Annotated in this window: 100 protein-coding genes, 1 tRNA gene, 1 other RNA gene and 2 pseudogenes (1 of these 104 running past the window's edge); 69 read left to right on the top strand and 35 right to left on the bottom strand. The window is 37.3% G+C overall.

The features are described 5' to 3' along the window. Positions 1 to 1,757 carry the 3' portion of an excinuclease ABC subunit UvrA gene (gene uvrA, locus FC27_RS03595; RefSeq protein WP_010624236.1) on the top strand. It extends 1,093 nt beyond the left edge of the window, so only the last 1,757 of its 2,850 coding nucleotides appear in the window; the start codon falls outside the window, past its left edge; the stop codon is at positions 1,755 to 1,757. 45 nt (positions 1,758 to 1,802) lie between these two features. Here the strand turns inward: uvrA and FC27_RS03590 are convergent, their stop codons facing one another. Next, complete coding sequence (locus FC27_RS03590; RefSeq protein ID WP_010624235.1) at positions 1,803 to 3,923, bottom strand: cation:proton antiporter; 2,121 nt, start codon at positions 3,921 to 3,923, stop codon at positions 1,803 to 1,805. Between the two features lie 138 nt (positions 3,924 to 4,061). Here FC27_RS03590 and rapZ point away from each other — a divergent pair, with 138 nt between their 5' ends. The 3 genes from rapZ to whiA are packed head-to-tail and all read left to right on the top strand — an operon-like array spanning position 4,062 to position 6,931. Further along, positions 4,062 to 4,976, top strand: a complete 915-nt coding sequence (gene rapZ / locus FC27_RS03585) for an RNase adapter RapZ (protein WP_010624234.1) — start codon at positions 4,062 to 4,064, stop codon at positions 4,974 to 4,976. Further along, the gene (locus FC27_RS03580; protein ID WP_010624233.1) at positions 4,963 to 5,994 is read left to right on the top strand and encodes a gluconeogenesis factor YvcK family protein; all 1,032 of its coding nucleotides are present in this window, start codon (positions 4,963 to 4,965) and stop codon (positions 5,992 to 5,994) included. Before rapZ ends, FC27_RS03580 begins: the two co-directional genes overlap by 14 nt. 1 nt (position 5,995) lies before the next feature. Next, the gene (gene whiA, locus FC27_RS03575) at positions 5,996 to 6,931 is read left to right on the top strand and encodes a DNA-binding protein WhiA (protein ID WP_010624232.1); all 936 of its coding nucleotides are present in this window, start codon (positions 5,996 to 5,998) and stop codon (positions 6,929 to 6,931) included. A gap of 54 nt (positions 6,932 to 6,985) precedes the next feature. Here the strand turns inward: whiA and FC27_RS03570 are convergent, their stop codons facing one another. The 4 genes from FC27_RS03570 to FC27_RS03555 form a co-directional block, all read right to left on the bottom strand. Beyond that, positions 6,986 to 8,386, bottom strand: coding sequence for a DHA2 family efflux MFS transporter permease subunit (locus FC27_RS03570; RefSeq protein ID WP_010624231.1), 1,401 nt, complete (start codon positions 8,384 to 8,386; stop codon positions 6,986 to 6,988). 98 nt (positions 8,387 to 8,484) lie between these two features. Continuing rightward, complete coding sequence (locus FC27_RS03565; protein WP_010624230.1) at positions 8,485 to 9,615, bottom strand: acyltransferase family protein; 1,131 nt, start codon at positions 9,613 to 9,615, stop codon at positions 8,485 to 8,487. Between the two features lie 83 nt (positions 9,616 to 9,698). Next, the gene (locus FC27_RS03560; RefSeq protein ID WP_050901052.1) at positions 9,699 to 10,136 is read right to left on the bottom strand and encodes a LysR family transcriptional regulator substrate-binding protein; all 438 of its coding nucleotides are present in this window, start codon (positions 10,134 to 10,136) and stop codon (positions 9,699 to 9,701) included. Positions 10,137 to 10,145: 9 nt separating this feature from the next. Then, positions 10,146 to 10,574 carry a LysR family transcriptional regulator gene (locus tag FC27_RS03555; protein ID WP_050901051.1) on the bottom strand — a complete coding sequence of 143 codons (429 nt, stop codon included), beginning with the start codon at positions 10,572 to 10,574 and terminating at the stop codon, positions 10,146 to 10,148. Between the two features lie 135 nt (positions 10,575 to 10,709). Here FC27_RS03555 and FC27_RS03550 point away from each other — a divergent pair, with 135 nt between their 5' ends. The 8 genes from FC27_RS03550 to FC27_RS03515 all read left to right on the top strand — a co-directional run bounded on the left by FC27_RS03550 (position 10,710) and on the right by FC27_RS03515 (position 18,369). Continuing rightward, positions 10,710 to 11,609: an ACP S-malonyltransferase gene (locus FC27_RS03550; protein ID WP_010624229.1), complete on the top strand. Its 900-nt coding sequence runs from the start codon at positions 10,710 to 10,712 to the stop codon at positions 11,607 to 11,609. A 3-nt stretch (positions 11,610 to 11,612) separates the two neighbouring features. Further along, entirely contained in the window at positions 11,613 to 13,253 is a 1,641-nt protein-coding gene (gene mdcA / locus FC27_RS03545; RefSeq protein ID WP_010624228.1) for a malonate decarboxylase subunit alpha, read from the top strand. A gap of 3 nt (positions 13,254 to 13,256) precedes the next feature. Beyond that, positions 13,257 to 14,054 (top strand): triphosphoribosyl-dephospho-CoA synthase, encoded by a 798-nt coding sequence (locus tag FC27_RS03540; RefSeq protein ID WP_010624227.1) that lies wholly within the window; start codon positions 13,257 to 13,259, stop codon positions 14,052 to 14,054. Positions 14,055 to 14,068: 14 nt separating this feature from the next. Beyond that, positions 14,069 to 14,365 (top strand): malonate decarboxylase acyl carrier protein, encoded by a 297-nt coding sequence (gene mdcC / locus FC27_RS03535; protein ID WP_010624226.1) that lies wholly within the window; start codon positions 14,069 to 14,071, stop codon positions 14,363 to 14,365. Further along, entirely contained in the window at positions 14,355 to 16,013 is a 1,659-nt protein-coding gene (gene mdcD, locus FC27_RS03530) for a biotin-independent malonate decarboxylase subunit beta (protein ID WP_010624225.1), read from the top strand. The genes mdcC and mdcD overlap by 11 nt, the downstream gene beginning before the upstream one ends. Further along, entirely contained in the window at positions 16,007 to 16,627 is a 621-nt protein-coding gene (locus tag FC27_RS03525) for a malonate decarboxylase holo-ACP synthase (RefSeq protein WP_010624224.1), read from the top strand. Before mdcD ends, FC27_RS03525 begins: the two co-directional genes overlap by 7 nt. Positions 16,628 to 16,695: 68 nt before the next feature. Next, entirely contained in the window at positions 16,696 to 17,484 is a 789-nt protein-coding gene (locus tag FC27_RS03520; protein ID WP_010624223.1) for an alpha/beta fold hydrolase, read from the top strand. A gap of 141 nt (positions 17,485 to 17,625) precedes the next feature. Continuing rightward, complete coding sequence (locus tag FC27_RS03515; protein WP_010624222.1) at positions 17,626 to 18,369, top strand: SDR family oxidoreductase; 744 nt, start codon at positions 17,626 to 17,628, stop codon at positions 18,367 to 18,369. A 99-nt stretch (positions 18,370 to 18,468) separates the two neighbouring features. On the opposite strand, the gene FC27_RS03510 is transcribed toward FC27_RS03515, so the two are convergent. Together FC27_RS03510 and FC27_RS03505 are read right to left on the bottom strand one after the other, a co-directional pair. Further along, positions 18,469 to 21,186 carry an ABC transporter permease gene (locus tag FC27_RS03510; protein WP_010624221.1) on the bottom strand — a complete coding sequence of 906 codons (2,718 nt, stop codon included), beginning with the start codon at positions 21,184 to 21,186 and terminating at the stop codon, positions 18,469 to 18,471. 10 nt (positions 21,187 to 21,196) lie between these two features. Then, positions 21,197 to 21,901 carry an ABC transporter ATP-binding protein gene (locus FC27_RS03505; RefSeq protein WP_010624220.1) on the bottom strand — a complete coding sequence of 235 codons (705 nt, stop codon included), beginning with the start codon at positions 21,899 to 21,901 and terminating at the stop codon, positions 21,197 to 21,199. A gap of 129 nt (positions 21,902 to 22,030) precedes the next feature. On the opposite strand from FC27_RS03505, the gene FC27_RS03500 reads away from it, so the two are divergent. Then, a complete protein-coding gene (locus FC27_RS03500; RefSeq protein ID WP_010624219.1) occupies positions 22,031 to 22,672 on the top strand; it encodes a TetR/AcrR family transcriptional regulator in 642 nt (213 codons plus the stop codon). Between the two features lie 68 nt (positions 22,673 to 22,740). Here the strand turns inward: FC27_RS03500 and clpP are convergent, their stop codons facing one another. From clpP to FC27_RS03485, 3 genes are all read right to left on the bottom strand, one after another. Then, positions 22,741 to 23,328, bottom strand: coding sequence for an ATP-dependent Clp endopeptidase proteolytic subunit ClpP (gene clpP, locus FC27_RS03495; protein ID WP_010624218.1), 588 nt, complete (start codon positions 23,326 to 23,328; stop codon positions 22,741 to 22,743). A gap of 136 nt (positions 23,329 to 23,464) precedes the next feature. Next, entirely contained in the window at positions 23,465 to 23,986 is a 522-nt protein-coding gene (locus tag FC27_RS03490; RefSeq protein ID WP_010624217.1) for a GNAT family N-acetyltransferase, read from the bottom strand. A gap of 10 nt (positions 23,987 to 23,996) precedes the next feature. Beyond that, a complete protein-coding gene (locus FC27_RS03485; RefSeq protein WP_010624216.1) occupies positions 23,997 to 24,422 on the bottom strand; it encodes a MarR family winged helix-turn-helix transcriptional regulator in 426 nt (141 codons plus the stop codon). Positions 24,423 to 24,514: 92 nt separating this feature from the next. On the opposite strand from FC27_RS03485, the gene FC27_RS03480 reads away from it, so the two are divergent. Then, positions 24,515 to 25,912 (top strand): DHA2 family efflux MFS transporter permease subunit, encoded by a 1,398-nt coding sequence (locus FC27_RS03480; protein ID WP_010624215.1) that lies wholly within the window; start codon positions 24,515 to 24,517, stop codon positions 25,910 to 25,912. A gap of 34 nt (positions 25,913 to 25,946) precedes the next feature. Here FC27_RS03480 and FC27_RS03475 read toward each other — a convergent pair whose 3' ends face one another. Continuing rightward, positions 25,947 to 26,351, bottom strand: a complete 405-nt coding sequence (locus tag FC27_RS03475) for a hypothetical protein (RefSeq protein ID WP_050901050.1) — start codon at positions 26,349 to 26,351, stop codon at positions 25,947 to 25,949. 15 nt (positions 26,352 to 26,366) lie between these two features. Beyond that, on the bottom strand, positions 26,367 to 26,936 hold the full coding sequence (locus tag FC27_RS03470; RefSeq protein WP_050901049.1) for a hypothetical protein: 570 nt from the start codon (positions 26,934 to 26,936) through the stop codon (positions 26,367 to 26,369). A 155-nt stretch (positions 26,937 to 27,091) separates the two neighbouring features. Between FC27_RS03470 and FC27_RS03465 the strand changes: the two genes are divergently transcribed. Beyond that, a complete protein-coding gene (locus FC27_RS03465) occupies positions 27,092 to 27,343 on the top strand; it encodes a hypothetical protein (protein ID WP_010624214.1) in 252 nt (83 codons plus the stop codon). Between the two features lie 17 nt (positions 27,344 to 27,360). Next, a complete protein-coding gene (locus FC27_RS03460) occupies positions 27,361 to 27,645 on the top strand; it encodes a hypothetical protein (RefSeq protein ID WP_155802102.1) in 285 nt (94 codons plus the stop codon). A gap of 89 nt (positions 27,646 to 27,734) precedes the next feature. Here the strand turns inward: FC27_RS03460 and FC27_RS03455 are convergent. Beyond that, positions 27,735 to 27,806: transfer RNA gene (locus FC27_RS03455), tRNA-Arg, on the bottom strand. A 223-nt stretch (positions 27,807 to 28,029) separates the two neighbouring features. On the opposite strand from FC27_RS03455, the gene FC27_RS03450 reads away from it, so the two are divergent. The 13 genes from FC27_RS03450 (at position 28,030) to FC27_RS03390 (ending at position 41,818) form a co-directional block, all read left to right on the top strand. Then, a complete protein-coding gene (locus FC27_RS03450; RefSeq protein ID WP_010624212.1) occupies positions 28,030 to 29,076 on the top strand; it encodes a sugar-binding transcriptional regulator in 1,047 nt (348 codons plus the stop codon). Positions 29,077 to 29,110: 34 nt separating this feature from the next. Then, positions 29,111 to 30,139: a type I glyceraldehyde-3-phosphate dehydrogenase gene (gene gap / locus FC27_RS03445; RefSeq protein ID WP_010624211.1), complete on the top strand. Its 1,029-nt coding sequence runs from the start codon at positions 29,111 to 29,113 to the stop codon at positions 30,137 to 30,139. Positions 30,140 to 30,246: 107 nt separating this feature from the next. Next, positions 30,247 to 31,461 carry a phosphoglycerate kinase gene (locus tag FC27_RS03440; RefSeq protein ID WP_010624210.1) on the top strand — a complete coding sequence of 405 codons (1,215 nt, stop codon included), beginning with the start codon at positions 30,247 to 30,249 and terminating at the stop codon, positions 31,459 to 31,461. Between the two features lie 21 nt (positions 31,462 to 31,482). Further along, the gene (tpiA, locus tag FC27_RS03435; RefSeq protein ID WP_010624209.1) at positions 31,483 to 32,235 is read left to right on the top strand and encodes a triose-phosphate isomerase; all 753 of its coding nucleotides are present in this window, start codon (positions 31,483 to 31,485) and stop codon (positions 32,233 to 32,235) included. An 85-nt stretch (positions 32,236 to 32,320) separates the two neighbouring features. Continuing rightward, a complete protein-coding gene (eno, locus tag FC27_RS03430; protein ID WP_010624208.1) occupies positions 32,321 to 33,622 on the top strand; it encodes a phosphopyruvate hydratase in 1,302 nt (433 codons plus the stop codon). 89 nt (positions 33,623 to 33,711) lie between these two features. Next, a complete protein-coding gene (locus tag FC27_RS03425) occupies positions 33,712 to 34,770 on the top strand; it encodes an oxidoreductase (protein WP_010624207.1) in 1,059 nt (352 codons plus the stop codon). 30 nt (positions 34,771 to 34,800) lie between these two features. Beyond that, positions 34,801 to 36,342 carry a ClC family H(+)/Cl(-) exchange transporter gene (locus FC27_RS03420; protein WP_010624206.1) on the top strand — a complete coding sequence of 514 codons (1,542 nt, stop codon included), beginning with the start codon at positions 34,801 to 34,803 and terminating at the stop codon, positions 36,340 to 36,342. A 73-nt stretch (positions 36,343 to 36,415) separates the two neighbouring features. Then, positions 36,416 to 36,652, top strand: coding sequence for a preprotein translocase subunit SecG (gene secG / locus FC27_RS03415; protein ID WP_010624205.1), 237 nt, complete (start codon positions 36,416 to 36,418; stop codon positions 36,650 to 36,652). A 56-nt stretch (positions 36,653 to 36,708) separates the two neighbouring features. Next, positions 36,709 to 37,458, top strand: coding sequence for an alpha/beta hydrolase (locus tag FC27_RS03410; RefSeq protein ID WP_010624204.1), 750 nt, complete (start codon positions 36,709 to 36,711; stop codon positions 37,456 to 37,458). Further along, entirely contained in the window at positions 37,451 to 39,793 is a 2,343-nt protein-coding gene (gene rnr / locus FC27_RS03405; RefSeq protein ID WP_010624203.1) for a ribonuclease R, read from the top strand. Before FC27_RS03410 ends, rnr begins: the two co-directional genes overlap by 8 nt. Before the next feature lie 6 nt (positions 39,794 to 39,799). Next, positions 39,800 to 40,270: an SsrA-binding protein SmpB gene (gene smpB, locus FC27_RS03400; protein ID WP_010624202.1), complete on the top strand. Its 471-nt coding sequence runs from the start codon at positions 39,800 to 39,802 to the stop codon at positions 40,268 to 40,270. 70 nt (positions 40,271 to 40,340) lie between these two features. Beyond that, a complete protein-coding gene (locus FC27_RS03395; RefSeq protein ID WP_010624201.1) occupies positions 40,341 to 40,877 on the top strand; it encodes a TetR-like C-terminal domain-containing protein in 537 nt (178 codons plus the stop codon). A gap of 347 nt (positions 40,878 to 41,224) precedes the next feature. Next, positions 41,225 to 41,818 carry a GNAT family N-acetyltransferase gene (locus tag FC27_RS03390; RefSeq protein ID WP_010624200.1) on the top strand — a complete coding sequence of 198 codons (594 nt, stop codon included), beginning with the start codon at positions 41,225 to 41,227 and terminating at the stop codon, positions 41,816 to 41,818. Positions 41,819 to 41,857: 39 nt separating this feature from the next. Here the strand turns inward: FC27_RS03390 and FC27_RS03385 are convergent, their stop codons facing one another. Both FC27_RS03385 and FC27_RS03380 read right to left on the bottom strand, forming a co-directional pair. Beyond that, complete coding sequence (locus FC27_RS03385; protein WP_010624199.1) at positions 41,858 to 42,424, bottom strand: hypothetical protein; 567 nt, start codon at positions 42,422 to 42,424, stop codon at positions 41,858 to 41,860. Beyond that, positions 42,421 to 43,305 carry a Cof-type HAD-IIB family hydrolase gene (locus FC27_RS03380; RefSeq protein WP_010624198.1) on the bottom strand — a complete coding sequence of 295 codons (885 nt, stop codon included), beginning with the start codon at positions 43,303 to 43,305 and terminating at the stop codon, positions 42,421 to 42,423. Before FC27_RS03380 ends, FC27_RS03385 begins: the two co-directional genes overlap by 4 nt. Positions 43,306 to 43,389: 84 nt before the next feature. Between FC27_RS03380 and FC27_RS03375 the strand changes: the two genes are divergently transcribed. The 4 genes from FC27_RS03375 to FC27_RS03360 are packed head-to-tail and all read left to right on the top strand — an operon-like array spanning position 43,390 to position 45,999. Then, a complete protein-coding gene (locus FC27_RS03375) occupies positions 43,390 to 44,082 on the top strand; it encodes a uracil-DNA glycosylase (RefSeq protein ID WP_010624197.1) in 693 nt (230 codons plus the stop codon). A 2-nt stretch (positions 44,083 to 44,084) separates the two neighbouring features. Continuing rightward, positions 44,085 to 45,053 (top strand): phosphate acetyltransferase, encoded by a 969-nt coding sequence (pta, locus tag FC27_RS03370; protein ID WP_010624196.1) that lies wholly within the window; start codon positions 44,085 to 44,087, stop codon positions 45,051 to 45,053. Positions 45,054 to 45,076: 23 nt separating this feature from the next. Continuing rightward, the gene (gene tsaE / locus FC27_RS03365; protein WP_010624195.1) at positions 45,077 to 45,538 is read left to right on the top strand and encodes a tRNA (adenosine(37)-N6)-threonylcarbamoyltransferase complex ATPase subunit type 1 TsaE; all 462 of its coding nucleotides are present in this window, start codon (positions 45,077 to 45,079) and stop codon (positions 45,536 to 45,538) included. Beyond that, positions 45,535 to 45,999: a GNAT family N-acetyltransferase gene (locus FC27_RS03360; protein WP_010624194.1), complete on the top strand. Its 465-nt coding sequence runs from the start codon at positions 45,535 to 45,537 to the stop codon at positions 45,997 to 45,999. Before tsaE ends, FC27_RS03360 begins: the two co-directional genes overlap by 4 nt. Here FC27_RS03360 and FC27_RS03355 read toward each other — a convergent pair. After that, complete coding sequence (locus tag FC27_RS03355; RefSeq protein WP_010624193.1) at positions 45,996 to 46,532, bottom strand: 3'-5' exonuclease; 537 nt, start codon at positions 46,530 to 46,532, stop codon at positions 45,996 to 45,998. The genes FC27_RS03360 and FC27_RS03355 overlap by 4 nt on opposite strands. Before the next feature lie 3 nt (positions 46,533 to 46,535). Further along, positions 46,536 to 47,297, bottom strand: coding sequence for an exodeoxyribonuclease III (locus FC27_RS03350; protein ID WP_010624192.1), 762 nt, complete (start codon positions 47,295 to 47,297; stop codon positions 46,536 to 46,538). A 112-nt stretch (positions 47,298 to 47,409) separates the two neighbouring features. Between FC27_RS03350 and murB the strand changes: the two genes are divergently transcribed. The 17 genes from murB to FC27_RS03260 all read left to right on the top strand — a co-directional run bounded on the left by murB (position 47,410) and on the right by FC27_RS03260 (position 67,121). Then, the gene (gene murB / locus FC27_RS03345) at positions 47,410 to 48,333 is read left to right on the top strand and encodes a UDP-N-acetylmuramate dehydrogenase (RefSeq protein WP_010624191.1); all 924 of its coding nucleotides are present in this window, start codon (positions 47,410 to 47,412) and stop codon (positions 48,331 to 48,333) included. Beyond that, positions 48,320 to 50,449: a cation:proton antiporter gene (locus tag FC27_RS03340; protein ID WP_010624190.1), complete on the top strand. Its 2,130-nt coding sequence runs from the start codon at positions 48,320 to 48,322 to the stop codon at positions 50,447 to 50,449. Before murB ends, FC27_RS03340 begins: the two co-directional genes overlap by 14 nt. An 81-nt stretch (positions 50,450 to 50,530) precedes the next feature. Continuing rightward, positions 50,531 to 51,397, top strand: a complete 867-nt coding sequence (cdaA, locus tag FC27_RS03335; RefSeq protein ID WP_010624189.1) for a diadenylate cyclase CdaA — start codon at positions 50,531 to 50,533, stop codon at positions 51,395 to 51,397. Next, entirely contained in the window at positions 51,375 to 52,532 is a 1,158-nt protein-coding gene (locus FC27_RS03330; RefSeq protein WP_010624188.1) for a CdaR family protein, read from the top strand. The genes cdaA and FC27_RS03330 overlap by 23 nt, the downstream gene beginning before the upstream one ends. 19 nt (positions 52,533 to 52,551) lie before the next feature. Then, positions 52,552 to 53,907: a phosphoglucosamine mutase gene (gene glmM / locus FC27_RS03325; RefSeq protein WP_056938070.1), complete on the top strand. Its 1,356-nt coding sequence runs from the start codon at positions 52,552 to 52,554 to the stop codon at positions 53,905 to 53,907. A 374-nt stretch (positions 53,908 to 54,281) separates the two neighbouring features. Next, positions 54,282 to 56,093 carry a glutamine--fructose-6-phosphate transaminase (isomerizing) gene (gene glmS, locus FC27_RS03320; protein ID WP_010624186.1) on the top strand — a complete coding sequence of 604 codons (1,812 nt, stop codon included), beginning with the start codon at positions 54,282 to 54,284 and terminating at the stop codon, positions 56,091 to 56,093. Positions 56,094 to 56,298: 205 nt separating this feature from the next. Continuing rightward, entirely contained in the window at positions 56,299 to 57,900 is a 1,602-nt protein-coding gene (locus tag FC27_RS03315; RefSeq protein WP_010624185.1) for an amino acid permease, read from the top strand. Next, entirely contained in the window at positions 57,893 to 58,435 is a 543-nt protein-coding gene (locus FC27_RS03310) for a VanZ family protein (RefSeq protein WP_010624184.1), read from the top strand. Before FC27_RS03315 ends, FC27_RS03310 begins: the two co-directional genes overlap by 8 nt. Before the next feature lie 66 nt (positions 58,436 to 58,501). Then, positions 58,502 to 59,236 carry a YebC/PmpR family DNA-binding transcriptional regulator gene (locus tag FC27_RS03305; RefSeq protein ID WP_010624183.1) on the top strand — a complete coding sequence of 245 codons (735 nt, stop codon included), beginning with the start codon at positions 58,502 to 58,504 and terminating at the stop codon, positions 59,234 to 59,236. 100 nt (positions 59,237 to 59,336) lie between these two features. After that, positions 59,337 to 60,305 (top strand): competence type IV pilus ATPase ComGA, encoded by a 969-nt coding sequence (gene comGA, locus FC27_RS03300; protein ID WP_010624182.1) that lies wholly within the window; start codon positions 59,337 to 59,339, stop codon positions 60,303 to 60,305. Next, positions 60,247 to 61,284, top strand: coding sequence for a type II secretion system F family protein (locus FC27_RS03295; protein WP_155802100.1), 1,038 nt, complete (start codon positions 60,247 to 60,249; stop codon positions 61,282 to 61,284). Before comGA ends, FC27_RS03295 begins: the two co-directional genes overlap by 59 nt. A gap of 2 nt (positions 61,285 to 61,286) precedes the next feature. Continuing rightward, positions 61,287 to 61,571 (top strand): competence type IV pilus major pilin ComGC, encoded by a 285-nt coding sequence (gene comGC, locus FC27_RS03290; RefSeq protein ID WP_010624180.1) that lies wholly within the window; start codon positions 61,287 to 61,289, stop codon positions 61,569 to 61,571. Positions 61,572 to 61,979: 408 nt separating this feature from the next. After that, positions 61,980 to 62,258 carry a type II secretion system protein gene (locus FC27_RS03280; protein WP_010624178.1) on the top strand — a complete coding sequence of 93 codons (279 nt, stop codon included), beginning with the start codon at positions 61,980 to 61,982 and terminating at the stop codon, positions 62,256 to 62,258. After that, on the top strand, positions 62,242 to 62,880 hold the full coding sequence (locus FC27_RS03275) for a hypothetical protein (protein WP_010624177.1): 639 nt from the start codon (positions 62,242 to 62,244) through the stop codon (positions 62,878 to 62,880). Before FC27_RS03280 ends, FC27_RS03275 begins: the two co-directional genes overlap by 17 nt. A gap of 79 nt (positions 62,881 to 62,959) precedes the next feature. Then, complete coding sequence (locus tag FC27_RS03270; RefSeq protein WP_010624176.1) at positions 62,960 to 63,979, top strand: class I SAM-dependent methyltransferase; 1,020 nt, start codon at positions 62,960 to 62,962, stop codon at positions 63,977 to 63,979. Between the two features lie 8 nt (positions 63,980 to 63,987). Further along, the gene (locus tag FC27_RS03265) at positions 63,988 to 65,175 is read left to right on the top strand and encodes an acetate/propionate family kinase (RefSeq protein ID WP_010624175.1); all 1,188 of its coding nucleotides are present in this window, start codon (positions 63,988 to 63,990) and stop codon (positions 65,173 to 65,175) included. Between the two features lie 269 nt (positions 65,176 to 65,444). Next, a complete protein-coding gene (locus tag FC27_RS03260) occupies positions 65,445 to 67,121 on the top strand; it encodes an oleate hydratase (protein WP_010624174.1) in 1,677 nt (558 codons plus the stop codon). 318 nt (positions 67,122 to 67,439) lie between these two features. Here FC27_RS03260 and nagB read toward each other — a convergent pair whose 3' ends face one another. Beyond that, positions 67,440 to 68,171, bottom strand: a complete 732-nt coding sequence (gene nagB, locus FC27_RS03255) for a glucosamine-6-phosphate deaminase (protein ID WP_010624173.1) — start codon at positions 68,169 to 68,171, stop codon at positions 67,440 to 67,442. 483 nt (positions 68,172 to 68,654) lie between these two features. On the opposite strand from nagB, the gene adhE reads away from it, so the two are divergent. Next, positions 68,655 to 71,255: a bifunctional acetaldehyde-CoA/alcohol dehydrogenase gene (gene adhE, locus FC27_RS03250; RefSeq protein WP_010624172.1), complete on the top strand. Its 2,601-nt coding sequence runs from the start codon at positions 68,655 to 68,657 to the stop codon at positions 71,253 to 71,255. Between the two features lie 91 nt (positions 71,256 to 71,346). Here adhE and FC27_RS03245 read toward each other — a convergent pair whose 3' ends face one another. The 6 genes and pseudogenes from FC27_RS03245 to FC27_RS03220 all read right to left on the bottom strand — a co-directional run bounded on the left by FC27_RS03245 (position 71,347) and on the right by FC27_RS03220 (position 77,951). Further along, positions 71,347 to 72,213, bottom strand: coding sequence for a glycerophosphodiester phosphodiesterase (locus tag FC27_RS03245; RefSeq protein ID WP_010624171.1), 867 nt, complete (start codon positions 72,211 to 72,213; stop codon positions 71,347 to 71,349). A 17-nt stretch (positions 72,214 to 72,230) separates the two neighbouring features. After that, positions 72,231 to 74,774 (bottom strand): annotated as a pseudogene (locus tag FC27_RS03240) (ATP-binding cassette domain-containing protein). A 144-nt stretch (positions 74,775 to 74,918) separates the two neighbouring features. Next, a complete protein-coding gene (locus FC27_RS03235; protein WP_010624170.1) occupies positions 74,919 to 75,479 on the bottom strand; it encodes a peroxiredoxin in 561 nt (186 codons plus the stop codon). A gap of 181 nt (positions 75,480 to 75,660) precedes the next feature. Continuing rightward, positions 75,661 to 76,344 (bottom strand): ABC transporter ATP-binding protein, encoded by a 684-nt coding sequence (locus FC27_RS03230; protein ID WP_010624169.1) that lies wholly within the window; start codon positions 76,342 to 76,344, stop codon positions 75,661 to 75,663. Positions 76,345 to 76,347: 3 nt separating this feature from the next. Further along, entirely contained in the window at positions 76,348 to 77,409 is a 1,062-nt protein-coding gene (locus tag FC27_RS03225; RefSeq protein ID WP_010624168.1) for an ABC transporter permease, read from the bottom strand. Positions 77,410 to 77,411: 2 nt separating this feature from the next. Beyond that, on the bottom strand, positions 77,412 to 77,951 hold the full coding sequence (locus FC27_RS03220; RefSeq protein ID WP_010624167.1) for a TetR/AcrR family transcriptional regulator: 540 nt from the start codon (positions 77,949 to 77,951) through the stop codon (positions 77,412 to 77,414). A 204-nt stretch (positions 77,952 to 78,155) separates the two neighbouring features. On the opposite strand from FC27_RS03220, the gene gdhA reads away from it, so the two are divergent. Beyond that, entirely contained in the window at positions 78,156 to 79,502 is a 1,347-nt protein-coding gene (gene gdhA, locus FC27_RS03215) for an NADP-specific glutamate dehydrogenase (protein ID WP_010624166.1), read from the top strand. A gap of 102 nt (positions 79,503 to 79,604) precedes the next feature. Here gdhA and FC27_RS03210 read toward each other — a convergent pair whose 3' ends face one another. Next, positions 79,605 to 79,925 (bottom strand): DMT family transporter, encoded by a 321-nt coding sequence (locus FC27_RS03210; protein ID WP_010624165.1) that lies wholly within the window; start codon positions 79,923 to 79,925, stop codon positions 79,605 to 79,607. Between the two features lie 131 nt (positions 79,926 to 80,056). Next, positions 80,057 to 81,238: an MFS transporter gene (locus FC27_RS03205; protein WP_040521154.1), complete on the bottom strand. Its 1,182-nt coding sequence runs from the start codon at positions 81,236 to 81,238 to the stop codon at positions 80,057 to 80,059. Positions 81,239 to 81,733: 495 nt separating this feature from the next. Here FC27_RS03205 and FC27_RS03200 point away from each other — a divergent pair, with 495 nt between their 5' ends. Beyond that, positions 81,734 to 82,567, top strand: coding sequence for a metallophosphoesterase (locus tag FC27_RS03200; RefSeq protein ID WP_010624163.1), 834 nt, complete (start codon positions 81,734 to 81,736; stop codon positions 82,565 to 82,567). A 50-nt stretch (positions 82,568 to 82,617) separates the two neighbouring features. Here the strand turns inward: FC27_RS03200 and FC27_RS03195 are convergent, their stop codons facing one another. Continuing rightward, complete coding sequence (locus FC27_RS03195) at positions 82,618 to 84,012, bottom strand: APC family permease (protein ID WP_420805445.1); 1,395 nt, start codon at positions 84,010 to 84,012, stop codon at positions 82,618 to 82,620. 294 nt (positions 84,013 to 84,306) lie between these two features. Here FC27_RS03195 and FC27_RS03190 point away from each other — a divergent pair, with 294 nt between their 5' ends. The 8 genes and pseudogenes from FC27_RS03190 (at position 84,307) to FC27_RS03155 (ending at position 97,621) form a co-directional block, all read left to right on the top strand. Beyond that, on the top strand, positions 84,307 to 86,424 hold the full coding sequence (locus FC27_RS03190) for a putative ornithine decarboxylase (protein WP_010624161.1): 2,118 nt from the start codon (positions 84,307 to 84,309) through the stop codon (positions 86,422 to 86,424). Between the two features lie 30 nt (positions 86,425 to 86,454). Next, entirely contained in the window at positions 86,455 to 87,720 is a 1,266-nt protein-coding gene (locus tag FC27_RS03185; RefSeq protein WP_010624160.1) for a methionine gamma-lyase family protein, read from the top strand. A 330-nt stretch (positions 87,721 to 88,050) separates the two neighbouring features. Next, positions 88,051 to 90,702, top strand: a pseudogene (locus tag FC27_RS03180) (HAD-IC family P-type ATPase). A 494-nt stretch (positions 90,703 to 91,196) separates the two neighbouring features. After that, positions 91,197 to 92,684 carry a hypothetical protein gene (locus FC27_RS03175; RefSeq protein WP_010624159.1) on the top strand — a complete coding sequence of 496 codons (1,488 nt, stop codon included), beginning with the start codon at positions 91,197 to 91,199 and terminating at the stop codon, positions 92,682 to 92,684. A 16-nt stretch (positions 92,685 to 92,700) separates the two neighbouring features. Further along, on the top strand, positions 92,701 to 93,717 hold the full coding sequence (locus FC27_RS03170) for a hypothetical protein (RefSeq protein ID WP_029508143.1): 1,017 nt from the start codon (positions 92,701 to 92,703) through the stop codon (positions 93,715 to 93,717). Further along, on the top strand, positions 93,710 to 94,072 hold the full coding sequence (locus tag FC27_RS03165; RefSeq protein ID WP_050901047.1) for an AAA family ATPase: 363 nt from the start codon (positions 93,710 to 93,712) through the stop codon (positions 94,070 to 94,072). The genes FC27_RS03170 and FC27_RS03165 overlap by 8 nt, the downstream gene beginning before the upstream one ends. 110 nt (positions 94,073 to 94,182) lie before the next feature. Continuing rightward, positions 94,183 to 96,825 carry an SbcC/MukB-like Walker B domain-containing protein gene (locus tag FC27_RS11985; RefSeq protein WP_050901046.1) on the top strand — a complete coding sequence of 881 codons (2,643 nt, stop codon included), beginning with the start codon at positions 94,183 to 94,185 and terminating at the stop codon, positions 96,823 to 96,825. A 1-nt stretch (position 96,826) separates the two neighbouring features. Beyond that, entirely contained in the window at positions 96,827 to 97,621 is a 795-nt protein-coding gene (locus FC27_RS03155) for a DUF2399 domain-containing protein (RefSeq protein WP_029508142.1), read from the top strand. Positions 97,622 to 97,772: 151 nt separating this feature from the next. On the opposite strand, the gene FC27_RS12205 is transcribed toward FC27_RS03155, so the two are convergent. From FC27_RS12205 to FC27_RS03130, 5 genes are all read right to left on the bottom strand, one after another. Next, complete coding sequence (locus FC27_RS12205; protein WP_081483526.1) at positions 97,773 to 97,991, bottom strand: IS3 family transposase; 219 nt, start codon at positions 97,989 to 97,991, stop codon at positions 97,773 to 97,775. Next, positions 97,966 to 98,406, bottom strand: coding sequence for an IS3 family transposase (locus tag FC27_RS03145; RefSeq protein WP_081483525.1), 441 nt, complete (start codon positions 98,404 to 98,406; stop codon positions 97,966 to 97,968). The genes FC27_RS12205 and FC27_RS03145 overlap by 26 nt, the downstream gene beginning before the upstream one ends. A 120-nt stretch (positions 98,407 to 98,526) precedes the next feature. Next, positions 98,527 to 98,739 (bottom strand): hypothetical protein, encoded by a 213-nt coding sequence (locus FC27_RS11980; protein WP_010624156.1) that lies wholly within the window; start codon positions 98,737 to 98,739, stop codon positions 98,527 to 98,529. Positions 98,740 to 99,074: 335 nt separating this feature from the next. Continuing rightward, a complete protein-coding gene (locus tag FC27_RS03135; protein ID WP_010624155.1) occupies positions 99,075 to 99,521 on the bottom strand; it encodes a GNAT family N-acetyltransferase in 447 nt (148 codons plus the stop codon). Positions 99,522 to 99,610: 89 nt separating this feature from the next. Further along, the gene (locus tag FC27_RS03130) at positions 99,611 to 100,987 is read right to left on the bottom strand and encodes an amino acid permease (RefSeq protein ID WP_010624154.1); all 1,377 of its coding nucleotides are present in this window, start codon (positions 100,985 to 100,987) and stop codon (positions 99,611 to 99,613) included. Positions 100,988 to 101,163: 176 nt separating this feature from the next. On the opposite strand from FC27_RS03130, the gene FC27_RS03125 reads away from it, so the two are divergent. Beyond that, positions 101,164 to 101,358: a CsbD family protein gene (locus FC27_RS03125; RefSeq protein WP_010624153.1), complete on the top strand. Its 195-nt coding sequence runs from the start codon at positions 101,164 to 101,166 to the stop codon at positions 101,356 to 101,358. Positions 101,359 to 101,441: 83 nt separating this feature from the next. Here FC27_RS03125 and FC27_RS03120 read toward each other — a convergent pair whose 3' ends face one another. Beyond that, positions 101,442 to 102,092, bottom strand: a complete 651-nt coding sequence (locus FC27_RS03120) for a sugar O-acetyltransferase (protein ID WP_010624152.1) — start codon at positions 102,090 to 102,092, stop codon at positions 101,442 to 101,444. A gap of 202 nt (positions 102,093 to 102,294) precedes the next feature. Here FC27_RS03120 and FC27_RS03115 point away from each other — a divergent pair, with 202 nt between their 5' ends. From FC27_RS03115 to FC27_RS03095, 5 genes are all read left to right on the top strand, one after another. Continuing rightward, positions 102,295 to 102,819, top strand: coding sequence for a VanZ family protein (locus tag FC27_RS03115; RefSeq protein WP_010624151.1), 525 nt, complete (start codon positions 102,295 to 102,297; stop codon positions 102,817 to 102,819). Positions 102,820 to 103,099: 280 nt separating this feature from the next. Beyond that, complete coding sequence (locus FC27_RS12135) at positions 103,100 to 104,257, top strand: C40 family peptidase (protein WP_010624150.1); 1,158 nt, start codon at positions 103,100 to 103,102, stop codon at positions 104,255 to 104,257. Between the two features lie 229 nt (positions 104,258 to 104,486). Continuing rightward, positions 104,487 to 105,695 (top strand): hypothetical protein, encoded by a 1,209-nt coding sequence (locus FC27_RS03105; RefSeq protein ID WP_010624149.1) that lies wholly within the window; start codon positions 104,487 to 104,489, stop codon positions 105,693 to 105,695. Positions 105,696 to 106,367: 672 nt separating this feature from the next. Beyond that, a complete protein-coding gene (locus FC27_RS03100) occupies positions 106,368 to 107,660 on the top strand; it encodes a glycosyltransferase family 2 protein (protein ID WP_010624148.1) in 1,293 nt (430 codons plus the stop codon). 1,114 nt (positions 107,661 to 108,774) lie between these two features. Next, positions 108,775 to 111,330, top strand: a complete 2,556-nt coding sequence (locus FC27_RS03095) for a LamG-like jellyroll fold domain-containing protein (protein ID WP_010624147.1) — start codon at positions 108,775 to 108,777, stop codon at positions 111,328 to 111,330. Between the two features lie 200 nt (positions 111,331 to 111,530). Here the strand turns inward: FC27_RS03095 and ssrA are convergent. After that, positions 111,531 to 111,895: a transfer-messenger RNA gene (ssrA, locus tag FC27_RS11575) on the bottom strand. Positions 111,896 to 112,031: 136 nt separating this feature from the next. Next, entirely contained in the window at positions 112,032 to 112,631 is a 600-nt protein-coding gene (locus FC27_RS03090; RefSeq protein WP_056938069.1) for a YitT family protein, read from the bottom strand. A 226-nt stretch (positions 112,632 to 112,857) separates the two neighbouring features. On the opposite strand from FC27_RS03090, the gene FC27_RS03085 reads away from it, so the two are divergent. Then, positions 112,858 to 113,655: a DPBB and LysM peptidoglycan-binding domain-containing protein gene (locus FC27_RS03085; RefSeq protein ID WP_010624145.1), complete on the top strand. Its 798-nt coding sequence runs from the start codon at positions 112,858 to 112,860 to the stop codon at positions 113,653 to 113,655. Positions 113,656 to 114,499: 844 nt separating this feature from the next. Beyond that, entirely contained in the window at positions 114,500 to 115,312 is an 813-nt protein-coding gene (locus FC27_RS03080) for a MetQ/NlpA family ABC transporter substrate-binding protein (RefSeq protein WP_010624144.1), read from the top strand. Positions 115,313 to 115,343: the final 31 nt, after the last annotated feature.

The raw sequence follows: 115,343 nt of genomic DNA, 5'->3' as shown, positions 1-115,343 counted from the left end.
GGAATGTTCGTGATGTGGATGTTGAGTTTGAAGGCGTCATGAAAAATATCGATCGTCGCTATCACGATACTAATAGTGACTTTACCCGCGAAGTTATGCGGAAATATATGACTGAATTGACTTGTCCAGTTTGCCACGGCAAACGTTTGAATCGTCAAGCATTAGCAGTCAAAATCGAAGGTAAAGATATTGCTGAAGCCTCAGATCTTTCTATAAAAAATTCTTTGCCATTCTTTAAATCAGTTAAGTTAGGTGAACAAAATACCGTCATCGCTAAACCTATCTTGAAGGAAGTTCGTGATCGCTTAGCTTTCTTGATCAACGTCGGACTCAAGTACCTGACACTTTCACGTTCGGCTGGGACTCTATCTGGTGGGGAAGCTCAACGGATCCGTTTAGCAACTCAAATTGGTTCCAATCTTTCCGGAGTAATGTACATCCTTGATGAACCCTCAATTGGTTTACATCAACGTGATAATGACCGATTGATCCGTTCACTGAAGAAAATGCGAGACCTCGGTAATACTTTGATTGTTGTGGAACACGATGAAGATACAATGAGAGCTGCCGATTATTTGATCGACGTTGGTCCAGGAGCTGGTGAAAACGGTGGTAAGATCGTTGCTACTGGTACTCCAGAGGAGGTCGAGAAGAATCCTAAGTCTTTGACGGGACAATATTTGGCTGGCAAGAAATTTGTACCGGTACCACTTGAAAGACGTGATGGCAACGGTAGTTTCGTCGAAGTCACCGGCGCTAAGGAAAACAACTTGAAGAATCTGGATGTTAAATTTCCACTAGGTAAGTTTATTTCAGTTACTGGAGTTTCTGGTTCAGGGAAGTCAACTTTGGTCAACATGATTTTGAAACGAGCGTTAGCTCAAAAGATGAACCACAATTCTCAAAAACCTGGTAAGTATAAGTCAATCAAGGGTTATGACAAGTTGGACAAAGTCATTGCTATTGATCAAAGTCCAATCGGGCGGACTCCCCGGAGTAATCCGGCTACTTATACAGGAGTTTTTGATGATATCCGTGATCTCTTTTCACAAACTAATGAAGCAAAACTACGTGGTTATAAGAAGGGCCGTTTCTCCTTTAATATTAAAGGTGGTCGTTGTGAAAACTGTCGTGGTGACGGAATCATTAAAATCGAAATGAACTTCTTGCCTGATGTCTACGTACCTTGCGAAGTTTGTCATGGTACACGTTACAATTCTGAAACGCTTGAAGTAACTTACAAAGGTAAGAATATTGCTCAAATTCTTGATATGAAAGTTGACGAAGCATTAGACTTTTTCAGCAATATTCCCCGTATCCAGAGAAAGTTGCAGACGATTGCAGATGTCGGTTTGGGTTATGTGTCATTAGGCCAATCTGCCACGCAGTTATCTGGTGGTGAAGCCCAAAGAATGAAGTTGGCCTCAGAACTTTATAAGCGTTCAAGTGGTAAAAACTTCTATATTTTGGATGAGCCGACTACAGGTTTGCACACTGACGATATCAAACGTCTTTTAAATGTTCTCCAACGCTTAGTTGATGAAGGCAATACTGTCTTAGTCATCGAGCACAATTTAGATGTCATAAAATCTTCTGACTGGGTCATTGACCTTGGTCCAGAAGGTGGAGAAGGCGGTGGCCATGTGGTCGCTAGCGGTACTCCAGAACACATTGCTCGTGTAAAGAAGAGTTATACTGGTCAATATCTCGGCCCAATTTTAAAACGAGATACAAAACGAACTAAAGATGCTTTGTAAAAAAATAAAGTTCCCAGTAAATTGTCATTTTACTGGGAACTTTTTTTATTCTGTACCGACTGATTGAACGTAAACTAGCTGGTCAGTTGAAATTTGTTCGTATAAGGCATTGCTTAAAGCGCTGTTATATTTATTTGCGCTGGCTTGTGTTTGGATGAAAGTATATTCATATTGGAAGGCTTCAATCAAAAGTTCGTTTTGCTGTTCGCCATCATTTTGTTGATTATTCAAGCGACGATGTCTTTCGTCATAAGCTCGACGAACGATACTGATTTCCTGAGCATTTTTATCATTGTAGCTTTCATTCAGATATTTGATAACTGCATGATAGGGTTTCTGTTCGACTTGTTGAACCTTTTGCCACACAGAATTAGTTTGTTTAAGTAACTCTTCACGGCTTATCTTTAGATCATTTTTGTCGTGACTTCTTTCATTAAGATACTGAATAATTACTTGGTACGGTTTTTGTTCAGCTCTTTGGACCTTTTCCCAAACTGAATGTGATTGTTGATGATTGGGGTCTTTTGAATTGATCTGGCGACGGAACTGGCGAAATTTTCGTGCTCTTCTTGAATGCGAGAAACGAGGAGACAAACGAAATTTCAAGAACCAAATCAATCGTTGACCACCATTTTGCTGATACTGATAGATTGTTTTCTTAGCGATTTGCATGTAAAGATCGGCATTTTTTTGCGATATTTGTTTATCCTCGAGCATTTGATTGATGGTATCTGACTCAATGGTAAAACAATGATCAAAGATATTGGTCAATTGAGTCCGGTCGGCACGTTTCTCAATCGTCCGTTGACCGTCTAAAATATTGATCACTTGGCTTAATGTTGGTGACGTCTCATAACGAGCATTGAGATTATCAATGGCATTGGTGACCATTTCACTTTTGGCGGAACTTAATTCTACTGGAGAATATTTGATCACTTTAGCAGGTAAAATCAATGGTAAGACGATTGTCGGAACAATCAAACTTGTCAAAATAACTACGGCCGCAATAAAGATCAGGTCATTACGGTAAGTGAAAGGATGACCATTTAAGGTCAGTGGTAAGGAGAAAGCTAGTGATAGGGTGATTGTCCCGTGGACACCGCTGAGGGCCGTGACGAGATTATTCATGACCTTATGGGGACTATTTTCAAACCTGATTCGAGCAAAACCCAATTGCACCCAAAAAAATCTCAAGAGAGTCATCAACAAGTATAAAAGTATCCCCACGCTTAAAAGGATCACGACTGAACCTGTGTCACGATTATGTAAGTCAGCGACGACTCGTGGAAGCGATAAACCAAGCAATACAAAGACGATACCATTTAAGATACTTGAAAAGATTTGCCAAGTACTGGTCATGACGATTTGTAGACGAGAAGAGGTCAGTCTTAGGCGATCCTGTTGAACTCCGTGTAGCAATCCGGTAACAACAACCGCCAAAATACCAGAAACGCCGACTGCTTCAGCTATTAAATAGACCACAAATGGTGTCATTAAGGTATAAGGCACCATGACTGATGGAGTATCGACGTGATGTCGAATGAAGCGGAGTCGAACGGTGATGATGATTGAGCCTAAAATTGCCCCGATGATTATTCCGCCGAAGAAAACATATAAGAAATAACCGATACCATGCCAAATAGAAAATTTGCCAGTCACGATGGCAGCAATTGCTAAATTCAATGCAACGATACCAGAAGCATCGTTGAATAATGATTCATTTTCCAGTGTGCCCATGACATTTTTTGGGACTAGAACTTTCGAAGTGATCGATGAGACAGCAACCGGATCGGTGGGGACGATGATGGCTCCTAAGGCAAAAGCCAATGCTAGTGAAAAACTGGGGATCAGTAAATGAGTGACAGCTCCGATAATCAAGATCGAAACGATAGCTAATTCAACTGCCAATGAAAAGGTCGTCCGGAAATGGCGAGCTAATTTGATGATGTTAGTGTTTTGACCATCATTGAACATCAGCATTGAAATGATCACCAACATGAAGATCTCTGGTTCAAGTTCAAAATGACGGTAGATAGGAAATAGTGACAGAATCAGTCCGGCGGCAATTTGCAAAAAGGCTACTGGGAATAATTTAAAGCGAGTATAGATCGCGTTAGCAACGATCGTGGCAGCAATCAGCAATAAGATCAAAAATACTGTATTCATAGTGTTATTCTCCCTTTTAAATCAATTTAATTTTAGCGCAAACCGTAAAAAAATTACTTTTATTTTGTCATTTAAATGTCTATCAATGACACGCCCGGATTGTTATGTTATGATGAAATTCGAATGTGAGGTGCACGAATGGCAAAAAAAGTACTTAATTTAGTGATCGTGACCGGAATGAGTGGTGCCGGTAAGACTGTCGCAATGCAGTCTTTTGAAGATTTGGGATATTTTTGTATAGATAATATGCCCCCAAACCTACTACCAAAATTTTGGGAATTAGTGCACGAATCAGGAAAAATCAATAAAGTGGCTCTAGTGGTCGATATTAGATCGCGAGCATTTTACGATGAGATTTTTTCAATGCTAGCTGAAGCACAAGTTGATGAACAAGAAAAAGACCAAAAGGTTGAGATGAAGATCATGTTCCTTGATGCTTCTGATGAAGAGCTAGTTTCCCGTTATAAGGAAACGCGTCGTAGTCATCCCCTAGCAATGGAAGGACGCTTGCTAGATGGTATCCGGAAGGAACGGGAATTATTAGATGAAATGAAATCACGGGCTCAAGTTGTTATTGATACAACTGAATTATCCCCACGCCAGTTGCGTGAGCAGATTTTCGATAATTTTCAAGAGAGTTCTGAAGTGCCAACTTTTCACGTTGAAGTGATGTCATTTGGTTTTAAATATGGTCTGCCGATCGATGCCGATGTCGTGATGGATGTTCGGTTCTTACGTAATCCTTATTATGTTGATGCATTAAAGTCACAAACAGGTAAGGATAAACCAGTCTATGACTACGTTATGGACAGTCCAGAAACTGAAACATTTTATAAGAAATTATATGATCTATTAGAATATATCCTACCGGGATATGAAAAAGAAGGTAAAACCAGTTTGACGATTGCGATTGGATGTACCGGTGGCCAACACCGATCAGTCGCAATTACTGAACGTTTAGGTAAGGATCTCAAAGACCAATATTACGTTGATATCACTCATCGTGATATGGAAAAATCTCAAAAGAAGGTTATTAAACATGGCAGCCAATAGGATAGTTCGAGTTGTTAAGGGTCGTCGTCCAAAAGTTGTTGTTATAGGTGGGGGAACTGGTTTACCAGTTATTTTAAATAGTTTAAGAAAAGAAGATGCCAATATCACAGCAATTGTTACTGTTGCCGATGATGGTGGTTCTTCAGGAATCATTCGAAATTATATCAACGTCGTGCCACCAGGGGATATCCGAAATGTTTTGGCATCGTTGTCAGATCTTCCTAAAGAAGAACTCGACGTCTTTCAACATCGCTTTAAAAGTGATGATGATTTCTTCTCAGGCCATGCCTTAGGAAACTTGATCATTGCAGCGTTGAGTGAGATGTCACCAAACATCTTTGATGCCGTCCAAGAATTATCTAAAATGATGCGCATCGATGGAAATGTCTTTCCAGCTTCAAATACCAAGTTGACACTAAATGCAGAGTTTACTGATGGATCGACTTTGTCTGGGGAACACGAGATCACCCATTCAGGTAAACATGTTAAACGAGTTTGGGTGACTGACTCGGATAATCCTGATCAACAGCCTAAGACATTATTACCAGTATTAGCCTCGATCATGCAGGCTGACGTGGTAGTTTTAGGACCTGGTAGTTTATTTACTAGTATTTTGCCTAACCTGATGATTAAGTCGATTGGTGAAGCTGTGAAGCAAACGCCTGCAGAAGTGGTTTATGTCTGCAATATCATGACTCAGATCGGTGAAACAGAAAACTTCACTGATGCTGACCATGTCAAAGTTTTAAATGACCATTTAGGTGGTAACTTTGTTGACACTGTTTTAGTTAACACTCGTCCCGTTCCTGATGGTTATATGGATCATAAAAAATATGATGAATATATTAATCAAGTTGAGCCTGATTTTAAGACTCTTCGTGAAATGGGCTGTCGCGTGATACAAGATGATTTTTTGAAATTACGCGATAAAGGAGCCTTTCATGATGGTGATAAAATTGCCCGAGAGATCTTGAATTTAGCCTTTCAATCAGGAAACAGAAAAAATGAGGTGAGATAATTTGGCTTCGTATGCAAGTGAAGTTAAAAAGGAACTCACTGGTTTAGAAGTTCATCCAGAGCATGCTCGTGTGGAGTTGTCTGCTCTAATTCGAATGAATGGTTCATTGAGTTTACAGAATCATCATTTCGTTTTAACTGCTCAAACTGAGAATCCAGCAATTGCTCGAAGGATTTTCTCATTGATCAAGCAAAATTATGGTATGGAATCTGAACTTTTGGTTCGTAAGAAAATGAAATTAAAGAAAAACAACCAATATTTGGTTCGTTTGAAACGTGACACGAATAAAGTGTTACAAGATTTAGGTATCTTAGATGATAGCGGTCTTTCAATCAAGACGGGTGTAACATCTGATATCTTAGGTGAAGATCAACGGATGCGGTCATATCTACGGGGAGCTTTCCTAGCTACTGGTAGTGTTAATAATCCCGAAACTTCACGCTACCATTTGGAAATTTATTCTTTATATGAAACACACAACAATGATATTGCCGAAATGATGAATCATTTTGGCTTAAATGCTAAGACGACACGTCGTCGAAACGGCTACATTGTTTATTTGAAGGAAGCTGAACGGATTGCCGATTTCTTGCAATTGATCGGTGCAACTAATTCAATGTTGAAATTTGAAGATATCCGGATCGTTCGTGATATGCGTAATTCAGTTAACCGATTAGTCAACTGTGAGAATGCTAATATCAATAAGACTGTTGCCGCCGCTGAGCGTCAAGTCGAAAACATCAAGCATTTACGTGATACTGTTGGGCTGGATTCATTGCCACAGAAGTTGCAAGAGATTGCTACTTTGCGACTAGAACATCCAGAGGTTTCTTTAAAGGAATTAGGCGAAATGGTACCTAGTGGTGCTATTTCTAAATCCGGGATCAATCACCGCTTAAGAAAATTAAATCAATTGGCTGAAGCAGCCAAAGTCTAAAAAAGAGTCGATATTCAAAAATTGAATATCGACTCTTTTTGTGTTTAAAGCAGATCAATTAGTTTTTTTAGTCTTTTTATAATCTTTGACCATGATAGCAAAAATCAAACCTATGATTGCTATGACGAAGAAGAAAGTAAAGACACTGTGATATCCAGCTAGACCACCATTGGCAGGTAAGCTGTGATTTTGATTTGATGTTACTAAAATCAAGGTTGCTAAACTGACACCAAGTGATCCTAACAATTGACGGACAGTGGTGATGATTGCTGTTCCGTGTGGGATCAAATCCTGTGGTAAGGAATTGCCCCCCAAAGTTGTAGCAGGCATCATAACGAAAGCATTACCACCTTCAATTAACATGGCAATCAAAATCATTGGCCAGATGCTGATCTTGAAGTTTAAGACGAATAACAAGAACCAACCAACGACGATCATTGACATACCAGCTAATAGGGTCGTTTTAAAACCAATTTTATCGGCTAATTTTCCAGTCAAAGGATTAAGAATACTTAGCAAGATAGCAGGTGGAACTAAAGCTAGTCCAGATACTAAGACGGAAGTATGCAAAATATTTTGATAATAAAGTGGATAAATTATGGTAACAACAATTAAAGAAATATATGAGAAACCAGTCAATAGGACGGCAAGGTCAAAGTTGAAATTTTTCATGACCTTCAAATCTAATAATGGTTCCTTGGTTGTTAATTCCCGATGAATAAATAAAGCCGCTAAAATCAAACTGATTACTAAGATGACCAAAAGATTGGTGCTGAGTGAATGAGCACTACCAGCTTGGTTGACAACGTACAAAAGTCCGATGATACCAATTAAATAAATAATTGAAAGAAAGTCTAAACGAACTTTTTTACGCGGCATAACATCTTTGATAAAGAATAGTCCCAAGATGAAAATAACGATCATGATAATTAGGAAGATGACAAATAGTCCTTGCCAATCTAACCAATTTAAGACGATACCAGAAATGATTGGTCCACTGGCCAGAGCTGATCCCATAACCAGTCCAGCAAAGCCCATCGTGGTCCCACGATTATTTTCCGGAGTTATTTCTAGTAAAACTGACTGAAACGATGGGAACAGTATCCCAACGCCCACAGCCTCTAATGCTCTCCCTAACATCGCTAATGGAAAGTTTGGTGCCAAAATAATAACTAATGTACCAATGCCAAAGATACCAACAACACTTAAGAATAGATTCTTAAAGGACATGTTACTGAGTAGCCAAGGACTGATCGGCATCATAATACACATGATCAACATGAATCCGGTCGTTAACCACTGAATCGTTGGTGCAGTTACCCCAAAAAACTTCATCAACGTTGGATAAGCTGTGGACAGTGACGATTGACTGATCGACATTGTAAAGGTTCCAGCTAGTAAGGTGCTGACGAAGAATTTTCTACTTACTGAATTTTCTATTTGATTATTTTCCATAATAACCCCTTTCATATTTTAGGATAGCCGAATTCAATTTTTAGGTCAATTGACACAAAAAAAATAAATGCAAATTTTCTGCATTTATTTATTAATAATTATTGATTATCAGCCTCTAAAGCAACATTTTCCGGTTTAGTAAAAACCGATTTGATTTTGGCCCAGATAATATGGAATGTATAGGCGGATGCAAATGACAGCATCCAGGTTACTAGATAACAAACAACGATTGCTACGATAGGATTTATTCCTGCTAAATTTTTCCCACCCAAGCGCCAGATGATTTGTAACCAGAAAACGTTCGAAAGATATGCTCGGTAAGCATAGGTTGCTAAGAAGTGGAAGATTGGTAGAGCTTTAGAATTTTTATTGATGTGGTGGATTGCTAAGACAGCCACTAATCCAATCACTAGCAAAGCATACAGCCTCATTGAAGGCTTGTAATAAGGCGCGTTGGCAAGATTGACTGGGTAACCGAAGGCGAAGAGCTCACGGTTGGTCCAGTAAAATACTGCAATGAATAAAATCACTAAAATTGGGAAAGATTTTTTGATAAAAGCTTCAAATTTATCACGGAACATCCATGCTAATACTCCGAAGATACTGTAAATGATGAAGCTGATAAAAATTCGATCCAATAGATACCAATTTTGTGCTTGAGGCCCTTGGAAGACTTCAGCATCATAAAAGTAGATCCATGCAAAGAAGACGACCACTGTAAGGACCAAAGCAACTAGACCACGTTTAGTATTGTTTTTTACCCAGTGAGCTAAAAGCCAAAAGAAGGGCATCAAAATAATAAATTGCAACATCATCGTGTTATACCACAAATGTGGTGCGGCATTACCGTTGATGAAATGCCACAAGAAGCTGCCAATACTATTGTATTGATCAACTTGTTGAACGTTGGGGAAAATCAACAGATATGCCAAAGTCCACCAAATAGTTGGAACAAATAGAGCAGACCATTGTTTTCTCATATAACCAGGATAATTCTTCCAAGAATTCTGATTAGTATTACGTGTAGTAGTGTATAAAATACCAAATATAAAGGCTGGTGCAGTGAATTTTACTAAATTATAAATAATCCCGATAAATGATTGTGAACCAATACTAGGATTGGTTGTCAGGACCAAGCTAAGGACGGTCTGCATCATAACTGCAGTACAAGCAAAAACTTTCATGTAGTCGCCGACGTCGGCCTTAGTCAGAACTTTTTTGACGTTCATATAACAATCTCCCTCTGAATGATTGTGAGATCAACAAAGGAAATAATACTGATTAATATATCCTCATGGAATTAAAAATGCAACTAAATTTTAAGTTCAGATCTTTGAAACTTTAAAAAAATCAAAATCAATTCGTTACTGATCTCTCGTTCAATATTAGTGAGATTTTTATGAGGTGAGCTCAAATAAATCGTTCGCTGCAAGGGCTCGGGAGTCAAACGTGCTAATTGAACGTTTGAACTGATTGTTTGCCAAGTGACTGAAGGGATGAAACTCATACCAACTCCTGATTCAATGATTCCTCTGACGGTAGCTGGATCATCGGCTTCGTATTTGTAATTCAAAGTGATATCGCGTTTTAAAAAGTACTTATCGATCGTTTCTCGTAATGGATTATCCGGAGATAAACCAATCATTTTTTCAGAAACCAAGTCCTCTGGTTTAACGAAACTTTGACTGTAGCCATATGCCAAATCCCAGCCAACGAAAATCTCCTCTTTTAAAACGGGTACATTAGTCATCCCTTTGAGTCATGAACTAGTAATTATGAAATCAAATTGTTTATAGTCAGCTTCCCGGACGTTATGTTGAGCAATATTCAACCGAACGTTCGGGACTTTTTCTTTAATATTAGTGACGATACTCGGAATGAATGGCGAAGCCACTTCCATCAATAGTGAAATTGGATATTGAGTTTGGTCCAAGCCACCTTTAACAGCTGAGACACCTCGGTTAAGTTCCTCTAGACTGTCATTGACATAACTGTAAAAAAGTTTACCAGCTCGATTCAATTTCAACGTCCGACCAGTACGGTCGAAGAGTTTTGTTTCTAATTCCGCTTCTAATTGCTTGATAGTTTTACTGACAGCCGGTTGAGAAACATACAAGATCGAAGCAGCTTTAGTAATACTTTCTTGGTTAGCCACGACAACAAAGTATTTCAATTGATTCAAATTCATTTCTTCATCTCCAAGTATAACCAAATGGTTAAGTATCTTGCTTTTTTTATATTATACATGTTATGTAAGTGCCTTTATACTATTTTCGTGAGATCAATTATGAAGGATTTATGGAGGTGAGAGGTTATAAAAAATTTGTGGATATTTCCGGGCCAAGGTGGCCAGAAACGTGGGATGTTGAAAGATGTCCCAACTGAAATGATTACTAGGGTAAAAGAATTGACTGGTATCGAACTAACAGATAGTAGTCAATCCTATCAAGATTCTGTTCAAATTCAATTAGGTATTTTACTTTTGCAATTATTTAATATTCGTCAACTGCAACAAATCGGTCAAAAACCGGATGCAGTTGCCGGTCATTCACTGGGAATTTTTGCAGCAGCAGTCACCGCTGATGTAATCAGTGAAGATGATGCTATAAAAATTGTTTATCTTCGATCGACGAAGATGAAGGAATCATATCCGAGCGGTTATGGCATGGGTGCTATCGTTGGTTTAACGCGAAAAGAAGTTGAAGCTATCGTCACTCAAGTCAACTCAAAAACTGAGCCCGTCTTTACGTCGAACCAAAATGCTGAATTGCAAACGGCAGTTTCTGGTTCGATCACCGGTATTCAAAAGGTCTTGGAACTAGCTAAGAAGCAGAGTGCGTCTAAAGCACTATTACTGAAAGTGCCAGTTCCATCACATTCACCTTTGATGCATTCAGTCGCTGATGATTTAGAAAAAGGATTGGCTAAAGTGGATTTAAAAGATCCTAAATGTACCTATTTGGCAAATTTCAATGGTCATGCCACTCATAAGGCCAAAGATATTGAATACGATATGATCAATAATCTAATTTATCCCGTTTATTGGGACACGATGATCGATGTAGCTCAAGAATTGGGTGTTGATACCACGCTCGAAGTGATGCCTGGAGCGACTTTTACCAAATTAGTAAAAGCAAAATTTCCAGATTTTAGAACCATCACCATGAATAGTATGAATCTTGATGATATTGAATTTTTATTGAATAAATGGAAAAGAGGATAATCAATGGTTACAAGAAGTTGGACTCAAAACCGTGACAGAAAAGCTGAAAAAATGTCCGCCATTTCTTCACTTTTGAACGGTAAAATAGCCAAAACCGAAGATGCTAAAAAATTATTGGAAACTGTCATCGAATCAGGTGACAAAGTTGTCTTAGAAGGAGATAACCAAAAACAAGCTAGCTTTTTATCACAAAGTTTAGCAGCAGTAGATCCTGAAAAGATTCATGATCTACATATGATCATGTCAAGTGTGTCACGTCCAGAACACTTGGATATTTTTGAAACAGGGATTGCTAAGAAATTGGACTTCTCATTTGCTGGTCCACAAAGTACTAGAATTTCACAAATGATTGCTGATGGAACAGTTCAAGTTGGCGATATCCATACATATCTCGAATTATATGCACGTTTGTACGTTGACTTGATCCCAAATGTTGTTTTGGTAGCCGCTGACAAAGTTGATCGTGATGGTAATTTGTATACTGGTGCTAATACTGAAGAAACACCAGCCATCGTTGAGGCAGCCGCTTTCAAAGATGGTATCGTGATCGTCCAAGCTAACGAGATCGTTGACAAAGTTCCTCGTGTCGATATCCCTGGTGACTGGATCGATATCGTTATCCCAGCTGACCAACCTTATCAATTGGAACCATTATTCACACGTGATCCTCAAAACGTTACTGAGTTACAAATTTTGATGGGCATGATGGCCATTCGTGGAATTTATGAAAAACATAATGTTCAAACAGTCAACCATGGTGTTGGTTTCAATACTGCTGCAATTGAATTATTGCTACCAACATATGGTGATCAATTAGGTTTAAAAGGTAAAATCGTGCCTAATTGGGAAGTTAATCCAACACCTACATTGATCCCTGCTATTGAAAGTGGTTGGGTCAAAACTATTCATAGTTTCGGTGGCGAAGTTGGAATGGAAAACTACATTTCACATAGTCCTGATGTTTTCTTTGTTGGTAAAGACGGTACAATGCGTTCTAATCGTGCCTTTGGACAAGTTGCTGGTCAATATGCTCTAGACATGTTCGTTGGTTCGACATTACAAATTGACCAATTTGTTAATTCATCGACTGTTACTAATGGTCGTCTATCTGGATTTGGTGGTGCACCTAACATGGGTAGTAATCCACATGGTCGTCGTCACTCAACACCAGCATGGCAAAGCTTACGTCCTGACAATGATCCACTTGGTAAGGGACAAAAATTAGTTGTTCAAATGGTTGAAACATACGGTTCCAACAAGAAGCCCGTTTTTGTTGATCATCTAGATGCTGAAGAAGTTAGAAAAGAAGCTAAAATGGCAAATGTTCCAATTATGATCTATAGCGAAGACACAACTCATATTGTCACCGAAGAAGGTATTGCTTACCTTTACAAGACTGACAGTATGGCAGAAAAGAAAGCAGCCATCGAAGCCATTGCCGGTGTCACACCAGTTGGTTTAAGAAGTAATCCTAAACAATTAGCTGATTTACGTCAAAAAGGTATCGTTGCCTTGCCAGAAGATTTAGGCGTTCACCGTAATGAAGCCAAGAGATCATTGCTTGCAGCTCAAAACATGGATGATTTAGTTAAGTGGTCTGATGGACTATATAATCCACCTGCAAAATTCAGAAGCTGGTCATAATACATGCTTGAGCTTAGATCTTTACAATTAGCGCAAAAAGTTGTGGGAGCGTTGAAATGGGAAGTTTCCTTTTCACCCAAACCTGGCTTGGTCGATGCTTATTCAAATGGCTCACACAAGGATATGGATATTGATTTGTTTTATAAATCTGCGGATAACTTATTAGCCGGATTTCAGCAAATGGCTGAAATTGCCTATCAACATCCACTTGATCTGAGATTGCGTGAAGAGATTGGACGAATCGGTAGATTGTCTGAAAAAAGCATGTTTGAAGCCACCGGTGGTATTAATACTCATAAGGGTGCTATTTGGAGTTTAGGACTATTGATCAGTGTCATCAGTAGCCAACAAACTAATGACTTAGAGAAAATATTTTCGGATGTTAAAAGTCTTTCACGGATGCCCGACAAATTTGTACCACAGACGAAGTCTAAAACTCATGGCATGGTGACCAAACAAAAATATGCCTTGAGTGGAGCTAGGGGTGAGGCGCAGTTGGGTTTCCCAAATGTGTCTAAGACACTCAGTTTCTTACCAGAACAAGATGATTTTGATACTTGGATGCGTCGTTTATTAGTCCTATACAGTAATGTTGATGATACCAATATCGTTTATCGAAGTAATTTAAAAGTCTTGAAAGAATTTCAAAATTTATCGGCAGATATCGTTGTTGCAAAGCAAGATGTTCTCTATAATCTAGAATTTAAACAACTGGAAGAATTTACTCAACAAAATAATATATCGCCCGGCGGATGTGCAGACCTTTTTGCCGCTAGTTATTTTTTAAAACACTTGAATTAGGAATGGAGATAAATATGGAAAAGCTACATTTTAATTTCGACACAACTGATGCAATAAAAAAACCAGTTCACGTTGGTGTGGTTGCATCAGGTGACCTCGAAGTTATTTTTAGACCAACAGACAAACAAACAGAAATCAATATCGTAACTGGTAGTGATGGTTTCCACGATGTTTGGGAAAATGTCCTGACACGTTTCTTTGATAGATACCCAGTTAAAGCAAATATCGAGATCAATGATTTTGGTTCAACTCCCGGAGTTGTTAACTTACGATTGACTCAAGCATTGGAGGCACTCAAAGATGAAAAATAGTTTCGTTGAATTACATGCACGTCAACATGCCTTAGCAATTTTAGATGATGATTCAGCTCGCGAGATCGTTGGACCATTAGATGACATGATCTCACCTCATTTGGAGCCACAAAACATCGTTCCTGAAAGTGACGACGGTGTTGTCTTGATGAAAGGACAAATTGATGGTAACCAAGCAGTAGTTATTTCTATCGAAGGTAATTTCCAAGGTGGAGGTATCGGTGAAGTCAGTGGTGCTAAGATCGTAGCCACTTTAGAAAAAGTTTTAGAGGACAACCAAAATGGCAAGACCGTTTATCCTGTAATTGTTCTTGATACTGGTGGTGTTCGTCTTCAAGAAGCTAACTATGGTTTATTATCAATTTCAGAGATTCAAAATGCTGTTATTGCTTTGAAGAAATACGTTCCAGTTATCGGAGTAGTTCCAGGACGTGTTGGTTCATTCGGTGGTATGTCTATCACAGCTTCGATCTTGTCATACTTGATTGCTACAAATAAGGCCAGAATTGCCTTGAACGGTCCCGAAGTTATTGAACAAGAGGCTGGCGTTCGTGAATTTGATTCTAGTGATAAAGATTTGATTTGGAACACACTTGGAACAAAGCAACGTGAAGCTACTAATTTGGTAGACGAAGTAGTTGAAGATACTGTCGATAACATCAAGAACTCGATCATTAATGAAATCAAAACTAAAAAAGACGCTCACAGAACTGAGAATACTGATTTTTATCTGAGTTTGCTTGATAATTTAGATTTGACTAAGAAACTTGATATCAAGTCATATAATGAATTATTCAAGAATGTAACTGCTACAAAACACGAAATTGCTCCAGCAGTCAGTGGTGAAAAAGAAGGTACTAAGAGTCGTGGACGTGCTTGGTTTGAGGCCATTACTGGTATCAAGAATGCTACCAGTTCAGTTTCAACTGTTCTTCATGCTCAAAAAGATGGTAAGGAATATATTGCTATTGTTCCCGATGCTGACAATGAATTCCCACGTGTTCGTGATGGTGAAGTAGGTCTACAAGAAGGATTTGCAGTAGCCAATATCGTTAATACTATCGTTGCAGAGGATAAAGATAAGGATGTTAAACGTCCAATCGTCTTGATCGTTGATGTACCTAGCCAAGCCTACGGTTATCAAGAAGAATTGATTGGTATCCATGTGGCACTTGGTTCAAGTGCCGCTGCCTATGCCAAATCTAGACAAGCAGGCCATCCAGTGATCGACTTTATCCCTGGTGACGCTGTCTCCGGTGGTTTCTTAGCCCATGGTCTACAATCTAATCGTATGATTGCCTTGGATGATGATTCAATCACTATCCAAGCAATGTCAAAGGCCAGTGCCGCTAGAATCACTCAACGTACCATTGCTGAACTTGAAGAAGCTACTAAGCATGTTCCAGCTATGGCTTATGATATCGACAACTATGAAAAATTAGGTGCACTCTATAAATTAGTCAAGGGTATCGGTTCATGGGAAGCCACAGACGAAAATGTTGCTAAGATCAATTCCATTATTGATGAAGCTATCGATAGTCTAGATGGTGACAGAACACTTCACTTCCGTTATCAAACAGAGATCGCTAAAGCCAGTGGACGCAAGGCTACTCTACAAGTTCGTAAACTAGTCGACGAACAATGGTAGAAATCGCGCCACATGACTTGTTAAAAATTAGGACTGTTCAAGATTTATCCAGTCTCCAACTGCCCGATTGGGCTGAAAAAGTTTTCTCAAAATCTTTGACAGTAGTGGTCAGACGGGCTCAAATTGCGGATGATTTGATTCCAGTTGGTATTCGCGGTCATGAACGATCTCAGCGACTGGCAAGTTGGGTGAGTTTGGATAAAGTTGTTAAGTCGATTACTCCTTATGAATTGGTCCAAAACAATGCCTGGTTGGACCTCTCAAATGCGCGTAAGGAGTTACCTGCAGTGATGACTTTAGAAAAAATTGCACCTATCTTAAGTGATTTCACTTGGGGTATCAGCGGTAGTGTCGGTTTTGAATTGGCCACTAAGACACCTTCAGCAAAGATGACCAGTGACCTTGACTTGGTATGGAAACCAAAGCAAAGAATCAACCAAAAATCTGCACAACAATTATTGAAAACTCTTAATCAGTTTGAAGTTCATGCAGATCTTCAAGTAATTCAGGGCACAGACGGTTTTTCTTTAGAAGAATATGCTAATGCCAACTCGACGACCATGGTCAAGACTATTAAGGGACCTAAATTAGTAACTGATCCTTGGGAAATTTAAAATAACCATCAATTCAATCTGCTTGAGTTGATGGTTATTTTGTGTGAACTAGTTTTTAGGAGGAAAAAATGGATTTTTATACTAATGATTCAATTAGATTGGATTATCAAGACCGTGGAAAGGGACAGCCAGTAGTTTTAGTAGAAGGATTTGGCGGCTATCAAGAGATCTGGTCACAACAGGTTGATTATTTATTAGACATGAATTGTAGGGTTATCACCTATGACCATCGTAATCATGGGCACTCACAACGGACGAAGCAAGGATTAAAAATTGATCAGCTAGCAACAGACTTAGTAAATTTAGTGAAATATCTACAGCTCAAACGTCCGATTTTGATTGGTCATTCAATGGGAGCAAGTGTCTGCTATGCTTATCTGGAAAAATCCCACAATATCAAAGCTATGATGAGTATCGATCAATCTCCGAAAATGCTAAATGACAGCATTTGGCCATATGGTTTCAAAGACTATACATTAGGGAACTATCAAACTAAAGCCAGTAAGACCAACACCGGTCATGAAACTTTGCATGGTTTGGATCGACGAGTCATTAGTCAGCTTGATTTGGCTAAGCGCCAAACACCATTTGACCGAGTTAGTAGTTTGCCGTTGTTATTTGACCACTTTCAACAGGATTGGATCAAGACATTGGTAACTACTCAAATACCGATCAGCTTAGTCGTGGCCGAACAAAGTCCTTATTTTGATCCTCAGTTTGCTAAAGTATTAGCTGACAAAAGTTCCCTAATCAAGCAGATTGAATTATCAAATTGTGGTCACGATATTATGGCAGAGATCCCCGATGAATTTAATCAGTCATTGAGACATTTTATTTTTAGCAATCTCCGAAACTAATATATTTGGAAGAATAGCAATTGCTTATGTTTTTTAAGTAACATAATTTAAAGCTATATCAAGCCATAACGTATAAGTATTTAAATATTCTCAGAAACACTACTATACTTGATTTGAAAACAAGAATGGGAGTGTTTTTTAATGATTAAAGATAAAGTTGTAATTATTACAGGTGCTTCTTCTGGTATTGGGGAAGCAACTGCTAAAAAATTAGCTACTGAGTGTGCTAAAGTTGTTTTAGGTGCTAGGAATACTGACAAATTGAGTAAGATTGTTGATCAGATAAAAGCCGCTGGTGGACAAGCTATTTATCAAAAAACTGATGTGACAAAACGCGACGATAGTAAAAAGTTAGTCGATTTGGCTAAAGAAAAGTTTGGTCACGTTGATGTTATCTATCTCAATGCTGGAGTAATGCCTAATTCACCGTTATCAGAACTTAGAGTTGAAGATTGGGATTTAATGATCGATGTCAATTTGAAGGGTGTCTTGTATGGAATTGCTGCTATCTTACCAGAATTTAGAAAACAAAATTCAGGACAAATAATTGCCACTTCATCTGTTGCAGGAATCAAAGCTTATCCAGGTGGCGCCGTATACGGTGCTACTAAGTGGGGAGTTAAAGATTTGATGGAAGTTTTGAGAATGGAATGTGCTCAAAATAATGAACATATCCGGACCTCAGTCATTTACCCCGCTGCTGTTAATTCTAATTTAACTAGTCATATTCCGGATAAAGCTGTGGCTGAGGGTGAAGCAGCTGTCAGATCTGAAACAGAGCTTTCAGCTGATAAAATTGCTAACGTAGTGTCATATGCAATCGATACACCCGAAGATACTACTATCAATGAATTTACAGTCGGACCAACCGATCAAGTCTGGTAATCATTTAGGTAATTTCTAGTTATTAAATAAAAAGTTGCTTGATCAAAAAAAACATTTCTAAGATCAATTCTTAGAAATGTTTTTTTGTTGCTTGAAATTTTAATCGACAGATTTTAATGCTTCTAACATGTCTATTTTTTTAATTTTGGAATTCATCATTATCATGACAATGAGAGAGAAAATAATCATGAGAATAACTGAAATAATTGGATTGGACCACGATAATCCTGGTGCGACCATTGCCGTTGCTGGAGGTAATAATTTCATAATATAATCATGGAACGCATAGCCAACTCCAAGTCCTAAGACAATCCCAATTCCAGTCAGGATATTTGTCTCGCGATAGATATACATTAAGACTTCATTGGGATAAAATCCTAAAACTTTCAAAGTCGATAATTCACGGACACGTTCACTAATATTAATGTTGGTCAGTGTATAAAGAACGACCAAAGACAGCAATGAAGCACTCAAAACTAAGACGATAATAAGATTGTTGAGATTGCTTAAAATATTAGTGATGGTAGATTTAGTTTCTTGTGACTGAACGGTTTGTACTGCAGCCTGTTGGTGATTGAATTTGGCAGCAAAATTATTAACTTGTTTTTTCGTAGAATGTTTTAAAGTTACTAGATATGCATTGGAACTGAATTTTTTGTTGAAAACCTTTTGGTAATAATTTTGATTCATATAAATATAATGACCGGCATACATTGTCGTAATTCCGGCGACCTTGATTTTGTATGTCGTCCCATCAGTTTCATGAATCTTCATATTATCACCAACGGAAACATTTTGAAGATGTGCTAGTTTTTGGGAGATAATAGCACCTGAATTTGATAAATTTAACTTTTTTCCAGATTTGTAATTCTGCAACTTGATGTACTGACTGATTCGTTTTGAATTTGTCGGTACCGTCAAAGAAATATTTTCTCGGGCGTAGTCACCATTGCGTGTAGCATAAACGTTGGCAAAATAAGCACCATCATATTTTTTAACATTATTATCGTTTTTAACGACATCCTTTGCACGTTCAATATTTTGATTTGAGGATTCAGGATTATAAGCTGTAATAATGTCGTAGCGACTGATATTACCAAATTGCTGATCAACGATGGTGTTCAAGGAATCTTTGATACCAAACCCTGTGATCATCAAAGCAGTGGCTCCCGCAACGCCGACAATAGTCATCAGCATTCTACCTTTATATCTAAAAAGATTTCTGGCGGTTACTTTATAGGAAAAGTTTAAATGATCCCAAATTAGACTGATATGTTCCAATAAAATTCGAGAACCGCTTGCAGGTGCTTTGGGCAGCATCAATTCAGCTGGATTTGTCCTGAGTTGCTTCCGAGAAGCTAACCATGAGGCAAGGACGGTTGAAAGAAAGGCAATGATGAAAGAGATGACAATATACCAAGGATGAATAGCAAGCTGTAAATTGGCAAAAGTGAAATTAGCTGTATAAGCTTTGAAAATAATCTTTGGAAGAGTTATCAAACCTAAAAAGCTACCAACAGTTGTACCTAATAAAGCAGTAAGAAAACTGTATATCAGGAACTCACGCATAACTTCGCCTTTTGAATATCCAAGGGCACGTAGAGTTCCCATCTCGATCCGTTTTTCTTCAACCATGCGTCTCATGGTTGTAAAACTGACAAGAATGGCAATTAGAAAGAAAAATGCAGGGAAGGATTTTCCAAGTGAATCAATCCTTTGAGCATCTTCACCGTAATTGTTATACCCCTCGTTGTAATCGTTTCTTCCTTGGATGGTTAAAGTCATATTGCTTAGTTGTTTCTTTTGATCTTGCAACTGATTCAATTTCTTTTTAGATTTATTTAGTGCTTGTTGTTGAGAATCTAACGTATTGATTTTATCAGTTAATTGCTGCTGTTGAGAAGACAGCTGTGAGATCGAAGCGGAATTTCCAGTGGCCCGGGCTTGATCTAGCTGAGTGGAGAGAGCATTTTGCTGATTTTGTAAAGTCGATTTTGCCGAGGTGATTTTGGTTGAATTTACTTTTATTGCTTGGTCACCAGTGCTCAATTTATTGTTGATTTTTTTCCTCAATGAACTGACCGTTGAATTATTCCGATGATTTAATTTAGGTTGTAATGATTTAACTATATTGGAAACTTTTGTTTCATATTTCTGAGAATAGGCATTTCCACTAACATTCTTAAAACTGACCCGAGCAAAATTAGGATTATTAGCTGAAAAGGCTTGTTTTTTAAGATATGCGAAGCCGTAAAGTGAGTCGGTACCAGCAGTGGTTTTGCCAATATTATCCTTTTTAAGATATTCAGTTGAATTTACAAAACCAACAATTTTAAATTTATTATTTTTCAGACCTGAAGCAGTATTCTTTTTTGTACCGGCTAATTTAATATATTCATTTAAATGGTATTTTCCTTTTAAGTTGTCACTTAATACAATTTGGTTTGAACTTTGTGGTGTATGAACCTTAGTCAAATGCATTTTGGAAAGGGATGTCGGAACACTCTCGATTCGTAAAGCATGTTGGGTATTTTTGATCAAGGTGTCTTTGCTATGGCCAAAATTGATTTGTTTGACTTGTTTTAAATCCTTCAAATAGTCCTGATCTGATCGATTCAAACTAGAAGTAGTAGTTATCTTGGCATCTGCCAAATTTGATTCATCATAAGCTTTTTGGGCTGTTTGGCGCATGTTTGGACCAGTGACGTTGAGGCCAATTAAAATGAATACTCCTAGCATTAGTAAAGCAGAAACGGACAAAAAGCGTCCTAGAGACATTTTAAATTCACGTCTAATATTTTTGTTTAATGTTTTCATTTTTCTACACCTACCATTCAAGCTTTTCAACAGGTGTTGGGTCAGAGTTACGAGTATCTGACTTGATTTGACCATCAGTAATTTCAATTACGTGATCAGCCATTGGTTTGATCAGGCTATTATGTGTGACGATAATTACGTTTTTATGGGACTGATGGGTGAAGTCTTGGAACAACTGTAAGATCTTTTTCCCGGTTTTGTAATCAAGCGCCCCAGTAGGCTCATCCGCAAGTAGTAAATCAGGATTTTTAGCGATTGCCCGGGCAATGGACACTCGTTGCTGTTCTCCTCCCGATAGTTGGGCTGGAAAGTTGTTCATTCGAGATTCGAGTCCAACTGCCGTTAAAGCATCCTTAGCAGCCATCGGTTGATCAGCAATTTCTGATGCTAATTCAACATTTTCAAGTGTTGTTAAATTTTGAACTAGATTATAAAATTGAAAAACAAAACCAATTTTTTTGCGACGATAGGTAGTTAATTCCTTCGTATCCTGATCGGCGAGCTCCAGACCGTTTACATTGACCGAGCCACTTGTTAGATGGTCCATACCGCCTAATACATTTAAAAGTGTGGATTTACCAGCTCCAGAAGCACCGAGAATAATAGTCAGTTCACCGGTTTCAATTTCAAAACTAATGTCTTTATTCGCATTGACTATATGGGACCCTTTTCCAAAACTTTTGGTTTCATTTTTAACTGAAATAAAACTTTCCATGGTATTTTCCTCCAACTACTCATATAATGAACACCGTGTTGATTAATTGTTCAAATTCATTAAACCATTTGATTAATCAATTTCAATGCTCAGAATTTAAAAAAGTGTTGATTAAGTTAGGAGATTACCATGACTTCACAAAAAGAGCGTCAAAAGAAAACTGAAGAAAATATTATTCATGCTTTGTTAGAAGCTGGGAAAAATAAAACATTAGCGCAAATTTCAGTCAGCGATATTACTCGAATCAGTCATATTAATCGAGGAACATTTTACTTACATTACTTAGATAAAAATGATCTAGTTAATCAAGTCACAAAAAATTTCAATGATAAGGTCGAACTTATCTTGCAGACTGAGATGGGTGATTCAATGGATTATCGATATTTTTCGAAAGACGAACCATATCCAGTGATCATGAATCTGGTCGATTTGGTAGCTGAGAATAAAGAATTAGTCAGATTTATGCTTGGGACAAATGGTGATCCAGAGTTTTATCCGACTATCTCAAAAGAACTGAAGACTGCTATCTTGAATGATCTGAAACGTGTCAAAGGTAATAATGACTTTTCTGCAGGCATTCCGAATGAATATGCTATTAGATTGATCACCAGTATGATTATGACAATCATTAAGACCTGGGTCGATGGCGAGGGTGATTTGACCAACGAAATGGTCGCCAAAGTAATTATGAAAGGCCTGTATTTATCTCCTTACGAAATGTTAGGAATATCCGGAAATATGGGAAACAAAAAGGGTAATGAAAAATCTTAGATTTTTCATTACCCTTTATTTTTGATCTGGAATTTATCCAGATATTTTTCAACTATGATCAGTAAAAATTATTTTTCAGCTTTGTTAGTCATGATATCATCGATCAAGCCATAATCTTTAGCTTCTTCAGCTGTCATGTAGTTATCACGATCAGTATCTTTTTGAAGTTTCTCAAAGCTTTGACCAGAATTATCAGCCAAGATATGGTTCAATCTCTTTCTAGTCTTCAAAATCTCTTGAGCAGCAATTTCGATTTCTGTTTGTTGACCTTGAGCGCCACCTAATGGTTGGTGAATGAGGACAGTTGAGTTTGGAAGAGCAAATCTCTTACCCTTTGTTCCAGCTGACAACAAGACACTGGCCATTGAAGCTGCCATACCAGTAGCAATTGTTTGGACATCAGATTTAACAAAATTCATAGTGTCCATGATAGCTAAACCATCAGTAACTGAGCCACCAGGTGAGTTGATGTACATTGAAATATCCTTGTCTGAATCTTGAGCATCAAGGAATAATAATTCAGCGATAACAGTGTTTGCCATTTGACTGTTAACTTCACCTGATAACATAATAATTCTATCTTTTAATAATCTTGAATAAATATCATAGGCACGTTCGCCACGTGAACTTTTTTCAATAACTGTAGGAACTAACATAAAATGCCTCCTATTTTTAATTAGCACTCTTATAAGTACAGTGCTAATTTAGCATACATATATAAGGGGGTCAACATAAAAGCACTAATAAACACAATAAATTAAATAAAATTATTTATTTCTTTCCTAAATAGGTCTAAAGATTCAATTCGTAAGCCAAGCGACTCGGATCAATTGGATCAGAGACATTGACGATCCCACGATATTCAAAGCCAAGATTTTTGGCGATCCGTTGCATCCGTTGGTTCTTCAAATGAGTATCGATCCGCAGATTATGAAATCCCAGCTCCATAGCAATGGTCATTAAATTACTGAACAAAAATTTGCTCAGGTGTTGGCCGCGATAGTCGGCAGAGACCGCAACCCGGTGGATAGTCATATAAGGTTGAGTGGTGTTGTTCCAGTTACCAGCTGATATTTGAGCATAAGAAGGTTCTGGTTGGTCCAATAAAGTTGCCACTCCAGCAACTTTGTCATCAACGAGTAGAACCCAACTGATCCTTTGTTCAATATCTGATTTGAGGATCTCACGACTAGGGTCGCCACTTTGCCATTGTGGACTACCATCATTTTTCAAAAGTTGTTTAGCTTGGTCGATGATCTCAACGATTTCGTCGAGATCATTAATAGTAGAACGTCTTAAATAAATGTTTGTCATATTTACCCCTTTAGTCTTTACTTAATTCAGTTTGGATTTTTTGCATTGCCGCAATGATCTGAGCGATGTCAGTACTGTCGACGTCTTTAAACAAGTCAGATATTTGTTCATCCGCACGTCGGTCGATTTCCTTTAAGGCTGTCTTACCGCTAGGGGTCAAGGCTAAAACTTTGATCCGTAAATCACTTTCTGCAGTTTGCTTGGTGATCAACTGTTCGTTCTCGAGTTTTTTCAAAACACGACTTATATATCCCTTATCCAATTTAAGAACTTTTAATAATTGATTGGCGGTATTGTTGCCACGGTTTATTTCTAATAAGAGCCGGGATTCTAAAATTGTAAAATGAGTGTGGAGATGATACTTATCGGTCAGTCGTAGGACTGTCATATAAAAGCGATCAAATTCACGAATGCTATAAATATCCTCTTTTTTCAAATTTTCGCCTCCAATGGTTGACAAAAGCAACCAATTTCCAATATATTAATTCAAGTTGCTTTTGTCAACTAATTTTAAATTGGAGATCTAGTATGAAAAAAGGTATGCGAGTGACATTATTTATTGTTTTATTCGGGAGTTTCTTTGGAGTCCTAAGCTCCACCATGATGACGACAGCGTTACCATCTGTCATGCGCGTATTCCATGTTTCATATTCATCCGCACAGTGGTTGACTAATGGATATATGTTAGCCAATGCCTTAATGATTCCCACCAGTGCTTATTTAATGAAAAAGTTTTCTTTCAAAAATTTGTTTTTGACTTTTTCAATTATTTTTTTCGTGGGATCATTGATTGGAGCGACCGCGGATAGATATCTTATTTTGATTGCTGGACGAATGATCCAAGCAATCGGTGCTGGAGTAATGATTCCCTTAGTAAATGTTATTGCCATGCGGGCTGCTGATAAAAAACATCGTGGAGCAGTTATGGGGATCATTGGCGTTGTATTCAATTTTTCTCCAATCGTTGGTCCGACTGTTTCCGGGGTCATTTTGGACAGCCTGTCCTGGCGCTACTTATTTAGTTTGACGATTCCATTCACACTTCTTTCGATTATTTTGGCAATTATTATTATGCCGAAGATCAAACATGAAACAGAATTAACTTTCAATGTCAAGGGCTTAGTCACTGCCAGTTTTGGCTTGCTGAGTCTGTTATGGGGCTTTTCAAATATTGGTGAGTATGATTTCCCATCATTTAATATCTTAGGATTACTAATTATAGGTGTCCTATTTGCTTGGTTATTCATCAGATCACAGGCAGGCTCGAAAAACCCCTTCATCAATTTGAACGTTTTCCAACATGTTCAATTCAATGTTGCCAGTATTTTGAATATGATTTTGATGGTGACGATGTACGGAAATACTATCTTTTTACCTATATTGGTTCAGAACGTGATGCATAAGAGTGCTTTGATATCAGGGCTAGTTTTACTTCCTGGAGCGATGGTGACATTCTTTATGTCTCCGATATCCGGTAAATTGTTTGATAAGTATCCAGTTAAGAATCTAGTCATGATCGGTATTACGATTGATTGCATTGGGACTTTTTTACAAATTTTGATTAATCATAATACGTCAATTTTAACGATCACCTTGGGTCAGACTATTCGTCAATTCGGATTAGTATTAGTTTTGATACCGATCCAGACCCAGGCTTTGACCTTTTTACCAGCCGATTTGCTCCCAGATGGAGTAGCAATGTATAATACTTTACGTCAAGTTGCAGCTTCTTTCGGGACAGCTTTATTGATTGCGGTTATTACGATTTCGAATCAGCATGAAAATGTCGGCACGATCACGGGTGAACTAGTTGGAATCAAACTTGGTTTTGGCGTTTGTCTACTATTATTAATGACTTGTTTTATTTTTATTAGAAAACTTTATACGACGAAGAGTGTAGTCGCTGAAACAGCAGAAACAGAATAAAAAAATCCACTTCAAATTTGAAGTGGATTTTTGTTTACTTACTTTGGTTGAATAACCAATTACGGACTGAAGGGATGGTATAACCAAAATCAAATGATGCATTATGCTCGATTGGTTTGTCTGAGTATTTCATAACAGTTCCAGCCTTCCAAGTGATGAAATTAGCTTGACGATTTTTATCTAACAATTGATTGACGGCAGTGTTCTTTTCAGAAGGGGATAAGTTAGCATCTAAAGTAGTCTGTGAGTATTTTTGATGATCTTGTTTCAACATCTTCATGAGATTCCTTTGCCCGGTTGAAGCATTTTGATCTCCGGCCGAGGCAATGTAGAAGAATTTTTGGTTCTTCAATTTTTCTAATTGCTCAACGTCCCACTGTGATGAAACATAAAGCGTAGCTGCAAATAGATTAGGGTAGTGTGAGTTCAAATAGAACATAGTCATTCCACCCATTTATTGGCCAGTTCCATACAAGCGGTCTTTATCAATGTTGTATTTCTTTTGTAGTTTCTTGAGCAGATCTAAATAAGTTTGTACATTCTTCTTGACCACGGCCGAACCAAATTGTCCTGTGCCTCCAGATATAGTTGAGGTATCAAAGACTGGAACGAGCACAAAGCTAGGATGCTTTTTCTGTTCAGAATTGGTTGCCCAAATACTACCACCGTATCCTTGGGTGATTCCGGTAGCTGTAGATTTGCCAGTTACAGAATCATCAGGTATAAAAGTCAGCAACGGGTAGGCGGTTTTTTTGCTGTAATTTTTGGGCACAAATAGGTTATATCGTAAGGTGACACCAGTCTGCTTATCCTTATATGATAATTGTTTAAATTTTGATTCGACTTGCGCAGTCACTTTTGTTAATGATGGATCCTTTTTAGAATCATCGGTCGAATTTTTCTTAAAGGAAGTTCCAGAGGAGTCCTTACCGGATGAACCAGAGTTATTGTTTGAGCAGGCGATGCCAATAACTACTACAATGGACAGTAATGCGAAAAGATACCAATATTTTTTAGCTCTCATAGCAATTCTCACCTTCTATTTAGTATGTATCAGCTATATCATATTTACCTTAAGTTAAATATATAAATGATTCAATTATTTATATAAATTTATATTTATATATTTGTAAGTGCATTATAATAATATTTATATCTAAAATAGAAGGTAGTAATTATATGAGATATTGGACAGTACAAAGTTCTGATGTGGTGAGGATCATTCAACAAAAGGGTATCTATTTACCGGACTTTACTAAAAGCACCTATTTGCAAAAGCAAGAAAAGTTAGGTGCCCTATATAAAGTTATTTTGAATTCATTTAATGAGATCAATGATTTATCGGGTCGAGGAGTAGTTTCTTCCTTTATGGATATGACTATAAAGCTAAAAAGAAGCTTGAAAATGTTGATGATTTTCTTGGATTTGTAGAGTCTCATCAAGATGTATTGAAGAGTTTGTGGGATGAATTGAACGTTAAAGGTAATTTTTTGCTTGAACTGGAAAATGATTCATTGTTTCTGAATACTTTAATGATGGATATTGATGATTTTCAATTTTTGATGCCACCAATCATTACCTGGATGCCTCCATATAATGAATCAGATATCACTAGAATCGTAAATAATATTCAACGAGGTCAAATACCAAGGACTAAAATGAACTCGGGAGTTACTCAGGCCCATTTGCCGTATATTCAACGTGACCAGATTAAAAACATCTATAGCTTATAAACTGTGAATTAATGTTGATAAGCAAAAATGATATAGAAAAAGGCTTGCGACAGATGCGTCTATCGTAAGCCTTTTTGAATATAATTAGATGCGTCGCGTGGGAGTCGAACCCACATTGCAGGAACCGGAATCCTGAGTGCTATCCATTATACTAGCGACGCGTATATAAACTATTATCGCAGAAAACCAGATAAATGCCAATATTAAATATCTGATTTAAAAACCTTTGATTTTTGATCTATAAGGACTTGCATTATAAACAAGACCGTTTATAATAAGAACTGTGCTTGAGAGGTAACTGAGTTTATCCGAGCCTTTATTTTTTGAGTATATGGGTCACAAAAGGACATACAGGGACAAGATTAGTCCCAAGGAGTTAATCAAATGACAATTAATAGTAATTTAGAATTGTTGGATTTGGTTGCTCCCGATTTCATTAAAACAGTCGAAAAACGTTTCCGGATACTGCAAAGTATCAAGTTAATGGAACCGGTGGGCCGTCGGGTCCTAGCAGATGACCTTAATGTTACTGAACGAAGTCTTCGGACTGAGACGGACCTTTTGAAAAATCAAGGTTTGATTATTTCATCTAAGTCAGGGATGTCTCTAACGAAGACTGGGATTCAAGCCAATGGTCAGCTGAATAAGCTATTAGCTGACTTTCAAGGAACAGCACTTATCGAACAACAGTTAAGCCAGAAATTGGGAATTGCTCGTTGTATTGTTTTGCCAGGCAATTCAGATAAACAATATCGAGTGATCGACTCATTTGGACAAAGGCTTAACCAGCTGCTAGGAACTATTCTACCTAATGGCAAAAACCTGATTGCTGTCACTGGCGGTAGCACTTTAGCTAGAGTTGCTAGGAACCTATCACCAATTCTATCAAAGAATCGTGATTTGTTATTCTTACCAGCCCGTGGAGGAGTGGGAGAGTCAGTCATTATACAAGCAAACAGTGTTTGTGCCGAAATGGCGAATAGAACCCATGGACAGCATCGTGCGTTATATTTACCTGAGGACATAAGTGAAAGAAGTTTTGAATCTTTACAAAAAGAGTCTTCAATTAAGTCGGTACTTGACTTAATATATAAATGTAACGTGGTTGTTCATAGTATCGGAACTGCAAGTGTCATGGCTGAAAGAAGAAACTTGTCTGATGTAGATAGGTTAAAGATCACCAATAGTCAAGCCGTTGCTGAGGCTTTTGGAGATTTCTTCGATCAAAATGGTCAGCTTGTTTATAAGGTGCCTAGAATTGGACTTCATGTTCGGGACCTTGCTAATATTGAACATGTAGTTGCTATTGCCGGTGGAGCATCAAAAGCTTCTGCTATCAAAGCCTACATGAAAAATGCGCCTGCTCATACAGTGTTGATCACTGATGAGGGTGCCTCAAAGATGATTTTAAGGGATAACCCTTTAAAATAATATATTTTTACTTTCCTGAAGGAGGAATTTTTGTATGACTACAAAAGTTGGTATTAATGGATTTGGACGTATTGGTCGTTTGGCCTTCCGCCGTATCGCTGCTCTTCAAGCAGAAGGAAAAACTGATTTGGAAGTTGTTGCTATCAATGATTTGACATCACCAGCAATGCTTGCACACTTGCTTAAATATGATACAGCTCATGGTAACTTCAAGACTGATTCAATCACAGCCGCAGAAGACGGTATCGTTGTTGACGGTAAGAAGATCCCTGTTTATGCTGAAAAGAATGCTGCAGACCTTAAATGGGTTGCAAACGATGGTGTTACTATCGTTCTTGAATGTACAGGTTTCTACACATCTTCAGACAAGGCACAAGCTCACTTGGATGCCGGTGCAAAACGTGTATTGATCTCAGCTCCATCAGGTGACATGCCTACAGTTGTTTATGGTGTTAACGAAGATGTTTTGACACAAGATGTTAAAATTGCTTCTGCTGGCTCATGTACAACAAACTGTCTTGCACCATTAGCTAATGCCGTTAACGAAGAATTCGGTATCAAAGCTGGTACAATGACAACTATCCATGCTTACACAGCTACACAAATGCTACAAGATGGTCCAGAACGTAAAGGTAATGTTCGTGCTGCACGTGCTGCTGCTGCTAACATCATCCCTCACTCAACTGGTGCTGCTAAGGCTATGGGTCTTGTTGTTCCTGCACTTAAGGGTAAGCTTGATGGACATGCACAACGTGTTCCAGTTATCACAGGTTCATTGACAGAATTAGTTGCAACTCTTGACAAAGAAGTTACAGTTGACGACGTTAATGCTGCTATCAAGAAAGCTACTGACGGCAGTGAATCATTCGGTTACAACGATGACGAAATCGTTTCATCAGATATCATCGGTACATCGTTTGGTTCAGTATTTGACCCAACACAAACACAAGTTGTTGGCTCAGGTGACGGTCAAGTTGTAAAGGCTGTTGCATGGTATGATAACGAATCAGGATTTACTGCACAAATGGTTCGTACACTTGAAAAATTTGCTACATTAGACTAATTCATTAATTTAAAATAGCGAAATTTACAACCTAATTTAATGTTTAAATTGGCGGAGGGAGGAAAACTCCTTCCGCTTTTTTTTAAGAAATATATGGAGGATTTAAAATGGCAAAACTGATCGTTTCTGACGTTGACGTAAAAGATAAAAAAGTTTTGATGCGTGTTGACTTTAATGTTCCTATTAAAGATGGCGTTGTGGGTGACACAAACCGTATCGTTGGTGCTATCCCAACAATCAAATATGTTTCAGAACATGGTGGCAAGGTTATCTTGCTTTCTCACTTAGGTAGAATCAAGAGTGATGAAGACAAGAAAGCTTTATCATTGAAGCCAGTTGCTGAAAAACTTTCTGAGTTGAGTGGTATGCCAGTTAAGTTCGTACCAACTAACGAAGGTAAAGAACTTGAAGATGCTATCAGTGAATTAAATGATGGCGACATTCTACTTATGGAAAATACTCGTTTCCAAGACATCGACAATGATTTCGGTAAACGTGAAAGTAAAAATGATCCAAAACTTGGCGAATACTGGGCATCACTTGGTGACGTATTCATCAACGATGCATTCGGTACAGCCCACAGAAGCCATGCTTCAAACGTTGGTATCTCATCAGCTATGAAATCTAATGGTAAACCAGTTGCTGCTGGATTCTTGATGGAAAAGGAAATCAAATTCTTAGGTAACGCCGTTGATAATCCTGTACACCCATTTGTAACTGTTCTTGGTGGTGCAAAGGTTTCAGATAAGATCGGTGTTATTGAAAACTTGATCCCTAAATCAGACCACATCTTAATCGGTGGTGGAATGGCTTATACATTCTTAGCTGCTCAAGGCCACAAGATTGGTAAATCACTATTCGAAGAAGACAAAGTTGAACTTGCTAAAGACCTCCTTCAAAAAGCAGGCGACAAGATCGTTCTTCCTGTAGACCATATCGTTGCTAAAGAGTTCTCAAACGACGCTGAAGCTACAACTACTGATGGCGTTGATATTCCTGATGACGAAATGGCTCTTGATATTGGACCAAAGACTGTTGCTTTGTTCAAAGATAAGTTACAAGGTGCTAAGACAGTTGTATGGAACGGACCAATGGGTGCCTTCGAAAGGAGTAAATTTGCCGAAGGTACATTAGAAGTTGGCCGTGCTATGGGTAGCTTGTCAGATGCTATTACAATTATCGGTGGTGGTGACTCAACTGCTGCTGCTAAGAGTCTTGGTATTGCTGATAAGATCACTCACATTTCAACTGGTGGTGGTGCTTCTCTAGAATATCTAGAAGGTAAAGTATTACCAGGTATTGATTCAATTTCAGACAAATAGTCACTAAGGAGACTTAAATTTATGCGTACACCTATTATTGCGGGTAACTGGAAGATGAACAAAAATCCTAAAGAAACCCAAGAATTTTTAGACGGAATCAAAGGCAAATTGGCAGAATCAGGCGTTGAAGCTATTATTGGTGCTCCAGCTATCGATCTTTCAACATTAGTTGCTGGTGCAGAAGGCTCACCTTTAAAGACTGCTGCTGAAAACAGTTACTTTGAAGATGAAGGTGCCTTTACTGGTGAAACATCACCTAAAGCACTTTCAGAAATGGGTCTTGACTATGTAATCATCGGTCACTCGGAAAGAAGACAATACTTCAAAGAAACTGATGAAGACATCAACAAAAAAGCTCATGCTATTTTGAAGAACAACATGTTACCAATCATTTGCTGTGGTGAGACTCTTGAACAACGTGAAGCCGGCAAAGCTGAAGAATGGGTAACAGGTCAAATCGAAAATGCTGTAAAAGGCATTTCAGCTGCTGATTTAGTTAAATCAGTTATTGCTTATGAACCAATCTGGGCTATCGGTACTGGTAAAACTGCTACTGCTGATCAAGCACAAGAAATGGCTCATGTGATTCGTGAAAAGATTGCTAGTCTATATGACCAAGATACTGCTGACAAAGTTAGAATTCTTTATGGTGGTTCAGTTAAACCTGCTAACGTTAAAGAATTGATGGCCAAAGAGGATATCGATGGTGGACTAGTTGGTGGAGCAAGTATGGATCCAGAATCATTCCTTGCTTTAGTTAACTACCAAAACTAATTTATTAAGGTCCGATATTTATTTTAGAATCAAAAAAGTTTAAAATAATGGAGTATTAAAACTCATAAAGGAGATTTATTAAAATATGTCTGTAATTACTGATATTTTAGGTCGTGAAGTCCTTGACTCACGTGGTAACCCAACTGTTGAAGTTGAAGTTTATACTGAATTAGGTGGCTTTGGTCGCGCACTTGTTCCATCAGGTGCCTCAACTGGTGAACACGAAGCTGTTGAATTACGTGATGGCGACAAATCACGCTTTGGTGGTAAAGGTGTTCTTAAAGCTGTTTCAAATGTAAACGACAAGATTTCAAAGACAGTTATTGGTATGGATGTTACTGACCAAAGAGCTATTGATGACGCTATGATCAAACTTGATGGTACAGAAAACAAAGGTAACTTAGGTGCTAACGCTATCTTAGGTGTTTCACTAGCTGCTGCACGTGCCGCTGCTGATGAACTTGGCTTACCATTGTACGAATACTTAGGTGGACCAAATGCTCACGTACTTCCAACACCAATGATGAACGTTATCAATGGTGGTAAGCATGCTGACAACAACGTTGACTTCCAAGAATTCATGATTTTACCTGTTGGTGCAAAATCAATTCATGAAGCCGTACGTATGGGTTCAGAAACTTTCCAATCACTTAAGTCAATCCTTAAAGAACGCGGTTTGAACACTGCTGTTGGTGACGAAGGTGGATTTGCTCCTGACCTTGAAAACAATGAAGCTCCTTTCAAGATTTTGGTAGAAGCTATTGAAAAAGCAGGCTACAAACCAGGCGACGATATCTCAATCGGTTTTGACTGTGCTGCTTCAGAATTCTACAACAAAGAAACTGGTAAATACGAACTTAAGGGTGAAGGCGAAAATGGTGCTGTCTTAAGTACAGACGAATTGATCGACTTACTTGACGGTATCGTTGACAAGTATCCTGTTATCACAATCGAAGATCCTATCGATGAAGACAACTGGGAAGACTGGCAAAAAGCTACTAAGGCCCTTGGCGACAAGGTTCAATTAGTTGGTGACGACTTGTTCGTTACAAACACTGACTACTTGAAGAAGGGTATTGATATGGGAGTATCAAACTCAATCCTTATCAAAGTTAACCAAATCGGTACACTTACAGAAACATTCGAAGCTATCGAAATGGCTAAAGAAGCTGGCTTTACAGCTATCGTTTCACACCGTTCTGGTGAAACAGAAGATACAACTATTGCTGACCTTGTTGTTGCTACAAACGCAGGCCAAATCAAGACTGGTTCAATGAGTCGTACAGACCGTATCGCTAAGTACAACCAATTGATGAGAATCGAAGATCAACTTGGCGACCAATCAGAATACAAAGGTATTCACAGTTTCTACAACTTGAACAAATAATTGTTCTTCGCTTAAAAACAGCCCACAAGGGCTGTTTTTTTTGTCCAAAAATTATATAGTAGTTGTATGTCTAAAAAAGGAGAGTCAGTATGTCTTTGAAAATTGCATTCATTGGTTTCGGTAAGTCCGCTAATCGTTATCATCTGCCTTATTTAAATATTCGTCCGGATTTTGAATTGGCCAAAGTTTATACCCGAAAACCAGTTGAGGAAAAATTAGCTCGCCCTTATCTTGATCAAGGAACGGTTTTTACAAATGATTTAAATGATGTATTAAGTGATCCACAGATTGATCTAGTTACTATCTGTACGCCGGCTAGTACTCATTATCAATTGGCCAAAGAGGTTATCTTAGCTAATAAATCAGTTATTGTTGAAAAACCTTTTGTTGATAGTGTTGAACATGCTAAAGAATTGTTAGCTCTAGGTAAGGAAAAGGGAGTTCTAGTCACTCCTTATCAAAATCGTCGTTTTGACGGAGACTATTTGTCAGTTAAACAGGTTATCGAACAAGGATTCTTAGGTAAGATCCTTGAAGTTGAATCACATATTGACTATTACCGTCCTGGAAAAGTTTCTCAACCAGGCACTAAAGAACAAGGAACATTTTATGGATTAGGAATCCATCTGATGGATCGGATGGTTGCTTTGTTTGGTCGTCCTAAGACAGTGGCGTATGACATTCGCAATAATGAAGTTGCAGATGCTGTTGATAACTATTTTGATGTTGACTTACATTATGACGACAGCTTGAAGGTCAAAGTTAAAGCGGGTTTCCTAATTGCGAGCGAGTATCCACGTTTTATCGTTCACGGGACGAATGGTTCTTTCATTAAATATGGTGCTGACCAGCAAGAAAATGATTTAAAGGCTGGTATTATGCCAGGATCAGCTGGTTTTGGTGAAGACAGTCCGATGTATTATGGTGTGGCCAATTATCACAATAGCAATGGTGATTGGATCAAGAAGCAAATTAAGACGCCAATTGGTGATTATGGCGCATTTTATGACGGTGTTTATCAGACTTTGATCAATGATCGCCCTAAATTAGTTACTGATGAACAATCAATCACGGATATTGAGTTGCTTGAATCTGGCTTTGAACAACCATCTACATCAGTTCATCAATTGACTGATTACCAAGCATAATTTTTTAATGAAAGAAGTTGGGGGATCTTTATGAAGTCAATATCTGTCGATATTTATAAGCTAAAGTTGACTCTTGGTGGTGTTGTGATCGGTATTTTAGCGGGGGTTGTCGTAAGTATTTTCCGCTATTCGATTGCAGCAATACTACATGTTTTCGAAAATTATTATATTCAAGCTCGAACTGATTATTGGATTGCAGCAGTGATCTTGTTATTTTTGATCATTGTTGGTGTCATTGTCGGGTTTATGTTAAAAAAAGAACCAAATATCTCCGGTTCCGGTATTCCTCAAGTTGAAGCTCAACTTGATGGAGAGATGTCGGTCAAATGGTGGGCTGTTTTATGGCGCAAATTTGTTGGTGGTATTTTAAGTATTGGTCCAGGACTATTTCTTGGTCGAGAAGGTCCGGCTATTCAATTAGGAGCTTCAGTTGGCCAAGGTGTCGGTGAATTGACACATTTACGTTCACCAGTCTCAAAACGAATTTTTATCGCCAGTGGTGCGGCTGGCGGCTTGGCTGCTGCTTTTAATGCACCATTAGCAGGATGTATGTTTGTGCTGGAGGAAATTTATCACAATTTTTCACCGATGGTCTGGATCACAGCTCTAGCCAGTGCGGTTAGTTCAAACTTGATTGCTTTATACGTCTTTGGTTTAACGCCAGTCTTGAATATTCCTTATAAATTCAGTTTGCCGATCAATTATTATTGGCATCTAGTGATTTTAGGTATCATCTTAGGATTATTTGGACGGCTCTATCAAAAAGTTTTATTGGTCATGCCAAGTATTTATGAAAAAACCAAGATTCCGCGGTCCTTCCAAGGGTTGGTCCCGTTAGTTCTGTTATTACCAGTTGGAATGATGTTCCCTTATTTCCTAGGTGGTGGTAACGGGTTGATTATCAATCTCGACCATTTGCACGCAAGCTTCTGGATCTTAGTCGGGATCTTTGTTTTACGTTTCGTATTTTCGATGATTTCATATGGATCAGGATTACCAGGTGGTATCTTCCTGCCAATCTTGAACCTCGGTGCGATCATCGGTGCGATTTATGCCGTCTTTATGCATCAAATTGGTGTTTTACCTTTAGCATATGAAAGTAATCTGATTATTTTTGCGATGGCAGGATATTTTGCTTGTATCAGTAAAGCACCTTTTACGGCAATTATTTTAGTTACTGAAATGGTTGGATCGTTGGGACACTTGATGCCATTAGTCGTTATCTCTCTAGTGGCGTACATCGTCGTTGATATCTTGAATGGTTCGCCAATTTATGAAGCGTTAAAAGAGAAATTGACTCTTGATGATAAATATTTGAACCGAGTCAGCAAATTCAGCGATCGAATCGAGATCCCAGTTTTTGAAGGTAGCAGTATCGACGGAAAATATATCCGTGACATTGCTTTTCCTCAAGAAGTCTTAGTCATCGCCATCTACCGTGGGGAGCGTCAATTAATTCCTCGTGGGGATACTTTGGTTAAATCAGGTGACCGTATAGTCATGGTGGTCAATGCCGGATTAAGGTCCAAATTAAAGCGGAAACTTACTCAGCTTATCAATGGAATAGACTAGAATTTTTTTAACTTTTGTGTTATTGTTTTAAGAGTGAATTTAGCTCTAAACACCATGAACGGGGGTTTTGCCGGTGTACAATCTATTTGAAGTATTACTAATTATCGTGTCAGTCTTGATAATCATTGCCGTACTAATGCAACCTACAAAGCAACAAGATGCTTTGAACGCATTGTCAGGTGGTGGCGGAGACTTGTTTAACAACCAAAAGAAGCGTGGATTTGAAGCGTTCATGGTCAAAGTTACGTACGTACTTTTAGTATTATTCTTCGCTTTATCACTAGTTTTAGTATATTTATCATCTCACTAGACAAGTTGCCCTCCTGAAGAATCTCAGGAGGTTTTTTGTTATAAGGAGTAATTCGTATGAAGATAATTGCACCTAAACCGTTTTATTTTGACAATGGAAACAGGGCAGTCATTTTATTGCATTCACTTTCAGGGACGCCTAATGACATGCGCCTGTTAGGAAGGTATTTACAACGTAGTGGATACTCAGCTTATGCCCCGATGTTTGCAGGCCATGGTACACGCGAGCCACTTGACATATTGAATCAAGGAACTCCAGCCGCCTGGTGGCAACAAGTGCATGAAGCAATTGACTTCTTGAAAGGCCAAGGAAAGACTGAGTTTTATGTCTTTGGACTGTCTTTAGGAGCGATTTTCGCTACTAAAGCAGTTGAGGAACTGCCCGAAGTTAGTGCTGGTGGCGTCTTTGGTTCTCCGTTGTATAATAGGGATTTTAAAAATATTCGTTCAGCTTTTAAAGTTTATGCCCAAAAGGTATATGCTTTAAATGAGCTCGATGATAAAAAGACCCGCGAAAAGTTAGAAGAAGTCGATCAAAAAATCGATCCGTTCTTACAAGCAATTCAAGTTGAGACTAGTCAAATTACTGACAATCTTAAAAATTTAGCCAAGCCATACTTCATCGGTCAGGGGACTTTTGATGATATGGTCGATCAGACGAAAGCTAAAACTGTTGCTTCTGAAGTAAGTCAGTCTGACTTACATTACTATGAAGCAGGCCATGTTCTAACAATCAATCATGCCCACAAACAGCTGCAGTCTGATGTATTAAACTTTTTAGAAAAAATTGAGGAAGCAAATGCCTGATAAAGAAAATAAATTAATTTCAGATATTCTGGAATTTTTCAGAAGCAATCCTGATCGTAGATACACTTCTGAACAAATTGAAGATATATTGAGAATGCACGGTGCTTCAGCTTTTAAACGTGTTGTTAAAGCTTTAGCTGTGCTTGAAGGTGAAGGGAAAATCACCTTAACTAATAAAGATGAGTTTCGGATGACTCAACAAACTAAGATCCTTGAGGGAGTTTTCAAGGCCAACGAGAAAGGTTTTGGCTTTGTCAGATATGATGATGCTGAACCTGATGCATTTATCACTCGTGACCATACTTTGCATGCGGTCAATGGTGATACAGTTGAGATCCAAATCTTGAAGCCATCAAATCCTTGGGATGACAAAGGACCAGAAGCTAAGATCACTAAAATAATCGAACGTTCGATCGACAAATTAGTCGGTGAATTCCATCCATACAGTGATGTTCAGGTTAAGAAAACTGGTAACTTTGGCTATGTTCAAAGTCATGAAAAACAAGTAGCTTCATACATGATCTTTATTTCTGATAAGGGACTTCACCCACAAATGGGAGATATGGTCCAAGTTTCGATCGATGAATATCCTAATGATGATCATCCACAGAGTATGTACGGAACAGCTTTGGATATTATCGGTAATAAAAATGATCCTGGTGTCGATATTATTTCCATCGTCTTGGGCAATGACATCAACCCCGAATTTCCAAAGGAAGTTTTGGATGCTGCTGAAGAGATACCTGATCATGTAACTGATGAGGATCGTGTGGGACGTAAGGATTTAACGGATAAAACTGTTATCACAATCGATGGGGATGACTCAAAAGACTTTGATGATGCCGTTGAAGTTGAAAAGTTACCTAATGGTCATTTCCATTTAGGTGTTCACATTGCTGATGTAACCCATTACGTTCGTGAAGGTTCACCAATTGATCAAGAAGCTTACGAACGTGGGACTTCGACTTATTTAGTTGACCGAGTGATTCCAATGTTGCCATTCAGACTATCAAATGGGATCTGTTCATTGAACCCAGGTGAAGATCGCTTAGCATTAACTTGTGATATGGAGATCGGTGAAAAGGGAAATATTTTAACACATGATATCTTTCCAAGTGTTATCCAATCTAAATATCGAATGACTTATAACAATGTTAATGAGATCTTGAAAGGCGACGAACTCCTAAACGAAGAATATGCTGATCTAACACCAATGCTCAAAGATATGGCTGAACTTCACAAGATCCTTTTCAACAAACGTCATGAACGTGGGGCAATTGATTTCGAGGAAACAGAAGCCCAAATCATTGTTGATGAGAATGGAAAGCCAATTGATATCAAGTTACGTAATCGCGGAACTTCTGAAAGAATGATCGAATCATTCATGTTAGCAGCTAACGAAACAGTAGCTGAACATTACAATTTGAGCCATGTACCATTCTTGTATCGGATCCACGAAAAGCCTGATGAAGAAAAAGTTAAGACTTTCTTTGAATTCGTGGCTGCTATCGGTGTCGAAGTGAAAGGTAACTTAAAATATATTACGCCAAAAATGTTCCAAAATGTTTTAGCTGAAGTTACTGACACTCCAGAAGAGGCTGTCGTAACCATTATGTTGTTACGTAGTATGCAACAAGCTAAATATTCGGATAAGGCCTTAGGTCACTTCGGATTAGCTGCTAAGTACTATACTCATTTCACTTCACCAATCAGACGTTATCCTGATTTGACAGTTCATCGTATGATCCATGAATACGCTGAAAATGGATTTACCGATAAAGAGAAGGAAAAATGGAATGAAAGATTAGCACCAATCGCTGAACATACATCTGCTCGCGAACGTAAATCAATCGATGCTGAACGTGCTGTTGATGATTTGAAGAAGACTGAGTATATGGAAGACCGTGTTGGCGAGGAATTCGATGCTGTGGTCAGTTCTGTTACTAGTTTCGGTATGTTCATCCAATTGGAAAATACCGTTGAAGGTTTGATCCACATTTCAAATATGAAAGATGACTACTACGAATTTGACGAAAAGAGCATGTCAATGCATGGTCGTAGTACTGGTAAAGTCTTCAAGGTCGGACAACCGATCAAAGTCAAATTGATCAGAGCCGATACAGAACAACGTAAAATCGATTTTGAAAGAGTTCTTTCCCCAGAAGAAGCTGAAAAAGCTAAACAACGTGAAGAAGAATTCAAGAAACGCCGTGCCAGTCACAGTCGTTCAACTTTCCGTGGCAATGGTTGTGGTAAAAAGAACAATAATAACAACCATCGTGGTGGACACAGAAATTCAAATAACAAGCGTAGAGGTAAATACGAAAGCAGGTGATAGAGCGTGAAAAAACATCATGAAAAATCTGCTAATGAAGTAGCAACTAATCGTAAGGCTAGACATGATTATAGTATCTTGGACACTTATGAAGCTGGTATTGAACTGACAGGGACTGAGATCAAATCGATTAGAGCCCGCAAAATCAATATCAAAGATGGTTTTGTCCAAGCTCGGGATGGTCAGATGTGGCTTGAGAATGTTAATATCGCTATTTATGATCAGGGTAACCAATTCAATCATGATCCCTTACGGAATCGTCGTCTGTTGCTTCATAAAAAAGAGATTCGGCGAATTGCTGGGTCTGTTCAAGAAAAGGGGATCACTGTGATTCCTTTGAAAGTTTATTTGAAGCACGGATTTGCCAAAGTGCTAATTGGTGTTGCCAAAGGTAAACGTCAATATGATAAACGAGAAACAATCAAAAAACGTGATCAAGAAAGAGAAATCCAGCGTGCTACGAAGATGGCCTATTAGGATTTTTTTCTTGGTCCTTTTTTTTATGCTTGCTATATGATATCTCTAATATATATGATAATATTTTGCTATGATGAATATTAAAAATAATGAAAATCTCACATTACAGTATTTGATCGATATTCTCGAGGCAGAATTATCAAGCAAGATCATACCTAAATTCACCATGACTCAGTTAATGAAAACCTCTGGTAAAAGTCGCAGTACGATTTATTACCATTTTGCCTTTATTGATGACGCCTATAAATATTATTTTGAAAAGAGGTTGCTAAAAGAAATTGCTAGTGGTTGTCATTGTTACAATGATGTAGTTGTATCATTTGTTGATACTATCATCGCCAACAAGAATCTTTGTTTGAACTTGTATAATCTCAGTGATTTCTTACATCATCCCGACTATTTATTAGATTTATTCACGCGGGCCTTTAATGACCATGAAATACCAGAACATAAACTCTCACTTTCGCAAAAGCATCTTTTGAGTGGAATAGTTTTTTTAGTCAAACGTTGGTTTGACCAAGGACTCAAGACTAAGCGAGAAGAGATGATCACTCAATTGATCGAACACGGTGACCTTGTTAAAACTTACAAAAAAGCGAAAGTATAATTTTGAAATAAAAAAGTTGGACAGTTTTTACATTTTATCTGTTTCTTGGACAGAATAAGCATTTTACTCATTAAAGTAATCATTTATATCAGTTATGCTTTTAGTCATAAAGAACTTCGGGATGTTCTTTAAAAAACAGATTAAGGAGTAGCGTATTTTCTGATCCCGTCTCCAACAGTTGTTGGAATACTTTAGTATATAAAATCAGCAATCTTACTAATAGCAAGATTGCTTTTTTGTTTTCTATCAGTTCATTTTGATTTCACGATAATCTAATAAATACGGTTATATATAAGTAATTTGTTATTTTTCAGAAATAATGTATTATGTTATGAGAGGTGAATTTAATGTTTAGGTATGCTAAAGAGGATGACATTGAACAGATATTACCCACGCTCTTCCAAATTTTCGACGAAATGGAACTAGATGTTTTTAAAGAAATTGGAAATGACACGATGGCACAGGTTATTAAAGAAGGCTTTGCTTTACCTGAATACCGGTATGGCTTAGATCACATCCTTGTCAACGAAATAGATGGAAAAGCTGCAGCAATTGCTATCAGCTATCCAGAAGAAGAAGAAGATGGTATCGACGCTCCACTTCTTAAAATATTGAAAAAACATGGAATCAATCGTACGACGTTATTTACAGATAAAGAAGCTTGGCCTGGTGAATGGTATCTAGATTCATTTGCCGTTGCTCCAGAGTTTCAAAATCAGGGGATCGGGACAAAGACTTTGAAAAGCTTTATTGATCTGATTGCTGAACGAGGCGAAAAGGTCTTAAGTTTGAATGTTGATGTTGATAATGCACCAGCACAACACGTTTATGATGAAGTTGGCTTCAAAAAAGTTGGTCAATTATACATTGGGGATCATTTATATGATCATATGCAATATAATCTTGATCAAATCGAAGCTAAATTAAGTAAGGTCAGATAAATGAAAGGGCTCAAATTCATAATGAATTTGAGCCCCTTTTTAGTATGGTCCACATTTTGGAAAGTGAAATTTATCTTTGAAATTAAGGTAAGATAATTTATTTTTACTATGAAAGTTTGAAAATGATTCATCCATTGGTTTGCCAGGCATTTTGACATATTTATTTAGGAATATGGCTATCAAAGTACCAGCTCGGGTATCTTCAATATTTTTAAAGGCTAGTTGGATCCCTGGCTGCCCAAGACCTAAGATCAGAGGAGCGACCTCCATGATGATCTCATGATTACACTTAACTCGATAGTTGGAGAACGGGATGTCACCAATTACGCTCCAATTTAATTTTCCAATATGGACATATTTGACTTCTATCATTGGAATCGTACTGATCGTGGCGACTTCCTTTCCCTCGATTTCGATGGAGAAGATTCTCAGTAAGCTGTTTTTTAATTTTATTTCCGCGATTTTGTCATTTAAACGGTTGAAAAGCTGGATCAAGTACGGATTTTCTTTGTTCCGAACTGCAATAAAGACGGTCTCTTTATTGACGTTTGAGACCACCATTAAATTACCTGATCTCAGATCGGCCGTTCGTATGTATAAATTCATTCACGATTACCTACGGTTTTATTGTTTTCGATAACTTTATCGATTATTTGAGCAACTCCGTCATTGACGTTACTTGCGGTGTGTTCGTCAGCTGCTTTAGCAATGGTTGGTACGGCATTTTCCATGGCAACACCAATCCCTGCAGCTTTGATCATAGATAAGTCGTTCAAGTTATCGCCAATAGCCATAACTTCTTCGGGTTTAACGTTTTTTTGACGGGCATACTCCATTAAGGCAATGCCTTTTTGTGCTTGCTTACTGTTGATCTCCAAATTATTTGGTGAAGATGAGGTGATCACAATATCGTCTAGATCCTTCAAACTGTCCTTTAAAGGATCAAAAGCTTCTTTTTGACGACTATCAAAAACTAAAATCTTCATGATCTTGTGATCATTATCATTGAGGATTTGGTCATAATCGTCCACGTAAATAGTTTTAGCGTGTTTTAATATTGCTTTGGTGTCTTCTAAGGCCTTCTTGTAAGTCGTTGTAGGATTTAAAATACTCAGCAACTCAGCGATGTTGGTCGTTCTTTTTTTCAGACTATTGGAAAAGACACCCTTATCAGTGATAAGCTCAAAATATAAACCTTTTTGACGAAGGTAATTAGTGATTGCTTGAACACTGGCAGTGGTAATGGGATTGCTGGAAACTAAAGTCTCATTTTTATCATAAACTTCAGCACCATTTAAAGTGATGAAGCCAGGATGTACTTGATCTTTTAAAAATGGCTTTGCTTCATCAAGTTGACGTCCAGAAGCAATCAAAAAATCGATCCCGTTTTCTGTGGCGTGGTTAATAGCTTCGATGTTGCGTTGTGAGATCATCATCTCATCATTGAGCAAAGTACCATCCATATCGGATGCGATGATTTTGATCATATGAAAAAACCTCCGTTTGTTTAGCTTATATGTGCATATTAACATATTTTTATTATCAAAATTAACTAGTAAGGTGTGTGATGTATGAAAACTTTTATTGAAAATGATTGGCAAAATGTTTTGGAAAATCAATTTGAACAAGATTACTATCATAAATTACATGATTTTTTGAAAAATGAGTACCAGACTCAGACGATTTATCCTAATATGTATCAGATTTATCAGGCCTTTCAATGGACCTCATATTCTGATACCAAAGTAGTCATTTTAGGTCAGGATCCATATCATGAACCCAATCAAGCCATTGGTTGTAGTTTTGCCGTGGCACCAGGTGTCAAGATTCCACCATCACTGGTTAATATTTATAAAGAATTACAGAGTGACGTTGGTTGTACTCCTGTCAATCATGGATACTTGAAGTCGTGGGCCGAACAAGGAGTTTTGCTGTTGAACTCTGTGTTAACGGTCAGACGAGGTCAGGCGTATTCGCATCGCGGCAAAGGTTGGGAACAATTGACGGATTATGCTATCAAGGCCTTATCCCAAAAGGGTGGCGTAGTCTTTATTCTTTGGGGCAGTGCTGCTAAAAGCAAGAGTGCTCTGATCGATACTTCAAAGAACACGATCATTAGTTCTGTCCATCCAAGTCCATTATCCGCTTATCGGGGATTTTTTGGCTCAAAACCATTTTCCCAAACAAATGAAGCGCTTTTACGATACAATGAAAGGGTAATCAATTGGCAATTACCAACGGTTGTCGATGAATTGGAGGAATGAAAATGGATTTATTTGAAAGTTTGAAACAAAAAATTGATGGGAAAAATCTAACGATTGTTTTTCCTGAAGGTGATGAGCCCCGTATTTTGGAGGCTGCAACAAAGCTAAATCAAGAAAAAGTGCTCAAGCCTATCTTGCTAGGAGATCCAACTGCTATCAAAACGTTGGCCGAAGATAACTCGTTTGATTTGGCGGATATTCAAATCATCGATCCAAACGCCTATTCAGAATTTGACAACATGGTAGATGCTTTTGTTGAACGTCGTAAAGGAAAGAATACTAAAGAACAAGCTGAAAAAATGCTTCAAGATATCGATTATTTCGGAACAATGTTAGTATATCTTGATAAGGCAGATGGAATGGTCTCAGGTGCAGTTCATTCAACTGGTGATACCGTCCGTCCTGCTTTGCAGATTGTCAAAACTGCTCCAGGTAACTCAAGAATCAGTGGTGCCTTTATTTTACAAAAGGGTGAACAAAGATATCTCTTCTCAGATTGTGCCATCAATATTGATCCAGATGCTCAAGAATTAGGTGAGATCGCAGTTCAAGCAGCTAAAGCTGCCAAGCTATTCGACATTGATCCAAAAGTTGCCATGTTGAGTTTCTCAACTAAGGGCAGTGCCAAAGGTGACCAAGTTACTAAAGTAGCTGAAGCTACCAAAGTTGCTCAAAAATTAGCACCGGATGTACCGATCGATGGTGAATTGCAATTCGACGCTGCTTTTGTTGACTCAGTTGCTAAGCAAAAGGCACCTGATTCCGACGTTGCCGGTAATGCTACTGTTTTTGTCTTCCCAGAATTACAATCAGGAAATATTGGCTACAAGATCGCCCAAAGATTTGGTGGCTTTGAAGCCGTAGGACCAATCTTACTCGGTCTTGCCAAACCAATTTCTGATTTATCACGGGGATGCAATGCTGACGACGTTTACAAACTAGCAATTTTGACAGCTGCTCAAGCTATTTAATTTAAAAACAATTGAGGGATAAGATGCGGGAATACACTTTACAAACACATTCATACGAAGAGACTGAACAGTTCGGAGAGAATTTTTCTAAACTGGTTCAAGCAGGCGATGTCGTATTGCTTAACGGCGATTTAGGCGTTGGTAAAACGACTTTCACAAGAGGCTTGGCACGTGGTTTAGGAATCAAAAAGAACGTCAAAAGTCCAACTTTTACTTTGATACGTGAATATAAAGACGGTCGACTCCCGCTTTATCACATGGATGCTTATCGACTTGAGAGTAGTCCAGATGAAGATCTTGGCTTTGACGAATATTTCCAGGGTAATGGTGTGACTGTCGTCGAATGGCCACAATTTATCAAGGACGAAGTCCCTGATGACCATATCTCAGTCAATATCAAACGTCAAAATGAAGATGATCGACAAATATCGATCAAACTATATGGTTCAAGTTACGAAAACAGAAACTTTGGAGAAGTTTTATGAGTGAACAATTAGTGATCCGTGAAGCTGTTCCTAAAGATGCTCAACAGTTGTTGAACTTTTTGAACCGCGTCAGCCAGGAGAGCGACTTTATTGAACATGATTCGACTCGTCATGTTACTAAAGCCGACGAAGAATTGTCGTTAGATGCCATTTACAATTCAGCTCATGATGAACTGATAATTGCCAAATTGGGCCCAGATATCATTGGTTTCAGCCGGCTGGAAAAACTCAGCGTAACTGAATCAGAATATGGTATCGTGGTCGAAAAGGCTTTTTGGAATCAAGGTGTCGGTTCTTATTTGACCGAGGATATTTTGGCTTACGCCAAAGAAAGTCCCATCAAAAAAGTTTCTTTAGAAGTATATAAAAATAACCCAGCTGCGATCCATCTTTACCAAAAACATGGATTCACGACCAGGTCGGAACGAAAAAATACAATAATAATGGAAAAGATGGTTTAGCTGTAAAGCTTAACCATCTTTTTTAATTGCTCAACACCGAATTGTTGTTCAGTTTTAATTAGGATCTCCGCACAGGCAATACTATCAGCCAAAGCGTTGTGATGATGTTTCAAATCAATATTCAAACCACGTGACACTGTATCCAACTTGTGGTTGGGAAATTCCGGATAAAATTTACGGCTTGTTCTGACCGTATCAATGGTCAAAAATTTTGGTGGGAAAATGCCGTAATTGCTAAGAGTACTTTTCAAAACAGAATTATCGAAACTAGCATTATGCGCTGCCACCAAATGAGAGCTGTCAAACAGAGTCTCAATGTGAGGCCAGACTTGATCAAAAGTTGGTGCATCAGCGACATCAGCTGGACGAATATGATGGATTTGAATGTTACGTGGAGAAAAGTTTTCTTGTGGATTGATCAGAGTATAAAAACTGTCAACGATTTGACTGTCTCTAACGAGGACCAATGCTAATGAACAAGCACTAGTCCGGTGACCATTAGCGGTTTCAAAATCCATTGATACAAAATTCATTGATCATTCTCCTTTGATGTTTAGATCTAGTTGGATGGGGCAGTGGTCGGATCCATAAACATCGTTTAGGATATCGGCGTTTTGGATCAGATCTTGACCGTTATTAGAAATTACGAAATAATCGATCCGCCAACCAGCGTTATTTTTACGTGCGTTGAAACGATAGCTCCACCAAGAATATTTTACTTCCTCAGGGTGGAGATATCTAAATGTATCAGTAAAACCAGAATCAAGCAACTCACTGAACTTATTCCGTTCTTCATCGGAAAAACCAGGATTCTTATGATTAGTTTTATCATTTTTGATATCGATCTCATTGTGGGCAACATTTAAATCACCACAAAGGATAACAGGCTTTTTCTTGGATAGAGTTTGCATGTGTTTCCACATCGCATCATTGTAACCCATCCGAAAATCAAGACGTTTCAATTTCGGTTGTGAGTTAGGTGTATAACTGTTGATCAAGTAGAAGTCAGGATATTCTAAAGTGATTGTCCGACCTTCATGATTGAATTCATCATCATCTAAACCAGTTTCAATATTGAGTGGCTCTTGTTTTGAAAATACCGCTGTACCGGAGTAACCTTTGCGGTCAGCATAATTAAAATATTGATGATATCCGGGCAGATCTAAATCGATTTGGCCTTCTTGAAGCTTTGTTTCCTGAATCGAAAAGATATCGGCATCTAATTTTTCAAAAGTATCTTTAAAGTCATGTTTGACCACGGCTCGAAGTCCATTAACGTTCCACGAGATTAGTTTCATGAATTGCCTCCAAAATTATAATAACATGGTTTCCATGTTTGATTATTCGTTATGTCTTTGACTATATGATAAAATTGATTGTAGTCTATGTACAATAAGGAATGATAAAAAAGTGAAATTTCCAACTAACGAATTACCTCAAATTGAATTTAAATTAAATGAACCTTTAAGCAAATATACTTTCACTAAAACTGGCGGCAATGCCGATACTTTGGCTTTTCCTAAGACACGTCAGGAATTAGTTGATATCGTCAATACTGCCCGAAAAAATGATATCAAAATCACCATTTTAGGAAATGCTAGCAACCTAATTATTAAGGATGGTGGCATTCGCGGCGTTGTGATCATCTTGCCGAACTTCAAAAATATCACTATCAATGCAGGTGATGTTACCGCAGAAGCTGGTGCAACTATCATCGACACAACGATTGCAGCTCAAAAAGCTGGTTTGACCGGAATGGAATTTGCTGCCGGGATACCAGGAAGTATTGGTGGTGCAGTCTTTATGAATGCCGGAGCATATGGTGGCGAGATCACTGATATTTTTCAGTCAGCGGAAGTTCTATTGCCCGATGGCACTATTGAAAATTTTGATCATCAAGCAATGAAATTTGCCTATCGTCACAGCATTATCCAAGAAAATGGCGGCATTGTTATTAGTGCTACTTTCAAATTAGCAGCTGGCGAAAAACCAAAGATTCAAGCCGAAATGGATCGATTGAATGACTTGAGACGTTCAAAACAGCCACTAGAATATCCTTCTTGTGGCAGTGTCTTCAAACGTCCAACTGGTCACTTTACAGGTCCTTTGATCATCAAAGCAGGTCTTCAAGGCAAAATCATCGGTGGGGCGCAAGTTTCTATGAAACATGCTGGGTTCATTGTGAACATCAATCATGCCACTGCGACTGATTATCTTGATTTGATCCATTTTATTCAAAAAACTATTAAAGAAAAGTACGACATCGATTTACAAACTGAGGTCCGCATCATTGGTGAGGATAAAAAAGTAGGTGAAGTCCGTGCAAATAGTTGAAACAATCATCCTGATTATTTCATTACTTATAGTGGCTAACATCATTAGTCACTATTTTGTTTCTATCCCAGATAGTTTGATTCAAATCACTGCTGGGATCATTGCCGCACTGACGATCAATGTCAAAATCAGTGTTGATACAGAATGGTTCTTACTGGTCTTTATTGCGCCGATTTTGTTCAACGATGGGAATCGTTTCCCAAAAAGGGAACTTTGGAAACTCAAAGGGCCCATTATGGGGAATGCCATTATTTTGGTTATCGTTTCCACCATTGTTGGTGGGGCTATGGTGAAGTATTTAGTACCAAGTTTGCCGTGGGCAACTGCCTTCACACTGGTTGCCGTACTTTCACCAACTGATCCTATCGCCGTGCAATCGATTGCTAAAAAGGCTAAGTTGCCTGACAAATTGATGCACTTGATAAGTGGCGAAAGTTTGATCAATGATGCATCCGGTTTGATCTGCTTTAAGTACGCTGTGGCAGCTACTGTTACCGGTGCTTTTTCATTGACTAATGCCACGATTGATTTCTTTTATATCGCAATCGTTGGTGCCTTAGCGGGTGCCGTGATGATTTGGTTGTTCAACGGTATCAGATTATATTTGATCAATCAAGGTGTTGATGATTCCATTTTACACGCCATTATTCAGATCCTGATTCCCTTTATTATTTATTATGTAGCAGAAGATATTCTGCACGTTTCAGGTGTTGTAGCGGTAGTTATTGCCGGGATCATGAATATTTCCTCAGGTCGGACGACTGGTGCCTTTAGTCCAGAGATCAGATTAGTCACTTCTAGAACCTGGGACATGTTAGTTTATTTACTCAATGGATTCGTTTTCGTCCTTTTGGGGATCGAAATTCCTTTTGCAATGGAAGAATTGATTCATAATCAAAGTATGAATACCTTTAAAGCTTTAGGTTTTGCCTTTGTTATTTGGGTGATGTTAGTCGTGATCCGCTTTATTTGGAGTTATTTCTATTCGACATTTTTCGAACGGTCCGATCGAACTGATTTCAATTTCTTCTCCAAAGCTCGTTTTTACTATTGTTTGATGTCTGGTATTTCTGGAGTCCGTGGTGCGGTAACTATGGTCGGTGTTTTGTCACTGCCGTTCGTAACAGCCAACGGAGCAGCCTTTCCAGCTCGGACATTACTATTATTCTTAGCCAGTGCGGTTATCATTTATAGTTTATTAGGGGCAACGATCTTGATTCCATTGATCACTAAAAATTCGACCCCAATCGTCTATCGTGGTAACTCCATTAATGCCGAGGATATGGATTTAGATGATAGTTCTGATAATACCGAAGTTGTTGAGTCCACGACAGAACTTACTACTAATGAAGCTAATAAGATCGTCATGGAAAAAACCATCAACAAACTTCGAGAAGAAAATCCTAACAATCGCGATCCTGTCTATACGACAGTTATCGCCGAATATGTTTTTAACTTACATAATGTTCAACTCCAATCAGATGGGCCAAATCCTATCAGTAAGAAGCGCATCAAAGGCAAAAAAGATGCTGAATTGTGGGATATTTGTTTCAACTGTGAATTGCAAGCTATCGATGAAATGTATGAGAATCAAGAAATCTCCGAAGAAGCTCGTGATACCGCTGTTAAAAAAATTGATAAGTATAAACATGGTTTGGTCAGACGTTCATATAATCAGACCTTAGAATTCTTTTTGAGTTATTTGCGACGTACTATTAATGAGATCAAGCGAGTAGTTCATTTTCCATTTACTCGGCAAGATGATGTGGTGCAGTATAATAAAGAGGCCGTGAAAATCTCGATTGCTGGTTCTAAACGAGCTCTGTCTAAATTGCGTGAGCTTGAGGATACCGATGGCGAAGGGGTTTATGACAACTTGTTATATTTGTTCCAACGTCACTATGAGGAACGTTTAGAATTATTACAAGGACGTCGCCGGAATCATTCAGAACAATTCAATTTTGAGAGGGTCAATTTGGAAGTCAATGCGTTGAGTTATCAACGTGCCTTTGTCCAAGATATGCTCGAACAAGGCCGAGTTAGTCGGTTGACTGCTAATACGTTGCGGAAAAATATCAATTATAGTGAAGAGGTCATCAATTACGATATCCAGTAATGGAGCGGTCAAATCCTAATGGGACTTTTATAATATAAATTATTTGCTATAATTGATTTCGAGCTAAGAGGGGTAAAAAATATGAATTTAACACCTAGCAATATTTTCACATTGCAGAATCTTGCTAATTTAGCCGATATTTTGGTTGTTTGGTATGTTCTTTACAAAGTGCTCTTAATGATCCGTGGTACCAAGGCGGTTCAACTTTTAAAGGGTATTGTCGTCATATTTTTGATCAAAATTATTAGTTGGGTTTTGAATTTGCATACTGTTTCATTTTTGATGGACCAATTGATAAATTGGGGAGTGATCATCATCGTGGTCATTTTCCAACCAGAAATAAGGCGTGGTTTGGAGCATCTTGGACGTATGCCATTTTTCAGCTCTAAAAGTAATGAAGAAGGAAAAAGTAAGAACCATCTGATCGAAAGTCTCGATCAAGCCATTCAATATATGAGCAAACGGCGGATCGGTGCTTTGATCACTTTAGAAATGAATACAGGTCTTGAAGAATACGTGGAAACTGGTATTGATCTTGACGCGGAAGTTACAGGAGCGTTATTGATCAATATTTTCATTCCTAATACGCCCTTACACGATGGGGCGGTCATCATTAGAAATAATCGTGTCTCAGTTGCTGCAGCCTATTTACCATTGTCCGAAAGTAACACTATCCCCAAAGAACTTGGGACTAGACATCGTGCCGCTGTGGGGATCAGTGAGGTAACTGATTCTATTACCATCGTTGTTTCAGAAGAGACTGGTGGTGTAATGATCACTCGTAATGGGCATATGATGCTGGATCTGTCTCGAGATGATTATTTGAAATATTTAAATGCTCAATTAACAGATAAAAGCGAAACTGAAAATCATTCCATTACTGATATTTTTAGGATAAGACGCCATAAGAATGGAGGGAATCAAAATGATAAAGAAGATAGTAAATAGTAAATATTTCTATGCTTTTATCTCCCTTTGTGGAGCCTTGTGGCTGTTCTTTATGGTCAGTACGCCTGGAGTTGGATCGACTAGAGATTCTAATCAGTCTAACACTTCAACGGTTAACACCAAGGCAACCATGACTGTGCCACTACAAGTTCAAGCTGACAGTGACACCTACTACATTACTGGTTACCCACAGTCAGTCAAAGTAACTATTGAAGGTCCTTCCTCTTTAGTTACCGCAACAAAGAACACACAGAATTTTAGTGTTTATTTAAATCTTAAACAATATATGACTGGTAAACATAAAGTAAGGATCAAACAAAATGGCTTGAATTCAAGTTTGACTTATTCAATCAAGCCAAAATATGTCAATGTCAACATTCAAAAACGGATGTCGAAGTCATTCTCGATCGATGTTGATTACAGTAAAAATTCGATTGCCTCAGGTTACAGTGCTGGTAAAGCCACAGTTTCTCCTGATTCAGTCAAAGTTACGGGCGCAGCCGCAGATATTAAAAAGATCAATAAGGTAGTTGTTAAACCGATTCTGCCTAAGGGAATCAAGAGTACGTTTGATCAGGAAGTATTAGTTCAGGCACTGGATAAAAAAGGCAAGACTTTAAATGTGACCTTGGAACCTCAAACAGTTCATGTTAAAATTCCAATCACTATGCCAAGTAAGAAGGTGTCCATAAATTTTACCCAACAGGGGGATTCACCAACGGGAATGAATTTCTCCTTTGATTCTGACATTTCCTCTATCACAGTCTTTGGAAGTCAGAAACAGTTGGATGATTTAGGTGATTCGATCGATGTTCCGGTCGACGTATCCGGAGTGACTAATTCTACCAAGCATAATATCAATATTGCTGATGTCTTGAAGGGACAGATAACTTCGTCTGACCCTCCAATGATTCCAGTCAATATTACGGTCAATTCCAGTGATTCTGGTGAAGGTGAAACTAACACTACACGGAATACTCGACCAGCTAGCGGTTCCGGTGCAACAAACAACAATGGTAATACGAATGCGAATTCCGGAAACAATAGCAACAGCAGTAACAATAGTAACAACACGAACACAAATGACAATTCATCAAATGATAATGAAAATAATGAAAGCAACGACGTAGAATAGCGTTGGGGGTATTATATTTATGACAAAGTATTTTGGAACAGACGGTGTAAGAGGTATCGCCAATAAAGGATTAAAACCAGAATTTGCCTTTAAATTAGGTCGTGCTGGCGGTTATGTCTTGACACAACATTCTCAAAATGAGAACAGTCGGCCACGTGTTTTAGTGGCACGTGACACACGAATTTCTGGTCAAATGTTGATGGACAGTTTGATTTCCGGTTTATTATCAGTCGGAATCGAAGTTTTGAATTTAAACGTAGTCACGACACCTGCTGTAGCTTACTTAGTTAGAGCGGCTTCAGCTGATGCCGGTATCATGATCTCTGCATCACATAATCCAGCTTCTGATAATGGTATCAAGTTCTTTGGCTCAGATGGTTACAAGTTAGCTGATGAAGTTGAAGATGAGATTGAAGATTTACTCGATGCTAAAGAAGATAAATTGCCTAGACCATCAGCTGAAGGACTTGGGACAGTTTCAGATTATCCTGAGAGAGCACAAAAATATCTCCAATTCCTCAAACAAACTGTTTCTGATGACTTAAGTGGCATGAATATTGTTTTAGATACAGCTAATGGTTCAACTAGTCGGTTGGCTAGCACCTTGTTTGCTGATTTAAATGCCGATTTTGATATCATGGCCTCTCATCCAGACGGTATCAATATCAATGACCATGTCGGATCAACTCATCCAGAACAATTAGCTGAAAAGGTTAAGGATTCCGATGCTGTTGCTGGTTTAGCTTTTGATGGGGATGGAGATCGTTGTATTGCAGTTGATGAAGATGGCAACATCGTCGACGGTGATAAAATTATGTTCATTCTCGGCAAATATATGCATGATGGTGGCCGTTTGAAGAAGGATACTATCGTCACTACTGTTATGAGTAATATGGGCTTGTATAAAGCAATTGAAGCCAATGACATGAATTATGTGCAAACTGCTGTTGGTGATCGTCACGTGGTCGAGTCGATCCGTGAGAAAAATTACAATATTGGTGGCGAGCAATCAGGTCACGTAGTTCTATTTGAGTATATGAATACCGGTGACGGAATGTTGACTGGAATCCATTTGCTACATGTTATGAAAGAAACTGGTAAGAGTTTGAAAGAACTTGCTGAACCAGTCAGAATCTATCCCCAACGTTTAATCAATGTTCCAGTTACAGACAAAAATAACTGGAAAGAACATCAAGATATCCTTGATATCATTAAAGTCGTTGAAGATGAGATGGATGGAGATGGTCGTGTCTTGGTTCGCCCTAGTGGTACAGAGGCATTGCTACGTGTAATGTGTGAAGCAGCTACTGAGGAAAAAGTTAACGAATATACTGAAAGAATTGCCGATGTCGTTAAGAAGGACATGGGTGCTTAAGTTTAATTGAAATTGATGGTTTCAGAAAAATTGACAATAAAGTCGATTCTTCTGGGACTATTTTTTTTGAAAATGACTTTAAATTAAATAATTTGTTTGTTATATTTTTGATGACTAAAGCGTTATTAATATTAGCCAATCTTCCTGGGAAATGTAAGCCTTAACCTTAATCTAGACCAAGTGCCGTGGCAACGGATACCATATCGGTATGTACCACCTGTACCATTTATGAAATTTCTTTAATGAAAAATTAAAAAACATTGACATAACGGCGGTAGATTAGTACAGTAATAAGTGTTCAAAAAAAATATTGGTGCCCAAAATGAACTATACCAATACGTATGAATAAACTATACCAGTTTAGGAGATTTATTATGTGCGGAATTGTTGGAGTTGTTGGTAACGATAATACAACAAAAATTTTATTAAATGGACTTGAAAAACTTGAATATCGTGGCTATGATTCAGCCGGTATTTATGTAAATAATGAAAATAATAAAGATTATCTTGTAAAAGAAGTTGGAAAGATTAGCCAACTTGAGAAAAAAGTTGGACCAGAGATTCAAGGTGAGATGGGAATTGGCCATACACGTTGGGCTACTCATGGTCAACCAACAGTTGACAATGCTCATCCTCATTTTTCAGCTGACAACCGTTTTTATTTAGTACACAACGGTGTTTTGACAAATTATGCTGATTTAAAAGCTAAATATTTAAGCGATGTTGACTTTAAGAGCCAAACAGATACTGAAGTAGCCGTTCAATTAGTCGACTATTTAGTAACAAAAGAAAATATGGATACTGAAGCAGCCTTCAGAAAAGCTTTGACAATGATCGAGGGTTCATATGCATTTGCTATGGTCGATAAAGAACAACCTGATCGAATCTATGTCGCTAAAAACAAGAGCCCACTTTTGATTGGTCTTGCTGATGGATTCAACGTTATTTGTTCTGATGCTATGGCTATGCTTGACAGTACTCACAAATTCCTTGAGATTCATGACGGTGAAGTAGTTATTCTGAAAAAAGATAGTGTTGAGATCTCAACTATTGCTGGAGAAAAGGTCACTCGAGATCCATATACAGTTGAGCTTGATGCTAGTGATATTTCTAAGGGAACATATGCTAACTACATGCTCAAGGAAATCGACGAGCAACCAGTAGTTATGAGAAAGATCTCATCACATTACTTTGATGGAAAAGACATCAAAATCGATGAAAAGATGTTAGAAGATGTAGCCAACGCAGATCGCCTATATATCGTTGCTGCAGGTACTAGTTACCATGCTGGCTTAGTTGGTAAGGATATCTTTGAAAACTTGACAGACGTGCCCGTAGACGTTGAATTGGCTAGTGAGTTTGGTTACCATATGCCAAAACTTTCTAAGAAACCATTCTTTATCTTCTTATCACAAAGTGGTGAGACAGCGGATAGTCGTCAAGTATTAGTTAAGGTCAATGAATTAGGTCATCATAGTTTAACTATGACTAACGTTCCTAATTCAACTCTTTCCCGTGAAGCTACATATACTATGGAATTGCTGGCGGGACCAGAGATCGCTGTTGCTTCTACAAAAGCATATACAGCTCAGATTGCCGTTGAATCCGTCTTGGCTAAAGCAGTCGGTGAGTATAAGGGTGTTAAATTGGCTCAAGAATTTGATCTTCAAGGTCAATTAGCTTTAGCTGCTAATGCCATTCAAACAATCGTTGAGGAAAAAGATCGTTTCAAGAAGATTGCTCATGATTATCTTGCCAATAGCCGCGATGCCTTCTATATTGGACGTGGAATCGATTACGCTTTGTCGCTTGAAGCATCATTGAAATTAAAAGAAATTTCCTACATTCATGCGGAAGGATTTGCTGCTGGTGAATTGAAGCATGGTACTATCTCATTGATCGAGAAGGACGTTCCAGTCTTTGCTTACGTCAACGATGGCGTTGGTGCTGCTCATACTCGTGGTAATATTCAGGAAGTTGAAGCCCGTGGTGGACATGTCTTGGTTATTTCAAGTAAGAAGTATGCTGAAGATGGTGATCAAGTGGTCTTACCAGCTGTTGACGAAATGATCTCGCCAATCGTTAGTGTCGTTCCTGCACAATTGATTGCTTATTATGCAGCCTTAGAACGTGGTAATGATGTTGATAAACCTCGTAATTTAGCTAAGAGTGTTACAGTTGAATAAAACATTATGGTAAAAAGTTACAAATTGGGTCGGTTCACTTTGATGAATTGATCTTTTTTTGTCTCAGATGGAAATATCTTAAGAATAAAAGTTCAATTTGTACGATTTTTTTTTTAATGTATTATAAGGATGCAAAAAACAGAAAAACGAGTCTCTTGTATGGGACTCGTTTTTTTACCATGATAGTTGAAATGGAGGGAGAATTTTGAGGAAAAAGAAATTAGGTCTATTTTCAACGGTTATGTTTGGTTTAAGTGCCCTTATTGGTTCCGGGTGGATGTTTGGTTCCAGTCAGGCGGCTAATGTCGCTGGGCCGGCTGCTATTCTAGCCTGGATCATTGGTGCTTTACTAGTATTTGTGATCGCAATTGTTTATGTTGAAATTGGAACGATGTTTCCAGAGGATGGTGCGATGAGTAGATTTGCCATGTATTCACATGGTTCACTGCTAGGTCACATTTCTTCTTGGGCCAATTGGTTATCGCTTTTGGCTATTTTACCAATCGAAGCAGTTGCTGCTGTTCAATATATGAGTTCATGGCCTTGGTCCTGGGCAAAATGGACAACAGGATTGATGTCAGGAAGCCAATTATCTGGTACTGGTATCATTGCCGCAGCAGTCATGCTTTGTGTTTTTACTTTTATTAATTATTGGTCAGTCAACTTGATGGCTAAATTTAATAATTTTATTTCTGTTTTTAAGTTGATTGTTCCATTTGTTACTATGATTGCTTTAGTTGTTGCGGGATTCCATATGAGCAACTTTGGTCATAATTATAGTGAATTTATGCCAAATGGTACTTCATCAATTTTCGTGGCAATTAGTAGTGCGGGGGTTATTTTCTCGTATGTTGCCTTTCAAACTTTGATAAATCTAGGTAATGATATTAAAAAGCCTTCAGTTAATATTAAACGGGCTATTGTCATTTCTTTATCAATTGCTGCAGTTATTTATATTTTGTTGCAGATCGTCTTTATTGGTGCTTTGCCACAATCAATCATTTCCAAAGGTTGGAGTGCAGTTAATTTCAATTCACCTTATGCTGATTTAGCTGTTTTACTTAATATGATGTGGCTATCTACTTTGATTTACTTTACTGCCTTTATATCTCCATTTGGTAGTGGTATGGCATTTTCTGCTTCAGCAAGTAGGTCATTAGCATCAATGCCTAAAAACCGTCATATGCCCAAAATATTAGCTCGGATCGACAATCCGCATAATGCTCCACGTGTAGCTTTGTTGGTTAACTTAGTTGTCAGCTTTATTTTGGTCTTATTGTTCAAGAATTGGTCAATTTTATCACGTGTTGTTTCAGCTACAATGCTGATTTCTCTATTGACTGGTCCTGTTGTTGCAGGTAGTTTGAGACGGATAGCTCCAGATTTCAAGCGTCCAACAAAAATCAAAGGAATGAAGATCTTAGCTCCATTAGCTTTTGATTTGATCAGTTTGACGATTTATTGGACGATGTTCCCAACGACTGTCGAAGTCATTGCTATTATCATTATTGGCTTGCCAATTTATACATACTTTGACTACAATCGTGGTTTTAAGGAATTGAAACCAAAAATCACTGCAAGTTTGTGGATCTTCTTCCAGTTAATCTTTCTATCGCTAGTTTCATGGCTTGGTGGTAAAGATTTCGGTGGATTAGGAATGCTTCAATATCCATATGACTTCGTATTGATTTTAGTTGTTTCTACTTTTGTTTATTACTGGGCAGTTAATACTGCTTATCATACGGGTTACTTAGATGATGCTCGTGAGTTGAATTCTAAAGTAAAAATGGACGATGAAGATGCATAAAAAGCTTAAAAACAATCAGAAATGGTTTTGGTTGGGTGTGATTTTAGTTGAATTAGTGCTCTTTATTAGTTCATCATTGACTTACAAACAACAAACAACGATCCCTTTTATGGAAAAATATTTGGGTAGTAATAATCGGCCTTTTTATTCTTTCTTAAAAGGGACCGGTTTTCATTATGGCGGTAAATATCAATCTTTAGGGAATGATGGCTATTTTAATTTTTTGGAATTTTTTATTAGGAAAGGGGCTCATTTTGGAATCTACTTTCTGTTAGGACTATTCATCTGTTTGGCCTTGTACAGTTACTTTTCTAATAATTGGTTTTTGAGAATCTTTATTCCTTGGATGTCGGCAACTGGATTAGCAGCATTTGATGAATTCCATCAAGGCATAACTGGTGGTCGTTCACCGATGATTGCGGATGTCATCTTAGATAGTTTTGGATCGATCTGTGCGATTTTAATTGTTTTATTTATAATTTATTTAATATCGCGTCATCAAAAAAAACGACATCCTTTCTCAATGGAGTATTGATATAACGGCTTATATTTGATATTATGTTATTCGGTTTACTAATCAAAATGAAAGAAGGAAGCAGAAATGTCAGGACATTCAAAATGGCATAACATCCAGGGTAGAAAAAATGCCCAAGATTCAAAGCGTGGAAAAATTTTCCAAAAATTATCCCGTGAATTATATATGGCAGCAAAATCGGGTGGTGCCGATCCTAACAGTAATGCTGCTCTTCGTTTAATAGTAGATAAAGCTCGTGCAGCTAATATGCCTAAGGACAACATCAAACGTGCCTTAGATAAAGCCGAAGGTGGTAGTGAAGAACACTACGACGAAGTTACATATGAAGGCTATGCTCCGGGTGGAGTTGCAGTTTTAGTTGAAGCATTGACAGATAACAAGAATAGAACAGCTTCTTCTGTACGTGTTGCGTTTACTCGTAACGGAGGTAGCTTAGGTTCTTCAGGATCTGTTTCATATATGTTTGACCGTAAAGGTTACATTGTTTTAGATCGTACTAAGAACACACAAGACGAAGACCAAGTATTATTAGATATTATGGATCTTGGCGCCGACGATTTACAAACATCAGATGATGCATTTGAAATTTATACAGATGCTAAAGATTTCACAGCTGTTCGTGATGGTTTACAAGAAAAGGGTTATGAATTAGCCAATTCTGAGTTAACTATGATCCCTCAAAATACTATGCAAGTACCAGAGGAAAAGCAGGAACAATTTGAACACATGATCGATCAACTAGAAGACGATGATGATGTTTCAGAAGTTTATACTGCTGCAGCTGACGATGATGATGAATAATTGATTCATTAAGAAACCGATATTGTCGGTTTCTTTTTTTTGCCCTTTTTTTGAAAATTATCAGATTTTCTAACGTAATTTGAAATCAAGTAGGTGAAAAATGACAGCAGAAACAATGGTAGATAATTTATTGACCGAGGCATGTGCAAATCGAATCTCAGATATTTATTTTCTTCCACATAATAATTGCTATCAAATCGAAGCTAAAAATAGTTTGACCAGCTATTTGGTAGCGGAATTGAATTTTGATGAAACTTTTGCCATCATGAATTTCTTAAAATTCAATAGTGGCTTAGATATCTCTGAGCGCAGACGTGCTCAAAAAGGTTCTTTTTGCTATTGTTATCAAAATAATCAAATTCATGTGCGAATCTCATCGGTCGGTGATTTTCTAAACCGTGAATCAATGGTGATCAGATTGATCTATCCGCAAGGTGATTTTACCGAACACGAGATTGATTTATTGAATTACCTGTTACCAATCGCCCAACGAAAAGGAATGATGATTTTTAGTGGTCCAATGGGTTCAGGTAAGACCTCTTTAATGTATTCATTAGCAAGGCAGATCGGTCATCGAAAAAAGGTCATGTGTATCGAAGATCCGATCGAAATCGTCGAAGAAGATTTTTTGCAATTACAAGTCAATTCAGAAGCTGGCATGACTTATGAAGAACTAGTCAAAACCAGCCTTAGACATCGCCCTGAATTATTGATCATTGGGGAGATCCGTGACGCTCAAACAGCCAAACAAGCTATTCAGGCGTCTTTATGCGGATACACGATATTTACCACTATTCATGGTCGATCGAAATATTCAGTTTTACAAAGATTGCTGCAATTAGGTGTATCTGAATTTGAGATCAGTAATGCGATCAATCTGATTTCTTATCAAAGATTGATTCCTGCGACTGAAAAATTGGAATTATTTACCGATTTTTTGACTCAGGAAGATATCGTTGATTACCAAAAAAATAAACTTAAAGATAATCATTGGAGAAATATGCTAAATAATGCTAGAGAGAATGGCCTCATCGCTGAAGAAACCTATCAAGAATTTGTTTTTGGATAAGAAAGTATCCAGTCGCTCACAAGCAGAATTTTTAGTTTTACTCGGAAAATTGATCAAAAATGGTTTCACCCTCGATCAATCCATGCGCTGTTTACAGTATTTAGACAGTCAAAACAAACTCTACAGTTTGATCTACAAAGATTTAAGTTCAGGATATATGCTTGCAACGTCCTTACGACATCTACAATTACCCACAGTCATCCAAAATCAGTTAGTTATTGCTCAAAGTAACGGAGGCTTGGAAAAGACAGTTATTCAGTGTGGAAAAATTTTGCAGGAGAAAGTGAAACAGCAGTCAAAATTAAAGGATTTATTGGCCTATCCAGTATTTGTGATTAGTTTTTTATTGTTAATGATCGTTGCTTTGAAATTGTATATTTTGCCGCAACTTGCTGTTGGTTCCCAGACCGATATATTGGACTTGATCATGGGCATCTTTTTGGGACTGATGATCATTATTGCTCTAGGTTCCATTGGAGTTTTTTTTTATTTACGAAGTGTCAGTGAATATTTGCGAGCCAGTTTTTTGGTCAAATTACCAATTTTAGGTCAAAGCTATCTCAATTTTTATCAGTTCACTGTTCTGCAAGGATTTGGAATGCAGTTTTCTTCAGGGATGGACTTAAAGAAAATCTGTTTGAATAATCAAAATTTTGCTAGTGGTTCGATTCAAAGTGTTTTAGCGGAGAAATTATTAATTGGTTTGAAAAAGGGCAATTCTTTAACCAAGATAATTCAAGAAGACTGCCTGTTACCAAATGAATTACAGATGGCATTTTCAATGGGGAGTGGTTCGAGTGAATTGGCAAACGATTTAATGATTTTATCAGAATTAAAGTATCAGTCGACTCAAAATGCCATTAAGAAGATGTTAAGACTAGTTCAACCGGTCTTGTTTGGTTTCATTGCCTTGGTAATTTTATTTGCTTATTTAATGATTTTGTTACCAGTGTCAACTATGATGAAGGGATTGAATTAAGTATGCAAAAACGTAAAGGGTTCACCCTGATTGAAATGGTCATCGTGATGTTTATCATTTCATTGCTATTATTGTTGATCGTTCCGAATTTAGCACAACAAAAACAAAAAGCCGAGGAGAAATCTAAAGAGGCTTTTATCGAAGTGGTTCAGAATCAAGTAGATTTGGAAGATGATCCTCAGAAAATCATTAATGTCGCCGACTTAAAAGAATCTTTAACTGCTACCCAAAAGGAGAAATTTGATAAATATCATTTGAAAATAAAAAACGGTATCGTTGAAAAATGATAATTGTTTGGTCGAGACGTCGCAAAGCTTTCACGCTCATTGAAACTGTCCTGACTTTGTTCGTGGTATCTGGATTGTTGTTGTTCACAACGACTCAGATAAATCTTTATCGACAACAAACTGAAGAAAGACTCTTCTTTCAAAATTTTGAATCTAATTGGCACAATTTATTAAATATGAGTTATCTGCAGCAGGAATCATTTACATTGGTGCTCAAAGAGGACAGGATGACGATTATCACCCCTAGCAAATATTTATTTACTCGTTTTCCAAGATCGATCAAAGCTGCCCCAAAATCAATTAGGATCGATCATGAACTTCCGATAAAGCCAGCGAGCATTAACTTTTATTCTCATAATAAAAAGCTTTTGCGTCATTATACGATTCAAATGAATTGGGAGGTCCTATTTGTTAAGTAAACGACGGGGGTTTCTATTGACTGAGGCATTGATTTCCATGGTTATAGCACTTTTGATCATTAGTACCTTGTCAGCGACTATAACGTTGGCAATCAAAAGGCTGAATGCTCTGGAAGAACAAACTATAGCTCATGGACTGATGCTCGATAAAATGACCGACCAACAAATGCCGATGCAAGTCATTATTCATGGCAAAAAATTTCGGGTTGTTTCTGGAAAACATTTTGTGTCGGTCAAAGGAGAAAAATATTATGAAGTCAGCTGGTAAAAAGAGGCCTGGATTTTTATTAGCCGAGGCCCTGATTGCTTTGATGATTTCAATTATGACTATCAATATTTTGCACGATGCAATTCTGATTTTACGAACAGTACCAAGGCTGGATCATGCCAGTGAACTCCGACAGCAGATCACTCAAAGGAAACTATCTGATTATTTTAAAGACCAGATAATCGATGAAATTGATCTTGAAACTCATCAGTTGTCTTTTAAAAGATATAATTCGACTGAGCAAGTCTGGCATTATAAAAAATTGGCGGTCGACCAGCGATGGTCTGATCGCCAATTTTTACGTCTTTATGATGCGAACGGTGGATTTGAACCTATCTTGAATGACGTTCAAAAAGTCAGTTTCAAAAGAATCAAAAATCTATTGCTTATCACGATTTGTGACAGTGATAATCTGACAACGGAGATGTATATCCATGGGATCATTTTTAAACAAACAACCAGCCACAGTCTTGATCAACACGCTCCTGATATTCACGTTAGCCATGATGACGATTTTGTTTCTCAGTCAGGTTTACCAAAGAAACCTGGAGGCATATCGGTTATTGGATCAAAAATACCGTCAAGAGATCAGGACCCTAAATCCACAAAATATGACAATTAAGTTTTCTGAACGTGAAAACGCTTGAAGAAAGTCTTAATCAACGTTAAAATTTTAATATCATGTGCAAAGAGGTTTTTTAATGGCAGAAGATAATGAATTGCAAAATTACTTTGATTTATTGAGTAATGCTTCAAAGATTCTCAAGCAAGCATTAAGTAGTACATACGTTGATGCTCTAGCTGAGACATTAACAAATCTTGCTGATGGGAAGGTTTATGTTGAAAATGGTGCTCCTGATCAAGAGACCGTTACTAAACTAGATAAACTTTACGAACAAATTAAAGCTATCAAGCTTTCGGAAGTTCAACATAAGCAAGCTATCACAGTTAATATCATTCAAGCTCAACGTCTTGATAATGCTGAGGTCAATAAATTAATGACACCCGATACGATCGGATTGTTGAGTAGTTTGGTGGCTTTTGAGATTTTTAAAGCTATGAAGGTCAAAAATATCAACATGATCGACCCAACGATTGGGACTGGTAATTTGTTGATTGAATTCATCGAACAAATGAATTTAGCAGGTGATTTCGATATCAACGCTGCTGGGATTGATAATGATGAGACCTTGATCGGCTTAGCTAAGGCTTTCTCAGAAGTAATGAATTTAAACTTAGATGCATATCATCAGGATGCCATCGCTGAGTGGGATGTGACGGATATCAATCTTGCTTTAGCCGATCTACCAGTTGGCTATTATCCAGTTGACGATAATGCGGCTAAATTTAAAACAAAGGCTGAGGAGGGTCATTCATACGCACATCACTTGTTGATTGAACAAACGATGAACAATTTGAATGACGGTGGCATTGGGATGTTCATCGTTCCGTCAGCTATTTTCCAAACTGATCAGGCAAAGAAATTATCCGAATGGATGGTTTCGAACGTATACTTACAAGCTGTCCTGGATCTACCATCGAATTTGTTTGCTTCAAAGGAAGCGCAAAAGGCAATCGTTGTTTTACAAAAGCATGGTGGAACAGCTCAACAGGCAGGTAATGTCTTAATGGGAACAATTCCTGAAACGGAAAATGTGAAGGATTTTGAGAACTTTAGAAATCAAGTCCAAGATTGGGCAAAGACTAACTTCAAAGGATAGGTGTAAAGATGACAAAGGTTATTGCAGTAAATTCAGGTAGTTCTACCTTGAAATGGAAATTGTATTCGATTCCCGATGAAAACGTGATCGCATCAGGAATGGTCGACCGTCTCGGTTTATCAGATTCAATTTTTAAAGTTAAATATAACGGCGAAAAAACTAGTGAAACAGGTGATATTCCTGATCACAAGACTGCTGTTACTAAAATGTTGAAGACACTTCTAAAACTTGGCATCATCAAAGATTATTCAGAGATAACTGGTGTTGGTCACCGAGTAGTTGCTGGTGGTAATATCTTTAAAGATTCAGCCGTCGTAACTCCAAAAGTCCTTCAACAGATCAAGGACCTAGCTGAATTTGCTCCGCTACATAATCCTGGTCAAGCATACGGCATCGAGGCCTTCCAAGATATCTTGCCAGACGTACCACAAGTTGCTGTATTTGATACTTCTTTCCATCAAACAATGGATCCAGTCAACTATCTTTACAGTATCCCTTATGAATATTATGAAAAGTATGGCGTTCGTAAATTTGGTGCTCACGGAACAAGTCACAAGTATGTTTCGGCACGAGCAGCTGAATTTCTCGGCAAGCCATTTGAAGACTTGAAGTTGATCTCAATGCATTTAGGTAGTGGAGCCTCAATTGATGCTATCGAAGATGGCAAGTCAAAGGATATCTCCATGGGCTTTTCACCAATTTCTGGTATCACTATGAGTACACGTTCAGGTGATATTGACCCATCACTATTCGCTTATTTGATGGAAAAACTTAAGTTATCTGATCCTCAAGATATGATCAATATCTTGAATGAAAAATCAGGTCTGTTAGGTATTTCAGGTGTGTCACCTGACATGCGTGATATCATTGCTACAAAGGATGAGAACAAACGCTCCGAGCTTGCAATTGAAATCTTTGTTAACCGGATCGTAAAATATGTTGGATCATACATTGCTTTGATGAATGGTGTCGACGTCATGCTCTTTACTGCCGGTATGGGTGAAGCTAACTCATGGATTCGTGAATTAGTTATGAAACAATTCGCTTATATGGGTGTCAAATTGGATAAAGATGCCAATGAAAATGGCAAGGGACTTCGTAAAATCAGTTCTGATGATTCTAAGGTCGACGTTCTAGTTGTACCAACAGATGAAGAATTAATGATTGTACGCGATGTTTTAAGATTAACTAAATAATTTCAAAAAAGGACATGTTTTTGAACATGTCCTTTTTTGATAGCATTATTGAATAAATTTAATCTTTAAATTGAAATATCATAACTTCAGACATCGGTCGGTAGTGTTGCATGCGACAATCTTTTGAAATTATCGCAAATGTCAAATATCAAAAAATATAATACTTTTTATTTACTTATTAATATAATTAAATATGAAAGCCTTTACACGGAGAGCAAAAGTAGATATATTTAAGATGTTAAGAGGTATTGGAAAGGGAGTGTTCTATATTGACACGTAAAGCATATATGATAGGTACCGGAATTGGTAACTTGGCTGCAGGGATCTATTTGATCCGTGATGGTGGTTTTAAGGGCAATCAGATCACTATGATGGGTCTTGAAAAGCATGGTGCAAACGATGGTGCTGCTGTATCAGAATATCAAGACGAATATAGTAACCAAGCTTTATCGAATACGAAAGGATTTTTGGCTAAGGGTGGTCGGATGTTGAATGAAGAAACCTACGAAAATTTGTGGGATCTTTTAAGATCAGTCCCATCACTAGATCATAAGGGTCAAACTGTGACAGATGATATTTTAAATTTTGATCATGCTCATCCAACTCATGATGTTGGTCGCTTGATCGACCGCAATGGTCCACGAATCAATCCAGGACGCAATAATTATCGCCACATGCAGTTCAATAACCGTGAGCGGGCACTTCTTTCGAAATTGATGTTGATGCCTGAAAAAGATGAAGAGAAATTGAATAATATTAGTATTGCTGAATGGTTCAAGAGCTCACCACATTTTTGGAATACTAACTTTTGGCATATGTGGCAGACAACATTTGCCTTCAAGCGTTCTAGTTCGGCGATGGAATTACGTCGTTACATGAATAGGATGATTTTGGAGTTCACGCGGATCAATACGTTGGAAGGTGTGACAAGAACCCCATACAATCAATATGAAAGTATTATCTTACCTATGCGTAAATATCTTGAAGACCGCGGTGTAACTTTCATCAATAACCGTAAGGTAACGGATTTAGAGTTTAAAGAAACACCTTTGCAGGACGATATTATCGTTACAGGCTTGAAGTACGAGGAAGTCGACAACGACAATAAAGTTGGCGAGATAAGGATCGACGAAAATGATTTAGTGTTTGATACTAATGGTTCGATCACTGATAGTTCCTCGATTGGCGATTTCAATACGCCTATCAAAGAGAACATGGAATATGCTCCAAGTGCAATGTTGTGGAAGAAAGCTGCCAATAAGTTTTATTCATTAGGTAACCCTGATAAATTCTTTGATGATCGTTCACAAAGTGAATGGTTCAGTTTCACTATTACGACTAACAATCATTATTTGTTGAATCAAGTTGCCCGTATCACTCAACAAGCACCAGGTAATGCGCTGAACACATGGATCGATAGTACGCCGTTGATGTCGTTAGTTGTTCATCATCAGCCACACTTTCATGCACAAAAACCAAATGAGACTGTTTGTTGGGGCTACTTTATGTATCCACGTCGCAATGGTGATTTCGTTCAAAAACCAGTGATTGAAATGACTGGTGAGGAAGTTTTGGAAGAATTCTTAGGTCAATTGGCTTCAGTCGATCCAGCTAAGGATAATATTGCTAATCACCATGACGAGATCATGAAGAGCATTGTCAATGTCATTCCATGCTATATGCCTTATGCCAGTGCTTTGTTCAACCAAAGAGCAGTTGGAGATCGTCCAGCCGTAGTGCCAAAACATAGTAAAAATTTGGCCTTTATCAGTCAGTTCTGTGAAATGCCATTTGATATGGTCTTTACAGAACAATATTCATTTAGAGCTGCACAAACTGCAGTTTATACATTGCTAGGCATTCCACTGACTGAATTGACGCCAATGCATCATTACGAAAAGGATCCTAAGATCATGGCCAAAGCCGCCAAAACAATGTTCCGTTAAAATCATGGAGGAGAATATTATGAAAAAATTTTTGAAGTTCATGTTTAAATTTACTTTATATACCAGTATTTTAGGTGCACTTATTTTCTTTGGTGGAAAGAAATTGTTAGATAAATTAACACATTAAAAGGTTTAAATAAGGTGGTGGTAATGAACAATTATCGTTACTTTTGATTGGTGCATCTCAAACAAAAAAATAATTTTCAGCTATCAAAAACATTGAAGGGTAAAAAAATACGCCTGACCATTGAAATTGGTCAGGCGTATTTGGCTTATGGAAGTAAGAATCCATTGAATTTAACTCAACGGATCAAATATTTAAGCAGTTTTTTCAATTTTAGCTGAATCTGCCAATTTACTTGCAGCTTCGGTATCAAGGATGATGGTTACATTATCTTTGTTTTGTAGAGCTGAAGCTGGGCAATCAGGAGTTGCGGGTCCTTCGATCATAGCTTTAATGGCATCAGCCTTAGCTGAACCAAAGGCCATCAGGATGATTTTTTTACTCTTGAGGATCGAACCGATTCCCATTGAGTAAGCAAATTTGGGAACGTCATTTTCGTTGTCGAAGAAGCGGGCATTTGCTTCAATAGTTGATTCTGTCAAAGGAACTTTTCTAGTTTCGGAATCAAAAGGAGAACCTGGTTCATTGAAACCAATGTGACCATTGCGGCCTAAACCAAGAATCTGAAGATCGATTGGGTTGTCAGCGATAACTTTGTTATATCTGCTTGTTTCAGCTTCGGCGTCAGTTGCTAGACCGTCAGGAACGTAGGTCTTAGCAAATGGCTTCTTATCAAACAAGTTTACTTGCATAAAGTGATGGTAACTTTGGGGATCATCAGGAGCCAAACCAACGTATTCGTCAAGATTAACTGATGTCATGTTTGAGAAATCGATATCACTATTAACCATATCTTGATACATTGGGATTGGTGTACTTCCGGTTGCAAGGCCAAGTACCTTTGCGCCATTATTCATTTCTTCTTTGATCAATTCGAATGCTTTCTTGCTAGCATCCTCATTATTTTTTGTTACGATAACTTTCATTGTTTAATCTCCTTTCAAACTCGCAGCTTATCGCTTTGGTATAGTCCAATTATAAGGGCGAATTAAAATTAAGTCAACCAAATTATCTGGAAATTAAATTTCGTCTAAATTGGAATCTTCCTGGTAGCATCATAGGCTAGTATGTAAATAAAGTTCAAGAAAAAAGAAACTTTTTTGATAATCAATAGTGAACAATGTAACTATTTTATGAAACTGAATTAACGTTAGAACGAGTGAAAATATTACATGTTTACGTTTTCATTTGCTGGACTTTTAAACTGATGTAATAAGCGATTTACCACACAAACACAAATTATTAGAAACACATATATCTATGTATATTTATGAAAGCGTATCCAATTGGCCTAATTTTCAAAAATTTAGTGAAAATACTTGCAAAGCGAAAATTGGGTGATATTATAAGTATGTGAAATAAATCACGTGAACTGTTTAACAAACTTAGCTTTGTTTGGAGGATTCAATATGCTGAAAGATACTAAGAAAGTTACTGAAGAAGAAAGTATTTCTAAGACAATTGACACAAAAGTCGCCAAGGCGCATGAAGCTTTGGATATTATGGATAATTTTACTCAAGAGCAAGTCGATCATATCGTTCATCGTATGGCGATTGCTGGCTTGAATGCTAGTTTGCGTTTAGCTAAATTAGCCTATGAAGAAACTGGACGTGGGGTGACTGAAGATAAAGTCATCAAGAACATGTTTGCCACTGAAGAAATTTGGCATTCTATCAAGCGAGATAAGACAGTTGGCATCATCGAGGACGACAAAGAACACCGTTTGATCAAAGTGGCTGAACCATTGGGAGTATTAGCTGGAGGCACACCGGTCACTAATCCTACTTCTACAACAATGTTTAAATCATTGATTGCAGTAAAGACATGCAACCCAATTATTTTTGGTTTCCATCCTCAAGCACAAAAGAGTTCAGTTGCTGCCGGGAAAGTAATGTACGATGCTGCTGTTAAAGCCGGTGCTCCAGAAGGAATAATTCAATGGATCGATCAACCAAGTATCGATGCCACTTCATACTTGATCAATCATGAAGGAGTGGCTAGTGTTCTTGCCACTGGTGGACCATCAATGGTCAAGGCTGCTTATTCAACTGGTAAACCAGCCCTAGGTGTTGGTCCTGGAAATGGTCCAGCCTATATTGAAAAAACGGCTAATATTCGTCGCGCAGTCAACGATATCGTCCTGTCGAAGACCTTTGATAATGGAATGGTCTGTGCTTCTGAAAATAGTGCAATCGTTGATAAAGAAATCTACGAACAAGTCAAATCGGAAATGGAAAAGATGCATGTCTTTTTCTTGAAAAAAGCTGATTATAAATCCTTGGCTGAAACGATGTTTCGTCCACAAGGCGGTGTCAAAGGACCAATTGCCGGTGCCTCAGCTTTGAAGATAGCTAAATTAGCTGGGATCAAAGTACCTACTGATACAAAGGTCTTAGCAGTCGAATTGACCAAGATCGGCAAGGACGAACCGCTGTCCAGTGAAAAATTATCACCAGTCATCTCTATTTATCAATCAAAGAACCACCGAGATGCTTTTGATCAAGCCGATGCCTTGCTACACCATGGAGGCCTCGGGCATACCGCAGCAATCCATACCATGGATGAAAAACTTGCTACGGAATTCGGGGTCAAAATGTTAGCTAGTCGAGTATTAGTAAATACACCATCAGCAATCGGGGGAATCGGTAATTTGTATAATGAAATGATCCCATCATTAACGCTTGGAACAGGTTCATGGGGAAAGAACTCCATTTCTCACAACGTTTCCTCATTTGATTTACTGAATATCAAGACGATTGCCAGACGGAGAAACAACATGCAATGGATCAAACAACCAAAAGTCTATTTTGAAAAAACTTCGGTCCGTTATCTTGAAGATATGGAGGGAATTCACAGGGCAATGGTCGTTTGTGACCCGGCAATGGTCCAATTAGGCTATGTCGATACAGTTATCGATGAACTCAAACGTCGTAAGAACCCCGTCGAATATTCATTGTTCTCTGACGTTGAATATGTCACATCGACTGATATGGTCGGACGTGGTGTCACTCAGATGAATATCTTTAAACCAGATACGATCATCGCTTTAGGTGGCGGCTCAACTATTAATGCAGCCAAAGATATGTGGCTTTTCTATGAGCATCCCGATGTTGATCTTTTTGGAGCCGAACAAGGCTTTATCGATATCAGAAAGCGGACTTATAAATTCCCTAAACCAGAAAAAGCTCAATTTGTGGCTATTCCAACGACCTTTGGTACTGGTTCAGAAGTGACACCGTTCTCTAATATCACTGACAATCGGACTGATGTAAAATATCCAATCGCTGATTATGCTTTGACACCTGATGTAGCCATCATTGATTCCCAATTTGTTGAGTCAATGCCAAAGAATATCGTTGCTATCGGTGGAATGGAAGTCTTGAACAATGCTATTGAGTCGTTCGTTTCTAATATGGCTTCTGATTATACCAGACCATATGCAATGCAAGCTTTGAAATTAGTCGTCGATAATTTGAAGAATGCTTATGACGGTGATGTCGATGCTCAAGCAGAATTACACAATGCCTCTGCTTTAGCAGGGATGTCATTTGCTAATGCCTTTGCTGGAGTCGGTCATTCATTGGCTGATGTCCTCTATAATGAATTTGGCTTGTTACACGGATTAGGTGTTATCATTTCCTTGCCACAAGTTATCAGATACAACTTTAAGCAGCCAACTAAAATTGCCATGTGGCCAAAATATGAGCATTTCAGAGCTGATGAAGACTATGCTTCTTTAGCAAGATACATCGGTTTAAATGGTTCTTCTAACGAAGAATTAAAAGAAAACTTGATCAAGAAGATCATTGAATTGGCACATTCAGTTGATATCAATTTGAGCTTGAAAGCCAATAATGTTGATAAAAAACAATTCAATCAAAAGGTCGATGAATTATCAGAATTAGCTTTCGCTGATCAATTCTCCTTTGCAAATCCTAAGGAACCATTGATGTCAGAACTGAAAGATATCTTACTCGACGAATACTCAGGAAAGGGCGTCGAGAAGTAGTCAAAATATTTTTGGAAAGTAAAAATATATTATAAAAAGAGCTCCTTGAATTGGCTTGTTCCAGTTCAAGGAGCTCTTTATTTGGGAAAAATTAATCCCACTGACTGATTAAATGTTTGGTTTCTTTTGTGTTATTGGTAAAAAGACTATCAGTTTTAGCAACTTTGATGGCATTATAGTTGTCGTTGTAAGTTTGTACAGTCCAAAGATCTGACAACATACCACGTTTGTTGATGGCTTTCATGATCTTCGGCGTTGCTTGTTCGGCGTCTAAAGACAAAAAAGTGATATATTTAGGCGCATTTTTGATCTCATCGAGGTATTGATCTTGACCGGTACCTTCCATCAACCACAAGTAAGGTACCTTTTTTTGCGGCTTAAAACTATGTAATAGTTCAATACCATCAACATCGGTATCTTGGATAATAACGTTATTATTCATTTTCGATTTATTTAATTGAGTAGCTAGGGCCTTTTCAGTATCGGTGTTATCTCCATCATTTTTCTTAGCTTCGATGATATAGTGCACATTTTTGTGATAATGAGCGAAGACATCCTTTAATTCGTGGAGATGTTCGCCATTACGTAGTTTCACTTTGTTGAGCTTTTTGGATGTTGAAGTCGAGATGTTGATGTCCTTTCCAGTCGTCCGCTTCAAATTGTCATCATGTGTGACGTAAAGTTTGCCATCTTTACTAAGCCAAACGTCTTGTTCAATGAATTGGCTGCCATCTTTGATGGCATTATTGTAGCCTGAGAAACTGTGCTCGGGGCTGTTATAAGGGCTACCTCGATGTGAGAAAATGATGGGATCTTTGGGTGAAGCTTTCTTGATAGTTTTCTCGATCGAGGCGAGGTTTTTAGCCTTGGGTGCAGCTTGAGCGTTGGTAGTTATTGTGCCAAGAGTCAAAAATGCTAATGCAGTTGAAAATATTGCCAGCTTAGTTCTGATTTTCATAGTTTCCCCCCGGATAACTAATTTTTTAGTAGGCCAAATAAGTTGAGATGTTGTTTTAAATATTTACCAGTGATGCTTTCATCATTATAACAAATGTCTTGAGGTGTACCTGTAGCAACAATCTTACCACCATTGATGCCACCTTCAGGTCCAAGATCATTGATATAGTCAGCATTAGCAATCAAATCTAGGTCATGCTCAATGACGATGATAGTTGCGTGGTGATCCAACAATTGATCCATGACATCTACTAAGACGGAAACATCTTTGGGATGCAATCCGACAGTTGGTTCATCAAAAATAAATAGTTGATCCTTTTGATTACGTTTCATATAAGTGACTAACTTGAGTCTTTGAGCTTCACCACCAGATAGGGATGGTGTGCTTTCGCCGAGCTTCAAATAGCTTAGACCAATGTCAGATAAAACTTGCAAGATATTGTGGATCCGAGTGTCATCCTCAAAGAATGGCAGAGCTTGTTTGACAGACATATCGAGTATCTCAGCTAGGTTTTTTACGTGCCAAGTAATGTCTAGAATTTCGGGTTTGAATCTATTACCACCGCAGACTGGTCAAGTCTCAACCATATCTGGTAGATATTGGATATCAAGCGTGATCTCTCCAGTACCACCACAGTTTGGGCAGGCACCTTCTTTGTTGTTGTATGAGAAATTAGTGGCGGTCAATTTTTTAGCTTTGGCCTGGTCAGTCTTCGCAAACAACTTTCTGATCTCGTCAAAGACTTTTGTATAAGTTCCAACGGTCGAACGGACATTTTTTCCGATGGGGACTGAATCGACTGTGACCACATTTTTAATATTACCGGAATCGACCTTTTCAATATAATCTGGCATCGTGTCACCCTTGATCTCATGATTCAAAGCTGGGATCAAACTATCAAAAATCAAAGTTGTCTTCCCAGAACCAGACATTCCGGAAACGACATTCAATCTTTCTTTAGCAAATTTAGCCTGTAAATTATGGATGTTGAAACGATCCTTGATCGAAACACTGATTGCACCATGACGGAAAATTTCTGGTCGAGGTTGGTGCTTGATGATATCTGCTTTACCGTTCAAATAAGGTTCGATGACTGAGTCAGGATGTTGTTTGATCTGATCGACTGTTCCTTGAGTAATGACTTTACCGCCATCAGCACCGGAGTCTGGACCAATTTCAATAACGTAATCAGCAGCGGCGATGATACTAGTATCGTGGTCAACGACTACTAATGAGTTGCCCAGCTTGACCAATTCCTTCAAGATCTTGATCAAACCATCCACATTAGCTGCATGCAGTCCTACACTAGGCTCATCCAATACATAGAGGACGCCTGTCATCTGATTTCTGATGGTCCTTGCTAATTGGATCCGCTGCAATTCACCAGTAGACAAAGTATTGCCCGCACGAGTGAGCGAAAGATAGTTTAAGCCTAGATCATCGATGGGTGACAACAAGTCTAACAGTTCATTGACCAAATTTTTTCCCAAAGATTTCATTTCTTGTGGGAGCCAAGCTAATAGACGTTTAGAAAATTCTTGTAGTTGTGAGATGGTCAAATCTGATACTTCAGCGATATTTTTGTCGACTAAGTGATTGGTGAAAAGTTTCGGATCGAAACGACTGCCACCACAAGTTGGACAAGTCTTCTCAGTATAAAATCTTCCTAGGCGAGTCAAAGTATTCTCATTTTTGGTGCTTTCCAAACTGTGTTGGACCGCAGCAAAAGCATTTTCATAGAGGGCATGTAACTTGAAGGATTTTCCAGTCGAAGTAGGGATAATGATGTCTTTTTTGACACCTTTTCCATTCAAAACGATATCTTTCTCGTGATGATTGAGGTCCTTGAAGGGGACGTCCAGTCTAACGCCTAGTTCCTGAACGATTTGTTGTTGCATGGCACGACCGGGCAAACGCCAAGATTTGATGGCTCCATCTTTGATCGATAAGGTCTCATCAGGGATGATCTTGGATCTTTCTAGTTGTTTTAAAACACCGGTACCTTCACAGGTTGGGCAGGCTCCTTCTGAATTAAAAGCAAAGTCTTCAGCACTGAAGGCAAAAAATTTAACGCCACAGACGGGGCACGTTAATTGGCCCATTTGCTCGTCACTTGCTGGAAGATCCATAACTTCAGAAATCTTCAAAGTTGGATCCAAGCGGTGTCCATTGGGACAAACGACTGAACTCAGACGTGAGAACATCAAACGTAAAATATTGAGGCTCTCAGTCATAGTTCCAACTGTCGAACGCATTCCGGGTACTGTTGGTCGTTGTCTTAAAGCGATAGTTGAGGGCAGATTTTTGATCTCTCGCACATCGGAACGTCCCATCTGGGTTATCCGCCGCCTAGTGTAGGTAGATAAAGCATTAAGATACTTTCTGGCTCCTTCTGAATAAAGTGTATCCATGGCTAATGATGATTTACCAGATCCAGAGACGCCAGTGATCGCTACGAAAGCGTTCAGAGGGATGTCAACATCTAGATTTTGTAAATTATTTGCATTGGCACCACGGACCTCGATATTATCGGGAATATAATTTTTATGTTGAATCGCCATTGAAATTACTCCTCCTCTTTTCGAACTGTTTTCAGTGTAACATTAACCATTCTGTTTGCCTTTATAGGTTACTTTCAAGCAAAAAAAAGACAAATCTATTAGTTATAGATTTGTCTTGATGAATATTTATTATTAATTGCTTTATTAAATCTTTCCTACTAAGTCAGTTGATGGCTTGATAGTTTTTTCACCTGGGTGCCAGTTAGCAGGGCAAACATTGTCGCCATTTTCAGCAACGAATTGAGCTGCTTGTAAGGTTCTCAAGATCTCATCAGCATTTCTACCAATACCCATAGCATTGATAGTGTATGACTTGATGACACCTTCAGGATTTACAATGAAGACACCACGATATGCTTGACCGCTTTCACTGTCGAGCAAGTCGAAAAAGTTTGAAAGTTGATGTGTTTGGTCAGAAAGCATTGGGTATTGGATCTTACCGATAGTATCAGTAGCATCAGCCCATGCCTTATGTGAGAATTCACTGTCAACAGAAACTGAATAAACTTCAGCATTGTTTTTCTTGAAATCTTCATAATCATCTTGTAATTCACTTAATTCAGTTGGGCAAACAAATGAAAAATCTGCTGGATAGAAGAAGATAATTGACCATTTGCCTAAAAGATCATTCTTAGTGTAATCCTTGATTTCACCGTCTTGGTAACCCTTAACATTGAAATCAGGTATTTCTTTGTTGATAAACATAAGTAAACTCCTTTCAAGGTTCTATACATATGATAAAACACTTTTGAGAAATAGCAATAGATATGATTAATTATTAGGTAAGAATCATTACTATCTAGCTTAAAATGATAGCAACTATGACTGATGTAAAGCGGTTTGTTAACTTATTAACATTTAGAATGATTTTAATATGGCTTAATTGTTAATTATCTTTTGAATCCTCGACCATTTTTCCATCGGTAATTTGATAAATCCGACTGGCATAATCTTTCAAACGCAGATCATGAGTAACGACAACGATTGCTTTGTTTTGTTGAGTAGCCAGTTCTTTCAGCAATTTACCAACTTCTTGAACTCGTCCAGTATCTAACGAGGCGGTGGGTTCGTCCGCTAAGATTATTTCCGGGTCGGTGTATAGTGCTCGGGCGATGGCAACTCGTTGATTTTGCCCACCAGAAAGTTCCGCAGGATATTTATCAACAGTGTCGTTTATTTCTAAATATTTTAGTAAGTTAGTCAACTCATTTGAGTCGATATTGCCAGCTTTTCTGACTCGGTCCACTAAAGTAAATTGTTCTTTGACAGTCAAATAGGGTACCAGATTATAGGCTTGCAAGACGAAACCAATCTTATTCAAACGGAAATTTTCTAAATCTTTTTGTGAAAGTTGTTCGAGGCTTTTCTGATTCAATTGGACTTCACCAGAAGTCGGCGTCTGCAGGCCACCAGCAATGGTCAGAAAAGTGCTCTTACCAGATCCTGAAGGGCCTAGCACTAAGACTAATTCTCCTCGTTCAGCTGTGAAATTAACATCATGTAAGACTTGGACTCGGCTGAGACCAGTGCCAAAAACTTTATTGATATGTTTTAATTCGATAGTCGACATGTTCTAACCTCCAATGACCTGGACCGGATCGACTTTTAAGATCGTCCGGACCGGAATGATAGCTCCCAAGATACTAGTCAAGACTAGCCCGAAAGCGACTAATGAAAGCAATGGCAAATTGAAACTCATTGGTACACTTGTCGGAATCAATAAGGCTGTTAAGATCGTCAATATTGAAGCAATGATTATCCCGCCAATGACTAAGATAAAGGATTGGAAAATCGTATTCTTCACTAGTACTTTTGCTGGGATGCCTTGAGCTCTCAAAACAGCATAATTAGGCAATTTTTGGATCGTCAAGATATAGAGAAAGACGGCAATAACGATCAGGGAAATGATCATTAGAAAGGCGATCATAAAAGTAAAAGTAGAGTTTTGAGCTGAGTAACCTGGTAACTTATCAATGAACTGTTTGATAGAATAATTTTTTAGATTTGAATTAGATGATTTCACATGAGAATCTTTTGAAACAACGGCACTAGCTTTGAAGTTAGAACCTAGGCCACGGATCGATTGCCAACCGACTAGTGTCCCATAGAGAACAGGTGCAATATTGAATTTAGCTCCTTTGGTAAAACCAACTATCTTATAAGATCCAGATAATGAATTGAGTTTTATTTTATCTCCTAATTTATATCCAGAGTGTTGAAATTTTTCATCGGCGACTACTTGATGGTCGTTTTCAGCCTTATGGCCTGAGGATAATTTTAGATTTTGATTGACGAATTGTTTTTTTTGGAGACCGAGGTAATTTGCAGCAATCTGCTCATGTCCAGATGATTTGGTGACGACTGAAGCTTGTGCAAGATAGGCGTCGTTTTTAGTTAATTTCAAATCTGCATCTTGTTCTTGAGTGATCAACGATTGCGATAAATTAGTGTTGGAGTCTTTATTTAACAGAATGCTATTAGCATTCCAGGATGTGATGGCTTGCGTGTTTTGGTTGGATAATCCTAAAGCTAAGCTAGTCAATACAAAGATCAAATAGCTGACTAATACAATCATTGCAATAATCAATCCATAGCGAAGTTTTTCGTGCTTGATTTCTTTGAGGGCTAAAAACATGATCAAAGCTCCTTTTTAGTAAGTTTTTGAATGGCTTGAAAGTATCGATCTAGTAATGATTTTTTCTCTGATGGGTTCAACAAAACTAATTTGATTGTTTCATGCGCCAATACCGCATTGGCCCAAATCAGTGGTTCTTGATTCATTAAAGATTCAGCTTGTTGATTGTCCTCATTCCAATTGCGTAACAAGTTCTCATTTTTGGTGATATGCATTTTTAAAAGACCACAGTATTGGCTGTCATCAACTGCCTCAACAAAATCGGTCACTTGTTTTAAGTATTGCTCAGCGGTCAACATTTCACTAGTTTCGTCAACTGGCCCTGAATGAATATATTTGATTGCCCGTTGATAGGTATAGCGATAAGCATCTTGCAGATCGTCGAAATACTTATAAAATGCTCCCCGTGCGATTCCAGCAGTTTTTATGATCCGTGATACCTGACTGTCAGGCAAGGGATGGCTCGAAAACTCAGTTAACAGAGCTTGAGAGATCTTGGCTTTTTTAGCTGGGTTTAAATTATTAAATGTTGTAGATACCATGTCATCCTCCAAAAGTGACACAGTGTCACTTATTGATTTATTTGTATCATAGTCGAAAGATGACACGGTGTCAACTTTCGCGAATTAATTTTTTTCTAATTATAAGTCATTTGTTTTAATAAAGTGCTATAATAACACCAATCTAGATATTTAATATTTTTGTTAAATACGTAGATAGTCTATATTTTTAAAGGTGGTACATTTATGGCAGATGCTGAAGCATATATTAAAGATCTAAAGGAAACAATTACTCACAGAGATCCTAATCAACCAGAATTTCAAGAAGCTGCTTTTACCGTGTTAGACACACTTAAACCTGTATTAGAAAAACATCCTGAATATATCAAAGCTAATATTCTCGGTGAATTAGTTGAACCTGAACGCGCAATTCAATTTCGTGTCCCATGGCAAGACGATGAAGGAAATTATCAAGTGAACCGTGGCTTTAGAGTCCAATTCAATTCAGCTATTGGACCTTATAAAGGTGGTTTACGATTACATCCTAGTGTTAACCTAAGTATCATCAAATTCTTAGGCTTTGAACAAATTTTGAAAAATAGTTTGACTGGCTTGCCAATTGGTGGCGGCAAAGGTGGATCTGATTTTAATCCTAAGGATAAATCAGACTCCGAGATCATGAGATTTTGTCAAAGCTTTATGACAGAGTTACAAAAACATATTGGTCCTGATTTAGATGTACCTGCCGGTGATATCGGCGTTGGTGGACGTGAGATCGGTTATTTATATGGACAATATAAGCGTCTCAATGGCTCACAAAATGGTATCCTAACTGGAAAAGGTCTGGAATACGGTGGTTCATTGGCCAGAACTGAAGCCACTGGTTTTGGCTTGATTTATTATTTGAATGCTTTGATCAAAGATCAAGGCGAATCATTGAAGGGTAAGACTATCAAAATCTCTGGAGCGGGTAACGTTGCGATTTATGCTATCCAAAAAGCCCAAGAAAATGGTGCTAAAGTTGTGACAGCCTCTGACTCAAATGGCTATGTTTATGATCCAAACGGGATCGACCTTGATACCGTTAAACAGATCAAGGAAGTCGAACGTGGTCGAATCAAAGAATATGCTGATAAGATATCATCTGCTACTTACACTGAAGGTTCTGTATGGGACTTGGATATTGATTACGATATTGCTTTGCCATGTGCCACTCAAAATGAAATCAGTGGTGATGAAGCTAAGCTGATTGCTAAAGACGGCGCCAAATATGTTGCTGAAGGTGCTAATATGCCAAGTACGACCGAAGCAATTCAAGTTTATAAAGATAAAGGTATTATTTATGGACCTGCCAAAGCAGCCAATGCCGGCGGTGTTGCTGTTTCTGCTCTAGAAATGAGTCAAAATAGTGAACGTCTATCTTGGACTTTCGAAGATGTTGATGGTCAATTGAAAGATATCATGGAAAATATTTATCAAAAATCTGCCGATGCTGATAAAGAATATGACTTAGGCAAAGATTATCAAGCTGGTGCAAATATTGCAGGATTTGAAAAAGTTGCTAAAGCAATGTTGGCACAAGGATTAGTTTAAATTAAAAATTTTAGATAAAAATAAAGCAGCCACTTTTTAAAGTGACTGCTTTATTTGATTTAGGTACAATTTTTTAAATCAATTATATTTTGCTTGCAGATTTTAAGCTGAGGTAGTCATTTTTATCCCAATAATACTGATCAATAGTAGGGCAATAAAGACCCAAGTTATCCCAGGTATCTTGTCACCAAAAAGTGTTACTCCCATAATGATCGATCCCACAGCTCCAATGCCGGTCCAGATCGGATAAGCCAAAGACAATGGCAGAGTTCTGGTAGCTTTCGCTAAGAAAAAGAAACTGGCAATCATTCCGATAACGGTGGCAATTGCCCAATCCCATTTCGAAAATCCATGGCTCAATTTCATAGTCGTGGCCCAAACTACTTCAAATAGTCCAGCAATGATCAAATAGATCCAATTCATAATATTTTCCTCCGAAAAAAAAGTATCCCCAATAATCCCTTCATTGGCCTAATGGAATTATTTGGAATACTAGTTTAATGACACCCGGCGGTGTTAATTCAATTATTGATATCTTAGCACATTTAAAAAATTTAGTCTTCTACGTTGATGACTGGGAATTTTCTAACAATAAAAGTGAAAATGAACGATAAGGTCAAGATTACTGCGACGACAGTATATGGAGAATGTGGGTTCCAGTCCATCAATGCACCAGACATTAATGGTCCAACGATATTACCGATAGAAGTCAATGACATATTCATTCCGTTGATCAAGCCTTGCTGATTAGCCTTACCAGCCTTAGTCAAAAGCGTTGTGATGGCCGGACGCAAGAGATCAAAGGATGAGAAAATAATCAGAGTTGCGATGATAACTTCAATTTTTCCTCTGGCGAACAAGATCCATGCAACTGATGCCGCACTTAGGAAGAAACAGTAACCAATCAGACGGATCTCACCAATTTTTTCAACAAACCAGTTGAAGAAGCTGACTTGAAGGATCAAAGAAATAATCCCGTTCAAGGTCAATACTAGGGCGATGGTTCCAATGCCGAAATTGAAAACTTGGTTGACATAAATACTATAGATACTTTCAAATCCTTGTAGTCCAAACGATGACACGAGGATCATGGCAAATAGGATCAGCAGTGGCACGGTCATGATTGAGCGATATGAGCCAGCTCGCTTGGCTTCAGATTTTTTGATATCTTCTTCTAGAACAGCTTGATTGGCATCTTTCAGGAATATTTGCGTAAAGATAGCACTGATTAAGCCTAGAGCAGCTGCAAACCAGAAAGGAGTCTTATAGTCAATATTAGCTAACATACCGCCGATACCAGGTCCTAAGATAAGTCCACCACTGAAAGCGGCAGACAACCATCCAATAACTTTAGCCCGTTCTTTTAGAGAAGTTAAATCAGAAGCTAAAGCCATTGAAGTTGGTACGACCATGGCAGCAGATAGTCCACCAATCAGTCGTGATAAGTTGAATAGTGGCAAACTTGTTGCCAATGCAAAGATGATCTCAGAGATCATATAAATGAATAACCCACCAACAATGATTGGTTTTCTTCCCAATCGATCGGAAATTCGTCCGACGATTGGTGAAGCGATAAATTGAGCCAAGGCAAAAAGTGAAGTCATGACCCCCATATTAGATGTTGTATAGTGAAATTCGTTTTTAATAAACGGGGTGACTGGAATCACTAATCCAATACCCAAACAAATTAAAAAGTTACTGAATACTAAAATATAGATTGATCTTTTATTCTTCATTTTTGCCTCCTTAGTTTGACCAAAAAAAATACCACCGTTGACCGGTGATAATTGATCAGAGATGATCTTATCTAATAAGTGACGGAAAAGTGCGTCTAGCGAGCTAGTATACATTATTAAAAACAGAAAAGATAGCAAAATATACTATATGTTATATTCGTTCATAAATGAACTGATATAGCATAAAGAATGCTTTAGCCATAAAATAAAAACTACTCAATATAAATACCTTAATGGCAACACTTTTGAGTAGTGTTTTTATTGACAAAAACAGTTAAAGTTTGCTTTAATTCAAGTATCAACTCATTATCTAGTTATAAGTTCATTGTAAAATGCTTGGGGAAATATCTAGATAGTTTGTGATTGATTTAACTTAGCCCCGTAGTATCAAGGGCCCAAGTTATTCTAGGGGATTTAGACAAACATTGAATATTATTATCTAAACAATATTTGAATTAATTTTAGGGGAAAAGCACTATATAGTGTGGGAGAGCTATGAGTAAATATGAAATCGTTCAAATCACTGATACACATTTGACACCATCTGGGGAAGAGGCGGCAAATAATCAGCAAATTGATCCATTGATCAAATTGAACAATATTTTTAAAGATATAAGTCTGTTAAAACATCGACCTGACATGATTGTCATTACGGGAGATTTGATCCATCAAGGAACAGAAAAAGATTATCAGAATTTTTCCGAATTGATCAGTTCTAAAATCGACTGTTTAAATATTCCTATTAACGTTATTTTGGGTAATCATGATCGAACGGCTAACTTTTTTAAAGGCTATTTAAAAGAGGTGCCTCGTGATAAATACTACTATCTGGTCAATACACCAGGGTTAGATATTTATTTCTTAGATAGTAAGTCGACTGACCATGAAGAAGGATGCCTAGGCGTCGAGCAATTAATCTGGCTTAAGGATAATTTAGCTGATGCTCCTGAAAAACCGGCAGTCGTCTTTCTACACCATCCACTGGATGGTCCTGGTCTTAAACATATGCGGTACGGCATTTTACAAGATGGGGCCGATTTTTTTAATACAATCAAGGGTACAGAGGTCAAAGGAGTATTTTCAGGACATATTCATTTTGAAACAGCTTTTCAAAATGAAGGTGTCTTATTCAGTACGGCTGATTCAGCTGCTTATCATATAAATTGTGATGATGAGAGTCAGCATTTTATTTCAGATGCGACTAGTTATGACATTATTACTTTCGACCAAGGGGAAGTCGGAGTTGAAAAAAAGACTTTATTGTCTGGACAAGCCGTCGTGGCAAAGATCAATATTCCTTCAACAAGTTTCATCGATCAAAATCGATGATTCTAAAGTATAGCAAAATGCTCAGTCGCAATTTAACGGCTGAGCATTTTTTAGATTTCTGATAATTCGTTTTTCTTTTCGTGTTTTCTGATCATCGGCATGATGAAACCTAGTCCAAACAAGACGATAACTGTGATGATGTTCATCAACAGTTGTTGATCAAAAGCTTTTGTCCCAAAGTCTGCTTCCTGAGGGATGAACCCCAAAGTGGCGCAGACAAAGGTGAATAGCAGGCACCAACCACCGACTAACAAAGCCCCGGTCCGATTTTTGATAAATGTATAATCGGAGTGGAATTTCTTTTGTTGCCAACGAACGGCCAAGAAGGCGAAGAAGACCCAACAGGTCATATAAGGTGAGATAATACCGTTGATGTTCAACAACCAATTATAAATTGTGTTGATATTGGGTAAGGTACCGGTCAATAATAGTAGGAATAAACTCAATCCGGAAGTCATCATGTAACTGTGGACAGGACGGCCATTTTTGTTTTTCTTCGTCATCCATTTAGGTATGAAGTTGTCAGCAACATCACCGGCAAAGACTCGACTAGAAGCGTCAAGTAAGACAGCTAATTGAGCCATCATAAAAATAGCTTGGACAACAGCAAAGATGTACATCAATATTTTTCCCAGTCCTAAACTTTGACCTAATAAACTAAAGGCGTAGTAGGGACCATTCATCTTGAAGTCATGTGGGATATGGTTGGCATTAAAGAACATCGACAGAGCCAAGGTCCCGAAGATGGTTAAAAAGGCAGTCATCAAAGCTAATAACCACATAGCCTTAGGGAACTCATGTTTAGGATCACGCATTTGAACGATGTAAGGAGCTGCCAATTCAGCACCCGACATAGCAAAGATCAGCAATCCGGTAGTCGAAAAGTATTTCAAACTGAAGTTAGGCATGAACGAACCCCAGTTGAATGGTTGTGTTGCAATCGGTGCACCGTTCATCACAGCATATCCAGCTAATAAGACGAACAAGACTGACATAACGAACATTGCACCACCACCGACAAGTGATAGGATCTCTAAAGAATTTTTGAAAACATTCTCGAGCAAAATAAAAATTAAAATAATGGCAAAAGTTAACATACCGAACCAGAAAGTCGACATTCTTTTGTCGAGCGTGTTGTTTCCCAAAAACATCCAACTGAAGGAAACAATCACCGAGTTAGAAACATCAACGATATAAGGGACACTTTGTACCCAATACATCCAAGAAGTCCAGTAACCCAAAGTGTCGTTACTCCCACGGCGCACCCAAGAGGCAAGTCCACCGGATTGATTATCAAAAGTCAAACTCATTTGACTAACGATCAATTCATACGGAATAACGTAAGCAAACAACAGGAAAATCCAGGAAATGACCACGGAAAGTCCCTGATTTTGAAACGGATAAAAAATATTTTCGAAACTAATAATCGTTACGAAGTCGATCAAGGCAATGACCGGCCAACTTAAATAATGTTTTTTTTGGCTCTAAAGATTCCAATGTAAAATTCCCCCAAATTATCTAAAAAACTTTCTTTTCTGAAATCTTAATAATTAGGAGGTTTCAACGTTAACAAAGAACTATTTACTTTCACTTGTCTATTACCTCAATAAATCTATATAATCAAAACTGTAATATTGTGTCACAGATAATGCTATTTGCAAAGAAAAAATTTATTGTGAATAAAAATAAGTCTTTTAAAATAGTTACTAAAACAAATTTACCATAACATTGGAGGAAAAATGGATTTTCTGAAAATAGCCGTCGATAATAACGTCAACAATTTTTTACCAGCTGGATACGAAACAGTTAACTTGTCGGATTCGACCGATTTAGCCGAATTGGCCGCAATCGTAGTCAAAGACCATAACGATGCAGCCATCAACTTAATTGAGAAGTTACAACAAAATTCTGGTTTGGATGTACCAGTGATCAAGATTTCACCAAAGAGTGATCAATTGAAAACTCAGACTCTGATCAAGAAAGAAATTCAGCAGTATCAACAAAGAACGGTCCCAGGATTTTTAACTGATTTGATTGATTTTGCCAAAAAAAAGCCAATCAGTTTTACAACGCCGGGACATCACAACGGTCAATATTATGAAAAGCATCCTGCTGGGGTGGTATTTGACCGCTTTTTCGGTTCAAATTTAATGTTCGCTGATACGAGTGACACTGTGGCTTCTTTAGGCGATACGATGACTCACGAAGGTACACCGTTGACAGTTGAACAGAAAGCCGCCAAAACTTATCATGCTGACAAAGTATATTTTTGTACTAATGGGACGACTAGTGCTAATTCAATCTGTGCTAGTGCCTTGTTAACTAAAGATGATTTAGTCCTATTTGACCGCAACAATCATAAATCACTTTATAATAGTGCTCTCGTAATGAGTGGGGCCAAGCCGGTTTATGTACCAACGGATCGCAATCCACTGGGGTTGATTGGTGAAATGGATCCAAAATTTTTTGATGAGGACAATTTACGTGCTGAAATCGCTAAAGTTGACCCTGAAAAAGCGCAAGCTAAGCGTCCTTTTCGACTTGCTGTCCTCCAATTAGAGACCTATGATGGCTTGTTTTATAACGCTAAATGGATCATTGATAAAATCGGTCAATTATGTGATTACATATTATTTGATTGTGATTGGGGTGGCTTTGAACAATTTGTTCCCATTGTGGAACAACTGTCTCCTTTGTCGTATGAATATGGACCAGATGATCCTGGAATCTTAGTGACTCAATCGTTGCATAAACAGCAAGCAGGCTTGGCACAAACCTCTCAGATTTTAAAAAAAGATTCACATTTGAAAGGCCAAACCCGTTATGTTGATCATAAGCACTTCAATAATGCATACTTGAAATTCGTCACCTCAAGTTATTCTTATCCAATATATGCTTCATTATCTGTCAATGCCTATGTGACTGCCGGCAAAGGTAATCGTACTTGGTGGGACCAGACCTTATGGATGGGTATCGAATGGCGTAAAAGATTGTTATGTGAATCTAAATTGTTCAAACCTTGGGTGCCGGATAACTATTTGGATATCCCAAATGACCAGTTAGCTACTGATTCAAAATATTGGCAATTTGACCCTAAAGATAATTGGCACGGTTTCAAAAAAATAGCTATGGATCAAGCAATGCTTGATCCAATGAAGATAACCGTTCAAACGCCAGGAATCGATATCGAAAATGGTACTTATCAAGCCACTGGTATCCCTGGCGCTGTAGTTGCAGAATATTTGATGGAACAGGGTATCATCCGCGCAAAAGATGATTTGAATTCGTTACTGTTCCTATTGACACTGGGTGATTCTCAAGCCGAGTTGGACCAGTTGTTAGCAGCCTTCTTAAGATTTGAAGAAGCCTACCATAACGACGTTATGTTGGAAAAAGTTTTACCAAACTTAGCCAAGACTTATGGACAACGCTATCAAGGTTACACTTTGAAACAGTTATGTCAGGAGATGCATGAATACTATAGTTTAAATAAAACATTCAAATTGCAGCAGCAATTGTTTGCCAAACCAAATATGCAGTCATATCAAATGACGCCAGAAGCTGCTGACACTAAATTTATGCGTAACCAAAGCCAATTGATCTCACTAAACGACGTTGTCGGTCAAGTGGCTGCTGAAGGAGCCTTACCATATCCACCGGGTGTTTTTATCGTTGCTCCTGGTGAAAAATGGCAGACTATTGATCAAAAATATTTCGAAGTCCTGATTGGTGCCATTGAGAAATTCCCAGGTTTCGTACCCGAGATCCAAGGCGTCTATTGGAATAAAGACTCGCAAGGAAAATTAAAAGTTTCTGCAGAAGTCTTGCAAGAGCAAGCAACAAGTAACAGAATTTAAGATAGAACTAAATTAAAGGGGGATTCATTCATGGCCCTGTCATGGAAAGAAGATTTACCAGAAGATCTAAGTCAAAAAATCACTAAAGTAGAAAAAATGATCCAACCAAAGATCGATGAGATCGACCGTCAGGTCTTGTATACACAGCAACGGGTTTTAAACTTGTTCCGTGAAAATCAAGTCGGTGAAGAAGATCTTGTCCCATCAACTGGTTATGGATACGATGACATCGGTCGTGATAAGATTGAAAAAATTTATGCAGGTTATTTCAAAACAGATGATGCATTAGTCCGGCCCCAATTTGCGTCAGGGACTCATGCCATCTCAACTGCTTTATTCAGTATGTTGCGTCCTCAAGATACGTTGTACTATTTGACGGGTACGCCTTATGACACGATCCAGGAAGTAATTGGTATTGCTGGCGATAATCAAGGCACGATGAAAGATTACGGTATCAATTTTAAAGCTACTGAATTGTTGGATGATGGTTCAGTCGACTATCAAACTGCTGAAAAGGATCTGAAAGCTGATCCTAAGATCAAAGTTGTTGCAATTCAAAGATCTCGTGGTTATGCGGTCCGAGATAGTTTCACGGTTGAAAAAATCGCCCAAATGATCAAATTCGTTAAAGGCATTTTACCAAATGCCATTATTTTCGTTGATAATTGTTATGGTGAATTTTCAGAACTTGAGGAACCAACCTTTTATGGTGCTGACATCATGGCTGGTTCACTTTACAAAAATGCTGGTGCAGGTATCGTCAAAAGTGGTGCCTACATTGTCGGTCGGGAAGATTTGATCAACGGAGCAGGCTCACGGTTGACTGTTCCCGGAGCTGGAAAAGGTGAGGGAGCTACTTGGGGTTACTTGCGTGACTTTTACCAAGGCTTTTTCTTAGCACCTCATACTACTGGTGAAGCATTGAAGGGCACTGTCTTTACGGCTGCTTTGTGTGAGGAGATGGGAATGAACGTCTCACCTAAATGGGATGCCCCACGGACTGATATCGTCCAAACAGTTTCATTTGGTGACCCCGATCCAATGATCAAGTTTTGTGCTGCCATCCAACACTATTCACCATTAAATTCATTCGTTGATCCGATCCCTAGTCACCAAGATGGTTATGAAGATGAAGTTATTATGGCTTCAGGAAGTTTTACTGAAGGATCGACTATTGAGTTGTCATCTGATGGTCCTATCCGTCCGCCATATTCACTTTATATTCAAGGTGGACTCTCATATGCCCACGTCAAAATTGCCATTACGCAAGCGGTAAATGACACTTTTTACAAGTAAATATTAACTACGCCTGCCACTAAAAGGTGGTCAGACGTATTTTTTTACTCACACCAAATCGGTATTCACAAATTATAAATATTTTTTTTAGAAATGAGCTAAACTTCGGTAATAAAACAACATACCATAGAGGTAGAAAGAAATGAAAATGGCTGTAAGCTCGGCATTTTCACTGGAGGATGTGATGTCAAATTGACTCAATTAACTATTTTGCGAAAAACCTAAAAATATAGCAAAGGAATGTTTTTTATAATGGATGGAAATGCAAATGATTCAATTCTTGGTAAAAAGAATTACGAGCAACCGGAAATTACAGACTCGGAGCAAAATATGGACTGGCGTCTGTCTGAAAAAGAATTAGCACACAAGTATCACACCAATTGTCAAACTGGTTTGAGTGAGGAGGATGCAAAAAAACGTCTGACTAAAAATGGCCGCAATGAATTGACGACGAAGAAACAATCGAAGTTCGTTCAATTCATCAAGCAATTCAACAACAGTATTATTTATATTTTAGCGGCTGCTGCTGTTATGACCTTTTTCATGCATCGTTACTCAGATTCGATCGTTATTGGTTTAGTTATTATTGCCAATGCGATCATTGGTTATGTTCAAGAGCAACAAGCTGGTAACGCCTTAGAGAAGATCAGAGAAATGTTGATCTCGAAAAATTTCGTTATCCGTAATGGTAAAAAGCTTGAAATGGATGCACGTGATATCGTCGTGGGTGATTTAGTCGACTTGGAAGCTGGAGATGCAGTTCCCGCTGACATGCGTTTGATTTCAGCCGACAATTTGAACGTTCAGGAATCGATTTTGACTGGTGAAACTGCACCGGTCAGCAAAGTTGAACAAGCATTATCTCAAACCAAATTACCTTTGGGTCAAAGATTGAATATGGTTTACGCATCAACAGCTGTTTCCAGTGGTTCCGGTCTAGGGATCGTTGTTTCAACTGCCGATGCAACTGAGATCGGACAAATTCAAGACTCAGTTGAAACGGTTAAGGAAAAGCCAACACCATTAATGAGAAATCTGAATTCTCTAGGTTTTGGGCTTTCCGTAGCCATCGTGGTAACTGCAATTGCCTTATTTATCATTGGTCTATTTTTAGATACTTATAGTTTGCCGACTCTTTTGATTGCCGTTATCACAATGGTCGTTGGTTCGATGCCGGAAGGTTTGCCTGCTAGTACCTCAGTCGTGTTAGCTATGGGGACACGAAAGATGACTAAGCAAAATGTCATCGTGAAATTCTTACCAGCCGTTGAAACTTTAGGTGCTGTCGATATCGTTAATACCGATAAAACAGGTACTTTGACTAAAAATGAGATGACCGTCAAACGGATCGTCACGCCAAATAATAGTTTTACCGTCACAGGTGTCGGTTATGATTCTGACGGTAACATCAATTTTGATGGTGAATTGGAATTGTCCGATGAGAAATACGACTGGCAACAAGATGAATCAATGAAGTGGTTAGTCGAAATCGCTGGTCAAACGACCGATGCCCAATTACATTTTGAGAATAACAAATGGGAATTGACCGGAGAACCAACTGACGGTTCATTGACGACACTTTATCGTAAAATGACCGGTAAGGACCCAGAAGTGCACGAAATCGACTCCTTACCGTTCGATTCAGCTTTTAGATATTCGGCACGATTGGTTGATTTTTAAGGTAAAAGAGTTTTGATGGTCAAAGGATCGCCTACGACCATCTTGAAATTGACTGATCAAAAAGGTCGATTAGATTATTGGCATGAAAAAATCGGTGAACTTGCTGCTGATGGTCTACGTGTCGTAGCTTTAGCCTATAAGCAGGTCGATGACGATGTTGATAAAATCAATCCTGCAGAAATCAAGGAACTCAAACTTGCCGGGACAGTTGGTATCATTGACCCACCTAGAAAAGAGGCAGCTGTAGCTATTAATGATCTCCGCGAAGCTGGTGTCAAAGTCAAAATGATCACCGGGGATCGTGCAGATACTGCGACTGCAATTGCTCATAAATTACAATTAGCCGACAAGATCAAAGCTATTTCTGGACCAGAGATGGATGAATTATCTGATCAAGAATTACAAAATGTTATCGATGTTTACAACGTATTTGCGCAAACGACACCAAAGAACAAGTTACGGATCGTTCAAGCACAGCAGGCTAACCACCATGTTGTTTCAATGACTGGTGATGGTGTTAATGATGCGCCAGCTTTGAAACAAGCTGATATCGATGTTGCCATGGGTATCAAAGGGACCGAAGTAGCTAAAGAATCAGCTAATATGGTCCTCGTAGATGACGACTTTACTAATATCGTCAAAGCTGTTCGTGAAGGTCGGCATGTTTTTGATAATATCCGTAAAACGATTCGTTTCTTATTACCAACTAGTTTTGCTGAAGGTCTAGTAGTTATCATCAGCATCCTGATTGGTCAATCTTTGCCATTATTTCCAGCCCAACTGTTATGGATCAATATGGTATCAGCTTTAACGATCCAATTTGCCTTTATTTTTGAACCAGCCGAGAAAGGTATCATGAGCCGTGGGCCAAGAAATGTGGCGGCAGGATTATTGTCGAAGATCGATACTTTTGAAATAGTTTACGTTTCACTACTGATATCTGGATTGGGTATCGTCGCCTTTGATTACCTAACAAAGCACGGCCTTAACCCAGTCGTCGGTAGTACCATGACGTTGAATATTATTATCTTTGGTAAGATCTTCTATCTATTTAATTTGAGAATTGATCATCCAGTCATTTCTAAATACTTATTCCAAAACAAGATGGCTTTTTATATCGTCGCTATTCTGATTGTTTTACAAATGGGAATCATTTATTTACCATTCATGCAAGCAGTCTTTAACACAACTAGCATCGGTATTTGGTATGGTTGGTTATTACCAATCGTAGCCGGAGCAATTGTTTTGATAGTTACCGAGATCGAGAAATTTTTCCGTTATCGAGTATTTGCTAATAAATAATAAAAAATCTAATTTAGATTAAATTGTCTAAAAAAATATTGGACAGTTAAATTAGATTTTTCAAGTTGCTATAGCTTGATTCCTGTATTCAACAGGGGTCAAGCTATTTTTTGTTTCATGTGATGTTTTAGTTGTTATATCAGTTGCTCATTAACTAGCTGATGTAATTGACTTATATGTTTGATTTTGCTGCTGTTCAGTCTTTTTGCTTTATCAGATTGGAATGTGAGTTCATAGGTCAATTCAAAAATAAGTCCATATGACAACACGATTATATTTTTTTGAGTTTCGTAATGTGTTCAAATAAATTTTTTTGATATGAATATGGCTAGTTACATCTTCAAAAAACAGTTACAGATGTTAATACTATTTAAATATTTTTATATAGAACAAATTTTTGCAAGATATTCAAATTTTACTATTCTCATATTTGATTGAATTACATAAATCTTTTCGTCATACTTAAAATATTAATAACTAATGGAGAAATTTATATGGGAATGAGTGATGAATTAAGACAATTGTTATTATCCACAAATTTAGGGAAAAGTCGTGAGCATCCACTTGCTGGTTGGAATGTTTTGACTATCCTGTATGGAAACAGGGCTAGTGCTGATATTCCACGAACATTAGATTTCTTAGTCGAACAATACAATGGCAATTATTTAGATGAAAAATCTGAAGAAGAAATGATCAGTGATAATGTTTTAAAGAATGTCCTTAAAACATTGAATGAAGACGCTAAATTCATTGAAGTTTCTCCACGGAAAATCAGAAGAAGAATGGAAAGCGGATCCTATCATATGCAACAAGCATCAGTTTATCGAATTACTAGTCGAGGAATTGAATTTTTAGTGATGCTTCCCAAGGTGTTGGATGCGGAAACAACTGTGACGGCCAATATTAGTAGAATCAATGAATATTGCCGATTGATCAAAAAATTAAACTCTCCACATCTTGATTCCACCAATACTCAACTATTTAATGACTTTAATAATATGGTATCTGCATATACGGATGTTATGAAAGGGATGCATAAGTTAAGTGAAGATTTAGATGAGATCTCAAATGATTTAGCATTCAGTCATGGTGGAAAGATTGCTGAACACTTGAATAATATGCTTGATGATAAAGCCTTGCCGGCCTACAATCGATTAATTAAACAAGGCTCTTTAATTCAGAATTTAATAAAAAAAGAAAATTTTGCGGAAATGATTGCTCGCAGTCGTCAGGGAGATGACAGTTTAGAAATTGATCAGGCAATTAATGATCAAGTAAAATTAACAGTTCAAAGAAATCAAGATCAGCTATTTGTTCAAACTAAGCTTATGCAGCTATCGGCTAGTTTTGAACCAACATCGTCAGCTATTGACAGTAGTTATGATTCAATCTATTTGATTTTTCAAACCATTTTAGATTCTATAAAGTTATTGAGTAATGAATTTGATCATATCAATGCTCAAACAATTGATGTTAAACAGTTAACTAAAGACATTGACAAATTATTGATTAACTTTAAAAATATTCGAATTCCAAAACAGTTGCCTCGTCATTTAGCCCAAGATAGAAGTGACTCCAATCCTGATGATTTATTAGATGCCTCTGTTTTAGGAGCAGTAATCTATCAAGCAAACACAGTTGAAAGAACAACGGCTACTGTTGCAGATAACCCAGTAATTGCTGGTGACGACAAGATAGATGATAATCAGACATCAGCTTTATCTGAATTTCAAAAATTGATCATGATTGACAGTAAAAATGGACGTTTGGACCGTAATTTGGAAGTAAGTAATTTAGTCACCCGAGATGAAATCATACGCTTATATAGTGCGACTAATTACGATTACTACGAAAGCTTTGCACCATTTGGAAGACCTGTCGAAAATGTGACAGCAATCTTTGAAACAGGGCCAATTTGGATTCATTGTCAAAATGAAAAATATAGTGTTCAACTACCAAACGGATTCTATTTCAACTTTTAAGAAAGCGAGAAGAAAGATGGTCACAAAACTTACCAATTCAGAGCACATGATTGTTAATCAATTGTTAGACAACGGTCTATTTACTAGTCATCCGTATAAGCCTTCTAAAGATATGCTAAATGCTGTAAATGTTTTACGGCAAACTCGTAACCAACAACGAATAAACATTTATTTGAGAGACCTCATTGGTATCCAGCCAGAAAATATCCAAGAAAACTTGCTGCTTATGTTTGGTGAAGAATATGAAGACTCTGAAACTGTACATGTACTCTTGGCCACACTAAAAACAATTATTAATTTGCCTGAATTACAGACCAATCAAAGTGATCGTACGGTCTTGACACAAATGGTTATTAGACAAGTTAACAGTGAAGTTGTCGAGTTGGATGAGAAATCAATCAGACAAATAGTTACGGAAATATTTGTTGATCAGTTCAAGCTTTTCACATTGGACTATCCTGAGTTTGCCCCAAGTGAGCAGAACCAAGAGGTGACTGAATACTGGCATATCAATCCTGATTTTAATACAGTTGCTCAAGCAATCGTTAATTGCATAAAAAAAGACTTTGATAAACAAATCGATTTGACTACTATCCAAAAGATCAATCAGCAACTTTTAATACATCGGTATATTGGTAGTCGTAGATATCCTGAACTATGGAATTATTTATATAAAAATAAGAGCCAAATTGCTGAGCAATGGGCGGCCTTAGACCGTTTTGATTTGGAGATTGGTGATAGTTATGCTCTATTGTTAGATAAGAAAAGACAACAAATTAAATCAAAACCGGCTGTTACCGCAATTTCTGTTGCCAAAAGTATTCGAACAGGGATTTCGCAAGATAAATTGAATACATTGATTAAAGAGAGAATCGATGATATTTTTCCAAATAATTATATTGCACTCAGCCAAGTTAAAGAGTCATTGATGGATCTTGGTTTGATAGCTATTAAAAATGAATTTATTTTCCCAACACCAATTGTTCAACGTTTTGATCTTGAAGAACGTTCGAAAGGAAATGACAATGAGTAGAAAAATACTGACACCAATTAGTTTTCACCTTAGAAATTTTAATCACTATATTGATAAGGATATTCAAGTCTCCAAAAAAGGTAATTTCACTTTGATAGGAGAGAATGCTGCGGGTAAGACCACTTTGGCTAATTGTTTCTTTCCAATGCTTGTAGACGGGTCAATTGCAACTCCTTCATTTAATCCTGCCAAAGGCACAGACAAAATTGAAAAAACGACAACTCGAAATTCTAAAAACGATACTAGAACTTTTGAAAATATGCTTTTAGGTTGGGGTAAAGGATCGATGAAAGTTCGGACCGGCTATAGTTATATGCTAATGAAATCTGAAAACGGCAAGTCATTGTCGGTATAGGTGCTCATCGGTCAATTGGTGAAAATAGGAAACCGACTTGGTGGTTTGTTGTTATTAGCAACAATATAGATGAAGATTTAAAGTTAAAAACCAGTGATATCAATGGCGAAATGTTTTTAAAAGATGAATTTTCTTTCCGGAATGCTGATTTAGGAAATGAATTTCGTGTTTTTTCTCAGGTTAGTGAATTCCAAAGTTATGTAGCAAATAATATTTACGGATTCAATGACGTCAGAAGTTTGCACCAATTAGCTAACGCTTATCAATTACTTGCTTCACCAATTTTAACAGCTGGAAATTCTCGACTTACACCAATTTTAGAGGCAATGAAGAACGCTCAAGAAGGAATTGATGCTCAGATAATTGAATCTGTAGCTGATACCCAAAGGGAAGTCAATCGTAAAAGATCAACCTTAGATAGAATTGAGCGTGGAAAAAAGAAATTAATAAAAATGAAAAAGGAGATTTTTTGGCGAAATTTAAATCGATTACAAGAAAAATTCCTGGAAGGTTATGGAAATCAATCAAAAAATTTATCAGAACAAAAGGTCAACAAGGAACAATTAGAAAAAGCGCTTGATCGATTGGTTGAACAATTAAAAATACTGAAGCCAAAATTGGAACAAGCACAATCGAAAATTCAAAAATTATTACAAAAGCAAGCCCAGCAAAAGATTCTTGAAGACCAACGTCAGGATAAGAAAAATCAAAAAGAATTTCTTGAAGTCCAAATTAGAAATTATTTAGGAATTATTAAACAATTACATGAATCAGAGGAAAACTTGGCAAAAGCTCTGCAAGTGATGGATAGCCTTAATGCTGAAAAAGAAATAATTGATAATAAAATCAGTCCTATTAAACAACAATTATTTTCACAGCTATCAAACCTGACACAATTGGATAATGGTTTCTCTGAATTTGAATTGTCAAAGCAGATCGAACAATTAAAGCATTATATTCGTAAGATGAAAAACTTGCAAAAAGATTACCAGAATCTCGTTGATAATAAAAATCGGCTGAGCGAAGATATCAAAATAGTTTCAGAAATGCGCGAAAATATGGATGAAAAAATTGATTTGCGTGCTAGTGGTCCTGTTGTTGGTAGGATCAAACCAGGATTGCATCAAGATAACAAAGATGTTCACGATGCAGGTGCTGCAAAAATGAGTTACAAATATAAGTTACTGGAACAAAAACGATTAGATTTACTCTCAGATAATGCAGATTTACAAAAATTTATCGATAATGCCGAATTACCATCATTGATTCGCTCATTAGTTGACGACTTGGATACTTTAAATAAAACTTTGACTGCTATCCAACAAAAAATTGATAAAAAAGAAGCAGAATTAGCATATATTTCCAACGATATTTCTAAAATAAAAGCTACTTTGAATCAAGAATACGATGGGTTCGATGTTGAAGTGAAAAAAGCTGAAATACAAAAATTGGAAAAAGAAATAGCATCCTTAATCATCGACGATAATTTGGACAATAAAATTCTTTCAGCAAAAGACGATCTTGAGCAATATGAAAAGTCTCAGACGCAATTAAACAATGATAAAATCAAGAATCAGGCTGATATTGATAACCTTGAAAGATCAGTTAAGCAAACTGAAAAGTTATTAACCAACTATAAAGATGATACTGAAAGAAATTTAAGAATATTAAAACCGTATATGATTGAAGATTATCAACTTCTAACAATTGATGAAAATATGAAATTTTTGACTAGTCACAAAACTGAAGTAAGAAATAATACTTTTAGCGAACTTTCTGAAAAAATCGGTCGTATAATTCGTAATAGTAATCAAAATGGTATTGATTCTTATGCTTTAGACTCTATTTTTGAAGAACGGGGATATTCTGCAATAGCCAGTCTTATGCGGAAAAATCGGTCCATCAATGAGGAATCTTTGGTAGTGGTACCATTTGATATTAATCAAGCTCAAAAGATCTTAGACACAGACGGCTCTGCGGTAGAAAAATCATTGAGCCAGCTCAAGTCTGGTAACGTGGTCGCACAGACAACTTATCTTGAAGCAGCAGTTCATCAAATTTCTGATCAATATGATTTGATTGATGGATATAATAAAATGCTGACTCATGGTGTTAGCAAATCACAGGGTATTCAATTAAAAGTATCATTAAAACCAAAAGATGTTGATATAAGAGTGATTGAGGAAGCTCGTGATACATCATTAACTGAACGGCCAAATCTTTTAAGAGCAGTCCAAAATCGTTTAGAAAGATTGGCGAGTGATATTACAATTGCTGATGATGATGAGCTGTTTATTGAAGAAGCTCAAAAGTTATTAGATATTCGTCAATGGTCCGATTTTCAAATTTGGATTCATCGAAAACAGGCTGAAGTGGGGGAGTTTGAACTCGTCGATGATAAATTCGTTCAGTCTGGTGGTTCTGGGGCCGAAAAAGCTCAATCAATGGTTCTACCTTTATTGTTAGTGCCTAAAATGATTCTTAATCGATCAAAGTTTTCGGATGCTCCACATTTGATAATGTTCGATGAATTTGCTGATAAATTAGATCCTGAAACAGCTAAGTCATTTGCGAGAACCATCGATCAATTTGGTTTTAACTTTTTAGCTACTATGCCAAGTGGTTCTCAAAATAAAATATTAGCCGATGGTGTCGATAATATTGCTTATGATGTAATTCCACCCAAAAATAAAAATGATGGTCGATTTCATGAAAATGAAGTCCGTGAAGCGGTCATTTGGACAAAAAATTAATATGAGTAAATATATCGAAGTTTATCAAAGACAAACTGGTAAAGTTTTATCTGGAGATGCCAAATTATTAGATTCAATCTTTAAGAAAATTGACACTAATCAGTTATTACCGCCACTTGGTCAGCAAGCTGTGGATCTTGGTTTCACGGCACACACGTTCAACGATTCTAAAGTGTTACCGGAGATATATCATTATTATCATTGGATAATAAATAACTACTTTGCTGATAAAACTATCAATGAGTTAAATGCTAACTTGATTGGAAATTCTTTTGTCAGTGCCAATATTATCGGTACTGATCTTCCACAACCAATTACCCTGAATTCTTGGCAAATCAACCAATTAGAAACCGTTAAAATAATAAATAATAAAGCGGTAATTGTTGAAAATAATGGGGTTTTTATTTGGTTACATCAGTTGCATCCAAATTGGCCATTAATCAATCAGTCAGGCAATAATTTCAACCGTTACTATAATTTGTTTTTAAAAAAATTGGTGGGCCAAGGCCTAAAAGTGACTTATCTAGGTGACTTAGACAGCGAAGGGATAAAAATTGCTAATCACTTGTCATCATTAATTGGAGAACATATATTTGAACTTCAAAATTCAGATCAAGCTTTTGATTGGTTAGTTCGATATGGAAAATTGGATGCGAATCGTAGCAAAGCTGTCAATGTTGTAAACCCCATTTTACAAAGAGAAGCAGATTCAATACATACCTTAGGTAGATTTGTCGAGCAAGAACAGTTAATTCAAGAGTATGAACCAATAGTTGAACAATGGTTGAACGAGTAAAAATGTAAATATAACGTAAAAATGAGAACGGACAAAGACTGACGATTAAATGAAACTTATTAAGTTAAGCTTATTGTAGGACGTAGATTGGTTGAAAAGGAGTATTTTACTTATGTAAAATTGATCTGAACCCTTAAGTTTGGACATTTAATTATGCTGCTTTTGCAACGGAAAGTTCTTGGTATCCTACCGGTGACTTTCCGTTTAGTTTTGTCTTTATACGTCTGTTGTTATAGAAGTCGATCCATTCGGTCATTGACCGAATGAGATTGGCTTTTTTGTTGTAGTGAGTATCCATCATTTCGACCTTCATGATGTGAAAGAATGACCCTATAGATGCATTATCAAGACATGTTGTTTTTCTGGACATGCTCCGAAAGACGTGATGTTCTCTTAAAACTCTTTGCCAGGTACCATTTTGATATTGGAATCCTTGGTCTATATGTACCGTTGTCTGATAGTTTAACTTTGTAATGCATATTTAATGCTTCTTTCAAAGGTTTTATAGCAAATTCAACAGTTGGATGTTCACTGATATTAAAAGCTAGTATTTCTCCAGAAAATAGATCCATTATCGGCTCAAGATATACACGATCATTTTGGCCTATGTCTCCATACCTAAACTCATTAACGTCTGCTACTAGTTTTTGATACGGCCCATCAGTCATGATACGTAGGACTTTCTTATGATTGACAGTGAAACTCAATTCTTTAAGTGCATCAGTCATGCGACGATACCCGTATTTCTTTGTATATTTTGGATCTGATTGCCTGATCTCATCCATAGCTTGAATGATCTTATCTTCATCAAATTATGCGTGCATAATAATACGTGCTTCTTGGTATTGAGATGACTTTCAAAACAGCCTTGATTTGCACTTGAAATAACTGCCTTAAATCAGTGGCTATTTTTGAGATTTCTTTTGTGCTGATTTTTTCTGAGTTAAGCCATCGACCTTTTTTAAGAATTCATTTTGAATTTTTAACATCGTATTCTCTTGTTTGAGTCTCTTTATTTCTTCATTCAGATCATTATCCTTTGATTGAGTTTTGTTTTTCGATTTTCTCTTAGTCAATTTAGGATTACCTCTACGCCGTTGTAAACCGGCTATTCCCATGTCGTCATATTTCTTCTGCCATTGCTAAACTGTGTTAGGAGAAGATAAGTTGAAGTGTAGAGCCGTTGCTGGAAGCGAGGCTTTATGTTGGTTTAATACTTCAACTTTAAACTGACTAGAATAATTTAAATCTATTTTACGTGGTATAAGTGAATCTATTCCATGTAAATTAAAATTATGTAACAATTAAGAATTAATGTCTCGTCACTAATGCTATATTTTTTTGCAAGTGATGTGGAACCACAACCATTTAAATATTCAGTTGCTATTTTGTTTTTTGAATCTAGATAAAATTTGACCATGAGGAAGTACATTAAAAATATAGGATATTTCATCTAATCAGTTAATTTGACCATATCCAGATGAGGGATGCCTGTTTCCAGATAAACGTCACTTGTAGCTTGAAAACCAAAACTACTGTAAAAATCCTTGAGATATGCTTGAGCTTGAATATTGATTTGGTCAGCTTGTGGGAAACTACTTTTCACTGAGATTAATGCCTGTGAGAATAGTTTACGACCACTACCGTGGCCACGATTTTCTTTGGCAACAGCAACGCGTCCGATCCTGACTTGGTCGTTTTCAGGGATCAAGCGGGCATAACTGACTAAGTTTCTGTTGTCATCGTAGCCTAATAAATGTTGAGCAATTTTATCGTCCTGATCAACTTCCTGATAGTAACATTTCTGTTCGACTACGAAGATGGCTACCCTTAATTGATAAATGGACCATAATTGTTCTGTAGTGAGTTGATTGAATGATTTAAGTTGATAGTGAATCATGATATTTCCTCCAAATAAAGAATGGTGTGAAGATAAACATTTTTTAAATATCATAAAAAAATCAATCCAAAAAAATGGATTGATTTTATTTATAGTGCAATATGTTCATCTGAACTATGACGACGACTTAAGAAAATCAATAATCCGAGCCAGATGACGTCGAAAATCAGTGAAATCAAGGTACTTGTTTCAAAGAGCATCATTACTGCAACGATGGCAAAGAAAATCAGTACGATGTAATCGGAAATTGGCGAAAGTGGCATCCGGAATTTTGGATTATCGGGATGTATTTTTCTCAATTTCAAGTGAGCTAAGATGATAGCTCCCCAAATGAATAGGAAACTGGTTGTTGCGACACCAGAGATCAATGAAAAGACGTCGCTTGGCATAACTGCATTGATGATTGCAGAAAAGGCAATCAAGATAGCTGATAGAATAATTGCCACTGATGGAACATGGTGTTTTGATAACTTGCTGACTCGTTTGACACGAGGACTTTTTGATGCTCCCGTGAGTTCTGAAAGCATTCTTCCGGTCGTAAAGAGGGCACTATTACATGAAGATGCTGCTGCAGTGATGACCACGAAGTTGATAATATCAGAAGCACCGTTGATACCAATTTCATTAAATACTAGAACAAACGGACTTGAATTGGCATTTAATTGGTTCCATGGGAAAATACTCATAATGACAGCTAGGGAACCAATATAGAATAGTAAAATTCTGATTGGTAAACTATTGATGGCTTTAGGAAGAACAGTTCCAGGATTTTCTGTTTCTGCTGCAGTCATACCAATCATTTCGATACCAACGAAGGCAAAGACGACCATTGGTAATGACAGTAAGAATCCTTTCCAACCACGAGCGAAGAATCCACCATGACTGACTAAATTGACTGGCGAAGAAACACCAGCACTAGTCTTGAATTGAACGATCATTAAGAAAATACCGACAGCGATTAAAGCTAAAATAGCTACAACTTTGATCATCGCAAACCAAAACTCTACTTCACCGAAAGCTTTGACCGTGATCAAATTGACACACAATAGGATAATCAAGGTTATGATTCCTGGGACCCATTGAGGCAAACTTGGTAGCCACCATTTAATATAAACACCAATAGCAGTCAATTCTGCCATGGCGATTGCAATCCAACTGGCCCAATAAGCCCAGCCAATCACAAAGGCAGTTCTTTTGCCGAGATAATCGTAAATGGCTTCCACAAATGAGTGATATTCTAGTTTGGACATTAAAAGTTCTCCCAGTGCCCGCATGATCCAGAAACACATTATCCCGGTGACCAGATAAGCTAAAATAATAGCTGGACCGGCAAAATTGATGGATTTACCAGCACCTAAGAATAATCCAGTACCGATGGCACCACCAATTGCGATCATTTGAACCTGACGAGGCTTTAGGTTCCTTTGAAGTTTGGGCTCTAAAGACTCATCGCTTTTTTCATTCATAAAATATGATTCACCTCTCAGTTTAAATTATATACATTTAAACTGTTTATAATTATAGAGCACTTGTCCACAATTTGATATCATTTTTTTGATGGTAAAATTATAAGTTAAATGTTTTGCCACCAGTCTCGAAAGGTGTTATCGTTTACATAAATCATAGGAGAGGAGTTTTATTTATGAGCGTTGATAGTAAAAAAGATCAAATCAAAGGTAAGACGAATCAAGCAGTCGGCAAAGCTAGTGGAGACGATACCAAAGAATTAAAAGGTAAGGTTCAAGACTCACTAGGCAAGGCCAAAGATAAAGTCGATGAAACAGTCGAGAAAGCCTCAAAGAAAATCAATGATAAGTTAGACTCAGACAAAGAATAGCATTACTTATTTTTTGTAAATATATTAACCATCAAAAAATGACATCGAAATCTTCGATGTCATTTTTGTGTTGCAGAATTTTTTTATAAATATTTTTCTCGAATATCTTGAGAAATGATTTTGTCATGGTCGTAGATTTGATCGTCTTTTTCAGTAATTGAACGGATCTTTTTAGCCGGGTTACCAGCTACGATGATATTTGACTGAACATCTTTATTGACGATACTGCCAGCACCAATGATGGAATTATCACCAATGGTAACCCCCGGCAAGATGATTGCACCCGCACCAATCCAGACATTTTTACCGATATTGATGGATTTATTGTATTGGAGCTGATTTTGCCTTAATTTTGGTGAAATAGGGTGAGCTGCGGTCGCAAAAGTGACATTTGGTCCAATCATGGAGTAGTCACCGAAAGAGATATTGCCGTCATCAACAAAACTGCAGTTGTAATTGACATAAACATTTTTTCCAAAAGACACACTATCTAAGCCACAATTGGCGTCGACTGGTGGGGTGATCGTCAGGTTTTCCCCATAGATACCAACAGTATCTTTAAGAATTTGTTCTCCTTTTTTCAGTCCCAAATCAGTTTCAGGAGTGTGATTGTATTCATAGATTTTTTGAACCAAATGGTGTTGATATTCAATAAAGTCCTCATCAGAACAATTATATATTTCTCCTGATTGTCGAAGCTTTTTGAATTCACGGATCTTCTCTTCAGATATCATTAGCAACCTCCAGCGATTATTAGAAATACTTATTAGCATCCATTACTATCAAGTTTACACATTCTAACTAAAATATTCATCTTGATAATAATTGTTCATAAAAACGTCAATATTTTTTAAGGTTTGTTGAATAAAGCTCCAGTATTCTTTAAGTAACGAATCAATCCAATAGAAAAATGTTATTTAAGAAAGAAGTGATTTTATGCGCTGGATACCTTTATTTTTGATTTTATTTTTCACATTCTTTGGTGGTCTAAACATCTATCAAAGAGAAACTAGATTAGCACAGAGAGGCTTTTATCTGACAGGATTGGTCTATCTGACTTTGCTAGAAATTATCGTTTTCACGCCCATTTCATTTGATGGTTCTGCAGTCTACATAATGCCATTAGGAGTTGGTCGGTTGAATTTGACGCGACTTGATATTAATTTAGGCTTTATTGAAAATATTGTTTTAACTATACCTTTAGGAATGATGATCAAATGGTCATTCAATCATTGGTCATTACTCAGGATAACTGCAATTGGTATAGTCATTGGAGGCATGATTGAAACTAGTCAATATTACTTATCACACGCCTTTTTGATCAATCGTTCGAGCGATATCAATGATGTTCTGGCTAATGCATCAGGAATAGTGGTCGGAGCAGCTATGGTAGTGGTATTTTCCTACTTACTTAATAAGTCCAACGTTAAATATGCGCACTCCTGGCTCTTAAAAAATTAATAAATATCAAATAAGACTGGCAATTTATAGCAAATATCTGTATGATACTTGTTGCAGGTAGCCTACCTGTTATTCAAAAAGTGGCAGTTGTATACATTCCAAGATCCGTTATACAGTTGTCCGGGGTCCCACATCAGGAGATGTGGGGCCTTTTCTTTTTCTCAAAATTAGGACGCCTTTTCTAAGGCGTTTTTGACATATAAATGTCATATTCTTTTCATCATCATTTACGTCTGAATAATATATAATATATGTAATATTTATTATGTAGAGGAAAAATATGAAGAAAAAAATTATTACAAGTTTGTTAATTAGTGCCAGTTTTATTGGTGGGATTGCCTTTAACACTAATCAAGTAAAGGCTGATTCGAACGAAGGCACTGTTACTACTCTTAGACAAGCACGACTTTATAACAGTAAAGGGGATTTAGTAAAAAATCGTTCTTTAGCAGCAAATACTGCTTGGTACACCGATGGCAAATCAAGTCTTAACAATGTGGGAACTGCCTACCGTGTTTCTACTGACGAATATGTTAAAACAGATGACGTACAATTTTCGGATAATAATTCATCAAGTGATACAGTTGTAAAAAACTCTGGAACACTTGAGATCAGTTATGCACCCACAAATGGGATTGATTTATATCAAGGATACGGTCCGAATAAGGCGGCAACGGGAACTAAACTTACTAATGGGACTCAGTGGAAATTTCTTCAAAAGGTCATCGATAGTAACGGTGATGCCTGGTATCAAATAGGTAATGATCAATGGGTCTCAGGACAATATACTAAGGTCACTAATACTAGTTTGGATGAATCGGCTGCCAAAGTTTGGGATCCAAATTTTGCTGCTCTAAAAATTACTGCCGATAGTCCAGTCTATTCAGACAGCAACTACAGTTCAGCTACAAGCAAATGGTTATACACTGGTGCAATAGCCGAAGTAGACTCTACTGTTCAAGCAGGTGGAGAAGTTTGGTATGAGATCAGTAATGGTGGTTGGGTACCATCTTCAACCGTTTCTACTATTTCAACAACCCGTCCAACTGTTCAGTTGAATGGTAAGTCAAAAGATCAAGTGATCTCTGACGTGATAAATGTGGCTAAAGACCAATTAGGTAAGCCTTACGTTTGGAACGCCAAGGGACCAGACAGTTACGATTGTTCAGGATTGATGCAATATATTTTCAGAAGCGCCACTGGACAAAATATTGGATCTTGGACAGTACCACAGGAAACAGCCGGAACAAAAGTAGCTATTTCTGACCTCCAACCAGGAGACCTAGTTTTCTGGGGCCCCGAAGGAGCTAGTTACCACGTTGCTCTTTACCTTGGTAACGATCAGTACTTAAATGCTTTGAGACCAGGTACCAATGTAAAAATCGATACGATAAGCTCAAGTTTTGAGCCATCATTTGGTGTACGGATCTTTAAGTGATTTGTGTTTTTTGGTGATTTGAATAAATACTATTTTATAGTGACCTATTTTTTAATAGGTCATTTTTTTTATTAGACGATATGTGAATTATGTTATGCGGTTTCATAGTAAATGATTGTTACTTTTATTGATAAGTTCACTTAAACGCTATTTAACAAAATAATTAACAACCTGTAGAATTAGGAATTGCATTTTATGAATGCAATGAAGAATTAGAGGGGGAGTAATAATGTTTACTAATGTTTTTATTTTGTTACTTTTGTTGATAGTAATTATTGGGGTGATACTTTTTTTACGAAAATCATGGAAAAACTGGAAAAACAATAATGAAAAATCAAAATTAATGTTGCTTATTTCAATCGGTACAGCAATCATCCTTGTTCCATTATCATTATCAGGTGTCTATGTGATGGCTGATAGTATAGTTCATCCAGTACCAACTATTATGATTCCAAATAATACAGTCAAAATTCAGGGGACACACACTACTGGAACTTTAAGAGGAGTCACTACACCCAATATCTTAGTAAAATTAAACGAGTCTGATGGTGTTGATGACGTAAAAAAACAGACTTATTCAAATAATCAAGGAAAGTTTTATTTTTCTGGTCTTGAATCTGACACCGATTTTAAATTAAAGGCGATAAATGGTCCCAATTCATCCAAAGATATGCACGTGTCGATTGGGGACATTCCAGATTCAGCCTATGCAAAGTTGTCGATAGATGGTGCAGATGAATTTGGTGATATTAAAAAGAAACAAGACAACAATGATCAAGCCACAATTACTGGTCATGCTATAAAAAATGGAACGGTCGAGCTAGACGATGCTGACTATAATAAAATCAAATCCATTTCAACTGGAAATGATGGCAAGTGGTCATTCACTCTCCAAGGATCAGATAAAAAGAAAAAAGTTGAATATTCAATATTTGCACATAAAAAGGGTCTAGAGGATAGTGATACTGACGATATTACTATTACGAATCCAAACTATGTAAAGCCTAAAAAAAATACTACTGCCAAAGATACAGATAGTTCTGAAAAGGACAATCAATCGTCAAATTCCGGCACATCTACGGTTAATAACAAACAGACCAAAGGGAATAAAAAAAGTTCGAAAGCATCGAAGGAAGATGAAAAGGTACAATCATTTGAAGCTGACATAAACGCGTACTTGCAAAATCAATATCCCGATGTAATGTTCAACTATGATAAAGATACAAACACCGCTGAGGTTATTGTGTCCGATGATGTAGCATATATGAGTAAAAGTGCTCTGAAAGCATATGCAACACCAATTTATAAACGAATCAAAATGTTCTCTACTGCTGAAAACTTGGATGAAGATCCATACATGCAAATGCAAACGAAAGATGGCAACGAAGTTGCTAGATCTGGAATTCTTGGTGGTGTAAAAGTTTATGCTAGTAAATAATTTTAATGTGCTTAGATAAGTTTCTGACAGTGCTTTGAAGCAATATTGAAATTTTAATAATAAAAATTATTTAAAGTCCCCGATAAATATCCAATAAAAACAGACTTTTTGATTGGATTCTTATCGGGGACTTTTAGTGTAATAACTAAGGTAATAATTATTTTAAAATAACATTGGATTAAGAATGGCGTAAGCTCGCAGAGTTTGATTTATAGGTTTAATTATTTTATGTTGACCCAAAATTCTAGAATTTTTTCCAAGTGTGACATTGACATAGAAAATTTAACTGGTCAAGATGTTGGGAACCCTCATCCTAGTGTTTCTAATTTAAAATCTTAATAGTTTATTTTTGTGAGTAACGAAAGAATGAAGTTTCTTTGAGGAAAACCTTTGGTAAATACAGAGAAATCTGTACTGGCTTGTAAAGTTTACTCAAGATAATAAGATTAAATATGTATGCATTGATTAATGTAAAAAATACTGATGATATTTTTTGTTAAAAATAAAATAAAATAAATAATGTTTCCCGTAATCCTTGGAGCAGAATTGATTTCAGAAAATTTGATACATGTTTTCACTTTCGTGAATAGTATATTTTCAAAATATCTGTATAATCTTGAACGTACCATAATCATGGTATATATCTAATCTTAGGGGGGAACTATTATAGATATGTTTATTAACGCCTGTTTAAAAATATCTTTAGTGGCATTTGTATTGTATATTTTGTGGTTTTTATTTTTTTGTTTCAAAAAAACAAAGAATTTGCCGATAAAAAAAGGGAATTTAATATATGAGCTATTTATAATGATGCCATTATTAAACGAAGAAAAAACAGTTTCAAGGTATATATCAAAGTTAAATGATGAATTGGACAAAGTTGATGAAACTATTATTCCCAATATTGTTTTAATCGATGATGACTCTGATGATCAAACTTTAAAAGAGTTGAACAAGTATGCGAACACACTGAAAATTTATCAACGAACTAAAATTCATATTTTAAATCGTAAAAAACCAAATGCTCAAACTGGTAAAGGTGACGTACTAAATTTTGGAATAAACTATATTTCAAAATTACCGCATACTTTATCTGAGAAACAAATTATTATTGGTATTATTGATGCTGATGGTTTCATTAGTCACAATGATATTAATGATATTATCGGAACATTTGAAAAAAATAATATTAGCATGGTTCAGTGTTCCGTTGGTATGTTCAATAAGAAACAAAATTGGCTTTCAAAAATGCAGGACTTAGAATTCATGGGCAACAATGCATTTATGCAAGAGTGTAGAAATATTATTGGTCAAGCAATTGCTAGCGGTAACGGGCAATTTGTAACTCTAAAAATGGCTGAAGATGTTAAATGGGGAAAGTCACTTTTGGAGGATTTAGAATTTACTCTTCGAGGCCTTTTTAAAAATCATCGAGCACTTTTTTTACCATCCGCTACAGTATATCAAGAAGCTGTACCATCACTTAAACCTCTTATTGTTCAAAGAGTAAGATGGTGTCAAGGTTCGATGCAATGTTTGTTTAAATATGGTAAAGAAATAATGATCAATCGATTGATAACACCAGCAGTTAAATTTGATCTTGTGCTCTTATTGATTTTGCCGTTTTGTAGTATGCTTTTAAATATTGCAAATATAGTTACTCTACTAGTACAATTACATAATGCGCTGACTGGTCATTTAATCAGTACTATTTTTATATTGTCAACAATTGCTATATTATCAATTATGGTTTGGCTAATTGTCCTTAAGAAATATCTTAAAATTACAAAAGATAATTTTAAATTTTCTCACATTATTACTATAATTGAATGTATGGCATACAATATATTACTTTCATTTGTTCCTTATATTTCTTTCAAGAATTTATTGAAGAAAAATAACTCGTGGGCTAAAACTTCTCATGGTCAAGTTGAGTTGGATGTCGAAGACATTGAAAAACTTTGATGATATTCTAAACAATCACTTGTAATAATCAACAAGTGATCGTTTTTTTATGGAATATTTTTAAGCTAACTCGTTTCTTAATAGTAAAAATTTTCAAATTAATCAATCAAAATTAATCTATTAACTTTATGATGGATAAAGGTCAGTCGAAAACTCATATTGCAAAGCTTTTGGATGGACGATTAGAAATATTGATGATTGATGCCCGTTAAAGTCAGGAATTTTCCTTAGATTAATTTTTGTAATAGTAAGCTTTAGTTACTATGACGAATTGTAGGCTTGCCTGTTTTGTACTTGATATGAACGTTAAATATCTACAGAGAAACGTCACCTAATATTATTAGGTGACGTTTTTTATGTCTTAAATTTAATTCGTTGTGCTATATATTTAAGATCCAACTTTAATAAATTTATTCATATAGACGTTTATAACCAATGTTATAACCAAAAATTCCGAAGTCTTTAGCTACAATAATTATTTCAAAAAACGTCTTTTCATATAACTAAACATTGTATGTTTATATACTTTATAAATATTATATTTCTGAATAATCACTATCAACGGTTTTGTTATTTTACATTTTATTTATGTTAGACGCTTTCATTATATAAAGCACACGGATTTAATAATTCCCATATTTTAAATTTTGTTGTTAAAAAGAAACTTATTTTTTTAATTTATATATTTCACTAAAATTTAAATTTTTAATTCGATTGTCACGATGATAAATTTAAATTATTGAAGAATTTAGGGGGGAATATGCAAAATTCAAATTGTCCAAACTATGTGAGTAAACAGATTAAGTCTATGGATATTGATGTCATTCAAGATTGAAACCATATTGTAAGTTGCAGGGGGATTGTTTTGATGCCTTTTTTATTAGATCAATAATCTGTCCGAGAAAATTTTCAAGTCTGATTCACATTTGGATAATTTAAATGAATGTAAAAGTTAGAAATTGTATTATAAAAATTAAATTTAATGATCCTAAAAGATTGACCAATGCTAATTAGCTTTGTTTAAAGATTTAACAGCTATTGAAACTTGCGTAAATATAAATCAATTACGTACTGTTCAAATGATTTGTAATAAAATTTTGGAGTGATAATTTTAATGAAGCCTCGTATTTTAACGACTATATTACTTTGTACAGCAACCTTAACGACGACGGTAACTCCGGCCATTGCCGCAGTAACGCCTGAATCTAAAGCAACTGAACAAACTCTTACTAACTTTAATTCGTCTTCACAGGATTTGTCCTCGAAGTCTGTTCAAACATCAGAAGATACTACTAATATTTCACAGACAGCTTTTATCAATCTAGGTATTAAAAATAATAAACTAACAGACTCAAAAAGTCAGAATCAATGGAATCCAACGGGGAAGCCTGCTATCACAACCGATGACGAGATGAATGGTGATGTCTTAAATCTCGATGGTAAATCGGCTTTCTATACAGTATTGTCAGATAGTCAACAAGATCAGATAAAGAAAGAACTAACAATCGAGGCATATTTTAAATACGATCCAAATATGGACGTCGATAACGAGCACGAAATTTTTTCTAGTCAACAATATGGTGGCTTTGGTCTCGGTGTTCAACATGGTGAGGTGATCTTTTTTGCACATGATAGTCAAAATTATAAAAAGCCTTCTGGTAAGTTAAAAACTGGACAATGGGTTCATGCAGTTGGGGTTATTGATAAGAATAAAACAGCTAATCTATATTTGGATGGCAAACTTGTTCAATCCGTAAAAATGAACGGTGACTTGAAATTTGCCGAAAATACTAAGGACCTTGTTTTAGGTGGGGATGCTTTACCTGGTTCACATGTTCAGTCAGAAATGAAAGGTAAAATAAAATCAGCTCGATTATATTCTCAAGCCTTGAACGCAGACCAAATTTTACAATTAAGTCAAAGTGCTCATAATGACCAGCACAAATCTGACCACGTTGAGCAAACGATGGAGACGCAGTTGGTTGGTCCTAAGCAAATCGCTGCAGGAGCAACATACGGATTGAATGTTCATGCTCGACAATTAAAAGCTGATAATTCCCAAAAATTATCCATTGACGTTGTTTATAATCCAAATCAGTTTGAGTATATTGATTCAGAACGTAAACTGGGGAACGACAAAACTACGATTGAAAAAGTTTCCGACGGAAGGATAAGAATCACATCATCTGCCAAACTATCAAATGCTGATTTCATTTATTACGCAAAGACTAGTTTGGGACGGATCAATTTACGCGCAAAAGAGAATGCCACCGGCCAAGCAGATATTCATTTTGAACAAATCGGTCAATCAGGTGAAATCCAACTAGGATCACCTTTAATTGTAGATGTTAAAGCTGAAATTAAACCATATAAGCATGTCATCGTATTAACAACTGATGGTGGTGGTGATCCATGGGATCCAAATGGAATTTTTTATGATATGGGGATTGGGGTGCCTATCTGGACTAAAAATCCATATTTAATGAAAAAACGTCAAAACAAATATACGATGGACTTGTTCAATAAACAATTTGCTATGAGCACAACAGCAAAATCTGTTAAGCCAGCAATTTCAGCCCAGAACTATATTTCGATGTTACATGGTCGACCATGGGCAACTTTACCTCAGGAATATCGCGGGACTAATGCAACCATGGGACAACAGTATTTTGCTGATTTTGGAAAAGGTGATCCGTTATTCCCCTCTGTTTTTAAGGTTTTACAAAAAAACAATCCGACTCAACAAACGGCAGCGTTTGCTGAGTGGGGAGCAATCGTTAATGGTATTGTTGAACCCGATGCTGCAGTTAAAACCAAACAATCTGAGTCATTGAAATCATTCGATGACGTAGCTGATTACATTGGGACAGATGATTTTAAAAATACGTCTATGGTCTATATGCAAAGTGATTTCATGGACCATACTGGACATACAAAAGGTTGGTATAACAATAATTATTGGAAACAATATTATCAATACGATCAACTGTTTAAAAAAGTAATGGATAAACTAGAAGCCACTGGTCATATCCACGATACTTTGGTGATTGCAAATTCTGATCACGGCGGTGCAGGAATGAACCATGGTGCCAATAATAATCCCAATCGAAATATCTTTATTGCCATGGGTGGGGAAACGGTCGATAGCGGACGTCGCCTGCATGGGGGCAGTAATTCTGATATTACCGCTCTAGTATTGAATGCCTTACAAGTACCGAACGCTCCACATATGGTCGATAGTAAAGTCTTCGATAACTCTGCTTTCTTGAGTCAATCAGAGTTATCTAAGAAGAAACGTGATGTTGAAACTATTCAGATAAAGGATCAAGGTGACACTGTTCAGCTTGGATTAACAAACTTGAAGAAACGCGGTATCAAGTCATTTGATATGAGAATTGATTTGAAAGGACACAGTATCAGAAGCATTAGAACCGTTAAAGGTGCCAGAATTCTGCGTAAGAAAATCGAAAACGGTGTATTGAAATTAACAGTGACTTCCAAGCACCAATTTACTGGCCGTTTGGCAACCATCAAGTTAAAACATTCTGAAACTCAGAATCCAGAAAAAGTTTCAATTAAAGAAGCAATGGCTGCGATAACCGATGGGACAGAAGTCTTAGTAGATTTGGACAATGATAATGGTGCCACCACACATGATGGTAAAGATTAAGATTCTAATTTTGATTGGTTATATTTTTGATGACAAGAATAAACATTCCCATTTGTATTGGGGATGTTTTTTTATCATCGACAATAAAAAATGTTACTTACAGAAAAGTTGCTAGGTAAATTAATACTTTTCAATAAAATTATGAAAATAAAAAGGCGAGTACAATCAAGATTTTAAATCTCGATCATACTCGCCTTATTTTATGGAGATGAGGGGAATCGAACCCCTGTCCAGGCATAATGCTATGTAAGCTTCTACACTCATAGTTATGCTATTTGAAGTTTCGCCATCATGAGCGCCGCACAACCAGGCAAACCATAATGACTATTCTGATAAATCTCTTTTTAACTATTCAGAAGTGATAGCTAAACGTAGCCCAATTAATTTGAGCCCCAATTCTGACCCTTGGGCGAAGTCAGGTTGGATCACGCCTAGACTGTTATTAAGCAGCTAATGCGTATGAATTATTATTTTTTGCAGTTATAATAAACTGAATGTTTTTACGAAACATATAAACGAAGTGCAGCCCACACGCTATTACACATGTCGAATCCAGAACATCCCCAGATATTCTTTGATAACCGGGAAGTTCCCCGGAATACTTATATTATACCGTAAATTAATATTTCGCAACAGTCTTACCTTTATATAGTAGATTTTGGAAAATCCTCAGTTGATTTCACATCAAACTGAGGATTTTTTTAAAAGTTTAAATATTTGTCTTCTATAATAGTACAGATTTTAATAACGACACTAGAAATAGCAATTGACAGTACCGCTAAACCAAAAGAAAGCCAGCCGGTCACAAAGATATTTCCAATACAAACAATCCCGTCGATTATGAACAGGCTGATGTATCGTTCGATGCCGAAATTTTTGTGGAGGATCAGTGGTGGAACTGTTGTCCCGCCACTGGACATATTCAAAGTATAGAGGATTGCTAGCCCGATTCCGAAGATAATACTTCCTATTACTATTGATAGAAAGATTTGGGACACTAAATCGACGACGGGAGTGATAAAAAGTAATAGTGGTAGGACAAAACTTCCAAAAGTCAGTTTTATGGTAGTAATTTTTTCTAAAAAGAAGTAAGAAACAATCAACATTACTATGTTAATAGAAAAGACTGACCAATAGGTGGGAATGTTGAATCCTTCAAATAATAGGATAGCGACACCGGTGGCACCACCTGCAGCAACATTACTTGGTTCAAAGAAAAGATTGATACTCAGGGCAATCAATTCAAGAGAAACCAGCATTAAAAGAACTTTTTCGAAATTTTTCAAACTTTTTTTATTCATATTATTAAATATACCATCTTTTTCAGAGACCGAGCAATTTTGATGATGGTTGACTAGTTGGGCTTTAATTAACTATTTATATAAAAATATTACGATAATATTACCGAGGTTACATAAAAAGCTGAAAATGTAATTTTCATGGAGTGGTTATGTAACATTAACCTGTTATAGTACTTCACATAGCGATAAGAGCTAAACTTTTAAAAAGTAAGGATGTATTAAATTTATGAAAAAAGTATTATCACTAGCATTTGTAAGTGCCATGGCTTTAACAGCCTTCGGAATTAAGACAAGTACTTCTCAAGCTGCCACAACATTGGATAGCAGTCATGTATCTGTTGTTGCCGGTGACTCATACAAGAGCATTGCTGAAGCAAACGGTGTTTCAGTTGCAGCCTTGGAACAAGCAAACGGTCGCCAAGTTGGCGGATTCGATTTGATCTTCCCTGGTGAGACAATCACATTGCCTACATCTAACGCTGCTGCACAAAATACAACAGCAACACAACAACAAAATACACAAGCACAACAAGAACAAGCCCAAGCTTCACAACAACAAGCACAGGCTCAACAAGAACAACAAGCACAGGCTCAACAAGAACAACAAGCCCAAGCACAAAAACAAGCACAACAAGCCCAAGCACAACAGCAACAAGCACAGGCTTCACAACAACAAGCCCAAGCAACACAACAACAAAATACACAAGCTGCAACACAAACAGCTACACAAAACACTCAATCATCAGCTTCAACACAGTCAGCTGGTCAATATAAGATCAGTTTCTATGATCCAGCTGTATTAGGTTCAAACATGGGTTATTCTGGTGTTGCCGCTAACTTATCTGTCTTCCCTAAGGGAACACAACTTAAGATTACTCTATCAGACGGTACTGTAATGTATAGAACTGTTAATGATACAGGAACATTTGCTAACAGCAACCCTAACCAATTAGACGTTGCTATGCCTAACGCAAGTATCCCTTCATACGGTGTTACAACAGCATCTGTTGAAGTAGTGGGCTAATCTACAATAAAATATGAATCATGAAATAACTTCAAGCGAGAAAAACTCGTTTGAAGTTTTTTTTGTATCAAAAGAGCCCACCAACATCGTGGCAGGCTCTGGAAAAAATTTTTATTAATTAAAATTGCTTAATTTATGATAAATGTTTCAGGGAGGCTCCTTTTTAAAAGTTGGTTGAGCATTCTTGATAATAGTAATCTGATGTGAAATATAAACCGCCGATAGTGGAGAATTGATTGATCGAAAATGATTGAGAAAAAATTGGATGAATTTTTTACTCATCTAGTTACCTCCTAAGGTATCAAGAATCAATTTATATTACAGGTTCATCATACCAGTTTTTGAGAAAAATATGGGAGAAAAATACTTTAATTTTCAAACCGCTATAACGCTGGAAAAAGCTTGTTATAAAGCAAATTTAACTTATTTTCCATCATTAGAAATATTTAATCAAAAAAGAATTTTACTAATAAATTGCTTGACAAGCTTGTTTTTAGGCTTTATTATTTGAGCCATCATAAAAGTTAAAACTAATTACCAAACAAGGTGATCAGGGGAAGTAAGCGAATATCGATAGACAGAAAGCCTTCATATGCTGAGAGAAGGATTGAAATATTCGTTGAAAATGACCTGTAATTGGTGCGCTGAGTCCGAAAGGATAAGGTTGCAATGGTTGGTACCCATTAAAGTACACGCGTATATATTTCGTACGTTGATAAGTGGATAAGTGTAAGTTTATCCAGAATTAGAATGGTACCGCGGGTAAAGCCGCTTCTAAAAGCAATCAAATTTGCTTTAGGAGCGGCTTTTTTAGTTTTAAATTTAGATAATAGGGAGGAATATCATGAAAAAGTTACGTGGTTTTATTTTAGTGGCAGTCGCCATTTTTTCTATTTTCGTTTTAGTTGGTTGTGGCAATAACTCATCAGAAAAGACGGTCAAGATTGGGATCATGACTTCTGATGATCCAATCTGGAAACCTATTAAACAAAAGCTAAAGAAACAAGGTATCAATCTGAAACTGGTCGAATTCAATGATTTCAATCAACCTAATCAGTCACTTGCTCAAGGAGAGTTGGATATCAATTCTTTCCAACATATTTATTTCATGAATAATTGGAACAAAGCTCACAATACTAATTTAGTTTCGATTGGAACAACGTTTATTGCACCATTAAGAGTTTATTCGACTAAATTAAAATCAATCGATGAACTGAAATCTGGTGATAAGGTGACCCTTCCTAACGATGCAACCAATGAAGGGCGGGCCTTGGAATTGTTAGAATCAGCTGGTCTGATCGAATTAAAGAAGACTGCTTTACCGACTGTCAAAGATATTACCAAATATAATAAGAAGATCACTATCACACCACTAGATGCAGCTCAAACGGCTCATTCCTTAGATGATGCATCAGCTGCAGTGGTCAATAATACAATCGCTGCTAGTGCCAACTTGCCAGAAGATGAAGTAATCTATAAAGAAAAGGTAACTAAGAAGTCAAAACCTTGGATCAATGTGATCGCAACAGACAAGAAAAATAAAGATAATCCTACTTACAAGAAAGTAGTGAAAGCATACCAATCTGAAGCCAATGCTAAGAATATCAAGAAACAGTATAAAGGCACCACTATACCGGCATGGAATTTAAAGCTTTAGTGAACTACAGCGGTACTAAAGTACCGAGCTT

Origin of the sequence: Companilactobacillus versmoldensis DSM 14857 = KCTC 3814, from assembly GCF_001434295.1 — a bacterium.
GTDB lineage: Bacteria > Bacillota > Bacilli > Lactobacillales > Lactobacillaceae > Companilactobacillus > Companilactobacillus versmoldensis.
Note: the sequence above shows the minus strand (reverse complement) of the source record. Positions and strands in the feature narration are given on the sequence as shown.

Bases quoted from the DNA above. Each gene is read 5' to 3' on its own strand.
- FC27_RS03590 (WP_010624235.1), bottom strand. From the start codon at position 3,923: ATGAATACAGTATTTTTGATCTTATTGCTGATTGCTGCCACGATCGTT.
- rapZ (WP_010624234.1), top strand. From the start codon at position 4,062: ATGGCAAAAAAAGTACTTAATTTAGTGATCGTGACCGGAATGAGTGGT.
- FC27_RS03580 (WP_010624233.1), top strand. From the start codon at position 4,963: ATGGCAGCCAATAGGATAGTTCGAGTTGTTAAGGGTCGTCGTCCAAAA.
- FC27_RS03570 (WP_010624231.1), bottom strand. From the start codon at position 8,386: ATGGAAAATAATCAAATAGAAAATTCAGTAAGTAGAAAATTCTTCGTC.
- FC27_RS03565 (WP_010624230.1), bottom strand. From the start codon at position 9,615: ATGAACGTCAAAAAAGTTCTGACTAAGGCCGACGTCGGCGACTACATG.
- FC27_RS03560 (WP_050901052.1), bottom strand. From the start codon at position 10,136: ATGACTAATGTACCCGTTTTAAAAGAGGAGATTTTCGTTGGCTGGGAT.
- FC27_RS03555 (WP_050901051.1), bottom strand. From the start codon at position 10,574: ATGAATTTGAATCAATTGAAATACTTTGTTGTCGTGGCTAACCAAGAA.
- mdcA (WP_010624228.1), top strand. From the start codon at position 11,613: ATGGTTACAAGAAGTTGGACTCAAAACCGTGACAGAAAAGCTGAAAAA.
- FC27_RS03540 (WP_010624227.1), top strand. From the start codon at position 13,257: ATGCTTGAGCTTAGATCTTTACAATTAGCGCAAAAAGTTGTGGGAGCG.
- mdcC (WP_010624226.1), top strand. From the start codon at position 14,069: ATGGAAAAGCTACATTTTAATTTCGACACAACTGATGCAATAAAAAAA.
- mdcD (WP_010624225.1), top strand. From the start codon at position 14,355: ATGAAAAATAGTTTCGTTGAATTACATGCACGTCAACATGCCTTAGCA.
- FC27_RS03525 (WP_010624224.1), top strand. From the start codon at position 16,007: ATGGTAGAAATCGCGCCACATGACTTGTTAAAAATTAGGACTGTTCAA.
- FC27_RS03520 (WP_010624223.1), top strand. From the start codon at position 16,696: ATGGATTTTTATACTAATGATTCAATTAGATTGGATTATCAAGACCGT.
- FC27_RS03515 (WP_010624222.1), top strand. From the start codon at position 17,626: ATGATTAAAGATAAAGTTGTAATTATTACAGGTGCTTCTTCTGGTATT.
- FC27_RS03510 (WP_010624221.1), bottom strand. From the start codon at position 21,186: ATGAAAACATTAAACAAAAATATTAGACGTGAATTTAAAATGTCTCTA.
- FC27_RS03505 (WP_010624220.1), bottom strand. From the start codon at position 21,901: ATGGAAAGTTTTATTTCAGTTAAAAATGAAACCAAAAGTTTTGGAAAA.
- FC27_RS03500 (WP_010624219.1), top strand. From the start codon at position 22,031: ATGACTTCACAAAAAGAGCGTCAAAAGAAAACTGAAGAAAATATTATT.
- clpP (WP_010624218.1), bottom strand. From the start codon at position 23,328: ATGTTAGTTCCTACAGTTATTGAAAAAAGTTCACGTGGCGAACGTGCC.
- FC27_RS03490 (WP_010624217.1), bottom strand. From the start codon at position 23,986: ATGACAAACATTTATTTAAGACGTTCTACTATTAATGATCTCGACGAA.
- FC27_RS03480 (WP_010624215.1), top strand. From the start codon at position 24,515: ATGAAAAAAGGTATGCGAGTGACATTATTTATTGTTTTATTCGGGAGT.
- FC27_RS03475 (WP_050901050.1), bottom strand. From the start codon at position 26,351: ATGTTCTATTTGAACTCACACTACCCTAATCTATTTGCAGCTACGCTT.
- FC27_RS03470 (WP_050901049.1), bottom strand. From the start codon at position 26,936: ATGAGAGCTAAAAAATATTGGTATCTTTTCGCATTACTGTCCATTGTA.
- FC27_RS03465 (WP_010624214.1), top strand. From the start codon at position 27,092: ATGAGATATTGGACAGTACAAAGTTCTGATGTGGTGAGGATCATTCAA.
- FC27_RS03450 (WP_010624212.1), top strand. From the start codon at position 28,030: ATGACAATTAATAGTAATTTAGAATTGTTGGATTTGGTTGCTCCCGAT.
- gap (WP_010624211.1), top strand. From the start codon at position 29,111: ATGACTACAAAAGTTGGTATTAATGGATTTGGACGTATTGGTCGTTTG.
- FC27_RS03440 (WP_010624210.1), top strand. From the start codon at position 30,247: ATGGCAAAACTGATCGTTTCTGACGTTGACGTAAAAGATAAAAAAGTT.
- tpiA (WP_010624209.1), top strand. From the start codon at position 31,483: ATGCGTACACCTATTATTGCGGGTAACTGGAAGATGAACAAAAATCCT.
- eno (WP_010624208.1), top strand. From the start codon at position 32,321: ATGTCTGTAATTACTGATATTTTAGGTCGTGAAGTCCTTGACTCACGT.
- FC27_RS03425 (WP_010624207.1), top strand. From the start codon at position 33,712: ATGTCTTTGAAAATTGCATTCATTGGTTTCGGTAAGTCCGCTAATCGT.
- FC27_RS03420 (WP_010624206.1), top strand. From the start codon at position 34,801: ATGAAGTCAATATCTGTCGATATTTATAAGCTAAAGTTGACTCTTGGT.
- FC27_RS03410 (WP_010624204.1), top strand. From the start codon at position 36,709: ATGAAGATAATTGCACCTAAACCGTTTTATTTTGACAATGGAAACAGG.
- rnr (WP_010624203.1), top strand. From the start codon at position 37,451: ATGCCTGATAAAGAAAATAAATTAATTTCAGATATTCTGGAATTTTTC.
- FC27_RS03395 (WP_010624201.1), top strand. From the start codon at position 40,341: ATGATGAATATTAAAAATAATGAAAATCTCACATTACAGTATTTGATC.
- FC27_RS03390 (WP_010624200.1), top strand. From the start codon at position 41,225: ATGTTTAGGTATGCTAAAGAGGATGACATTGAACAGATATTACCCACG.
- FC27_RS03385 (WP_010624199.1), bottom strand. From the start codon at position 42,424: ATGAATTTATACATACGAACGGCCGATCTGAGATCAGGTAATTTAATG.
- FC27_RS03380 (WP_010624198.1), bottom strand. From the start codon at position 43,305: ATGATCAAAATCATCGCATCCGATATGGATGGTACTTTGCTCAATGAT.
- FC27_RS03375 (WP_010624197.1), top strand. From the start codon at position 43,390: ATGAAAACTTTTATTGAAAATGATTGGCAAAATGTTTTGGAAAATCAA.
- pta (WP_010624196.1), top strand. From the start codon at position 44,085: ATGGATTTATTTGAAAGTTTGAAACAAAAAATTGATGGGAAAAATCTA.
- tsaE (WP_010624195.1), top strand. From the start codon at position 45,077: ATGCGGGAATACACTTTACAAACACATTCATACGAAGAGACTGAACAG.
- FC27_RS03360 (WP_010624194.1), top strand. From the start codon at position 45,535: ATGAGTGAACAATTAGTGATCCGTGAAGCTGTTCCTAAAGATGCTCAA.
- FC27_RS03355 (WP_010624193.1), bottom strand. From the start codon at position 46,532: ATGAATTTTGTATCAATGGATTTTGAAACCGCTAATGGTCACCGGACT.
- FC27_RS03350 (WP_010624192.1), bottom strand. From the start codon at position 47,297: ATGAAACTAATCTCGTGGAACGTTAATGGACTTCGAGCCGTGGTCAAA.
- cdaA (WP_010624189.1), top strand. From the start codon at position 50,531: ATGAATTTAACACCTAGCAATATTTTCACATTGCAGAATCTTGCTAAT.
- FC27_RS03330 (WP_010624188.1), top strand. From the start codon at position 51,375: ATGATAAAGAAGATAGTAAATAGTAAATATTTCTATGCTTTTATCTCC.
- glmM (WP_056938070.1), top strand. From the start codon at position 52,552: ATGACAAAGTATTTTGGAACAGACGGTGTAAGAGGTATCGCCAATAAA.
- glmS (WP_010624186.1), top strand. From the start codon at position 54,282: ATGTGCGGAATTGTTGGAGTTGTTGGTAACGATAATACAACAAAAATT.
- FC27_RS03310 (WP_010624184.1), top strand. From the start codon at position 57,893: ATGCATAAAAAGCTTAAAAACAATCAGAAATGGTTTTGGTTGGGTGTG.
- FC27_RS03305 (WP_010624183.1), top strand. From the start codon at position 58,502: ATGTCAGGACATTCAAAATGGCATAACATCCAGGGTAGAAAAAATGCC.
- comGA (WP_010624182.1), top strand. From the start codon at position 59,337: ATGACAGCAGAAACAATGGTAGATAATTTATTGACCGAGGCATGTGCA.
- FC27_RS03295 (WP_155802100.1), top strand. From the start codon at position 60,247: ATGCTAGAGAGAATGGCCTCATCGCTGAAGAAACCTATCAAGAATTTG.
- comGC (WP_010624180.1), top strand. From the start codon at position 61,287: ATGCAAAAACGTAAAGGGTTCACCCTGATTGAAATGGTCATCGTGATG.
- FC27_RS03275 (WP_010624177.1), top strand. From the start codon at position 62,242: ATGAAGTCAGCTGGTAAAAAGAGGCCTGGATTTTTATTAGCCGAGGCC.
- FC27_RS03270 (WP_010624176.1), top strand. From the start codon at position 62,960: ATGGCAGAAGATAATGAATTGCAAAATTACTTTGATTTATTGAGTAAT.
- FC27_RS03265 (WP_010624175.1), top strand. From the start codon at position 63,988: ATGACAAAGGTTATTGCAGTAAATTCAGGTAGTTCTACCTTGAAATGG.
- nagB (WP_010624173.1), bottom strand. From the start codon at position 68,171: ATGAAAGTTATCGTAACAAAAAATAATGAGGATGCTAGCAAGAAAGCA.
- adhE (WP_010624172.1), top strand. From the start codon at position 68,655: ATGCTGAAAGATACTAAGAAAGTTACTGAAGAAGAAAGTATTTCTAAG.
- FC27_RS03245 (WP_010624171.1), bottom strand. From the start codon at position 72,213: ATGAAAATCAGAACTAAGCTGGCAATATTTTCAACTGCATTAGCATTT.
- FC27_RS03235 (WP_010624170.1), bottom strand. From the start codon at position 75,479: ATGTTTATCAACAAAGAAATACCTGATTTCAATGTTAAGGGTTACCAA.
- FC27_RS03230 (WP_010624169.1), bottom strand. From the start codon at position 76,344: ATGTCGACTATCGAATTAAAACATATCAATAAAGTTTTTGGCACTGGT.
- FC27_RS03225 (WP_010624168.1), bottom strand. From the start codon at position 77,409: ATGTTTTTAGCCCTCAAAGAAATCAAGCACGAAAAACTTCGCTATGGA.
- FC27_RS03220 (WP_010624167.1), bottom strand. From the start codon at position 77,951: ATGGTATCTACAACATTTAATAATTTAAACCCAGCTAAAAAAGCCAAG.
- gdhA (WP_010624166.1), top strand. From the start codon at position 78,156: ATGGCAGATGCTGAAGCATATATTAAAGATCTAAAGGAAACAATTACT.
- FC27_RS03210 (WP_010624165.1), bottom strand. From the start codon at position 79,925: ATGAATTGGATCTATTTGATCATTGCTGGACTATTTGAAGTAGTTTGG.
- FC27_RS03205 (WP_040521154.1), bottom strand. From the start codon at position 81,238: ATGAAGAATAAAAGATCAATCTATATTTTAGTATTCAGTAACTTTTTA.
- FC27_RS03200 (WP_010624163.1), top strand. From the start codon at position 81,734: ATGAGTAAATATGAAATCGTTCAAATCACTGATACACATTTGACACCA.
- FC27_RS03190 (WP_010624161.1), top strand. From the start codon at position 84,307: ATGGATTTTCTGAAAATAGCCGTCGATAATAACGTCAACAATTTTTTA.
- FC27_RS03185 (WP_010624160.1), top strand. From the start codon at position 86,455: ATGGCCCTGTCATGGAAAGAAGATTTACCAGAAGATCTAAGTCAAAAA.
- FC27_RS03175 (WP_010624159.1), top strand. From the start codon at position 91,197: ATGGGAATGAGTGATGAATTAAGACAATTGTTATTATCCACAAATTTA.
- FC27_RS03170 (WP_029508143.1), top strand. From the start codon at position 92,701: ATGGTCACAAAACTTACCAATTCAGAGCACATGATTGTTAATCAATTG.
- FC27_RS03165 (WP_050901047.1), top strand. From the start codon at position 93,710: ATGAGTAGAAAAATACTGACACCAATTAGTTTTCACCTTAGAAATTTT.
- FC27_RS11985 (WP_050901046.1), top strand. From the start codon at position 94,183: ATGTTTTTAAAAGATGAATTTTCTTTCCGGAATGCTGATTTAGGAAAT.
- FC27_RS03155 (WP_029508142.1), top strand. From the start codon at position 96,827: ATGAGTAAATATATCGAAGTTTATCAAAGACAAACTGGTAAAGTTTTA.
- FC27_RS12205 (WP_081483526.1), bottom strand. From the start codon at position 97,991: ATGTCCAGAAAAACAACATGTCTTGATAATGCATCTATAGGGTCATTC.
- FC27_RS03145 (WP_081483525.1), bottom strand. From the start codon at position 98,406: ATGGATGAGATCAGGCAATCAGATCCAAAATATACAAAGAAATACGGG.
- FC27_RS11980 (WP_010624156.1), bottom strand. From the start codon at position 98,739: ATGGGAATAGCCGGTTTACAACGGCGTAGAGGTAATCCTAAATTGACT.
- FC27_RS03135 (WP_010624155.1), bottom strand. From the start codon at position 99,521: ATGATTCACTATCAACTTAAATCATTCAATCAACTCACTACAGAACAA.
- FC27_RS03130 (WP_010624154.1), bottom strand. From the start codon at position 100,987: ATGAATGAAAAAAGCGATGAGTCTTTAGAGCCCAAACTTCAAAGGAAC.
- FC27_RS03125 (WP_010624153.1), top strand. From the start codon at position 101,164: ATGAGCGTTGATAGTAAAAAAGATCAAATCAAAGGTAAGACGAATCAA.
- FC27_RS03120 (WP_010624152.1), bottom strand. From the start codon at position 102,092: ATGATATCTGAAGAGAAGATCCGTGAATTCAAAAAGCTTCGACAATCA.
- FC27_RS03115 (WP_010624151.1), top strand. From the start codon at position 102,295: ATGCGCTGGATACCTTTATTTTTGATTTTATTTTTCACATTCTTTGGT.
- FC27_RS12135 (WP_010624150.1), top strand. From the start codon at position 103,100: ATGAAGAAAAAAATTATTACAAGTTTGTTAATTAGTGCCAGTTTTATT.
- FC27_RS03105 (WP_010624149.1), top strand. From the start codon at position 104,487: ATGTTTACTAATGTTTTTATTTTGTTACTTTTGTTGATAGTAATTATT.
- FC27_RS03100 (WP_010624148.1), top strand. From the start codon at position 106,368: ATGTTTATTAACGCCTGTTTAAAAATATCTTTAGTGGCATTTGTATTG.
- FC27_RS03095 (WP_010624147.1), top strand. From the start codon at position 108,775: ATGAAGCCTCGTATTTTAACGACTATATTACTTTGTACAGCAACCTTA.
- FC27_RS03090 (WP_056938069.1), bottom strand. From the start codon at position 112,631: ATGAATAAAAAAAGTTTGAAAAATTTCGAAAAAGTTCTTTTAATGCTG.
- FC27_RS03085 (WP_010624145.1), top strand. From the start codon at position 112,858: ATGAAAAAAGTATTATCACTAGCATTTGTAAGTGCCATGGCTTTAACA.
- FC27_RS03080 (WP_010624144.1), top strand. From the start codon at position 114,500: ATGAAAAAGTTACGTGGTTTTATTTTAGTGGCAGTCGCCATTTTTTCT.